The organism is Streptomyces sp. M2CJ-2 (assembly GCF_016757295.1).
In the GTDB taxonomy this organism is placed as follows: Bacteria; Actinomycetota; Actinomycetes; order Streptomycetales; family Streptomycetaceae; genus Streptomyces.
The window spans coordinates 55,290-170,632 of the sequence record NZ_JAESIF010000009.1 but is presented as its reverse complement, the minus strand read 5'-3'; the positions used below and the strand labels follow the sequence as shown (position 1 = coordinate 170,632).

The 115,343-nt window shown below is 72.0% G+C and carries 92 protein-coding genes, 4 tRNA genes and 3 pseudogenes (2 of these 99 cut by a window edge); 41 read left to right on the top strand and 58 right to left on the bottom strand.

The features are described 5' to 3' along the window. The coding region annotated (locus tag JL475_RS11025) for a CU044_5270 family protein (protein WP_202277352.1) crosses the window boundary (this coding region is incomplete at its 5' end): on the top strand, window positions 1-755 show 755 of its 1,038 nt. The annotated region extends 283 nt beyond the left edge of the window. Between the two features lie 337 nt (window positions 756-1,092). On the opposite strand, the gene JL475_RS11020 is transcribed toward JL475_RS11025, so the two are convergent. Beyond that, window positions 1,093-2,283 (bottom strand): GH25 family lysozyme, encoded by a 1,191-nt coding sequence (locus JL475_RS11020; protein WP_202277351.1) that lies wholly within the window; start codon window positions 2,281-2,283, stop codon window positions 1,093-1,095. A gap of 608 nt (window positions 2,284-2,891) precedes the next feature. On the opposite strand from JL475_RS11020, the pseudogene JL475_RS11015 reads away from it, so the two are divergent. Then, window positions 2,892-5,666, top strand: a pseudogene (locus JL475_RS11015) (nitrate- and nitrite sensing domain-containing protein); the annotation flags it as partial. A gap of 405 nt (window positions 5,667-6,071) precedes the next feature. Here the strand turns inward: JL475_RS11015 and JL475_RS11010 are convergent. Further along, entirely contained in the window at window positions 6,072-6,551 is a 480-nt protein-coding gene (locus JL475_RS11010; RefSeq protein WP_202277350.1) for a heme-degrading domain-containing protein, read from the bottom strand. A gap of 38 nt (window positions 6,552-6,589) precedes the next feature. Next, window positions 6,590-7,663, bottom strand: a complete 1,074-nt coding sequence (locus JL475_RS11005) for a Gfo/Idh/MocA family oxidoreductase (protein ID WP_202277349.1) — start codon at window positions 7,661-7,663, stop codon at window positions 6,590-6,592. 76 nt (window positions 7,664-7,739) lie between these two features. Here JL475_RS11005 and JL475_RS11000 point away from each other — a divergent pair, with 76 nt between their 5' ends. The 6 genes from JL475_RS11000 to JL475_RS10975 all read left to right on the top strand — a co-directional run bounded on the left by JL475_RS11000 (window position 7,740) and on the right by JL475_RS10975 (window position 13,247). Continuing rightward, window positions 7,740-8,921, top strand: coding sequence for an ROK family transcriptional regulator (locus tag JL475_RS11000; protein WP_237406821.1), 1,182 nt, complete (start codon window positions 7,740-7,742; stop codon window positions 8,919-8,921). A gap of 118 nt (window positions 8,922-9,039) precedes the next feature. Continuing rightward, a complete protein-coding gene (locus JL475_RS10995) occupies window positions 9,040-9,750 on the top strand; it encodes a hypothetical protein (RefSeq protein ID WP_202277347.1) in 711 nt (236 codons plus the stop codon). 105 nt (window positions 9,751-9,855) lie between these two features. Then, window positions 9,856-10,635, top strand: a complete 780-nt coding sequence (locus JL475_RS10990; protein ID WP_202277346.1) for an HAD-IIA family hydrolase — start codon at window positions 9,856-9,858, stop codon at window positions 10,633-10,635. Between the two features lie 128 nt (window positions 10,636-10,763). After that, on the top strand, window positions 10,764-11,312 hold the full coding sequence (locus JL475_RS10985) for a hypothetical protein (protein ID WP_202277345.1): 549 nt from the start codon (window positions 10,764-10,766) through the stop codon (window positions 11,310-11,312). A gap of 8 nt (window positions 11,313-11,320) precedes the next feature. Continuing rightward, entirely contained in the window at window positions 11,321-12,043 is a 723-nt protein-coding gene (locus JL475_RS10980) for a class F sortase (RefSeq protein WP_202277344.1), read from the top strand. 163 nt (window positions 12,044-12,206) lie between these two features. Next, window positions 12,207-13,247: a glycoside hydrolase family 6 protein gene (locus JL475_RS10975; protein ID WP_202277343.1), complete on the top strand. Its 1,041-nt coding sequence runs from the start codon at window positions 12,207-12,209 to the stop codon at window positions 13,245-13,247. Between the two features lie 102 nt (window positions 13,248-13,349). On the opposite strand, the gene JL475_RS10970 is transcribed toward JL475_RS10975, so the two are convergent. The 3 genes and pseudogenes from JL475_RS10970 to JL475_RS10960 all read right to left on the bottom strand — a co-directional run bounded on the left by JL475_RS10970 (window position 13,350) and on the right by JL475_RS10960 (window position 17,920). Further along, window positions 13,350-15,290 carry a kelch motif-containing protein gene (locus JL475_RS10970; RefSeq protein WP_202277342.1) on the bottom strand — a complete coding sequence of 647 codons (1,941 nt, stop codon included), beginning with the start codon at window positions 15,288-15,290 and terminating at the stop codon, window positions 13,350-13,352. After that, a pseudogene (locus JL475_RS10965) lies at window positions 15,287-17,349 on the bottom strand (glycosyltransferase family 2 protein). The gene JL475_RS10970 and the pseudogene JL475_RS10965 overlap by 4 nt, the downstream one beginning before the upstream one ends. A gap of 497 nt (window positions 17,350-17,846) precedes the next feature. Continuing rightward, window positions 17,847-17,920 (bottom strand) — tRNA-Lys (locus JL475_RS10960). A 264-nt stretch (window positions 17,921-18,184) separates the two neighbouring features. On the opposite strand from JL475_RS10960, the gene JL475_RS10955 reads away from it, so the two are divergent. The 3 genes from JL475_RS10955 (at window position 18,185) to JL475_RS10945 (ending at window position 21,578) form a co-directional block, all read left to right on the top strand. Continuing rightward, complete coding sequence (locus JL475_RS10955) at window positions 18,185-19,492, top strand: peptidoglycan-binding protein (RefSeq protein WP_202277341.1); 1,308 nt, start codon at window positions 18,185-18,187, stop codon at window positions 19,490-19,492. A 97-nt stretch (window positions 19,493-19,589) separates the two neighbouring features. Next, window positions 19,590-20,783: an SPFH domain-containing protein gene (locus tag JL475_RS10950; protein WP_202277340.1), complete on the top strand. Its 1,194-nt coding sequence runs from the start codon at window positions 19,590-19,592 to the stop codon at window positions 20,781-20,783. Between the two features lie 189 nt (window positions 20,784-20,972). Then, entirely contained in the window at window positions 20,973-21,578 is a 606-nt protein-coding gene (locus tag JL475_RS10945) for a lytic polysaccharide monooxygenase (RefSeq protein WP_202277339.1), read from the top strand. A gap of 93 nt (window positions 21,579-21,671) precedes the next feature. On the opposite strand, the gene JL475_RS10940 is transcribed toward JL475_RS10945, so the two are convergent. The 6 genes from JL475_RS10940 to ehuB all read right to left on the bottom strand — a co-directional run bounded on the left by JL475_RS10940 (window position 21,672) and on the right by ehuB (window position 25,931). Then, window positions 21,672-21,745: transfer RNA gene (locus tag JL475_RS10940), tRNA-Lys, on the bottom strand. Window positions 21,746-21,860: 115 nt separating this feature from the next. After that, window positions 21,861-22,625 carry an IclR family transcriptional regulator gene (locus JL475_RS10935; RefSeq protein WP_202277338.1) on the bottom strand — a complete coding sequence of 255 codons (765 nt, stop codon included), beginning with the start codon at window positions 22,623-22,625 and terminating at the stop codon, window positions 21,861-21,863. A gap of 205 nt (window positions 22,626-22,830) precedes the next feature. Next, entirely contained in the window at window positions 22,831-23,559 is a 729-nt protein-coding gene (gene ehuA / locus JL475_RS10930) for an ectoine/hydroxyectoine ABC transporter ATP-binding protein EhuA (RefSeq protein WP_202277366.1), read from the bottom strand. A gap of 76 nt (window positions 23,560-23,635) precedes the next feature. Continuing rightward, window positions 23,636-24,286 carry an ectoine/hydroxyectoine ABC transporter permease subunit EhuD gene (gene ehuD / locus JL475_RS10925; protein ID WP_202277337.1) on the bottom strand — a complete coding sequence of 217 codons (651 nt, stop codon included), beginning with the start codon at window positions 24,284-24,286 and terminating at the stop codon, window positions 23,636-23,638. Continuing rightward, window positions 24,286-24,999 carry an ectoine/hydroxyectoine ABC transporter permease subunit EhuC gene (ehuC, locus tag JL475_RS10920; RefSeq protein ID WP_202277336.1) on the bottom strand — a complete coding sequence of 238 codons (714 nt, stop codon included), beginning with the start codon at window positions 24,997-24,999 and terminating at the stop codon, window positions 24,286-24,288. The genes ehuD and ehuC overlap by 1 nt, the downstream gene beginning before the upstream one ends. After that, window positions 24,996-25,931 carry an ectoine/hydroxyectoine ABC transporter substrate-binding protein EhuB gene (gene ehuB / locus JL475_RS10915; protein WP_202277335.1) on the bottom strand — a complete coding sequence of 312 codons (936 nt, stop codon included), beginning with the start codon at window positions 25,929-25,931 and terminating at the stop codon, window positions 24,996-24,998. The genes ehuC and ehuB overlap by 4 nt, the downstream gene beginning before the upstream one ends. Window positions 25,932-26,028: 97 nt before the next feature. Between ehuB and JL475_RS10910 the strand changes: the two genes are divergently transcribed. Beyond that, the gene (locus tag JL475_RS10910) at window positions 26,029-26,523 is read left to right on the top strand and encodes a DUF3830 family protein (RefSeq protein ID WP_202277334.1); all 495 of its coding nucleotides are present in this window, start codon (window positions 26,029-26,031) and stop codon (window positions 26,521-26,523) included. Here the strand turns inward: JL475_RS10910 and JL475_RS10905 are convergent. Together JL475_RS10905 and JL475_RS10900 are read right to left on the bottom strand one after the other, a co-directional pair. Beyond that, window positions 26,504-27,967, bottom strand: coding sequence for an amidase (locus JL475_RS10905; protein WP_202277333.1), 1,464 nt, complete (start codon window positions 27,965-27,967; stop codon window positions 26,504-26,506). The two genes, JL475_RS10910 and JL475_RS10905, sit on opposite strands and share 20 nt — an antisense overlap. A gap of 16 nt (window positions 27,968-27,983) precedes the next feature. Then, on the bottom strand, window positions 27,984-28,991 hold the full coding sequence (locus JL475_RS10900) for a D-2-hydroxyacid dehydrogenase (RefSeq protein ID WP_202277332.1): 1,008 nt from the start codon (window positions 28,989-28,991) through the stop codon (window positions 27,984-27,986). 138 nt (window positions 28,992-29,129) lie between these two features. On the opposite strand from JL475_RS10900, the gene JL475_RS10895 reads away from it, so the two are divergent. The 3 genes from JL475_RS10895 (at window position 29,130) to JL475_RS10885 (ending at window position 32,027) form a co-directional block, all read left to right on the top strand. After that, window positions 29,130-30,089 (top strand): aspartate/glutamate racemase family protein, encoded by a 960-nt coding sequence (locus JL475_RS10895; protein ID WP_202277331.1) that lies wholly within the window; start codon window positions 29,130-29,132, stop codon window positions 30,087-30,089. After that, window positions 30,086-30,817, top strand: a complete 732-nt coding sequence (locus JL475_RS10890) for a decarboxylase (protein WP_202277330.1) — start codon at window positions 30,086-30,088, stop codon at window positions 30,815-30,817. The genes JL475_RS10895 and JL475_RS10890 overlap by 4 nt, the downstream gene beginning before the upstream one ends. Before the next feature lie 100 nt (window positions 30,818-30,917). After that, entirely contained in the window at window positions 30,918-32,027 is a 1,110-nt protein-coding gene (locus tag JL475_RS10885; protein WP_202277329.1) for an LLM class flavin-dependent oxidoreductase, read from the top strand. Here JL475_RS10885 and JL475_RS10880 read toward each other — a convergent pair. Next, the gene (locus tag JL475_RS10880; RefSeq protein ID WP_202277328.1) at window positions 32,000-33,904 is read right to left on the bottom strand and encodes a bifunctional diguanylate cyclase/phosphodiesterase; all 1,905 of its coding nucleotides are present in this window, start codon (window positions 33,902-33,904) and stop codon (window positions 32,000-32,002) included. The two genes, JL475_RS10885 and JL475_RS10880, sit on opposite strands and share 28 nt — an antisense overlap. Before the next feature lie 387 nt (window positions 33,905-34,291). Here JL475_RS10880 and JL475_RS10875 point away from each other — a divergent pair, with 387 nt between their 5' ends. Further along, window positions 34,292-35,587, top strand: coding sequence for a M6 family metalloprotease domain-containing protein (locus JL475_RS10875; RefSeq protein WP_237406790.1), 1,296 nt, complete (start codon window positions 34,292-34,294; stop codon window positions 35,585-35,587). 39 nt (window positions 35,588-35,626) lie between these two features. On the opposite strand, the gene JL475_RS10870 is transcribed toward JL475_RS10875, so the two are convergent. The 7 genes from JL475_RS10870 to JL475_RS10840 all read right to left on the bottom strand — a co-directional run bounded on the left by JL475_RS10870 (window position 35,627) and on the right by JL475_RS10840 (window position 42,328). Then, window positions 35,627-35,700, bottom strand: a tRNA-Lys gene (locus tag JL475_RS10870). Next, window positions 35,691-36,308 (bottom strand): bifunctional DNA primase/polymerase, encoded by a 618-nt coding sequence (locus JL475_RS10865; RefSeq protein ID WP_202277326.1) that lies wholly within the window; start codon window positions 36,306-36,308, stop codon window positions 35,691-35,693. Before JL475_RS10865 ends, JL475_RS10870 begins: the two co-directional genes overlap by 10 nt. Before the next feature lie 159 nt (window positions 36,309-36,467). Then, window positions 36,468-36,833: a hypothetical protein gene (locus JL475_RS10860; RefSeq protein WP_202277365.1), complete on the bottom strand. Its 366-nt coding sequence runs from the start codon at window positions 36,831-36,833 to the stop codon at window positions 36,468-36,470. Window positions 36,834-37,178: 345 nt separating this feature from the next. Further along, entirely contained in the window at window positions 37,179-38,522 is a 1,344-nt protein-coding gene (locus JL475_RS10855; protein WP_202277364.1) for an AAA domain-containing protein, read from the bottom strand. A gap of 41 nt (window positions 38,523-38,563) precedes the next feature. After that, window positions 38,564-40,198, bottom strand: a complete 1,635-nt coding sequence (locus JL475_RS10850; RefSeq protein ID WP_202277325.1) for a hypothetical protein — start codon at window positions 40,196-40,198, stop codon at window positions 38,564-38,566. After that, window positions 40,189-41,301, bottom strand: coding sequence for a hypothetical protein (locus JL475_RS10845; RefSeq protein WP_307825015.1), 1,113 nt, complete (start codon window positions 41,299-41,301; stop codon window positions 40,189-40,191). Before JL475_RS10845 ends, JL475_RS10850 begins: the two co-directional genes overlap by 10 nt. Window positions 41,302-41,317: 16 nt before the next feature. Next, complete coding sequence (locus JL475_RS10840) at window positions 41,318-42,328, bottom strand: phosphatase PAP2 family protein (RefSeq protein ID WP_202277324.1); 1,011 nt, start codon at window positions 42,326-42,328, stop codon at window positions 41,318-41,320. Window positions 42,329-42,519: 191 nt separating this feature from the next. On the opposite strand from JL475_RS10840, the gene JL475_RS10835 reads away from it, so the two are divergent. After that, window positions 42,520-43,116: a histidine phosphatase family protein gene (locus JL475_RS10835; protein WP_202277323.1), complete on the top strand. Its 597-nt coding sequence runs from the start codon at window positions 42,520-42,522 to the stop codon at window positions 43,114-43,116. A gap of 95 nt (window positions 43,117-43,211) precedes the next feature. Here the strand turns inward: JL475_RS10835 and JL475_RS10830 are convergent, their stop codons facing one another. Beyond that, entirely contained in the window at window positions 43,212-44,672 is a 1,461-nt protein-coding gene (locus JL475_RS10830) for a hypothetical protein (RefSeq protein WP_202277322.1), read from the bottom strand. 252 nt (window positions 44,673-44,924) lie between these two features. Between JL475_RS10830 and JL475_RS10825 the strand changes: the two genes are divergently transcribed. Together JL475_RS10825 and JL475_RS10820 are read left to right on the top strand one after the other, a co-directional pair. After that, window positions 44,925-45,347, top strand: a complete 423-nt coding sequence (locus tag JL475_RS10825; protein WP_202277321.1) for a hypothetical protein — start codon at window positions 44,925-44,927, stop codon at window positions 45,345-45,347. Window positions 45,348-45,421: 74 nt separating this feature from the next. Then, entirely contained in the window at window positions 45,422-46,291 is an 870-nt protein-coding gene (locus JL475_RS10820; protein ID WP_202277320.1) for a spermidine synthase, read from the top strand. 51 nt (window positions 46,292-46,342) lie between these two features. Here JL475_RS10820 and JL475_RS10815 read toward each other — a convergent pair whose 3' ends face one another. Then, window positions 46,343-46,999 (bottom strand): hypothetical protein, encoded by a 657-nt coding sequence (locus tag JL475_RS10815; protein ID WP_202277319.1) that lies wholly within the window; start codon window positions 46,997-46,999, stop codon window positions 46,343-46,345. Between the two features lie 109 nt (window positions 47,000-47,108). On the opposite strand from JL475_RS10815, the gene JL475_RS10810 reads away from it, so the two are divergent. Together JL475_RS10810 and JL475_RS10805 are read left to right on the top strand one after the other, a co-directional pair. Beyond that, a complete protein-coding gene (locus tag JL475_RS10810; RefSeq protein ID WP_202277318.1) occupies window positions 47,109-47,828 on the top strand; it encodes a response regulator transcription factor in 720 nt (239 codons plus the stop codon). Further along, window positions 47,825-49,234, top strand: coding sequence for a HAMP domain-containing sensor histidine kinase (locus tag JL475_RS10805; protein ID WP_202277317.1), 1,410 nt, complete (start codon window positions 47,825-47,827; stop codon window positions 49,232-49,234). The genes JL475_RS10810 and JL475_RS10805 overlap by 4 nt, the downstream gene beginning before the upstream one ends. 105 nt (window positions 49,235-49,339) lie before the next feature. Here JL475_RS10805 and JL475_RS10800 read toward each other — a convergent pair whose 3' ends face one another. The 4 genes from JL475_RS10800 to JL475_RS10785 form a co-directional block, all read right to left on the bottom strand. Beyond that, window positions 49,340-50,779 (bottom strand): GH1 family beta-glucosidase, encoded by a 1,440-nt coding sequence (locus JL475_RS10800; protein ID WP_202277316.1) that lies wholly within the window; start codon window positions 50,777-50,779, stop codon window positions 49,340-49,342. 211 nt (window positions 50,780-50,990) lie between these two features. Continuing rightward, a complete protein-coding gene (locus JL475_RS10795; protein WP_202277315.1) occupies window positions 50,991-51,902 on the bottom strand; it encodes a carbohydrate ABC transporter permease in 912 nt (303 codons plus the stop codon). 12 nt (window positions 51,903-51,914) lie between these two features. After that, a complete protein-coding gene (locus JL475_RS10790; RefSeq protein ID WP_202277362.1) occupies window positions 51,915-52,946 on the bottom strand; it encodes a carbohydrate ABC transporter permease in 1,032 nt (343 codons plus the stop codon). A 5-nt stretch (window positions 52,947-52,951) separates the two neighbouring features. Beyond that, window positions 52,952-54,310: an ABC transporter substrate-binding protein gene (locus JL475_RS10785; RefSeq protein WP_202277314.1), complete on the bottom strand. Its 1,359-nt coding sequence runs from the start codon at window positions 54,308-54,310 to the stop codon at window positions 52,952-52,954. 339 nt (window positions 54,311-54,649) lie between these two features. Between JL475_RS10785 and JL475_RS10780 the strand changes: the two genes are divergently transcribed. Next, entirely contained in the window at window positions 54,650-55,705 is a 1,056-nt protein-coding gene (locus tag JL475_RS10780) for a LacI family DNA-binding transcriptional regulator (RefSeq protein ID WP_109380835.1), read from the top strand. A gap of 121 nt (window positions 55,706-55,826) precedes the next feature. Here JL475_RS10780 and JL475_RS10775 read toward each other — a convergent pair. The 3 genes from JL475_RS10775 to JL475_RS10765 all read right to left on the bottom strand — a co-directional run bounded on the left by JL475_RS10775 (window position 55,827) and on the right by JL475_RS10765 (window position 58,108). Then, window positions 55,827-55,899, bottom strand: a tRNA-His gene (locus JL475_RS10775). A 120-nt stretch (window positions 55,900-56,019) separates the two neighbouring features. After that, window positions 56,020-56,622, bottom strand: a complete 603-nt coding sequence (gene orn, locus JL475_RS10770) for an oligoribonuclease (RefSeq protein ID WP_202277313.1) — start codon at window positions 56,620-56,622, stop codon at window positions 56,020-56,022. A gap of 199 nt (window positions 56,623-56,821) precedes the next feature. Next, window positions 56,822-58,108 carry a helix-turn-helix domain-containing protein gene (locus JL475_RS10765; protein ID WP_202277312.1) on the bottom strand — a complete coding sequence of 429 codons (1,287 nt, stop codon included), beginning with the start codon at window positions 58,106-58,108 and terminating at the stop codon, window positions 56,822-56,824. Between the two features lie 956 nt (window positions 58,109-59,064). Between JL475_RS10765 and JL475_RS10760 the strand changes: the two genes are divergently transcribed. Beyond that, the gene (locus tag JL475_RS10760; protein ID WP_202277311.1) at window positions 59,065-59,607 is read left to right on the top strand and encodes a universal stress protein; all 543 of its coding nucleotides are present in this window, start codon (window positions 59,065-59,067) and stop codon (window positions 59,605-59,607) included. A gap of 22 nt (window positions 59,608-59,629) precedes the next feature. Here the strand turns inward: JL475_RS10760 and glmS are convergent, their stop codons facing one another. The 12 genes and pseudogenes from glmS to JL475_RS10700 form a co-directional block, all read right to left on the bottom strand. Further along, complete coding sequence (gene glmS, locus JL475_RS10755) at window positions 59,630-61,447, bottom strand: glutamine--fructose-6-phosphate transaminase (isomerizing) (RefSeq protein WP_202277310.1); 1,818 nt, start codon at window positions 61,445-61,447, stop codon at window positions 59,630-59,632. Window positions 61,448-61,459: 12 nt separating this feature from the next. Beyond that, window positions 61,460-61,717 (bottom strand): hypothetical protein, encoded by a 258-nt coding sequence (locus tag JL475_RS10750; protein WP_030217181.1) that lies wholly within the window; start codon window positions 61,715-61,717, stop codon window positions 61,460-61,462. A gap of 123 nt (window positions 61,718-61,840) precedes the next feature. Continuing rightward, window positions 61,841-62,799 (bottom strand): annotated as a pseudogene (locus JL475_RS10745) (DUF4429 domain-containing protein). A gap of 110 nt (window positions 62,800-62,909) precedes the next feature. Then, on the bottom strand, window positions 62,910-64,682 hold the full coding sequence (locus tag JL475_RS10740) for an IucA/IucC family siderophore biosynthesis protein (RefSeq protein ID WP_202277309.1): 1,773 nt from the start codon (window positions 64,680-64,682) through the stop codon (window positions 62,910-62,912). Continuing rightward, window positions 64,679-65,245 carry a GNAT family N-acetyltransferase gene (locus tag JL475_RS10735; RefSeq protein ID WP_202277308.1) on the bottom strand — a complete coding sequence of 189 codons (567 nt, stop codon included), beginning with the start codon at window positions 65,243-65,245 and terminating at the stop codon, window positions 64,679-64,681. Before JL475_RS10735 ends, JL475_RS10740 begins: the two co-directional genes overlap by 4 nt. Next, on the bottom strand, window positions 65,242-66,534 hold the full coding sequence (locus tag JL475_RS10730) for a lysine N(6)-hydroxylase/L-ornithine N(5)-oxygenase family protein (RefSeq protein ID WP_202277307.1): 1,293 nt from the start codon (window positions 66,532-66,534) through the stop codon (window positions 65,242-65,244). Before JL475_RS10730 ends, JL475_RS10735 begins: the two co-directional genes overlap by 4 nt. Next, a complete protein-coding gene (desA, locus tag JL475_RS10725) occupies window positions 66,518-67,960 on the bottom strand; it encodes a lysine decarboxylase DesA (RefSeq protein WP_202277306.1) in 1,443 nt (480 codons plus the stop codon). The genes JL475_RS10730 and desA overlap by 17 nt, the downstream gene beginning before the upstream one ends. A 360-nt stretch (window positions 67,961-68,320) precedes the next feature. Continuing rightward, window positions 68,321-69,370, bottom strand: coding sequence for an ABC transporter substrate-binding protein (locus tag JL475_RS10720; RefSeq protein ID WP_202277305.1), 1,050 nt, complete (start codon window positions 69,368-69,370; stop codon window positions 68,321-68,323). 130 nt (window positions 69,371-69,500) lie between these two features. After that, window positions 69,501-70,664 (bottom strand): acyl-CoA dehydrogenase family protein, encoded by a 1,164-nt coding sequence (locus JL475_RS10715; RefSeq protein WP_202277304.1) that lies wholly within the window; start codon window positions 70,662-70,664, stop codon window positions 69,501-69,503. A 6-nt stretch (window positions 70,665-70,670) separates the two neighbouring features. Next, window positions 70,671-71,618 (bottom strand): hydroxymethylglutaryl-CoA lyase, encoded by a 948-nt coding sequence (locus JL475_RS10710; RefSeq protein ID WP_202277303.1) that lies wholly within the window; start codon window positions 71,616-71,618, stop codon window positions 70,671-70,673. Further along, window positions 71,615-73,708, bottom strand: a complete 2,094-nt coding sequence (locus JL475_RS10705; protein WP_202277361.1) for a biotin carboxylase N-terminal domain-containing protein — start codon at window positions 73,706-73,708, stop codon at window positions 71,615-71,617. Before JL475_RS10705 ends, JL475_RS10710 begins: the two co-directional genes overlap by 4 nt. A gap of 26 nt (window positions 73,709-73,734) precedes the next feature. After that, a complete protein-coding gene (locus JL475_RS10700; protein ID WP_202277302.1) occupies window positions 73,735-75,351 on the bottom strand; it encodes a carboxyl transferase domain-containing protein in 1,617 nt (538 codons plus the stop codon). Window positions 75,352-75,436: 85 nt separating this feature from the next. Between JL475_RS10700 and JL475_RS10695 the strand changes: the two genes are divergently transcribed. From JL475_RS10695 to tesB, 3 genes are all read left to right on the top strand, one after another. Then, the gene (locus tag JL475_RS10695; RefSeq protein WP_202277301.1) at window positions 75,437-76,060 is read left to right on the top strand and encodes a TetR/AcrR family transcriptional regulator; all 624 of its coding nucleotides are present in this window, start codon (window positions 75,437-75,439) and stop codon (window positions 76,058-76,060) included. A 186-nt stretch (window positions 76,061-76,246) separates the two neighbouring features. Then, window positions 76,247-77,404: an acyl-CoA dehydrogenase family protein gene (locus JL475_RS10690; protein WP_202277300.1), complete on the top strand. Its 1,158-nt coding sequence runs from the start codon at window positions 76,247-76,249 to the stop codon at window positions 77,402-77,404. A gap of 35 nt (window positions 77,405-77,439) precedes the next feature. Then, a complete protein-coding gene (gene tesB / locus JL475_RS10685) occupies window positions 77,440-78,306 on the top strand; it encodes an acyl-CoA thioesterase II (RefSeq protein WP_202277299.1) in 867 nt (288 codons plus the stop codon). On the opposite strand, the gene JL475_RS10680 is transcribed toward tesB, so the two are convergent. Continuing rightward, window positions 78,307-79,107: a phosphatase gene (locus JL475_RS10680; RefSeq protein ID WP_202277298.1), complete on the bottom strand. Its 801-nt coding sequence runs from the start codon at window positions 79,105-79,107 to the stop codon at window positions 78,307-78,309. Window positions 79,108-79,523: 416 nt separating this feature from the next. After that, window positions 79,524-81,026 carry a PucR family transcriptional regulator gene (locus tag JL475_RS10675; protein WP_202277297.1) on the bottom strand — a complete coding sequence of 501 codons (1,503 nt, stop codon included), beginning with the start codon at window positions 81,024-81,026 and terminating at the stop codon, window positions 79,524-79,526. Between the two features lie 244 nt (window positions 81,027-81,270). On the opposite strand from JL475_RS10675, the gene JL475_RS10670 reads away from it, so the two are divergent. Genes JL475_RS10670 through JL475_RS10660 form a run of 3 tightly spaced genes read left to right on the top strand, consistent with a single transcriptional unit; the run spans window position 81,271 to window position 85,451 of the window. Further along, the gene (locus tag JL475_RS10670) at window positions 81,271-82,731 is read left to right on the top strand and encodes a sodium:solute symporter (protein WP_202277296.1); all 1,461 of its coding nucleotides are present in this window, start codon (window positions 81,271-81,273) and stop codon (window positions 82,729-82,731) included. A gap of 57 nt (window positions 82,732-82,788) precedes the next feature. Beyond that, window positions 82,789-83,769: an agmatinase gene (gene speB / locus JL475_RS10665; RefSeq protein ID WP_202277295.1), complete on the top strand. Its 981-nt coding sequence runs from the start codon at window positions 82,789-82,791 to the stop codon at window positions 83,767-83,769. Beyond that, complete coding sequence (locus tag JL475_RS10660) at window positions 83,766-85,451, top strand: thiamine pyrophosphate-binding protein (RefSeq protein ID WP_202277294.1); 1,686 nt, start codon at window positions 83,766-83,768, stop codon at window positions 85,449-85,451. Before speB ends, JL475_RS10660 begins: the two co-directional genes overlap by 4 nt. 10 nt (window positions 85,452-85,461) lie before the next feature. Here the strand turns inward: JL475_RS10660 and JL475_RS10655 are convergent, their stop codons facing one another. Beyond that, the gene (locus tag JL475_RS10655; RefSeq protein ID WP_307825014.1) at window positions 85,462-85,818 is read right to left on the bottom strand and encodes a peptidase inhibitor family I36 protein; all 357 of its coding nucleotides are present in this window, start codon (window positions 85,816-85,818) and stop codon (window positions 85,462-85,464) included. Window positions 85,819-86,228: 410 nt separating this feature from the next. Here JL475_RS10655 and JL475_RS10650 point away from each other — a divergent pair, with 410 nt between their 5' ends. From JL475_RS10650 to JL475_RS10635, 4 genes are all read left to right on the top strand, one after another. Beyond that, window positions 86,229-86,960, top strand: a complete 732-nt coding sequence (locus JL475_RS10650) for an alpha/beta fold hydrolase (protein ID WP_202277293.1) — start codon at window positions 86,229-86,231, stop codon at window positions 86,958-86,960. A 168-nt stretch (window positions 86,961-87,128) separates the two neighbouring features. Continuing rightward, the gene (locus JL475_RS10645) at window positions 87,129-87,521 is read left to right on the top strand and encodes a helix-turn-helix domain-containing protein (RefSeq protein ID WP_202277292.1); all 393 of its coding nucleotides are present in this window, start codon (window positions 87,129-87,131) and stop codon (window positions 87,519-87,521) included. A gap of 81 nt (window positions 87,522-87,602) precedes the next feature. Continuing rightward, the gene (locus tag JL475_RS10640; RefSeq protein WP_202277291.1) at window positions 87,603-88,013 is read left to right on the top strand and encodes a VOC family protein; all 411 of its coding nucleotides are present in this window, start codon (window positions 87,603-87,605) and stop codon (window positions 88,011-88,013) included. Between the two features lie 242 nt (window positions 88,014-88,255). Next, window positions 88,256-88,828, top strand: coding sequence for an O-methyltransferase (locus JL475_RS10635; RefSeq protein ID WP_202277290.1), 573 nt, complete (start codon window positions 88,256-88,258; stop codon window positions 88,826-88,828). 15 nt (window positions 88,829-88,843) lie between these two features. Here the strand turns inward: JL475_RS10635 and JL475_RS10630 are convergent, their stop codons facing one another. Then, entirely contained in the window at window positions 88,844-89,449 is a 606-nt protein-coding gene (locus JL475_RS10630) for a hypothetical protein (protein ID WP_202277289.1), read from the bottom strand. Between the two features lie 293 nt (window positions 89,450-89,742). On the opposite strand from JL475_RS10630, the gene JL475_RS10625 reads away from it, so the two are divergent. Then, entirely contained in the window at window positions 89,743-90,015 is a 273-nt protein-coding gene (locus JL475_RS10625; RefSeq protein ID WP_202277288.1) for a hypothetical protein, read from the top strand. Window positions 90,016-90,093: 78 nt separating this feature from the next. Here JL475_RS10625 and JL475_RS10620 read toward each other — a convergent pair whose 3' ends face one another. Continuing rightward, window positions 90,094-90,918: an endonuclease I family protein gene (locus tag JL475_RS10620; RefSeq protein ID WP_202277287.1), complete on the bottom strand. Its 825-nt coding sequence runs from the start codon at window positions 90,916-90,918 to the stop codon at window positions 90,094-90,096. A gap of 237 nt (window positions 90,919-91,155) precedes the next feature. On the opposite strand from JL475_RS10620, the gene JL475_RS10615 reads away from it, so the two are divergent. The 3 genes from JL475_RS10615 to JL475_RS10605 all read left to right on the top strand — a co-directional run bounded on the left by JL475_RS10615 (window position 91,156) and on the right by JL475_RS10605 (window position 96,962). After that, window positions 91,156-94,887 (top strand): ABC transporter ATP-binding protein, encoded by a 3,732-nt coding sequence (locus JL475_RS10615; RefSeq protein ID WP_202277286.1) that lies wholly within the window; start codon window positions 91,156-91,158, stop codon window positions 94,885-94,887. Window positions 94,888-95,005: 118 nt separating this feature from the next. Continuing rightward, window positions 95,006-95,392 (top strand): hypothetical protein, encoded by a 387-nt coding sequence (locus tag JL475_RS10610; protein ID WP_202277285.1) that lies wholly within the window; start codon window positions 95,006-95,008, stop codon window positions 95,390-95,392. Window positions 95,393-95,528: 136 nt separating this feature from the next. Beyond that, a complete protein-coding gene (locus JL475_RS10605; RefSeq protein WP_202277284.1) occupies window positions 95,529-96,962 on the top strand; it encodes a S28 family serine protease in 1,434 nt (477 codons plus the stop codon). 50 nt (window positions 96,963-97,012) lie between these two features. Here JL475_RS10605 and JL475_RS10600 read toward each other — a convergent pair whose 3' ends face one another. The 3 genes from JL475_RS10600 to JL475_RS10590 form a co-directional block, all read right to left on the bottom strand. Then, a complete protein-coding gene (locus JL475_RS10600) occupies window positions 97,013-97,654 on the bottom strand; it encodes a hypothetical protein (RefSeq protein WP_202277283.1) in 642 nt (213 codons plus the stop codon). 198 nt (window positions 97,655-97,852) lie between these two features. Beyond that, window positions 97,853-99,661 (bottom strand): glycoside hydrolase family 3 protein, encoded by a 1,809-nt coding sequence (locus JL475_RS10595; RefSeq protein ID WP_307825013.1) that lies wholly within the window; start codon window positions 99,659-99,661, stop codon window positions 97,853-97,855. 433 nt (window positions 99,662-100,094) lie between these two features. Next, window positions 100,095-101,069, bottom strand: coding sequence for a LysR family transcriptional regulator (locus tag JL475_RS10590; protein ID WP_202277281.1), 975 nt, complete (start codon window positions 101,067-101,069; stop codon window positions 100,095-100,097). Window positions 101,070-101,206: 137 nt separating this feature from the next. On the opposite strand from JL475_RS10590, the gene JL475_RS10585 reads away from it, so the two are divergent. Continuing rightward, window positions 101,207-102,133: an EamA family transporter gene (locus JL475_RS10585; protein WP_202277280.1), complete on the top strand. Its 927-nt coding sequence runs from the start codon at window positions 101,207-101,209 to the stop codon at window positions 102,131-102,133. On the opposite strand, the gene JL475_RS10580 is transcribed toward JL475_RS10585, so the two are convergent. The 3 genes from JL475_RS10580 to JL475_RS10570 form a co-directional block, all read right to left on the bottom strand. After that, window positions 102,117-102,917: a sugar phosphate isomerase/epimerase gene (locus tag JL475_RS10580; protein ID WP_202277279.1), complete on the bottom strand. Its 801-nt coding sequence runs from the start codon at window positions 102,915-102,917 to the stop codon at window positions 102,117-102,119. The genes JL475_RS10585 and JL475_RS10580 overlap by 17 nt on opposite strands. A gap of 70 nt (window positions 102,918-102,987) precedes the next feature. Then, window positions 102,988-103,584, bottom strand: a complete 597-nt coding sequence (locus tag JL475_RS10575) for a dihydrofolate reductase family protein (RefSeq protein ID WP_202277278.1) — start codon at window positions 103,582-103,584, stop codon at window positions 102,988-102,990. Window positions 103,585-103,882: 298 nt separating this feature from the next. After that, a complete protein-coding gene (locus JL475_RS10570; protein WP_202277277.1) occupies window positions 103,883-104,929 on the bottom strand; it encodes a LacI family DNA-binding transcriptional regulator in 1,047 nt (348 codons plus the stop codon). A 312-nt stretch (window positions 104,930-105,241) separates the two neighbouring features. Between JL475_RS10570 and JL475_RS10565 the strand changes: the two genes are divergently transcribed. From JL475_RS10565 to JL475_RS10555, 3 genes are read left to right on the top strand one after another with little or no spacing between them, the layout of a single operon-like run. Beyond that, window positions 105,242-106,393, top strand: a complete 1,152-nt coding sequence (locus JL475_RS10565) for a Gfo/Idh/MocA family protein (RefSeq protein WP_202277276.1) — start codon at window positions 105,242-105,244, stop codon at window positions 106,391-106,393. Next, window positions 106,390-107,541 carry a dihydrodipicolinate synthase family protein gene (locus tag JL475_RS10560; RefSeq protein ID WP_202277275.1) on the top strand — a complete coding sequence of 384 codons (1,152 nt, stop codon included), beginning with the start codon at window positions 106,390-106,392 and terminating at the stop codon, window positions 107,539-107,541. Before JL475_RS10565 ends, JL475_RS10560 begins: the two co-directional genes overlap by 4 nt. 41 nt (window positions 107,542-107,582) lie before the next feature. Beyond that, entirely contained in the window at window positions 107,583-108,383 is an 801-nt protein-coding gene (locus JL475_RS10555) for a sugar phosphate isomerase/epimerase (RefSeq protein WP_202277359.1), read from the top strand. A 78-nt stretch (window positions 108,384-108,461) separates the two neighbouring features. Here the strand turns inward: JL475_RS10555 and JL475_RS10550 are convergent, their stop codons facing one another. The 4 genes from JL475_RS10550 to eccD all read right to left on the bottom strand — a co-directional run. After that, window positions 108,462-109,871, bottom strand: coding sequence for a DUF6177 family protein (locus JL475_RS10550; RefSeq protein WP_202277274.1), 1,410 nt, complete (start codon window positions 109,869-109,871; stop codon window positions 108,462-108,464). Continuing rightward, a complete protein-coding gene (gene eccCa, locus JL475_RS10545) occupies window positions 109,868-113,887 on the bottom strand; it encodes a type VII secretion protein EccCa (RefSeq protein WP_202277273.1) in 4,020 nt (1,339 codons plus the stop codon). Before eccCa ends, JL475_RS10550 begins: the two co-directional genes overlap by 4 nt. A 100-nt stretch (window positions 113,888-113,987) precedes the next feature. Continuing rightward, the gene (locus JL475_RS10540; RefSeq protein ID WP_202277272.1) at window positions 113,988-115,214 is read right to left on the bottom strand and encodes a hypothetical protein; all 1,227 of its coding nucleotides are present in this window, start codon (window positions 115,212-115,214) and stop codon (window positions 113,988-113,990) included. 21 nt (window positions 115,215-115,235) lie between these two features. Continuing rightward, window positions 115,236-115,343, bottom strand: the 3' end of a protein-coding gene (eccD, locus tag JL475_RS10535; protein WP_202277271.1) for a type VII secretion integral membrane protein EccD. It continues 1,278 nt past the right edge of the window; 108 of the gene's 1,386 nt are visible here — the last part of the coding sequence; its start codon lies off the right edge, out of view — the gene reads right to left on this strand; its stop codon occupies window positions 115,236-115,238.

Here is a 115,343-nt window from a genome sequence, read left to right as displayed (position 1 = left end):
AGCGCGACCGGCGGTGGTCGCTGCACATCGACGCCGGGGCCCGGCCCGCCACCCCGGCCGACGAGCAGGCCTGGCGCGCCGACGGCTCGCCGAAGCGGTGGGACATGACGGACTACAGCCCGGCCGCCCGACGCGCCCTCCAGCGCGAGTGGGAGAGGAACAGGCACGACGACGGCCCGCCCCCCGAGCTCCAGCCGGAGATCGTCACCTGGGACGGCAGGGGCGAGGTCGCGGGCGACGCCCCCGGGGGCATCAGCGACGGGGGCCCGGGCGGGGCGGAGATCGGCCTGGCGGAACTGGAGTCGCTGCCCACCGACCCGGAGCGGCTGCGCGAGCGGCTGGAGCAGATCGTCGAGGAGCAGTACAACGGGCCGCCGCACATCCAGCAGATGCTGCTCGGAATGACGGCCGAAAGCCTCGCCCTCGAGCTGCCGGTGTCCCCGCAGCTGCGGGCCGCGGCCTACCGGGTGCGTGCCTCGCTGCCGGGCGTGCGGGACGTCGGTGAGGTCACCGACCGGTCCGGGCGCCCGGGGTACGCCGTGGAGCTCAGGAACCCGCGGCCCGGAGGGGAGGGCAAGCGCCGCCTGATCTTCGACAGGGAGACCGGACTGCCGCTGTCGGGTGAGTCGTACGCGACCTCGGCCCGCGACGGCTACCGGCCGGGAGAGCTTGTCAGCTACACCACCTACACGGCGATGCGGTGGACCGACCAGGCCCCGCCGTTCGACAAGGACTTCATGGCCGACGAGCGGTAGCACCCGACCGTGGAGACCGACGCCAAGCCCGCCGACCAGCACTGACCGCACCCGGGCCCGCCACCCCCGTGCCCGCCCGCGCAGGCGGGCACGGGGTCGGCGGGCACAGTGTGTTCGCGGCCGTCGGACTCGGGGCGTACGGCGAATGTTCCGGCTGCGGAACCGTCTGTGCGTGGTCACCAGTACGACCTGGAGCGTGGTCGAACGGGCCGTCCTGTACCGGTGACCCACCACCACGGCGCAGCCGCCTGAAGGGAGGACGGCCCGCACCGGTGAGGGTGCGGGCCGTCGCGCCCGGCCGACGGGTGTGCGGGCCGTGGCCCTGTCCGTCGGGGGGTCAGCTGCCTATGAGGGTCTGCCAGGTGGCCGGGCCGACGCTTCCGTCGACGGCGAGGCCCTTGGAGGACTGGAACGACTTCACCGCGGAGAGGGTCGCCGGGCCGAAGCTGCCGTCGACGGTCAGCGAGTAGCCCTTGGAGTTCAGCTCCGTCTGGACGGCCTTGACCGCGCTGCCCGTGGCGCCGCTCTGCACGGTGACGATCAGCTTGGACCAGGTGGCCGGTCCGGTGATGCCGTCGGCGGCCAGCCCGTTGGCGCGCTGGAAGGCGGTGACCTGGCTCTGCGTGGCCGGACCGTAGCTGCCGTCCACGGTGGTGGCGTGGCCGCGGGCGTTGAGCAGGTACTGCAGTGCCCTGACGTCCACTCCGGTGGAGCCGTTCTTCAGGACCGGCCAGGACGGCAGCGGGGCGGGAGCGGGGGTGGTGCCGGTGCCGATGTTGGCCATGGCGCGCAGCTGGGTGAGCGTGCCGCGGTAGACGTTGAGGTCGACGTTGCCGCTGATGCCGGAGACCGAACCGGTCTCGCTGTGCTGCCAGAAGGACCAGGAGCGGTTCGCGCCGGGGAGGGCGGCCGGCTCGTTGGAACCGCTCTGGTAGCGCGGCTGCCACAGCGGGGTGGTGGAGAAGACGCTGCCGTTGCCCTTCAGGCAGTCGTCGACGAACCACTTGGAGGTGTAGACGATCGGGGCGACCCCGAAGGACGACTTGATCTTGTTGATGAAGGTGCTGACGTGCGTGGTGGTGGCGTAGGCCGGGCACGCGCCGTTGTGGTGCTCCAGGTCGATGACCGGGGGCAGTTGGCCGGCGGCCTTGCCGGTGTAGCCGGCGTTGCGCAGGGTCCTGATGAAGTGGTCGGCCTGGGCGCTGCCGGTGCCTTCCGCGTAGAAGTGGTAACCGGAGTTCATCAGCCCCGCGGCGGCGGAGGCCTTGAAGTCCTGGTTGAAGTAGGGGTCGACCCAGCCGGTGCTCTGGGACGCCTTGTGGAACACGAACTTCTGGCCCGAGGCGGCGACGCTGTTCCAGTTGATCGCCGAGCCGTGGTTCCAACGGCTGGTGTCGATGCCCTTGACGCTGTAGCTGCTCGGGTAGGCGGCCTGTGCCGGGGTGGCGCCGGTCAGACCGAGGGCGACGGCGGTCGCCGTGCCGACCACGGCGGTCCGTACGGAAACGCCCGCGAAAGTGGTGCGCATACCTTTTCTTCCTCCGATGACGCACGTCTTCTCGGACGGCCTTCTCGGGCCGCTCCGAGGAGGGGAGTTGACGTGGCGTGGGGTACCGGCGGGTCACTTTCGCCGCCGGATGCAGAGGCGATCATCGCGGAATCACAAGGCGGTCGGCAGTACCCTCGGTGAACTTTGCCCACGTGCATTGGGTCTTAAATCGCCGCGCACCGTGGCGAATCGCAGAGGGTACTGGGAAAACACCTAGGAAGGTGTTTTCAAGTCATCCATGAGGCGGGATGGCTGATAGACAACTTGACATCACCTTCTTTGCGCCCGGAACGAATCGGGCGTCAACGTCGGAGAAGCCGGTCAACGCCTTGTTCGAAAGGGTGCGGACCGGCGTACTGGAATGCGCTGAACTGCCCCGTTGTGCGGGCTTGGACGTGTCAGCGGCATACGTCAGGTGCCGCCGTCGAGAGGTTGTTGGTCGAGTGAGGCGAAACACGACGGGCCACGCATCACAGTCGGGGGGACGATCCACCCCTCCACCGCGGGCCGCGGAATCGCCCACGCAGGCCACCGGCGAGGACCCGCCCAAGGGCAGCGTGAACCGATTCACCCCCGGGAACTGGCGCATGCCCACCCGGCTCAACGCGATCCTGTTCCTGCCGGTGGTGGTCTGTCTGGTGATGGGGACGGTCCAGATCCAGGGATCGTTCCGCGACTGGCAGGCGGCGGTCTCCGCGGGGGAGACCGCCCGCTTGGTCCAGGCGGCTTTCGTCTACGGCCACCGCCTGCAGGAGGAGCGCGACGTGTCCGTCGAGCCCCTGCTGCGCACGGCCGAGGACGACCAGCGCGTCGTCGAAGCCCGTGTGGCCACCGACAAGGCGGCCGAGGACTTCCACGCCGTGGTGGAGGACACGCCGAAAACGGAAACCCTCGGCCGCCGCCTCGACGCCTTCCTCGAGCAGGAGTCGAAGCTCGATGACCTCCGCGCCGCCGCTTACACCGGAGCTCTCAAGGGCGTCGAGACCGAAGAGGGATACCTCGCCATTCAGCACCCCCTGCTGGAGCTCTCCAACGAACTCGGTCTGGGCACCACCGACGTCACCGGGTACGGCCGCACCCTCTACGCCCTCTCGATGTCCAAGAGCGCGGTCTCCCTTCAGCGCGCCATCGGTATGCACCTTCTGGTCGGAGGACCGGACGCCGCGGATGCCGCCGAGCAACGCGTGGCCCTGACCTCGTACGCCTATCTCGAGGGGATCGCCACCCACGAGTACCTCTCGGGCGGCAGCGAGGAGGACATCACCGCGCTGAAGGAGGCGCAGAGGCGGCTCGAGGCCGAGGCCGGGACCAGGGCGGAGGAGGCCGAGGCCGAAGCGAAGGCGAAAGGTGAGAAGTTCGTGGCCCCGCCGGCCCCCGACAAGGCCCTCGCGCTCATCGCCGCGCCGGACGCCACCAGGGCGACGCTGGCCGCGCAGGGTGTCACCCCCGAGTCGTGGTGGGCCACCACCACCGCCGAGTTCGAGGCTTACCGGACCATCGAGACGGAGCTCATCGACAATGCCGTGAAAAGGACCTCCGCCCTCGACGGCGAGGCGAATCGTGAGGCCATCGTCACGGCGACCGTCGTCCTGGTCGGTCTGCTCGTCACCTGCCTCCTCGCCGGACTCATGGCCCGGCAGATGAGCCGCTCCATGCTCCGGCTGCGGTCGGCCGCCTTCGACGTCGCGGAGCAGCGGCTGCCGATGCTCGTCGACCAGCTCTCCCGCACGGATCCGGGCCGGGTCGACACCCGGGTCGAGCCCATCCCGATCACGACGACCGACGAGATCGGCGAGGTCGCCCGCGCGTTCGACCAGGTCCACCGTGAGGCTGTACGGCTCGCCTCCGAGCAGGCCCTGCTGCGGAGCAACGTCAACGCGATCTTCACCAACCTGTCGCGCCGCAACCAGTCGCTGATCGAGGGGCAGTTGACCCTCATCACGGATCTGGAGAACAACGAGGCCGATCCGGACCAGCTGGAACAGCTCTTCAAGCTGGACCACCTCGCGACCCGTATGCGCCGCAACGGAGAGAACCTCCTCGTCCTCGCGGGCGAGGAGCCCGGCCGCCGCTGGGACCAGCCGGTCCCGCTGGTCGACGTCCTCCGCGCCGCCGCCTCCGAGGTGGAACAGTACGAGCGCGTCGAACTCGCGGGTGTGCCGGAGGCGGAGATCCACGGTCGCGCCGTGTCGGACCTCGTGCACCTGCTCGCCGAGCTGATGGAGAACGCCACCACGTTCTCCTCGCCCCAGAACAAGGTCCGCGTCGCCGCGACGCGCCTGCCCGACGGCCGGATCATGATCGAGATCCACGACAAGGGCATCGGCCTGACCCCCGAGGGCTTCGCGGACATCAACCACAAGCTGGCGAAACCGCCGACCGTGGACGCGGGGATCTCGCAGCACATGGGACTGTACGTCGTCGGCCGGCTCTCCGGCCGGCACGGCATCCGCGTCCAGCTGCGCCCCTCGGGCGAGCAGGCCGGCACGACGTCGCTGGTCATGCTGCCGGACGCGATCACTCATGGCGGCGGCGATCAGGTCATGGGGGGCGCGGAATTCACCGTCTCCTCCATCATCCCGGAACAGCAGGCCCACGAGGCTCCTCCCCTGCAGACGGCGGACGAACTCGGCTTCGACGACAGCCGCTACACCGCCGACGGGCCGCAGGACCTCCGGGAACTCGACCCGGTCGGGCGTTCGTTGCTGCGCGAGGAGCTGCGTGCGACTCTCGGGGCGACGCAGAACCAGAGGGGCGGAGGCCGTCCGGCGTTCCACGACGAGGCCGGGCAGCCCTCCGCGTACCAGGAGTCCGGTCCGTATCAGGACCGGCAGCCCGGCCACCCCGCCCCTGTGTTCGGCGCCCGGGCGGGTGCGTACGGCGATCAGTCCGCCCACGACGGTCGGTACGTCCCCGTACAGGACGGCCACCACGGCGACGGCTACCCGGCCGACGGCTACCAGGAACAGCAGCCTCCCGCACCGGACGCCTACGCGGGCCGGGGCAGACCGTCGCGTCGGGGCGAGTGGCAGGACCCGAGCGGCTACGGCGACGCGTACACGTACATGTCCGGCACGGAAGCGGCAACCGGTCCGGGAGGAGCCGGATCGGCCGCGGAACACGCGGGGTTCCCGCCTCCGGCTGTCCCGAGCACCGTCCACGAGGTGACCGACGTCGGTCTTCCTCGCCGGAACAGCGCGGCAGGGCCCGACGATGCCACCCGTCGAGGGGGCCGGTAGGAGCCGCCGCAGCCGGCGCGCGCAGACCACGGCCCCCTCGGTGGGGAAGGGAGCGGCCCGCGCTCGGCCAACGACGAGCGCCAGGAGCGGGCGGAGCGGCTCAAGCGGCCGAAGGCCGGCGGGGCACGGTCCGCCGACTCCGTCGGCGGACCGTCATGCGAGATCGAGGCCGGACTTCCTCGAATGTGTTCTGGCCGGAGACAGTCCTGGCATCGGGCGTGTACACACGAAGCGGTTCCGCTTCGGAGAAAAGAAAGGGGATGAAGCCATGACTCCCGTGTATGTGCTCTTCGTCGTCATGTTGTTCGCGGGATTCCTCATTGTGTGGATGATGGGGAGGTCCGGTAAGAAATAAGTGCTTTCCCGCCTCGTGCTGACGCGTGGTGAAGAACGAGAACGGTCTTCACGACGTCGGTGCCGCGGTCGGTGCCGCAGCGGATTTTCCGCAGCGGGCGGACTCCTCGAAATCCATGAGCCGTCCCCTTTCTCCACCTGGCCTGTTCGCGCGAAGGCCGAAGAGGACAGGCATCAGTCGGCCAGGAATTGCTCCAGTGCTTCCACCACGAGCTGGTGGTCCTGGAGTTGGGGGAGGCCCGAGACGGTCACCGCGCCGATCACACCGACGCCCTCGACGGTGATCGGGAACGAACCGCCGTGGGCCGCGTAGGTGTCGGGGTCCAGGCGCGAGGACTCCTCGAACGTCGTACCCTTGGCCCGGTGTCGGGCGCCCACCAGGTACGACGCGGAACCGTACCGCTCGACGACCCGGCGCTTGCGGACGATCCAGGCGTCGTTGTCGGGGCTGGAGCCGGGGAGGGCGGCGTGGAAGAGCTGCTGGCCCGCGCGGTGGATGTCGATGGCGACGGGGGCGTCGCGCACCCGGGCCAGGTCGACGAGGAACGAGCCCAGCTCCCAGGCGTCCTCGTGGCTGAACCGCCGGAAGACCAGGCGGCGTTCCTGCGCCTCCAGTTCTTCCAGGCTCGGCTCGTGCGTACTCGGTGCTCCCACAGTCGGCTCCTTCTTGCCGGGGGCGGGTTCGGACCGGGTCACAGCGTCACCGTCACTTTCTCGTCGGCCGAGCGCCGGGCCGCCTCCAGGACGTCCAGGGCGGCGGCGGCCTCGCGCGCGGTCACCGGGTTGGGGCCGCCCTCCCGGAGGGCCTTCGCCACGGCCGTGTAGTAGGCGGGGTAGTCGCCGGGGAGGGTCGGCTCGGGGCGCCCGCCGCCGGTCACCGGGGACTCCCCGGAACCGACGCGACCCCACAGCTCCTCCGGCTCGGTGCCCCAGCCGGCACCGGCGTCGGGACGCAGGCCGTCGCGCAGGGCGGCCTCCTGGGGGTCGAGGCCGTGCTTGACGTAGCCCGCCTTCGAGCCCAGGACGCGGAAGCGCGGGCCGAGCTGGGCCGTGGTCGCGGAGACGTAGAGGTGGGAGCGGACGCCGTTCGCGTGGGTGAGGGCGATGAAGGTGTCGTCGTCGGTGCGCGCGCCCTCGCGGCGGACGTCCACCTCGGCGTACACGGAGGTCACCGGGCCGAAGAGGACCAGGGCCTGGTCGACGACATGGCTGCCGAGGTCGTAGAGCAGACCGCCGATCTCCGCGGGGTCGCCGGACTCGCGCCAGCCGCCCTTGAGCTGCGGCCGCCAGCGCTCGAAGCGGGACTCGAACCGGTACACATCGCCGAGTGTGCCCTCGGACACCAGTGTGCGCAGGGTGAGGAAGTCGTTGTCCCAGCGGCGGTTCTGGAAGACGGACAGGAGCAGGCCGCTCTCCTCGGCGAGCGCCGCCAGCTCGCGGGCCTCGGCGGCCGTGCCGGCGACGGGCTTGTCGACGACGACCGGCAGACCGGCCTTCAGGGCGGTGGTGGCGAGCGGGACGTGCGTCCTGTTCGGCGACGCGACGACGATCAGGTCCAGCTCGGCGGCGCGCTCGAACAGCTCGTCCGGCGTCGCCGCGAGGCGGACGTCCGGGAACTCGGCGCGGGCCTGCTGCTGCCGCTCGGGGTTCGAGGTGACCACCGTGTCGAGCGCGAGGCCCTCGGTCGCGGCGATCAGCGGGGCGTGGAACACGGAGCCCGCGAGGCCGTAGCCGACGAGGCCGACGCGGAGGGGAGTGCCAGTCATGGTCCTACTTTCGCAACGCTGTTGCCAAAGTGCAAGCACGGGGGAGAATGAGCGGGTGAACAGGACGTACGGCGGTATGCGGGGCGGGACGGGTGCGACCGGCACGGCGGGCGGGACGGGCGTGACCGGCGTGTCCGGTGGGGTCAATCTGCTCGCCCTGCGCAGCCACAACACCGCGCTCGTGCTCGACCTGCTGCGGGCCGCCGGGGCGGAGGGCATCAGCCGGCTGGAACTCGCCGAGCGGACCGGTCTCACCCCGCAGGCGGTCAGCAAGATCACCGCCCGGCTGCGGGCGGAGGGGCTCGCGGCGGACGCGGGGCGCCGGGCGTCCACCGGGGGCAAGCCCCGGACGGTGCTGCGGCTGGTGCCGGAGGCAGGGCACGCGGTGGGCGCGCACCTGGACCGGGACGAACTGCGGGCCGTCCTGGTCGACCTCGACGGGACGGTCGTGGGGGAGCGGAGTGCCCCCCTGGACCTGGGCGCGGGGGCGGAGGCGGTACTGGCCGGGGTGGCCGGAGTCGTCGAAGGGCTGTGGCCCGCCGGGACCGCCGAGGAGGGGGCCGCCGGGGACGGGACCGACGTACGCGTGCCGCCCCGGCCCGCCCTGCTGGGCGTCGGAGTCGCCCTGCCGGGGCCGCTCGACCACGCCCGGGGCGTGCTGCACCGGGTGACCGGGTTCCCCGAGTGGGACGGGTACCCCCTGCGGGACGCGCTGTCGGAACGGCTCGGTGTGCCGGTCGTCGTCGACAAGGACACCAACGCGGCGGCGCTGGGCCTGGCCGTCGACGGCGAGGGCGGCTGCTTCGCCTATCTGCACCTCGGCACGGGGCTCGGGGCGGGGCTGGTGATCGGTGGCAGCGTGCACCGGGGGCCGCGGACCGGGGCGGGGGAGTTCGGACACCAGGTCGTCCAGTTGGACGGGCCGCGCTGCGGCTGCGGCGACCGCGGCTGCGTCGAGGCGCTGTGCCTGGCCGCCGTGGCGCGGGGCGACACGGACGAGGCGGCGCGGGTGCTGGGCGTCGGCGCGGCGAACCTGGTGGGCCTGCTCGACATCGACCGCGTCCTGCTCGGCGGCCGCACGATCGAGGCCGCCCCGGAGGCGTTCGCGCGGGGCGTCCGCGCGGTGCTGGACACGCGGGCCCGGCGCACGGGGGACACGGCCGTGCCGGTACGGGTCGCCTCCGGCGGCGGGGGCGGGGTCGCCGAGGGGGCGGCCCAGTCGGTACTGGCGCCGCTGTTCGGGCGGGGGGACGGCTGACCGGAAAGCGGTGGGCGGGGCGGTGCGCTGCTCCGGGTGGGGGGAATCGTGGGGCCGTGCGGGGGTGTTCGGGGGTGTCGCCGTGGTGCCCGCCCGCCGACCGGCAAGGTCATACGGCATGCGACTCCGCACGCCCGCGTCCCTCTTCCTGGCGGTGCTGGCCGCCGTTCTTCCCACCGAGGCCCAGGCCCGGACGGAAGCACCGCCGCCCGCCTGCGCCACCGAGGGCGACATCGACTTCCCCCTCACCGCCCGCATCCACGGCGGCCCGGACACCTATGCGGCCGGCGGCGGTCACGGCACCTGGTACCTCCAGCTGACCAACACCACCGACCGTTCCTGCGGCGGCATCCACCCGGTCGTCGTACTCGTCGACGACAAGCGGGAGTTGCGGGCCTCGCAGCCGGTGCTGGAGTTCTACGCGCCGGACCGGGAACAGCCGCACCCCGTCCGCTTCGAGACCACCGACGAGGACGAACTCGTCGGCGCCTTCGTCGACGAGCACGCGGGCTTCGAGGGGTTCACCGTCGAGCCCGGCCGGCCCCTCACCGTGAAGGTACGGCTCGCGTTCACGTCCGACGCCGTGGCGGGCGAGGTCGTCGCCCAGGCCGCCGTCGTCCAGCGGCGCGAGGACGACGGCGACTGGGTCGGGCAGTCGGACGACTACCGGTTCCGGATCGAGCCGGCGCCCGGCAAGAAAGCCGGTGCCACCGGCCCGGACGAGCTCGCCCCTACCGGTGTCGGCACCGCCGGGAAGCTCCTGACCGTCGCCGCGGTGGCACTGCTCACCGGGGGACTGGCGGGCACCCCGGCCCGTCGTCGCCGTTGAGTTCGGTCCGCCGGGAGCGGCGGAGCGCCCCGGGCATTCCCCCAAGATCCGGGCATGTCTAGGCTGGGGCGCAGGAAGGACCGCGTACGGCAGGAGAGCTCGCACATGGCAGACCGCAAGCCGATCGAATCGTGGCTCACCGACATGGACGGGGTGCTCATCCACGAGGGTGTGCCGATCCCGGGGGCCGACGCCTTCATCAAGAAGCTGCGTGAGTCCGGAAAACCCTTCCTGGTGCTCACCAACAACTCGATCTACACCCCGCGCGACCTGCACGCCCGGCTCCGCCGCATGGGCCTGGACGTTCCGATCGAGAACATCTGGACCTCGGCGCTCGCCACCGCCCAGTTCCTGGACGACCAGCGTCCGAACGGCTCGGCGTACGTCCTCGGCGAGGCCGGTCTGACCACCGCGCTGCACGACATCGGCTACATCCTCACCGACCACGAACCGGACTACGTCGTCCTCGGGGAGACCCGCACCTACTCCTTCGAGGCCATGACGAAGGCGGTACGGCTGATCAACGACGGCGCCCGTTTCATCTGCACGAACCCCGACGAGACCGGTCCCTCCGCCGAGGGCCCGCTCCCGGCGACCGGCGCGGTGGCGGCGCTGATCACCAAGGCGACGGGCCGGCAGCCGTACTTCGCGGGCAAGCCGAACCCGCTGATGATGCGCACCGGACTGAACACTCTCGGCGCCCACTCCGAGAGCAGCGCGATGATCGGCGACCGTATGGACACCGACGTACTGGCGGGCATGGAGGCCGGGATGAGGACGTTCCTGGTGCTCACCGGCCTGACCCGGCCCGAGCAGGTCGAGAACTTCCCGTACCGGCCGTTCAAGGTCCTGGACTCCATCGCGGACCTCGTCGACCTCGTCTGACCTGCGTACTCGTCCGGCCCAGATGAAACCCCGCGTGCCCCGATGTCACCCGTACGGCGCAGCGCCGCACCCCTACGGATGCGGTGCCCTGCCCGGCGGGGCACGCTCCCGGTGTCTGGAGGTGCACGATGGGTCCTGTGCGACGCGCTCTCTGTACCGGCGTCCTGGCGGCCACCGCGCTCACCCCGGCGGCGTACGCCGCGGACGGCGCGGGTGGGGTGTCGGTGGCACCGGCGGCCCCTGCTCCCGGCACCGACGTCACCCTCGAGGTGGCCGAGTGCGCCGAGCGGACCGCGGTCGCGGTGTCCTCGGCGTTCGTCTCCGAGGTCCGGCTCACCCTCGCCGACGGTGTACTCGCCGGCGAGAGCCGGGTCCGCTCCACGCTCACCGCGGGGACGTACCCCGTACGGGTCGACTGCGGTGAGAGCGCCCGCACGGGCACGATCACCGTCGCCCCCGCCCGCAAGCAGCCCGGCGGTACGGCCGAATCGCCTGCCGCCTCGCCCGTCGCCCCCGTGGACGCGGGTGGCGGGGGAGCCGCCCGGACCGTCGCCGCCGCCGACGAGTCCGAGGAGGGGCCGGGTGCGGCGCAGACGGTGACCGGACTGTTCCTCGCCGCCGCCGCGACGGCGGCCGTCGTACGCAGCCGCGTCCGGCGGGACCGCGGAACGCACTGAGGCCGACGATGTCCGATCACCATCAGGATCAGAACGAGAACCAGGACCAGAACCGGAACGAGAACCACCGCCAGAACCAGAGCCCGTCCGGTGCCGGGCGGCTGCCCACCGGGGTGGCCTGGGTGGTCCTGCTGCTCGGGCTCTGGCTGTGGGGCCGTGGGGCGACCGACCTGCGCCCCGGCGTGTCCGAACACGCCACGGGTGACATGGCGGCGGCCGGCCGCCCGCCCCGGGTGGAGCTTCCGCCCGCCCACCGGCCGCTGGACGAGGCACCGCCGCAGCGCCTGGACATACCAGGTCTGGACGTCCGGGCGCCGGTGGTGGCCCGTGGCCTGGACGAGCGGGGCGCGCTCGACCCGCCGCCGTTCGACCGGCCGGGCACGGTCGGCTGGTACGCGGACGGGGTGACGCCCGGGGCGTCCGGCACCGCGCTGGTGGTGGGGCATGTCGACACCGAGACCCGGCCCGCCGTGTTCTACGAGGTCAGTACGCTGCGGCCCGGCCAGAAGATCCGGGTGGTCCGCGCGGACGCCGAGGTCGCCGAGTTCACCGTCGAGGACGTCCAGGTCCTCCCCCGGGACGGCTTCGACGCCCAGCAGGCCTACGGGCCCCGCCGCTCCGGCCGTGCCGAACTGCGTCTCGTCACCTGCGGCGGCGCCTACGACGAGGCACGCCACCGCTACACGGCCAACGTGATCGTCTCGGCCTACCTGACGGACATCACCACCTGACACCACCACCACCTGACACCGGCTCCCCGCCCGTCCACCCGGCCGTACTGCAGCGGCTGTAACAGGTCGCGGACAAGAGAGGCTCGGCCTCATGGGCGAGGCGGGGCGTATGTCAGGATTGGGGCCCGGAAGGCTTGGAACAAGTGCACCCAAGGGGGGTTGGATGTACGGCAGCAGGGGGGTCGGGGCGTTCGCCGGGAGGCGGGCGTCGGCAGCGGTACTGGGGGCGGTGCTGCTGATCACGGGCTGTTCCTCCGGTGATGACGAGGGGGGCGACTCCGGCAAGGGGGCCGACGCGGCGATCACGCAGCAGCCGAAGGGCGCCACCCCCTTCTGGGTCAACCCGGAGGGCAACGCCGCACAGCGGATGGCCGGCCTGGAACAGGACGGCAAGAAGGCGGAGGCCGAGCAGATCCGCAAGATCGCGGAGCAGCCCACCGCCGAATGGATCAGCCCGGAGAACCCGCAGGAGCAGACCCGCGGCTTCACCGAGGCCGCCGACAAGGCGGGCCGTACCGCGCTGCTCGTCCTCTACAACATCCCGCACCGGGACTGCGGCCAGTACTCGCAGGGCGGCGCCGCCGACGGCAACGCCTACCGTTCCTTCATCGACGGTGTGGCCAAGGGCATCGGGGACCGCGCGGCGACCGTGATCCTGGAGCCCGACGCGGTGCTCCACCTGGTGGACGGCTGCACGCCGGAGCAGTACCACGAGGAGCGCTACGACCTCCTCAGCGGCGCCGTCGACAAGCTCGCGGGCCTGAAGAACACCACGGTCTACCTGGACGCGGGCAACGCCGGCTGGGGCAGCCCCGACCAGATCCACGAGCCGCTGAAGCGGGCGGGCCTCGACAAGGCCGACGGCTTCTCGGTGAACGTCTCCAACTTCTACTCCACCGGGGACTCCATCGCCTACGGCAAGAAGCTCTCCGCCAAGGTCGGCGACAAGCCCTTCGTGATCGACACCAGCCGCAACGGCAACGGCCCCTACACGCAGGGCGACGCGGACGAGCGCTGGTGCAACCCGCCCGGCCGCGCCCTCGGCGAGACCCCGACGACCGATACCGCGGACCCGCTGGTGGACGCGTACCTGTGGGTGAAGCGGCCCGGCGAGTCGGACGGCGAGTGCAAGGGCGGCCCGAAAGCCGGCGAGTGGTGGGAGGACTACGCGGTGAAACTCGCCGAGGCCGGCGACGGCGACTGACCACGCCGCGGCGTACCCAGGAGCACACAGCGCACGGCACACAGGAGAAGGGGGCGTCCTCCACCGTGGAGGACGCCCCCTTCTCCTCTCGTCTGCCCGGTGTCAGGGCACCTGTACCCACTGCGCCTTGCTGGGCGTGCCGTCCGCGTCGGTGGCGAACAGCATGTACCAGCCCGCCTGGACCAGGTTCCGGCTCTCGGGGACCGTCACCTTCAGCTTGTCGCCGTCGGCCTCGAAGTCCAGGGCGATGGAGCGCTGGTCGATGTCGGTGACGTGGGTCGAGGCGCTCGGCCGGATCAGCCGGACGTTCTTGATCGACCCGGCGTCCTTCGAGGTGAACGTGGCGGAGCCGCCGCGTTCGACGGTCTTCGGACCGCCCGTCAGCTCGGGCTGCCCGGTCTCGCCGTACAGGTACGGCGGTGTGTAGATCTCGATGCGCTGTTCGAACTTGCCGGGCTTGGTGTTGGCCTTGTCGCCGTAGAGCGAGTCCGAGCCGAAGAACATCACGCGGCCGTCGGGCAGCAGGATCGAGCCGGCGTGGTAGTTGCGGCCCACCAGCGGATCGGCGACGCGCTTGAACTCGTTCTCGGCCGTGTCGTAGATCCGCGCCTCGAGGATGTTGGAGTCGCTGCGGCCCCGGTAGTCCTCCGAGCCGCCCGAGACCAGGATGTTGTCGTCGGGCAGGATCGAGTACTGCGGGTAGCGGGTTCCCTTGTCCAGCGAGGGTCCGTCCACGAAGCGCGGTTCGTCGGCCTTGAGGTCGACGATCCGGGTCTTCTCGCTGGCCTTCCTGGACTCGCCGACGCCGCCGCCGCCGATCACCATGTACTTCTCGTCCTGCGCCGGCGGCAGCAGCACCGTGCCGGACGTCTCCATCATGTCGGGGTCGCTCAGCCCGGGTATCTTGTCGAACTTGTTGGTCTCCACGTCCCAGACGCCCGGCTCACGGCCCTCGTCGGCCGGTCCGTACCCCGCGTTCGAACCCGAGTAGAAGACCTTGCCGTTCTGCATCAGGAACAGCGCCGGGTAGGTCGGGAACTGACGGACCTTGTCCGTGTAGGTCCACTTCTTGGTCTCGGGGTCGTAGATCTCGTTCTTGCCCGGGACCAGCTGGCCGATGTCGTCGAGGCCGGAGACGCTGAGGATCTTGCCGTCGCTCAGGGTGGTGAGCGTCGGGTACCAGCGGGCCTCCCTCATCGGGTCGACCTTGATGTACTTCTCCGCCACCGGGTCGAACTCGAAGGCGTCGTCGATGCCCTGGAAGTCCTTCTTGTCCAGGGCGAGCTTCTCGGCGATGCCGTACGTGTTCCGCGCGTCCTCGCCGGTCAGGCCCTGCACGGTGTAGTTGTCCTGGGTGCCGGTCTCGTACTTGGCACCTTCCTTCTGCGCCTCGACGTAGGTGCGGCCGTAACCCGGGGTGTTGCCCAGGAACTCGCCGGTCTCCTTGTCGAAGTTCTTCTCGGCGCGCGGGACGAGCACCGGGTCCTTCGAGACGAAGGTCTTGCCGTTCCCCTTGCCGACGAACCTGGTGCCCGCCGGCAGGGTGATCGGCTTGTCCGGGTTCTCGTTGTGGACGACCATCAGGCCGCCCGCCTTCGTCACGTCACCCTTGAGCTTCTCGTACCGCTTGGTGCCGCCGGCGATCAGCAGGTTGCCGTTGGCGAGCTGGGTGTGGCCGGTGCAGAACAGGTCGCTCGGCGTCGGCACCTTCTTGATGGTCTTCTTGACCGGGTCCCAGATCCGCGTGTCGTACTTCTTGGCGTCGAAGTTGTCCTTGTTGTTGCCGGAACCCGCGACGAGCAGCACCTTGCCGGTGTGCAGCAGCGCCGCGTGGATGGTGTTCTGGCGGTACTCCTCCGGGAACTCGACGACCTCCCAGCGGCCGTTCTCCGCCTTGTACTCCGGCTTGTTGATCTTGTACTGGTGGTATTTCTCGGTCCCGAAGCGGTACAGCCACGGCCCGTTCATCCCGGCCAGCGCGAGTACCACCGCCGTGCCTATCGCGATCCGACGGGCGCGACGGCGGCCTGCACGGTCGTTCATTCCTTACGTCCCCCAAGTCCACCAAGGGCGATCTGCATCGTCTGGTCGTCACCGGGGTGATGCCCCCCGGTACCTCCTGGCCCGGCCGGTCCCCCTGGCCCTCCCGGCCCTCCCGGTCCGCCGTGGGCGCCGGCCCAGCTGGGCCGGCCCTGCGGGGCATGGGGCGCGTGGTGTCCGTGGTGCTGCTGCGGCATCTGCGGCAGTTGCTGCGTCCGGGGCTCCGGTGCGGAGTACTGTGCCTGGCCCGCGGCGTGCGCGCCGGGCTTCTTCCTGTCCTGGCGCATGCCGTGGCGCCAGGCGAACATGGGTGCGGCCGTGATGAGCAGGGCGAACGTCGCCCAGATGATCATGGCCGGGTGCGAGTGTCCGTAGACGAATCCGGCGGCGATGGAGCCACCGAAGATCAGGATGAAGTACCAGTGATACCGGAAGGTTCCGAACCAGGTGTCCGGGCTGGCCGAGTCGCCCTTCGGGGTGACCACGAACTTGCTCTTCTTGCGCAGCACGGAGTCGATCAGCGCCTTCGCGTAGAGCGGCGCCGACAGCGCGGACATCACCATGCCGGCCACACCGCCGGAGCCCTCGGGCTCGTGCGGGGAGACGTTGTGGCGGCGGTTCCAGATGTAGAGGCCGATCTGCAGCGCGGAGGCGTTGCCGTAGAGCATCAGCCAGACCGCGGGGTCGATGTTCACACCCGAGGCGCCCAGGCCCAGGAACAGCGCACAGCTCAGCGCCGCCAGGATCCAGTTCAGGGCCGACATCGGGTAGAAGATGATCACATGGTGTAGTTGAAGAGCTTGCTCGGCGGCAGCGAGTACCAGCCCTTCCAGTACTGCTTGAGGATCGTCTCGTACGTCCCTCGCGACCAGCGCATCTGCTGGGTGAAGAAGTCCGTCCAGGCGTTGGGGCCCTCGCCGACCGCGAGCACGTCCGGGGTGTAGACCGAGCGCCACTTCCTCCCCGTCGCCGGGTTCTTGGCGCGGTGCATCTCGAAGCCGGTCGCCATGTCCTCGGTGATCGAGTCGTACAGACCGCCGATCTGCTTGAGCGCCTTGATGCGTACGGCGTTCGAGGTGCCCACGAACATCGGTGAGCCGTAGCGGTTGCCGGCCCGCTGGATCAGCGCGTGGAAGAGGAACTGCTGCGACTCGGCGGCCTTGGTGACGAAGTTGTCGTAGTTGCCGTAGACCTGCGGGCCGATGACGAAGCCGACGTCCGGGTCGCGGAAGAAGCCGAGCATCCGCTCCAGGTAGTTCGGCAGCGGTACGTGGTCGGTGTCCACCGAGGCGAAGAAGTCGTAGTCGTCGCCGTGCGCGTCCAGCCAGGCGTTGTAGTTGCCGTGCTTGGTCCTGGCGCGGTGCGGGCCCTTCTTCTGGTTCCACTTCGCGACGCCTTTGCGGGAGAAGTGATGCACGCCCAGACGCGCGCACACCTCTTTCACCTCGGGGTCGTCGCCCTCGTCGAGCAGCCAGACGTGCATGGTGCCCCGGTGGCGGATCTTCACCGCCGCCTCCAGGGTCTTCGTCACCATCTCCAGCGGCTCCTTGCCGGGCACGAAGGAGGTGAGGAAGGCGACCCGGGTGCCGGTCTCGGGCACCACGGGGATCGGGTCGCGGGCGACCAGCGTGGCGTGCGCGTTGGACAGCACGTTCATGCAGCGGAAGAACTCGATCAGCCCGATCGAGACGAGCATCACCATGTCGAGGGCGGGCAGCCAGTCGAACGCCGGGTAGTCGCGCTCCGTCCAGTGCGCGGGCTGCAGCAGCCACACCAGCAGCACCACCGACAGCAGCGGGGCCGCGGCCAGCATCAGCGCGATGCGGATGCGGTGCGGCTCCTGCGAGATCAGCGAGCGGTACTGCACTTTGTAGGGTCTGCCCGGATCGGGCTGGGTGAGGGGACCCGAGAGCCGGCTGTAATGCTCGTAGTCGTATCTCGGCAGCGTCTTCTTGATCCGCCGGAACGCCCCCGTGTTTCCGGTCCGATGCGCAGGCACCCTGAGCTGGGTGGTCCGGGACGGGTCGTTGTCCCCTTGGGCGCCTGTCGGCGTCGACGTCATGAATCATCCCCCCACACACGGCTCTGCCGTGTGTTTCGTCGCTTGCTGCCACCCGTGTCCGGTCCCCCTAGACCGTCCCGGATGTGTCGGTGGTGTCCCGCTGTCACCACGCCATCCACACCATATAGACACAGCGTGGTGTTTTTTCGGTTGCATGATGCTCCAGCCGGCGGTGCTCCGCGAAACGGAACCCCTCACCCCGTACCGTCCGCAACCGGTCTCCCGCCCCCAACAGCCGCGAATGCGCGGCATGATGAAGAACCCAGGTTGTACCGTGTTCATCATGATCGCAAGGTGTGAAACCAGGTGCACACCGGTCATACGCGCCCATTGTGACCTCTGAGGAGGTCCGACGGGGAGCCTGTTCCCCACGTGGTTCCAGTGGTTCCGTACGTGTGGTGGGAGCGTTCCGTTCAGGACATGCCCCTCGGCGGGCGCGAGAGGGTATCCGGCCAAAAGCAACGGGCCCCTCGATCACGAGGAGCCCGTTCTGTCGGTGCGCCGCCAGGGACTCGAACCCCGGACCCGCTGATTAAGAGTCAGCTGCTCTAACCAACTGAGCTAGCGGCGCTCACTGACGCGACAACTCTACCGGACCGGACGGGGTGCTCCCGACCTCCGCCTCCGCCCCGGCGTGGCTGGTGCGGTCCTGCGAGGCCTCGGCCCCGGGCCCGTGTCCGGCGGGATCCGCCACCTGGGCCATGGCGCGTACATCCTTCGGGCCGTCAGAATGCGCGTCCCGGGCACAGTTGAGAAGCTGACCCTCGTGCACAGACGTGAGGTATTTCACCGGACGTGTGGCCGGATGTGTGACGGGACGTGTGAGAGGAATCGCATGGAACCCCCGGTGTTCGAGGAGTTCGAGCCCGCGGGCGACTGCGACTGCCCCGGTTGTGCGCACCGGCGGCGCGTCCTCGCGTATGCGCCGGCCGGCGGCGCGGTCGCCCACCCGGCGGCGTTCCGCCCCCTCGTGGTGGCCGCCGCGGCCTCGGCGGTGGTCGCCGCGCAGGCCGCCCCCGCCCTGGCCGCACCCCGCACCGTCGAGCGGCCCGGAGCCCCGGGTGTCCCCGCCGACGACGAGCCCGCCACCCCGCAGGGACCGAGGGCTCCGCTGTACGGACCCGTCGGCCGGCCCGCCGATCCCGTGGACCCCTCGATCCCGGCGACCACGCGCGCGATCACCCGCGCGGACATCATCGAACGGGCCAGGAGATGGGTCGACCAGAAAGTCCCGTACAGCGTGACCGCGTTCTGGTCCGACGGATACCGGCAGGACTGTTCGGGCTATGTCTCGATGGCCTGGAACCTGCCCGGGAACGAATGGACCGGCAGCCTCGGGCAGTACGCGGAGAGGATCGGCAAGGGCGAACTCCAGCCGGGGGACGTGCTGCTCTTCCACAACGCGTCCGATCCCTACGGCGGCTCCCACGTCGTCCTCTTCGGCGGCTGGGCGGACGACGCGCGCACCACGTACGTGGCCTACGAGCAGACCCGCCCGAACACCCTCCAGCGGACCACCCCGTACGCCTACTGGAGCAACTCCGCGGGCTACGTCCCGTACCGGTACAAGGGCGTGACCGGCGGTACGGCGGGGGCCGAGGGCGTGGGCGCGGCCACGCAGGCCCGGGCGCCGTTTCCCGGAGTGGACCGTTTCGGCCCCGGCGCGAACAATCCGCACGTCACCGAGCTCGGCCGCCTGCTCGTCGAGCGCGGTGGCGCCCGTTTCTACGCCACCGGCCCCGGACCGCGCTGGACGGACGCGGACCGCGCGGCGCTCCGGGCGTTCCAGCAGGCCCAGGGCTGGCAGGGGGACGCGGCGGACGGTCTTCCGGGGCTGCTGACCTGGGAACTGCTGCTGACCGGCGGGGGCAGGGACATCCCGGCCGCCGAGGACGCGCACGGGGTGCCGGGCTACCCGGGCCGGGCGGCGTTCCGGACGGACGCGGTCAACGACCACGTCACCCGGCTGGGGCAGCAGCTGGTGCGGAAGGGGTTCGGCCGCCACTACGCCACGGGGCCGGGCCCGCGCTGGAGCGAGGCGGACCGGCGCAACGTCGAGGAGTTCCAGCGCGCCCAGGGCTGGCGCGGCGGCGCCGCGGACGGCCTGCCGGGGCCGGAGACCTGGCGGCGGCTCTTCTCTTAGCCCGAGGGTCGCTCGCCGCGACCCACCCCTGCGGGCTCCGTCACGGTCCGGAGGGTTCTTCGATGTGACGCATCTGGCGCGGAGGCTGGAGGCACGCATGACCACGATCACTCCCGACACCCCTGAATCACCCGTCCCCGAATCGCCCACCTGCGAACTGCCCGTCGTCGAACCGCCCGTCCCCAGATCACCGGTTTCCGAAGCCGGGGGTCCGGCACCGGGTCGGCCCGGCCGGGTCATCCGCAACGAGGCCACCACCGAGATCCCCGTCCATCTGCTCTTCCGCGACGGGCCCGACCCGGTGCCGATGCGGCTGCGTCCCGTGGTGGTGGGACGCCGGCAGGGGCCGGGGGAGCAGCCGCGGCTCGGCCGTCCGGTCGCCGAACGACCCCTGCCCCTGCCGCCGGTCGACCCCGAGCTGGTGGAGCGGCCGGCCCGGGTAATGCCCGGCGGTGCGGGGGTGTTCGCCGGGATGTGCGGGGCGGCCGGGTGCGTGGCCACGTCCTGGTGGGCGGGCGTACTGCCGCCCCTGGTGGCCGGTGCCCTCGGGCTCCCGGAGTACCCGGGAGCCGCAGGGCTCGGGCCCGCCCAGTGGGCGGGGTACGCGACCGCCGGGGCCCTCGGCCTGTTCGGGTTCGGCGGGCTGGCGCGCGGCCGGACCGGGCGGGCCTGGGTGCTCGGTCTGTTCGGCCGCTACCGGGGGAGCGTCCGGCGGACCGGTCTGCTGTGGGTGAACCCGCTGCTGCTGCGCCGCCGGGTCGACGTGCGGCTGCGGCACTGGCGCAGCGAGCCGATGCAGGCGGCCGACCACAGCGGGGTGGCGCTGCGGGTGGTGGTCCTGGTGGTCTGGCGGGTGCGGGACACCGCGCGGGCGACGCTGGGCGTCGAGGGCCACGAGACGTATGTACGCGAGTGCGTCGAGGCGGCGCTGCTCCGGGTGCCGATGGAGGCGCCGGGCGCGGTGCGGGGCTCGCCGGACATGGTGCAGGACGCGCTGACCCGGCTGGTGGCGGCGGACGCCGCGCCCGTCGGGATCGAGGTCTTCTCGGTGCGGCCGGTCCGGGTGGAGTACGCCCCCGAGGTGGCCGCCGTCATGAACCGGCGCCGGATCGCCACGCTGGACGCCCAGCACCGGGCGAGCGTGCTCACCTCGGTCGTGGACTCGGTGGAGGACACGGTGACCCGGCTGACCACGCGGGGACTGGTGGAGCTGGACGACTACGAACGCAAGATGCTGGTGAAGGACCTGACGGTGGCGTTCTGCGCGGGGCGGGGGGAGACGGGGCCGTAGGCCGGCGGACGGGTCGGTGGTCGGGACGGTGATCGGGCCGGCCGTGGTCGGCGGGTCCGGGTGCCGGGAAACGGAACCGGTTCGGCTATTGGTATGGACATGTTCAATCCGCGGTCATAATCTGAGACTTGGTCTAGACCTACCTGCACGGCTCAGTGAAACTCCCCCACGTTCTCCAGGAGCGGCAGCATGCGCACACGGACCAAGCTGTACGCAGCCGCGGTGGGACTGGCCACGACCGGAGCGCTCGTGCTCTCCTCCGGCGGTGCCAGCGGCCACGGCTACACCGATCTGCCCATCAGCAGGCAGAAGCTCTGCCAGAACGGCAGTGTGACCAACTGCGGCGACATCCAGTGGGAGCCGCAGAGCGTCGAGGGCCCCAAGGGCTTCCCCGCCTCCGGCGCCGCCGACGGCCGGCTCTGTTCGGCCAACAACACGCGGTTCGCCCAGCTCGACAGCCCGAAGACGCCCTCGGGCGGCGCCTGGCCGACGACCAGGGTGACGGGCGGCCAGAACTACACCTTCCGGTGGCAGTTCACGGCCATGCACGCCACCAGCGACTTCTCGTACTACATCACCAAGCCGGGCTGGAACCAGAACCACAACCTGGCCCGGTCCGACCTCAACCTCACCCCGTTCCTGAAGGTGCCCTACAACGGGCAGCGCCCGCCGCAGACCCTCTCCCACAGCGGCACCCTGCCGTCCGGGCTGAGCGGGCGCCACGTCATCCTCGCGGTGTGGTCGGTCGCCGACACGGGCAACGCGTTCTACGCCTGCTCGGACGTCACCTTCTGAGGTCGCCTTCCGGGCTTCCGGTTTGCCGGGCTTCCGGGGTCAGGCGCCGGACACGTCGAAGGGCCTCCCGCTTCCACGGGAGGCCCTTCACCGTGCGCCGCCAGGGACTCGAACCCCGGACCCGCTGATTAAGAGTCAGCTGCTCTAACCAACTGAGCTAGCGGCGCATGACTCCCGCCGTCCGCTTCCCGCGGCCGGCGACTCGAAAATAGTACCCGGTCCCGGGGAGTGCTCCGACCGCGGCGGCGCCCGCCGCGGTCGGAGCACTCCGGACGAGAGGCCTCAGATCGCCAGCGACAGCAGCACCGGCGCCGCGTTGCGGTTGAGGGTGTCGGCGGCGTGGCGCAGGCGGTGGGCGTGTTCGACGGGCAGGGACAGGGCCAGGCAGCCCACCGAGGAACCGGCGGTGATCGGGACGGCCGCGCAGACCGTGCCGATCGCGTACTCCTGGAGGTCCAGGACCGGCACCGTGGGCGGATGCGCCGCCAGCTGGGAGAGCAGCACCCTGTCGCTGGTGACGGTGCGCGAGGTGAGCCGGACCGTCCGGTGCCGGGCGAGGTGCTCGCGCCGGCCGTTGTGGTCGAGCTGGGACAGCAGGCTCTTGCCGAGCGCGGTGGCGTGCGCCGCGTCACGGAAGTCGACCCACTCGTTGACCTTCGGGGTGGCCGGCCCGTCGGCGTACTGGGTGACCTCGACCTCGCCGTCCACGTACCGGCTCATGTAGACGGCGGCGCCGACGGAGTCGCGGAGCCGGTCCAGGGTGCGCTGGAGTTTGTCGCGCAGGGCCTCCTCGTGTTCCTGTTCCCGGGCCGAGCCGAGGCGGGCGAACGCCTCACCGGCGACGTACGCGCCGTCGGCGCCCTGTTCGACGTAGGCCTCGCGGCACAGCATCGGCAGGAGCGTGGTCAGCCGCTCCCGGCCCAGGCCGCTCTCGCGGGCGATTTCGGTGTCGGTGATCCCGGCGGTGTGCCGCGACACCGTGTCCAGGACGCGCAGCGCGTCCTGGACCGAGTGGTACGGAGCGGTCGGCATGTGCTTCAGCGCCACGGTGTTTCCCCCTGCGCTCGCTTGTGGGGCCGCAATCCGGTCAGCGAATCCTCTCCACGATAGCCGTCAAGCGGCTTTCCCGAAGCGGGTGTTGACGAGATCGCGGCCTTCCCAACTGCGGCGTCGGTCCTCGGGCATATGCCGGAGGAATGCCCCGGTGGGTCCACCTCGGACGCTCGGGACGTCCCCCGGACACGCCCCGTCATCACAGGACCGCGCTGAGGAACTCCCGGGTGCGGTCGTGCTCCGGCTCGCTGAAGATCTTCTCCGGGGCGCCGGCCTCGATGATCCGGCCCGAGTCGAACATCAGGACGCGGTCGGAGATGTCCCGGGCGAAGTTCATCTCGTGGGTGACGCAGAGCATGGTGATGTCGGTGGAGCGGGCGATGTCCCGCAGCACGTCCAGGACGCCCGCGACCAGCTCCGGGTCCAGCGCCGAGGTCACCTCGTCCAGCAGCAGCACCTGCGGCCGCATGGCCAGCGCCCGCGCGATCGCCACCCGCTGCTGCTGACCGCCGGACAGCTGCGCGGGGTGCTTGTCCACGTGCTCGGTCAGCCCGACCATCTCCAGCAGTTCCCGTGCCCGCTCCTCGGCCGCGTCCTTCGACATGCCGAGCACGGTGACCGGGGCCTCGGTGATGTTCCGCAGCACCGTCATGTTCGGGAACAGGTTGAACTGCTGGAACACCATCCCGATCTTCTTGCGGACCTCGCGGACCTGCTTCTCCGGCGCGGGGTACAGCTGGTCCCCGTCGACGGTGACCGTGCCCTCGTCGGGCTTCAGCAGGGTCATCAGCAGGCGCAGGATCGTGGTCTTGCCCGATCCGGACGGCCCGATCAGGGTGACGTGCTTGCCGGCGTCCACGGAGAAGTCCAGGTTGTCGAGGACCGTGTGGTCCCCGAACCGCTTGGTGACCCTCTCCAGCCGGATCAGCTCGCCGCCGCCGGACCGGCTGCCGCCCGCAGGGGTCTTCTCGGCATCGGCACCGGTGTCGGACGTGGGGGTGTATTCAGTGGACAAGGCGTCGCTCCAGGGCTCGCAGGGCAAGGGAGGCCAGGTAGGAGATGACGATGAAGGCGATGCCGATCACCGTCAGGGGCTCGGTGAACTGGAAGTGCTGCTGGGCGAAGAGGCGCGCCTCACCGAGCATCTCCAGCACGGTGATCGCCATCAGCAGGGGCGTGTCCTTCAGCATCGAGATGACGTAGTTGCCGAGCGCGGGCACGACCCTGCGCACGGCCTGCGGCAGGATCACCGCGGTCCACGTCCGGCGCAGCGGCAGGTTCAGTGCCGTCGCCGCCTCCCACTGGCCCACCGGCACGGCCTCGATGCCCGCGCGGTAGACCTGCATCGTGTACGTCGAGTAGTGCAGACCGATGGCGAAGACACCCGTGGTCAGCGCCGAGAAGGTCAGTCCCCACTCGGGCAGCACGTAGAACAGGAAGAACAGCTGCACCAGCAGCGGGGTGTTGCGGACGAACTCCGTCACCGCGCCGACCGGCCAGGTCACCCAGCGGCTCGGCACCCGCATCAGCAGGGCCCACACCAGGCCGAGGACGAACGAGATCAGTGAGCCGAACACCAGGATCTGCAGGGTGACCAGCAGACCGTCCCAGAAGTACGGCATGAACTCGGAGACCGCGCTCCAGTCCCACTTCATCAGACCGCACCTCCCACGTTGGTGGCCTCGGCCCGCTTCAGCTCCACGTCCGGGTCGTGCTTCGGCGTCTTGCCGACCCCGGCCTTAAGCTTCTTCTCCAGACCGCGCATGACCCGGGTGAGCAGGAAGGCGATCACGAAGTAGATCACCAGGATGTACGTGTAGATCTCAGCGCTCTCCTGCAGCGCGAGGCGCACCAGGTTGCCGCTGAACGCCAGGTCGCCCATCCCCATGATCGACACCAGGGCGGTGCCCTTGAGCAGCTCGATCAGCAGGTTGGAGAACGGCGGGATCATCTCCGGCACCGCCTGCGGCAGCAGGATCAGCCGCAGCCGCTGGGCGGGCGTGAAGCTGAGCGCGATGCCGCCCTCGCGCTGGGCGGGATCGACGGCGGCCAGCGCACCGCGCACGATCTCCGAACCGTAGGCGCCGTAGGTCAGGCCCAGTGCCAGCGTGCCCGCCCACAGCGGCACCAGCTGCCAGCCGAAGGCCGGGGGCAGCACGAAGAACACCCAGAAGATCATCACCAGTGCCGAGGTGCCGCGGAACACCTCGGTGTAGAAGCCCGCGAGGAAGCGGACGAACTTCAGCCGGTGGGTGCGCGCGACGCCCACCGTGAAGGAGACCGCCGTCGCCAGCAGCGCGCTGAGGACCAGCAGCTGGATCGTGACCCAGACGCCCTTGAGCACGAGTTCCCAGAGTCCTGAGGTCATCCGCCGCACAGCTCCTTCGCGGTCAGATCCGTCATCTCGTCCTCGGTGAAACCGAACGGCTTGAGGATGCGCAGCAGCTCGCCGCTCTCCTTCAGCTTGCCCAGCTCGACGTTGAACGCGTCCCGCAGATTCGTCTCGGTCGGCCGGAAGGCGAACGCGCCGCCGTCGACGTGCGGCTTGCCGCCGACGATCGGCTTGAAGGGCTCCGTGACCTCCGCCTTGGCCGACTTCTTCACCACCTCGCGGGTGGTGAGCGCCGTACCGGCGAAGACGTCGACCCGCCCGGCCTCCACCGCGTTCAGCCCGGCGACCTGGTCGGGGACGATCAGGATGTCGCTCTCCGGATACCCGGCCTCGACCGCGTACGCGATCTCCGCGTACCCGGTGCCGGTGGCGAACTTCGCCTTCTTCTCGACGACGTCCCGGTAACTGGTCAACCCCTTCGGGTTGCCCTTGCGCACGATGAACGAATCGAGCATCTGGTAATCGGGGTCGGAGAATATGACCTGCTCGCAGCGATCGGGGTTGACGTACATCCCGGCGGCCACGACGTCGAACTGCTGCGAGTTCAACCCCGGGATCAGCGAGCCGAACTCGGTGGGCACGGGCTGGACCCGGTCCACCCCGAGCCGTTTGAAGATGACCTTGGCCAGTTCCGGCGCCTCGCCGGTCAGCTTGCCGTTCCTGTCGATGTAACCGAAGGGGATCTCGCCGGCGATGCCCAGGCGGACCACGCCCGCCGCCTTCAGCCGGGACAGCAGGTCACCGCCGTTCGTGCTCGCCTCGGTGGGCACGCGCGAGCAGCCCGCCGCGCCGAGCACGCCGAGCGCCGCGACCCCCGCGAGCAGCGACCGGCGTGAGGGCCCCGCAGGGCCGGGGGTGTTTCCGTGCCGTCCCGGTCGTCTCAGTGGTTTTGCCAGTGGTGGAGCCATGGCGGCGCGGCTACCCGAGAACATGCCGAGTATTCCCGCCAGTTTCGGCCCCGTTCGGCGGTCGGGCGGTCTTGACCGGTGCGGGACGATGGGTCTCATGATGGACCGATATGTCGAGGTCTCGCTGGTCAAACGCGGAATCACCTGTACGGCCCGGTTGCTCGACGACCGTGCGCCGATCACCTGCGCGGCCGTCTGGAACGCCCTGCCCCTGTCCGGCGACGTCTACCACGCCAAATACGCGCGCAACGAGATCTACGCCCTGTTCCCGCCCTTCGCGGAAGCGGAGCCGCCGCTGGAGAACCCGACCGTCACACCCGTCCCGGGAGACCTCTGCTACTTCTCCTTCGCGGGCGCGGAGCTGGGCACCAGGGCCTACGGCTACGACCGCGAGGTCGGTCCGGGCACCACGGTCGTCGACCTGGCCCTGTTCTACGAGCGGAACAACCTGCTCCTGAACGGCGACGTGGGCTGGGTGCCCGGCATCGTCTGGGGCCAGGTCGTGGAGGGCTTGGCGGAGATGGCCGACGGGTGCAACGACCTGTGGCGCGGCGGCGCGGAGGGGGAGACGCTCAGCTTCCGGCGGGCGTGAGCCCGGGCGCCCCGGCTGCCCCGGCCGCCCCGGTTTCGAAGAGCGCGTGGGCCGCCCGCAGCACCAGCGTGTCGGCGTGGCGGGCGCCCACGAGCTGGACCCCGATCGGCAGACCGGCCGCGTCGGTGCCCACGGGGACGCTCGCCGCGGGCTGCTGGGTCAGGTTGAACGGATAGGTGAACGGGGTCCAGCCCGTCCAGCGCCGGTGGCCGGAACCCTTCGGCACCTCCACGCCCGCCTCGAACGCCGTCCGCGGCACGGACGGGGTGACGAGGAGGTCGTACCTGTCGTGGAAGAGGCCCATGCGCCGGCCCAGGTCCATCCGGACGTCCACCGCCGCCAGGTAGTCCAGCGCCGAACGGCGGGTCCCTTCGCCGCAGATCTCCCGCAGTCCGGGGTCCAGCAGTTCCCGCCGCTCCCGCGTGAGGTGCTGCACCACCCGGGCGGCCCCGGCGAACCACAGGGTGTGGAAGGCGTCCACCGGGTCGGTGAAGTCCGGGTCGGTCTCCTCCACGTACGCGCCGAGCGCGGCCAGCCGCTCCACCGTCCGCCGCACCGCCGCCGCCACCTCGGGCTCCACCGCCACCTGGCCGCCCAGCGACGGCGAGTACGCCACCCGCAGCCCCCGCACCCCGCCGTCCAGCCCCTCCCGGAAGGAGCCGGGGGCCGGCGCGAGCGCCGACCAGTCGCGGGAGTCCGGCCCGCTGATCACGTCCATCAGCAGCGCCGCGTCCGCGGCGTCCCGCGTCATCGGGCCGACGTGCGCCAGCGTGCCGTACGCGCTCGCCGGATACAGCGGCACCCTCCCGTACGTCGGCTTCAGCGCGAAGATCCCGCAGAACGACGCCGGGATGCGGACACTGCCGCCGCCGTCCGTCCCCAGGGCCAGCGGTCCCGCGCCCAGCGCCACCGCCGCCGCCGCGCCCCCGCTGGAACCGCCCGCGGTCCGCGAGGGGTCGTGCGGGTTGCGGGTGACACCGCTGAGCGGAGAGTCCGTCACCCCCTTCCAGCCGAACTCGGGGGTCGTCGTCTTGCCGAGGAAGACGGCGCCGTGCTCCCGCAGCCGCGCCACCGACGGCGCGTCCTCGTCCCAGCGGCCCGCCGGGTCGACGGCGCGCGAGCCGCGCAGGGTCGGGGCGCCGCGCAGCAGCAGGATGTCCTTCACCGTGACCGGCACCCCGTCCAGCAGCCCGCGCGGCTCGCCGCGCCGCCACCGCTCCTCGGAGGCGGCGGCCCGCTCCAGCGCCTCCTCGGCGAACAGCCGGACGAACGCGTTCACCGCCGGCCGGCTCGCCTCGGCCCGCTCCAGCGCCGCGCGGGTCACCGCCACGGGGCCGAACTCGCCCCGGCGGTAGCCGTCGAGGAGCCGCACGGCGGTCAGTTCGGTGAGCCCGGTGGACCCGGTGGGTCCGGTGGACCCGGTGAAGCCGGTGAATTCGGACATCCACTCTCCCGCCACATCAGTGCCCGGGTACGTACCCGCGCTGCTTGTCGACCACGTTCACCAGCGGCTTGCCCGCTTCCCACAGCTCGTACAACTCCACGAACTGGGCGGCGAGTTCGTCTCGCCAGCCGATGGTGTCCCCGCTCATGTGCGGCGACACGATCAGTCCGGGGGCCCGCCACAGCGGGCTGTCGGGGGCGAGCGGCTCGGCCTCGAAGACGTCCAGGGCGGCGCCCGCGATCCGGCGCTGCCCGAGCGCCTCGGCGAGCGCGTCCTCGACGACCAGCGGCCCGCGTCCGACGTTGACGAAATGGGCGGACGGCTGCATCACCCCGAAGCGGCGGGCGTCGAACATGCCCCGGGTCTGCTCGGTCAGCGGCGCGGCGGCGATCACCCAGTCCGCGCGGGCGATCAGCCGGTCCAGGTCCTCGGGGCCGTGCACCCCCGCGCGCGGGGTGCGGCCGACCAGTGCGGTGGTGACGCCGAGCGCCTCGAGCGTGCCGGCGACGGCCCGGCCGATCGGCCCCGACCCGACGACGCAGGCGCGGGTCCCGGCGACCTTGCGCGACTCGCGGTGGAACCAGGTCCGTTCCCGCTGGAACTCCAGCGTCCGCGGCAGATCCTTGGCCAACGCCAGCACGAGAGCGGCGACGTACTCGGCGATCGGCCGGTCGAAGACGCCCCGCGCGTTGGTGACCACCGTGTCGGAGGCGGCGAGTTCCGGACAGAGAAGGTGATCCACTCCGGCACTCGCGGTGTGCACCCAGCGCGGCCGCGGCCCCCCGCCCGGCCAGGCGGAACGCACCGCGTGCGAGGTGAAGTCCCAGACCAGCAGCACGTCGGCGTGCGGGAGTCGCTCGGCGAGCGTCGAGGCGTCCGCGTGCTCGATCCGGACCCTGCCGGTCAGCCCGCCCAGCCGGGGCGGCGGGTCGGCGTCCAGGACGAGCAGCGTGGGGAGGGCCCCCGGCGTGGGCGAAGAGGCGGTCGAGGCGGTGACGGCGGGGGTGGGCGAGGGGGTGGACATGGGCCGCCGTTTCCCCGGATGACCGGAAGTCTGAGATGTACGGATTGACCACGCTGGCACCCCGAACCTACCGTCGTCAACACGGGCGTTTCGGCGAACCGTTGCGTGCTCGTCTCTCACCGTGAGGCCGGTGCTGACATGGATGTCTCCCTCATCGGCGGACCCGGCCCGCAGCGCGGCGTCGGCGTGGTCGCCCCCTTCGACTTCGCGCTGGACCGCGAACTCTGGCGCTGGACGCCGGACGACGTGTCCCTGCATCTCACCCGAACGCCGTACGTGCCGGTCGAGGTCGGCCTGGACCTCGCCCGGCTGATCAGTGAACACGAGACCCTCGGCAACGCGGTGAGCGCGCTCACCGCGGTCGGTCCCGAGGTCGTGGCCTACGCCTGCACGTCCGGCAGCTTCGTCGGCGGAATCCTGGGGGAGCGCGCCATGTGCGAGGCGATGAGCAGGACCGGCGCGGTCCCGGCGATCACCACCTCCGGCGCGCTGCTGGAGGCACTGGTGGAACTGGACGTACGGCGGGTGGCGCTGGTGACGCCGTACACCGTGTCGGTGACCCGGTCGCTGGAGCAGTACGTGGCGCAGGCCGGGGTCACGGTCACCGGCTGCGCGTACATGGGCCTGACCCGGCAGATCTGGCGGGTCTCCTACCGCGAGGTGGTGGACATGGCCCGGCGGGCCACGGCGCGCGGCCGGCTCGGCGCGGCGGACGCGCTGTTCCTCTCCTGCACCAACCTGCCGACGTACGACGTGATCCCGCAGCTGGAGGCGGAGCTGCGCATACCGGTCATCTCGGCCAACCAGGTGACCATGTGGGCGGCGTTGCGCCGATTGGGTACCCGGGCGGTGGGACCGTATCAGGCGCTGATCGACACGTCGGCGCGTGTCACGGCCGGGCCCGGGAACGAGACCGGGGCCGGCGCCGAGGCCGTACTGCCGGACCGGACGTCCGGCGCGGTGCTGCCGCGGAGTCCGGTGCCCCCGCCCGCCTCGGTACTGCCGGACGGACCGGAGGCGTCGGGCGTGCAGGGTGCCCAGGGCGTTCCGGGCGTGCCGGGAGCGCCGGACGAGAAGCAGCAGGAAGGCTGGACATGACCGCACTGGGATTCCTCTATCCGGGACACTCCGCCGAGGACGACTATCCGCGCGCCGAGCAGCTGCTGGGCAGTGACATCCGGGTGGACCTGGTGCACACCGACATCGGTGAGGACGCGCACCGGGTCGACGCGCTGCTCGAGATGGGCGACGCCGACCGGCTCGCGGCCGGCGTCGGGGAGCTGCGGCGCGCGGGCGTCGACGCGGTGGTGTGGGCCTGCACCAGCGGCAGCTTCGTACGCGGCTGGGAGGGCGCGCAGGAGCAGGTGCGTGCCCTCGCCCGGACGGCGGGCACGCCGGCCTCCTCCACCTCGTTCGCCTTCGTGCACGCGGCACGGGAGATCGGGGCGCGGCGGGTCGCCGTCGGCGCGACCTACCCGGACGACGTGGCCGCGCTCTTCGCCGAGTTCCTGGGCACCGGCTCGGTGTCGGTGACCGGGGTGACCAGCTCCGGGATCATCACGGCGGCGGAGGTCGGCACCTGGGGCGAGGCCGAGGTGTTCGCCCTGGCCCGCGCGGCCGACCACCCGGACGCCCAGGCCGTCCTCCTGCCCGACACGGCGCTGCACACGGTCGCCCACCTCGCGGCCCTGGAGAAGGAACTCGGCAAACCGGTCCTCACCGCCAACCAGGTCACCGTCTGGGAGGCCCTGCGCCTGGCCGACCGCAGGGTGAACGCCCCGTCCCTGGGCGCCCTGTTCACCAGGGAGCCGATCGTGCAGGTGTGAGAGGCCGGGCGAGCGTGCGCGGCGAGGCGGGGGAACAAACGGGGCCCCCTTCCTGTTGGTGGACCGGTGAGACGTCACCCGAAACAGGAGGCACCCCGCCGTGGCCGCAGACGACACCGCAGCCGACGAGATCCGAGGCACGGCACAGGGCACCGCCCCCGTCCCCCTGTCCGTCCTCGACCTGGTCACCGTGGGCGCCGGCCACACCGCCACCGAGGCGCTGCGCACCGGTGTCGACCTCGCCCGGCTCGCCGAGGCGCGCGGCTTCCACCGGTTCTGGGTCGCCGAGCACCACTCCATGCCGGGTGTGGCGTCCTCGTCCCCGGCGGTGATCCTGGCCCACCTCGCCGCGCACACCGAACGCATCCGGCTCGGCTCGGGCGGGGTCATGCTGCCCAACCACGCCCCGCTCGTCATCGCCGAGCAGTTCGGCACGCTGGAGGCCATGGCCCCCGGCCGGATCGACCTCGGCCTCGGCCGCGCCCCCGGCACCGACGGCGCCACCGCCGCCGCCCTGCGCCGCACGGAACGGCTGAACGAGGGCGCCGACGACTTCCCCCAGCAGCTCGCCGAGCTGACCCGCTTCCTGGACGACGACTTCCCCGACGGCCACCGCTACCGCCGCATCCACGCCGTCCCCGGCCCGGTCCAGGCGACCTCGCCCGGCGGGGTGCAGTCGACGCACCGGCCGCCGGTCTGGCTGCTCGGCTCCTCCGGCTTCAGCGCCCGGCTGGCCGGTCTGCTCGGCCTGCCGTTCGCCTTCGCCCACCACTTCTCCGCGCAGAACACCGTCCCCGCGCTGGACCTCTACCGCGAGTCGTTCACCCCGAGCGACGTCCTCGACGAGCCCTACGCCCTGATCGGGGTCTCCGCGCTCGCGACCGACGACGAGAAGGAGGCCCGGCGCCAGGTCCTGGCCGCCGCGCTCAACATGGTCCGGCTGCGCACCGGCCGCCCCGGCCTGGTGCCCACCCCCGAGGAGGCGGAGGCGTACCCGTTCTCGCCGATGGAGCAGGACTTCGTCGAGTCCTGGAACGCCAACGTCGTGCACGGCACCCCGGACGAGGTCCGGGCCGGCCTGGACGAGCTGCACAAGCGCACCGGCGCCGACGAGCTGATGATCACGGCCAACGCGCACAGCGGTGACATACGCCTGCGTTCCTACGAACTCATCGCCGACGCCTACGGGTTGCCCACGACGTCCGCCTGAACCCCGGGCGTGCCCAGCAGTTCGGAGATGCGGTCCGGCGGCACCGGACGGGAGTACAGCCAGCCCTGGCCGGTGTCGCACCCGATCCGGCGCAGCCGGGTGGCCTGCGCCGTGGTCTCCACGCACTCCGCGGTGACCGTCAGCCCCAGCCGGTGGGCGAGCTGCACCATCGCCTCGACGATGGCCTCGTCCGCCGGGCTGGGCGTCTCGTCCCGGTCCTCGTAGGGGAAGCCCCGGACGAAGGCGCCGTCCAGTTTCAGCACCGACACCGGCAGCCGGCTGAGGTAGGCCAGGTTCGAGTAGCCGGTGCCGAAGTCGTCGATGGCGATGCGCACGCCCATGTCGCTGAGCGCCTTCAGTGCCTGGAGGGGCCGGCCCGAGGAGCCCATCACCGCCGACTCGGTCAGCTCCAGCTGGAGCAGATGCGGGGCGAGGCCCGTCTCCGTCAGGGTCTCGGCGACGTCCGCGACCAGGTCGGAGTCCCAGACCTGCCGGACCGCCACGTTGACGCTGACGAAGATCGGCGGCTCGGTGGGGTGCTCGACCTGCCAGCGGCGGGCCTGCCGGCAGGCGGTGCGCAGCACCCAGCGCCCGAGCTGGACGATCGAGCCGTCCTCCTCGGCGATGGAGATGAACCGATTCGGTGTCAGGGTGCCGAACTGCGGGTGGTTCCAGCGGACCAGGGCCTCCACCCCGTGCACCCGGTCGTCCTCCATGCCGACCAGCGGCTGGTACTCCAGCGTGAACTCGCCCCGGTCGACGGCGGGACGCAGCGTGGAGGCGAGGGCCTGGCGGGTCATGCGGTGCGCGTTGCGTTCCGGGTCGAACAGCGTCCAGCGGGACTTGCCGTCGGCCTTCGCCCAGTAGAGCGTCGTGTCGGCGGCCTGCATCAGCGCGGTGGGCGTGGTCCCGGCCGCGTGCCGTTCGACCACCCCGATGGACGCCGAGACCGACAGCCGCCGGCCGTCCACGTCGAAGGGGTCCTGGATCGCCCCGAGCACCGACTCGGCGAGGTCGGCGAGCTGTTCGGTGCCCGTGGAGTCCTCGACCAGCAGCGCGAACTCGTCCCCGCCGAGCCGGGCCACCAGCGGGGTGCCGGTCCTGGACCGGCCCGCCTCCTCGGCGCAGAGCGTCAGCCGTTCGGCGACGGCGGCCAGCAGCCGGTCGCCGACGCGGTGGCCCAGGGCGTCGTTGATGGCCTTGAACCCGTCGAGGTCCAGGGAGCAGAGCCCGATCCGGCCGGTGCCGCTCTGCTCGTAGGACTCGGCTTCCAGGGCGGCCGTCAGCCGTTCGAAGAACAGGGTGCGGTTGGGCAGCCGGGTCACCGGGTCGTGCATCTGCAAGTAGTGGAGCCGGGTCTGGAGTTCGCGGCGGGCACTGACGTCGGCGACGGACAGCAGGACGCCGGGCCCCTCGTGCGCGTCCCCCGCGTCCGCCGCCTCAGGGGGGAGCGGCGCGACCGACACCTGCACCCACAGCGAGTGCCCCTCGGGGTGCTTGAGCCGGCGGGTGCAGCGCAGCTTCGCCTGCCGGCCGCACAGCACCTCGCGGTAGGAGTGCCAGGCGCGCGCGTCGGAGGAGAGGTCCACCAGGTCGGCGGCGACGGCCCCGACCAGGGTGTCCGGTGCGCGGCCCAGCAGGGTGGCGAGGGTGCTGTTGGCGCTGACCACCCTGCCCTCGCGGTCGACCACCGCCATGGCGAGCGGAGCGGCCGTGAAGACGGAGCGGTACGACGGAGGGGGTGCCTGGGACGAAGCCGCCGGGGGTGCAGTCGGCTCTTCACGCTCGGCACGGGGTGGGGCAGGGGCGTCGCTCTCCGTGACGATCGGCTGGTTGAGGTCTGCTGTGGGCGTCGGCCCCTCGGACGTTCCGCTCACCGCTCGCTCCCGCCGTGCACTCGATCGCTGTCCGTGCCGGAAAGCCTCAGGAATGTCTCAGGAAAGTGTGCCGATCATAGAGGCCGACCCGGAGCCCTTCCAGTCACTGTCCAGTGTCCAGCACGGTCCCGCATCTCTGCCAGATCGTTTCCGCTCGGAGGTGGACGGCTTCTTCAGGCCTGAGACCGGTTGTGACGTTCCGTAAGTGGTTCGAGGTGTCGAACGTGAACGGAATCCTCGGCCCCTCACCCGTCCGGTGCAGATAAACAGGGCGTAGTATGACAATCCACCACATTCTGGGTGCGGTGTCCTGCGAACCGTCTCCCGGAGGTCTCTGTGCCGCGCCAGCTCCCCCTGAGGCGACTCGGTCATGAGGCTCTCAGGGGATTGGGCCGACAGGGTGGTGAGTGCGGCCGCCCCTGGCTGCGCAGCGCGGCGGCCGTGCTCACCACCCTGTCGGCGCTCGCGGCCACGTCCCTGGTGACAGGCCCCACCGAGACCAGGCCCTTCTCCGCGGACCCCTGCGCCCTGACCCGCACCGACACGCACCACTCGGAGGGCCTGGACACCTGGAACGCCGCCTACCCCCGGCCGACCGGCCGGCTGGACGCCGTCATGGTGTTCCTGTCCTTCCCGGACTCGCACCCCCTGACCACCCCCGACGACATCGCAGCCGACCACTTCCCCGCCACCGGCGACTTCTTCCACCGGGCCTCCTACGGCAGATTCACCCTGCGCCCACACGTCCTGCGTGGCTGGATCCCGATGCCGCGCCCGTCCACCGCGTACGCCATACGGCGTGACTGGACCCTGCGGGACCGGTCCGCCTACCTGCGCGACGCGCTCGCCGCCGTCGACCCGAAGGTCGACTTCTCGCGCTACGACGTCGTGTACTTCGTCGCCGACCCGGACGCGCCCGGGGTGGACTCCGACGCCACGAAGGTCGTCAACCTGGAGACCCCGCTGCGGGCGGACGGCACCGACATCCGCCGGGTCGTCACCGTGTTCGAGGACCATCCCCCGGACCGGCTGGTCCTCGCCCACGAGACCGGCCATGTCTTCGACCTCCCCGACCTCTACAACCGGCCCGTGGACGGCAAGGGCGACTGGGACACCCATGTCGGCGACTGGGACCTGATGGGCAGCCAGTTCGCCCTCGCCCCCGACCTGTTCGGCTGGCACAAGTGGAAGCTGGGCTGGCTGGCGCCCCGGCAGGTGCGGTGCGTGCAGGACGCGGGACCCGTGCGGCTGACGCTGGAACCGCTCGGGTCGGTACCCGGCGTGCCGGTGACCGGCGCCGCCGGGGCGCCGTCCTTCGGGCTGGGCCGGGGCGTCAAGCTCGTCGTGGTGCGCACCGGCCCGGACAGTGTGCTCGCCTTCGAGGCGCGCGGTCCCGTCGGCGACGACGCGGGCGTCTGCCGGTCGGGGGTGCTGGTCTACAAGGTGCGCGGCACCACCCGGTCCGGTGAGGGGCCGATCGAGGTGGTCGACGCCCACCCGCACACGGAGGCCTGCCGGGGGGAGTCGGTCTACCCGCCGCTCGCGGACGCCCCGGTCGCCCTCGGTGAGAGCTTCACGGTGCCGGGGGAGGACGTGCGGGTGGAGGTGCTGGGGCGTACGGATGCGGGGGCGTGGACGGTGCAGATCAGCATCGGGGCCGGAGAGGGGACGGAAGACGCGTAAAAGGCCCCTTGCTTTCGCAAGGAGCCTTCCACGTGTCGGTGCGCCGCCAGGGACTCGAACCCCGGACCCGCTGATTAAGAGTCAGCTGCTCTAACCAACTGAGCTAGCGGCGCCTGCTGACGTTGTAGACATTAGCACCCTGGTCGGCAGGAGGAAAAATCGATATCCGCACGGCCGCGCGCGCCGCCCGTACGGCCGCCCAGAGCAGCACCTCCGGGCCCGGTAACCAGGGGTGACGCGTGTCCGGGGCGACCAGCCAGCGCGAGCCGGAACGGTCCGCCCGGTCACCGGGATCCGGGGCCGGAACGGTCACCGCGTCGCCGGTGCCGTGGCACAGCAGGGGCGGAACGGCGCCCGTACGGCCCGCCTCCCCGGCCCTCCTGCCACGGGCGTCCCACTCCTCCCACTCCAGCAGCGCCGGCAGCCGCTGGGCGGTGCCGGGCGTGGCGAACAGCAGCATCCGGCCGCGGAACTCGGCCACCGGACCGGAGCCCGGCCCCTCGTCCCACATCCGGTCCAGCATCCGGCGCCCGAAGGTCGAGGGGGCGCTCAGCACGTCGAAGGCGGAGCCGCAGGGCAGCACGACGGGCGCGTGCGGCTGCTCCTCCCAGAGCGAGAGGGTGCTGCGCGGATACGTTCCTGCGGAGGCCAGCCAGGCGGCGCCGTCCGGGGTGACCCCGCTGACGTCGGATGCCTTGCGTGCACTGTGTGCGCTGCTCATGGAGCCTGTCTACCCGCGGTGAGGGAACGGTTTCCCAGGGTTGCGGGAATCGAGGACACCGGGGCGGGGAGGCGGTATCTTGCCCACCCGGCATATGCCATGCCTGTTCCAGGGGGGGGGCGGCCGGTCGCGCGGGGCGCGCGACCGTGCGTCCGCCGATCACACCGGGTCGGCGTGCCCCCGGCCCTCGCTCCCGTGCAGCAGGTCCCGACCGAACTCGATCATCTTCTTCGCGTAGTCCTCGGTCCACTCGGCCCGCTCGGCGATGGCGGCCGGCGTCAGCCGGTCGAAGCGCCGCGGGTCGGCCAGCTGCGCCGCCGCCACCGCCTGGAACTCCATCGCCCGGTCCGTCGCCGCGCGGAACGCGAGCGTCAGCTCCGTCGCCCGGTCCAGCAGCGCGCGCGGATCGTCGATCGACTCCAGGGCGAAGAAGTGCTCCGGATCGGCGGCCGCCTCCGCGGGCTCGAACAGCAGGGACGCGGGGCGTAGCCGCGGTCGGTCCCGGTGCGGCGTGGGCTCCGCCATGTCGTCTCCCTCTTGCTCGTCCTTCTCGTCGTACACGTCGTACACGTCGGGCACGTCGTGCTCGTCATGCCGGTCGTACGCGTACGTCACGTCGGCCCGCCGGTGAGTGGGCCACCGTCCATTGTCCCGCGCCCTGGCAAGAGGGCCTCGGGCCAGGCGCGACCGGGCCCGCGACGGTCAGGGTCGCCACTCGACGCGGTGTTCCGCGAGGTGGGCCAGGACCGAGTGGTTCGCCTCCCGGCCGTCCGGGCTGTGACCGTCGGCCGCCTCCGGCGGCGTGCCGGACTCCGTCCGGCGAATGGGGCGGCGCGCCGGTCGCCTGCCGGGCAGCCACCGGAGCGGTGGTCAGGGTCGCCATTCGACCCGGTGTTCCGCGAGGTGGGCCAGGACCGAGTGGTTGGCCTCCCAGCCGTCCGGGAACTTCACGAGGGTGCCCAGCTGGACCGGTTCCGTCGACGGGTAGGCGTCCAGCAGCTCGCCCACGCCCGCCCGGCACACCACGATGCAGGCGTGCCGGTGCCGGGAGGCCAGCACGCACAGCCTGCCGGTCTCCAGGTGGAAGGCGGTGGCGTCGGGGCGGCCGGACAGCGGATGCAGCACCACCGTGACGTCGAACTCCCGACCCTGGAGCCGGTTCGCCGTGTCGACGGTGACGTCCGCCGCGCCCAGCTCGGCCAGCGCCGCCCGGACCGCCGCCGCCTGGTCGCGGTGGGCGGTGCCGACGGCGATCCGGTCGGCGGTGAGCGGAACGGGGCCGGGGGCGGGGCGCTCGGAGGTCGTGGCGCCCTCCCGGTCCAGCAGCCGGCGGACGACCAGGGCCACCGCCCGGACCGCCTCCGGGTCGGTGCGCGGGGTGTGCCGGGCGGGCAGCTCCAGCAGGCCCCAGCCGGACTCGGCGGCCTCGTCGATCACCCGGTCCGGACCCGAGCCGTCCGACGGGACGCCGAGGGTGAGCCGCCGGTCGCCGGGGCCGGTGCCGCTGCGGAACGGCGTGTACGGGTAGAACGCGTCCGACACCAGGGGCGCCGCCGAGGCGGGCAGCCGCCACGACACCGGCAGACGGTGCTGCGGCAGCTCGGGATTGTGGGCGAGCAGGGTCGTCACCGCGGACGCGGACGGGTCGTAGGAAAGGCCCGCCCACTGCTCGCCGCCCACGATCGAGAACGGGTCCAACTGCCCCGGATCGCCCACGAACAGCGCCCGCTCGAACAGCCCCGCCACGGCGAGCAGCGCGTCCGAGCGCATCTGGTACGCCTCGTCGACGATCGCGTGCGCCCACGGTTCGACGCCCTTGACGTGCGCCCACTTGGCGGCCGTGGAGATGACCACGTCGAGCCCGGCGAGATCGGCAGCCTTCGCCGACTTGCGGACGTTCTCCAGCTCGTCCAGCGCCTTGTCGTACGGGTCGGTGTCGCTGCTGTGCAGCCGGCCGACCGGCAGGTCCGGGTTCTTCTCGGCGAGCCGCAGGACCAGGTCGTCGACCTGCGCGTTGGTCTGCGCCACCACCATCAACGGGCGCCCCGCCTCGGCCAGTTCCAGCGCCGCGCGGACCACCAGCGTGGACTTTCCGGCACCGGGCGGGGAGTCGACGACCACACCGCGCGCGGTGCCGTGCAGCGTGTCGCGCAGGATCGCGTCGGTGGCACGGGCGGCCGCCGCGCCGGGGGCGAAGCCCGCCTCGGGGGGCACGGCCGCAGTGGTCGCGGCTTCGGGGGTCACGGCCTCGGTGGTCACAGGACGTCCTCCTCGGTCACCGGGTCGGCGGCCTCCGGTGCGGCGGTCGCGGCGCCGGGCGGGCCGCCGTGGGTCCACGGGGTCTCCTCCGGATCGGGGAGCTTCGCCCCGCCGCGCGGTTCGTGCTCGAACAGCGTGAAGCAGAGCCGGTCGCCCTTCTCCGGCACCGAACCCGCCTCGGGCTCCTTGCCGCGGCCCATCTTGTCCAGGATCCGCAGGACGAGCAGGGACCCGCCCGCTTCCCCGGTCGCTGTGGCCTCTACAGCCTCTACAGTCTCCACGGCGACGAACTCGGCCGTCTGCGGCTTCCCGCCCAGCGAGCGGTACACCCTGGCCCGCTCACCCAGGTACGGGCGGTCGTCCGTCCGGACGGTGACCAGCGGGCGGGGGCTCGGCCGCTTGCTCTCGCTGTACGCCATGACCACATCGACGACCTCGCCCGCGAACGCCTCCCCGGACAGCCGTCGGCCCGCCATCACCAACGGGTCGTCCAGGGCCTCCTGGGCCTCCAGCCGGGCCTGCTCCCGCTCGCGCGTGGCGAGCTTGTTGGCCGCCGTCACCGCGTCGTCGCGGCGCGGCTGCGGCGGCTCACCGGCCAGCACCCGGTCCCGGTGACCGGTGAACGACCAGCGGTCACGCGTCCACCGCTCCTCGACGCGCGCACCCTCCGGCAGCGCGCGCAGCAGGTCCAGGCCCCGCCACACCGCGTCCCAGGTGGGTCGCGTACGGCTTTCCACCAGCGCGCGGATCTCCCGCTCGGCGGCGGCCAGCGCGCCGAGCCGGTCGTCGGCCTGCAGACCGTCCTCCGCGGCGGCGAGCGCGCTGCGGGCGCGGTCGTACCGCTCGACGGCCGGGGCGAGCAGCTTGTTGTCGAACGCGGGGTCGGTCGCCGGGCCCGCGGGCGGACACAGCAACTGTCCGCCGGCGTCCCGCGCCAGCTCCGCCTCCTGCGCCGCCTCGGCCCCGGAGCGTCCCTCGGGCGGGTCGATCCAGGCGAGCAGCGCCCCCAGGTGCTGGTCCTCCAACGTGGACTGGCCGGTCGCCCAGTGCCGGCCCAGCAGATCCGTCATGGCGGTCAGGAGCGACGAGCCGGGCACCCGGGCCCGCTCCCCGAAGTGGGTCAGCCACCGCCCCAGCAACGGCACCCGGGGCGGCGCCGGGAAGGGCGCTTCCGGATCCTGCTCCGCCGTGCGCCGGAACCGCGTGGAACGGCCGAGGAGCCGTACGAGGTCGACGCCGGCCCGGCTCGGCACGATCAGCTGCGGCGCGTCCGCGCACAGCTCGACCTCGACCTTGACCCGCTTTCCGGTCTCCGGGTCGGTCTCGCCGCGTTCCGCGGTCTCCACCGCCTCGGCGCAGCCGTCCACGTACGGCAGGACCACGTCGGCCAGTTCGGCCAGGAACGCGAATCTGAGGTCCCGGTCGCGCGGCTGCGGCACGGCCAGCAGCCGCGGTGCGTCCCGGTCGGTGCCCACCAGCGCGCCGAGCGGGGCGCCCGCCTCACCGGCGGTGATCAGCGGCACGAACACCAGCGGCCGCTCGGACAGGTGCCGGTGCCGGACGGTGGCGGCGGGCTGGGCGCGGCCGGTGCTGACGGCCTCGAGGCGGGCCAGGGTGGCGATCAGCGACAAGGGGCCACCTCCGGGCGGCCGGTGAGGGACTGCGCGTCGGCGGGGACCCGTGCGTCGGTGAGGGCCTCCGCCCGCAGCGCCGCCGCCCTGCGCAGGGCGGCCACCGTCGGATCGTCGGGATCTCCGGCCTCGCCGCGGGCCGCCGCCAGCACGTCCTCGACCGTCGTCAGACCGCCCAGTTCGGCGCGCACCGGGCGGCCCAGGGAGGTCACCGCGCCCTGCGCGCGGGAACGGTCCCGGCAGTGGAAGGCCAGCTCGCACGCGGACAGGCACTCCGGCGCGTAGCTCGCCGGGACCGACTCCACGGCCGCCGTGAGCCGCTCGCGGGGCAGCTCGGGTGCGAAACAGGTGCCCTCGGGGAGCGCGCCGGCGATGTCCTCGATCCGGGTGAGCCGGGCCAACTGGCGGGCGGTCACCGCGCGCTGCTTGCGCACGTCCACGGCGGACGCGGTCGGCAGGTTGGAGAAGTCCTTCGGGCACACCAGCAGGATCCTGTGCCGCACGCGGGGGGCCGGGACGGCGGTGAGGCGGGCGGCGACCTCCTCCAGGGCCAGCACGTACACCGCCGCCTGCCGGGCCGCCGCGCCGACCTTCGCCGGGTCCGCCGCCCCATCCAGCATGGGGAAGGACTTGATCTCCACGACCGTCCAGCTGCCGTCCGGGTGCACCACCACCGCGTCCGGTTCCAGGAAGGCGGGCGAGCCCGCGACGTCCAGCGCGAGCAGGGGATGGTCGAGCAGTGTCCACCCGTCCCGCGCCCGTGCGGCCTCGTCCAGCGCCAACTCCGTGCGCGCGGCGCGCCCCCGGGGGCCGGACGCGGTCAGGTCCGGCACCCGCGCGCCGGCGGGCGGTTCCGCGGAGCGGTCCAGCTTCTCGTGGACGAGCCGCAGCAGTTCCGTACCGCCGTCCGCCTTGACCCGGGCCTCGAACGCGTTGCCCCGGACGAACGCGAACTGGGACTGGCCGAAGACCGAGGGCGAGCCCAGCGCGCCCGCCAGTCTCGCCTTGTCCACGCCCGCGCCGTCGAGGATCGCGCGGCGCGCGCAGCCCGGGTTGGCGGCCAGGGCGGCCAGGGCGCGTGCGTCCAGCGCCTTCGCCGACACGTCCGGACCGCGCAGCTCAGCGAGCCGGTGCCGGAGCGGCCTGGGCTCCTTCCCCCCGGTCGGAGGGGGGAGCGCCGCCCGGCTCGGTTTCCGGGGCGGACCGTGGCTCGAACTGCCGCTGCCGTGGCCGCTGTCGTGGGAATTGCTCACCCGCGGAAGTCTGGCATCCGGCACTGACAATCGGGGAACCCGGGACGGAAGAGGCCCCCGGGACCGGCGCCGGGCGCGGCAGCAGACGGGCCCTCACCCGGTCCGTGCACCGCGTCACGAAGGGGGCGAGCAGCAGCCCGGCGCCCATCACGACGGCACCCGCGACCGCGTCCAGGAAGTAGTGGTTGGCGGTGCCCATCACCACGACGACCGTCACCAGCGGATAGACGACGGCGGCCGTCCTCGCGGCCTTTGCGGCTTTCGCCGACCTCGCCGTCTGCGGTCCGCCGATCCGCCACAGAACCACACCGCACCACAGGGCCCAGCCCACATGCAGGCTCGGCATCGCCGCGTACTGGTTGGTCAGCCCGCCCAGGCCCCGCGGGGCGCTGGCCTCACCGGCCCACCAGCCGTAGGAGCTGTACTGGGCCATGGTGTCGACGAAGCCGTGGCTCGCGTCGAGCAGTCTGGGCGGGCAGGTGGGCAGCAGGGTGAAGCCGATCAGCCCGATGAAGGTGGACGTCATCAGCCAGGTGCGGGCGGCGCGGTAGCGCACCGCGTGGGAGCGGAACAGCCAGACCAGGAGCGCGGGCGTCACCAGGTAGTGCAGCGACGCGTACCAGAAGTCGGCCGGTATGCCCAGCCACGGCTCGCGTGTGAACAGCCGGTTGAGCGGGTGCTCGGCGTTGAGGTGAAGCGCCTGCTCGATGCGGAGTATCGCCAGTCCGTGGTCCACGGCGTCGGCGACGTCGCCCCGGACGACCAGGCGCCCCGCCGAGTAGCAGGCGTACACGAGGAGGATCAGCGGCAGCTCGGTCCACCAGCGCAGCCGGATCGCCGGGGCCCCTTCGGTACCCGGTGTCTCGGTGTGCGGCATCCGATCGCCCTCCCCCTTCACGCTCACTCCCGCCCCCACGGCGATCCGATCAGCCACTCTAGGCGTACTCGCGCCCCTCATGAGGTGCCTTCGGCCCTGATAGACGCTGAGATCGCCCGCCGGGTTGCCCCACCCCGGGGTGCGCGATGATGGAGGGGTTCCGCCCCCCGATTTCTCCCGGAAGGTCTCTCATGGCACCGCGCATCCTGCTGGCCCGGCACGGACAGACCGCATGGTCGTTGTCCGGCAAGCACACCGGCAGGACCGACGTGCCGCTCCTGGACGAGGGGCGGCAGGGCGCCAAGCTGCTCGGTGAGCGCCTGCACCGGCCGCCGTACGACGGGCTGCCGGGCGTCGAGGTGCGCACCAGTCCGCTGGTACGCGCGCGGGAGACCTGTGAACTCGCCGGGTTCGGCGAGCGCGCGCAGACCTGGGACGCCCTCATGGAGTGGCACTACGGGGCGTACGAGGGCATGACCCCCGACGAGATACGGGCGGACCGCCCCGACTGGCTGATCTGGCGCCACGGCGTGCCCGAGGGGGAGACCCTCGCCGAGGTGACGGCCCGCGCGGACGAGGTGGTCGCCTGGGCGCGCTCCGCCGACCGGGACGTGCTGGTCTTCGCCCACGGGCACATCCTGCGCTCGATCGGCGCCCGCTGGCTGGGGCTGCCGCTCGACTTCGCGGCCCGCATCCGCCTCAACCCGACGTCACTGTCGGTCCTGGGCTGGGCGTACGGGGAGCCGGCCGTCGAGAGCTGGAACGACCTGGGTCACCTGGCGGGGTGAGTCGGCCCGGTGCCGGCCCGGGCCTGACGCCGACCCGGGCCTGACGCCGACCCGGGCCTGACGCCGACCCGGACCTGACGCCGGCCCGGGGGCGGTCACGTCATGCGGGGGAGGGAGTCGTGGCGGTCCAGGAAGGCCGACACGTCCGAGGTGCGGCGGTGCGGGAGGAGTACGCGGGCCGTGCCCGCCAGTATCGTGCGGACCCGGGACGACTGGACCTCGGACAGCAGGTCCAGCACCCGCATCCCCGCGGCCGCCGCCTCGTCCGGGTGCCCGCCGCGGGCCAGGTCGTCCGCCAGTTCCGCCGTGTACAGCGCGATGTTGCGGGTGAAGTGCGGGTTCTGGAGTTCGGCGGCCCGCCGCGCGTGCCGGGCCGCCCGCGGCCAGTCGCCCAGGGTCGACCAGCACTGGGCCTCCAGGCCCTCCAGTTCGGCCTCCCCGTAGAAGGTCATCCACTCGGGGTCGGCCGGTGCGGGGCCGCGGTCGAAGTAGGCCTGCGCACGGGCCAGTGCCTGTTCGCAGCCGGACCGGTCGGCGAGCCCGGCCCAGCCGCCCGCCTCGCGCAGCGCCAGCAGGGACATCAGCCGGGCGGAGCCGAGCGGGCGGGCGGCCCGCTGCGCGGCCTGCGCCGCCCGCACCGCCTCCCGGGGGCGGCCCGAGTCCCGGGCGAGGAACGCCGTGTTGCAGAAGGCGTGCGCCTCCAGCCCCGGGTCCCCGGTCACCCGCGCGGTCGCCAGTGCCTCCGCGTAGTGCGAGCGGGCGTCGTCGAACCGGCCGGAGTCGTGCGCCAGCCAGCCCACCGAGATGGCCAGTTCACCGGCGCCGGCGTACAGCCGGTCCGCCGTCCGCTGCCGGGTCGCCCCGGCGTCGAGCAGGGCGTAGGCGGCGCGCAGCGGTGCCGCCGCCCGCCGGTAGAGGCCGTCGGCGCCGTGCCGGTCGTCGAGCAGCCTGATCCGGCGGACGGCGTCTTCCAGGGCACCCGCGTCGCTCGCCCCGGGGCGGCGCACGGCGCGCTGTGCCGCCGAGGCGTCCGGGGCCAGGGCGAGTGGGCCCAGTGAGGCGGCGGCCACCGTGGCGCCCCCGCCGGTCATGAATGCGCGACGCAGCACGTCGCTCTCCTCGTAGTTGTGGTGCGTGTGGTACGGGTGGTGCGAGTCGTACGGGTTCTGTGTGTCATACGGCTCAGGGGCCCCGCCGGTCTCACTGGTGACGAGTGCCGGGGCCGCGCCGGGCGCCGGGGGAGTGTCCCCGTCGTCCCGCGCCCGGCGCCCGCGGACCGACGCGCGGGGCGCGAAGCCCAGGTCGGTCAGCGTGCGGCCGGGGAACATGTGCAGGAACACCCGTTCATAGGCGTAGTTGGGGCAGCGGATCTCGCCTGCCTCCACCCGATGCACGTACCGCGCGTCACAGCTGACCCGCTCGCCTATCTCGCGAGCGGCCTTGCGGACCGACGCGGCGAACTCGGCCGGCGAGCGCGTTCCGCGCAGTTGCCGGAAGACGAGGTTCGGCCGCAGTGGCCGGTCGGGCTGGGACGAGGGCACCGTTGACGACGCCATGGCCGGGTCCTCTCTGCGAACCGTCGAACCATGCCGGAAGCAGAGCGGTCCATCCGTCGAGCCGCTCTGTTGCCGGCGGGCAAGAACGTACCTGCTGTGACGGAGTCGCCACGCAAAGTTTGGCCACAAACCGGATATCTCGTCCGCGATCCGCCATGAACTGCCATTCTGTGCTATTGGGTTTCGCCGTAGCCCGGAACGGTCCGCCGCGTTGAACCCCGTGTGTGGTGGAGGCGGAACGTGGAGGCCGGGATGGTGACCAGCCGGAGCAGTGAACCCCGAACGCCGTCGGGCGGACTGCCGGGCGGGCTGCCGGGCTGTTGCGACGTGGTGACGGTTCCGGCCCGGCAGGGTCTGGAGGCGGTGGACATCCTCCGGCGTGGCGCGGCCGGGGCGGGGGACGCGGTGGGGCCCGTACTGCACGGCGACGGCGGGAGCACCCTCGGGTTCCTGGTGCCGCCGGGGACGGCCGCGGCGTGGGACGTGCCGGGCAGCACCTGTACGGAGACCGACGGCCGAGGACTGGGCCTGGCGCCCGAGGGGCCGCCGGTGGAGGGCTCGGACTGGCTGCTGCCGCCCGAGGACGACGCCGGCCTCGCCACCGATCCCGCGGTCCTGCGGGAGGCGCTGGGCGAGGCACGACGCCTGCTCGAGGTGGCGGACGGCTGCCGCTGAGCCCGCCGGGCCGGGATGCGCGCGGTGCTCGGGGTGACCGGGTCCGGTGCGGGGCGGGTTGAGACAATGCCTCCATGGGAAGGTCCAGGAACTCCGGACGCGGGCGGGCCGCCGTCGAAGCCGTCGTCGAGAGCGTCGACGGAGGGCTCGCCCGGCTCGTCCCCGACCGGGAACGGCCGAGGGCCTGGACGCTGCTGATCGACGACGCCCCGCAGTCGCACGTCGACCTGGACGATCCGGCGTACCTCTCCTTCGAGTACCAGCGGCGGATTGGACACGTCATCGACACCGCCGGGCCGGCCGGCCGGCCCGTGCAGGCGGTGCATCTCGGCGGCGGCGCGTTCACCCTCGCCCGGTACGTCGCCGCCACCCGGCCCCGTTCCACCCAGCAGGTCGTCGAACGGGACGCGCAACTGGTGCAACTGGTCCGCCGGGAACTGCCCCTGGACCCCGGGGCGCGGATCAGGGTGCGCTCGGTGGACGCCCGGGAAGGGCTCGCGAAGGTGCGGGACGGATGGGCCGACCTCGTCGTCGCCGACGTGTTCAGCGGGGCCCGCACCCCCGCCCACCTGACCTCGACCGAGTTCCTGGACGACGTCCGCAGGGCCCTCGCCCCCGGCGGGGTCTACGTCGCCAACCTCGCCGACGGGCCGCCGCTGGCCCATCTGCGCGGCCAGATCGCCACCGCCGCCGCCCGGTTCACCGAACTCGCGCTGATCGCCGACCCGGCGGTGCTGCGCGGCAGACGCTTCGGCAACTCCGTGCTGGTCGCCTCCGACGTGCCCCTGCCGATCGCCGAGCTGACCCGCCGCGCCGCCTCCGACCCGCACCCCGGGAGAGTCCAACACGGGCGGGAGCTCAGGGACTTCACCGGCGGGGCCGCCCCGGTCGGCGACCTGGCGGCGGTCGACTCCCCGGCGCCGCCACCGTCGGTGTTCCGGTGACGCCGGTGTTCCGGTGAGGGGTGAGGGGCGCGAGGGGGCCGGGCCGCCCGGTCAGTAGTCGTTGATCTCCACGCGCGGCGGGCCGTCGTGCCAGGTGCAGAAGACCGACACCCGGTCCGCGTCCGCCGCGAACTCCACCCGGATCCACGACTCCGTCTTCCACACCTGCATCGACCAGCCCGCCCCGGGCGTCGCCGACACCAGTGAGGCGGAGCTCTCACCGAGGTCGAAGACCGCCCGGCCGCCCCCGGTGTCGTACGCCTTGACCTCGCCGGAGGTGGCCGGAGCGGGGTCGGCCGGCGCGGGGGCGGCCCCGCCCGGAGCGGGGTCGGGGGAGACCCCGTCGGGTCCGCCCACCGACTCCCGCTGCTGCGCGTCCTGCGCACCGCCCGCGTCCGCGGCTGTGTCCTCGGAGTTCTCGGAGCCTTTGGAGTTCTCGGAGCCCTTCGGGGCCTGCGCGTCCTTCGAGTCCCCGGCGTCCGCCGCGTCATCGGCGGCTTCCGGTGCTTCCGCGTCGGTCGGGCGCCGGGTCGAGGACGACACCGGCCTCGACTCCTGCGCCGTGGCGTCGGCCGCCGTGACGGGCAGCGCGCGGGGCGGGTCGTAGGCCGTGCCCGCCATCACCGTGTCCACACCCCACCACGACAGCGTGACCGCCGCGCCCGTGGCGAGCAGCCAGGCCAGTACGTGTACGAGTCCTCTGCGCATCGTCGGCCCATACTGCCCCACCCGCCCCGCACGTGTCGCGCCCGCGGCGGTGTCCGGAGTTGTCCACAGGCCCGCACCGAGCCGCCCGGCATGGCGTACGGTGCCGCCCATGGCACGTGTTCTCGTAGTCGAGGACGACCCCTTCGTACGCTCGGCGCTCATCCGGCAACTGACCGATGCCGCACACCTGGTGCGCAGCGTCGGGACGGCGCTGGAGGCGCTGCGCGAGGTCGCCCACTTCCGTTTCGACGTCGTCGTCCTGGACCTCGGACTGCCCGATCTCGACGGCTCCGAGGCGCTGAAGATGCTGCGCGGCATCACGGACGTGCCGGTGATCATCGCCACCGCGCGGGACGACGAGGCGGAGATCGTACGGCTGTTGAACGCCGGCGCGGACGACTACCTGACCAAGCCCTTCTCGGTGGAGCACCTGTCGGCCCGGATGGCGGCCGTACTGCGCCGGGCCCGTTCCCGCGCGGGGGAGGAGGCGCCGTCCCCGGTGCTCCGGGTCGGCGGGCTGACCGTCGACCCGCTGCGCCGCCAAGCCGAACTGGACGGCGCCCGACTGGACCTCACCCGGCGGGAGTTCGACCTGCTCGCCTTCCTGGCAGGGCGGCCCGGAGTCGTCGTCCCCCGCAGGGAACTCCTCGCCGAGGTGTGGCAGCAGTCCTACGGCGACGACCAGACCATAGACGTCCATCTTTCCTGGCTGCGGCGGAAGTTGGGCGAGACCGCCGCCCGGCCGCGCTATCTGCACACCCTGCGGGGCGTCGGCGTGAAACTGGAACCCCCGGCCGCGGGACTGCCCGCGGCGGAGTCACCGCGATGAGATGGGCCCTGGTGAAGGTGTCGGTGGCGGTGACCGCGATGGTCGTGATCGCCTTCGCGGTCCCGCTCGGCCTCGTCATCCGCGAGATGGCCCGCGACCGCGCCTTCTCCAACGCCGAACGGGAAGCCGCGGCGGTCGCTCCCGCGCTGTCCATCACCACCGACCGCGACCAGCTCGAACGCGTCGTCGCCTCCGCCGGGTCCGACGCGGCGATGGCCGTGCACATACCCGTCGGCGCCGATGCCGAGCCCCTCGACATCGGGCGCCGCCGCGCCACCGCCGAGGACATCGAGGCGGTACGGAAACTGGGGCGGGCCTCCACCTCCAAGGTGTCCGGCGGCTCGACGCTGCTCCAGCCGGTCGCGCTCAGCACCGGTGAGATCGCCGTGGTCGAGGTGTTCGTCCCCGAGTCCGAGGTCACCAACGGGGTGGGCACGGCTTGGGCGGTGCTCGCGGCGGTCGGCGTCGCCCTCGTCCTCGGCTCGGTCGCGGTCGCCGACCGGCTGGGCGTGCGGATGGTGCGGCCCGCGCAGCGGCTGGTCGAGGGGGCGCACGAACTGGGGGAGGGCAAGCTGGGCGCACGGGTGCCCGAGAAGGGGCCGACCGAACTGCGGCTGGCGGCCGTGGCGTTCAACTCCATGGCCGACCAGGTCGTCCAACTCCTCGCCAACGAAAGGGAACTGGCCGCCGACCTGTCCCACCGGCTGCGCACCCCGCTGACCGTGCTGCGGCTGAACGCCGCCTCCCTCGGCGACGGACCGGCCGCCGAGCAGACCCGTGCGGCGGTCGAGCAGCTGGAGCGCGAGGTCGACACCATCATCCGCACCGCGCGGGAGGCCAAACCGCAGACGGCCGCGGCCGGCCCCGGCGCAGGCTGCGACGCGGCCGAAGTGGTCCGGGAACGGATGGCGTTCTGGTCGGCGCTCGCCGAGGACGAGGGCCGCAAGTGGCGGGTGGCCGGAGCGGACGGCCCGGTCCGCATCCCCGTGGCCCGCGCCGATCTGGCCGCCGCCCTCGACGCCCTGCTCGGCAACGTGTTCCGGCACACCGCCGAGGGCACCGCCTTCGCCGTCGACCTGCACAACGGCGAGGACGCGGTGATCGTGCTCGTCTCCGACGCGGGCCCCGGCATACCCGACCCGGAGGCGGCGATGGCCCGCGGCCGGGGCTCCGGCAGCGACGGCTCCACCGGCCTCGGCCTGGACATCGTGCGCCGGCTCGCGGAGGCCACCGGCGGGGACGTACGGATCGGCTCGTCGGTGCTCGGCGGGACCGAGGTGCGCGTCTGGATCCAGCTCGACGGCCGGGAGGGGACTCCCCGGAGACCGTACGGGCGGGGACGAGGCCACCGGGGGGCCGTGCGCCGCCGCCGTCCCGGCCGGCTGACACCGACCTTCAGGTCCTGATCCGCTCCTGATCCACGGGACGGACCGGCCGACGGGGCGCGGCCCTCCCCCAGAGCACCGTGCCCCGCTCCCCCGGCTCCCCCCGTTCCCCCGTTTCCGGGAAGGTCAGACGGCCTCCGGCCCCGGCAGGGCGCCCGACTTGGCCGCCCGGCTGTACCAGAGGGCGCTGGCCTTCGGGGTCCGCTCCTGGGACGCGTAGTCGACGTGGACCGCGCCGAAGCGCTTCTCGTAGCCGTACGCCCACTCGAAGTTGTCCAGCAGGGACCACAGGTAGTAGCCGCGCACGTCCGCGCCGTCGGTGATGGCCCGGCGGACCGCGGCGAGATGGCCGTGCAGGTAGGCGATCCGCTCCGGGTCGTGCACCGTGCCGTCGGCGCCGGGCTTGTCGTCGTAGGCGGCGCCGTTCTCGGTGACGTAGAGCGGCAGGCCGGGAGCATCCCGGGTGTACCGCATGATCAGCTCGTGCAGCCCGCTCGGGTCGACGGACCAGCCCATCTCGGTGCGCTCCCCGGGCGCCTGGTGGAAGGCCACGTCGTCCGCGGCCGGCCACGGCGAGTGCTCGCTCGCCCCGTGACCGTCGGCCCGCGATCCCTCCGCGTCCGGGTCCGCCGCCGACACCAGGGTGGGCGTGTAGTAGTTGAGGCCCAGTGCGTCCAGCGGCTGGTGGATCAGGTCCAGGTCGCCGTCCTGGACGCACGACCAGTCCGTCAGCGACGAGGTCGCCGTCAGCAGCGATTCGGGGTAGGCGCCCTTCAGGATCGGACCGTGGAAGATGCCGTTGGCCAGGTCGTCGATCTTGCGCGCCGCCGCCAGGTCCGCCGGGTCGCCGGGGGAGAGGGGCCGGACCACCGCGGAGTTGAGGCTGATCGCGATCGAGTTGCGGGCCGGCATCACGGACCGCAGCGCCTTGGCGCCCAGTCCGTGGGCCAGGTTCAGGTGGTGGGCGGCCCTCAGCGAGGCCGCCGGATCGGTACGGCCCGGCGCGTGCACGCCGGAGGCGTAGCCCAGGAACGCGCTGCACCACGGCTCGTTGAGCGTGATCCACTGCTCCACCCGGTCGCCGAGCGCCTCACCGACGATCTGCGCGTACTCGGCGAAGCGGTACGCGGTGTCACGCTCCGGCCAGCCGCCCGCGTCCTCCAGCTCCTGCGGCAGGTCCCAGTGGTAGAGGGTGACGGCCGGCTTGATGCCGTGGGCCAGCAGCTCGTCGACCAGCCGGCGGTAGAAGTCCAGGCCGCGCTGGACGGCCGGGCCGCGGCCGGTCGGCTGCACCCGGGGCCAGGCGACGGAGAAGCGGTAGGCGCCCAGGCCCAGTTCCGCCATCAACGCCACGTCGTCGCGGTAGCGGTGGTAGTGGTCGACAGCGATGTCACCGGTGTCGCCGCCGGCGGTCTTGCCCGGAGTGTGGCTGAAGGTGTCCCAGATGGACGGCGTACGACCGTCCTCCCGCACCGCGCCCTCGATCTGGTAGGCGGAGGTCGCGGCGCCCCAGAGGAAGGCGGGGGGGAAGGCCGCCGGGGTCACCGGCGTGGTGGAGTCAGACATGGAAGCGCTCCCATAGGCGGTCGTGGAGGGACCTGCGAGTCAGGACCAGAGGTGAGATGGGGAAAAGGGCGAGAAGGGCGAGAAAGGCGAGAAGGGGGAAGAGGGGACAGCGAGGGGCGGCACGGGGACGAGCAGGGGACGAGCAGGGGACGAGCAGGGGCCGAGGCGTCGGTGACCCGGCCCCCTGGTGGGAGACATCGGCAGACGGGGGTCAGCCCTTGACCGCGCCCTGCATGATGCCGCCCACGATCTGCTTGCCGAAGACCGCGAAGACCAGCAGCAGCGGCAGCGTGCCCAGCAGGGCACCCGCCATGATCAGGGACTGGTCCGGGGTGAATCCGCGGCCGAGGCCCGCGACCGCGACCTGCACGGTCGGGTTGCCGGACTGGGTCAGGACGAGGAACGGCCACAGGAAGTCGTTCCAGGTCTGCACGAACATCAGCATGCCGAGCACGGCCATCGCCGGCCGCGCGGCCGGGAACACCACGTGCCACACCACGCGCCAACTGCTCGCGCCGTCGACCCGTGCGGCCTCGATGATCTCGTCCGGCAGCGCCTGGAGCAGGTACTGCCGCATGAAGAACACGCCGAACGCGCTCACCAGCGACGGGAAGATCACGGCCTGCAGCTGGTCGGTCCAGTCCAGCTTGGCGACCATCATGTACAGCGGGATGATGCTCAGTTGCGGCGGGACCATCATGGTGCCGATCACGAGCAGCATCAGCGCGCCCCGGCCCCGGAAGCGCAGCTTGGCGAAGGCGAATCCGGCGATCGTCGACAGGATGACGACGGTCACCGCCGAAATGCCCGCCACGATCGTGGTGTTGAGGAACGCCTCACCGAGGTTGGCTTCGGTCCAGGCGATCTCCAGGTTCTTGAACAGGTTCGAGCCGAACCAGAACGGCGGCGGGGTCTGCGCCAGGCGCTGGGTGTCCCGGGAGGCGGCGATCGCGGTCCACACCAGCGGGAACAACGAGACGATCGTGAACACGATCAGGATCGCGTACGCGATCGGGCCGCCGTGCAGGGTGCCGCCGGCCCGCGCGGACTTCGGCAGACGGGAGCGCCGCTGCTCCTTGGCGGACGTGGTCTCGGGGGGTGGGGGCGTCACAGTCGTCGTCACGGCCACAACTCCTTAACTGCTGGCGCGCAGCCGGCGCGAGATGACGTAGTTGATGATGCCGATGACGATCAGGATCAGGAACATCATCCAGGCGATCGCCGAGGCACGGCCCAGGTGCTGGTTGATCCAGCCCTGTTCGTACAGGTACAGGCCGAGCGTCTGGAACTGGTGCTCCGCACCGCCGGACGCGCCCTTGTTGGGGTCGAACAGCAGCGGCTCGCCGAAGACCTGGCTGGCGCCGATCGTGGAGACGACCACCGTGAACAGGATCGTCGGGCGCAGCGACGGCAGCGTCACGTGCAGGAACTGCTGCCAGCGGCTGGCGCCGTCCAGCGCCGCCGACTCGTACAGGTCCTGCGGGATCGCCTGCATCGCGGCCAGGTAGATCAGCGCGTTGTAACCGGTCCAGCGCCAGATGATGATCGTCGAGACGGCGAACTGCCCGGGCCACTTGTCGTCCTGCCAGGCGACCGGGTCGATCCCGACGAGGTCCAGCGCCCAGTTGACCATCCCGTAGTCACGCCCGAAGAGCAGCACGAACACCAGGGAGGCGGCGGCGATCGAGGTGGCGTACGGGGCGAGCATCGCGACCCGGTAGAAGGTCGAGGCGCGCAGCTTGTAGTTGAGGATGTGGGCGATGCCCATCGCCATCAGCAACTGCGGGACGGTCGAGATGATGCCGATGGTCAGGGTGTTCCGCGCCGCGTTCCAGAAGAAGTCGTCGTCGAAGATCCGGGTGTAGTTCTTCAGCCCGACCCAGTTCATGTCGGTCGGGGCGGTCAGCTCCACCTGGTGCAGCGAGGCCCAGCCGGTGTAGACCAGCGGGAACAGGCCGAAGGCGAGGAACAGCAGGAAGAACGGCGCGACGAAGGCGTACGGGCTCCAGCGCATGTCGCGCTGCCAGCGGCGGGACAGCTTCCGCCGGCGCCGCTCCTCCTTGTCCTCGGAGCTCTCGGAGCTCTTGGACGCGGTGCCCCCGGGCGGGCGGCCCGGGGCCGCGCCCCCCTTGACGGGGGACGCGGCGGTGTCGTGGCGGGTGGACATCCGGGTCACTTGTCCAGGTTGTTGTCGATGGTCTTGACGGCCGTCTCCCAGGCTTCCTTCGGCGACTTGCCCTTGGTCACCAGAATGACGCCGTTGTCGGCCAGGCCCTGCGAGATGATCTGGTCCTTCGGGCCGATGACCTGGACCGGGATCTGCTTGGCGGCCTCGGCGAAGATCTCACCGATCGGGGCGTCACCGGTCATGTCGTTCACCGCGTCGGTCACTTCGGGGCTGTCGAAGATGCTCTGGGCGCTCGGGAAGCTGCCCTGCACCTTGAACAGCTTCGCCTGCTGTTCGGGCGCGGTCAGCCAGGCGACGAGCTTCTTGGCCTCCTCGACGTTCTTGGCGCTCTTGGGCACGGTCAGGAAGGAGCCGCCCCAGTTGCCGGCCTTGGGGGGCAGGGCCACGTCCCACTTGCCCGCGGCGTCCGGCTGGGACTTGCCCTTGATGTAGCCGAGCATCCAGGGCGGGCAGGACATCGCGGCGAACTTGTTGTTGGCGATCGTCTGGTCCCACGAGGGCTGGAACTGCGTCTGGCCGCCGACCAGTCCGTCCTCGGCGGCCTTCGCGGTCATGTCGAAGGCCTTCTTGACGGCGGGGTTGGTCTTGTAGACGACCTCGCCGGAGGAGTCGTAGAACCGCTTCTCCTCACTGCTGAGGACGGCGCTCATCAGACCGCCGGGGGAGTCGAAGAAGGTGGTGCCCTTGGGCGCCTTCTTCTGGTAGTCCTCACCCACATCGATCAGCTTGGCCCAGTCGCCGGCCCACAGCTTGCCGAGCTCCTCGCGGTCGGTCGGCAGGCCCGCCTTCTCGAACAGGTCCTTGCGGTAGCAGATCGCCATCGGGCCGATGTCGGTGCCCAGGCCGACGGTCTGGCCGTCCTTGGTGGTGGCCTGCTCCCACTTCCACTCGAGCCAGTCGCCCTTGTTCACGCCCTCGGCCTTGGAGAGGTCCTCGAGCTTGCCGGCCTGGGTCTCCACGATCTCGGCGATGTTGCCGACTTCGACGGCCTGGACGTCCTGCAGACCGCTGTTGGTGGTGAGGTGGTTGAGCAGCGCCGGGTAGTAGTTCTCGTTGCGCTCGACGACGTTCTCGGCGATCTTGATGTCCGGGTTCAGCTTCTCGTACTCGGCGTAGAGACCGGCCTCCTTGAAGCCGAAGGTGCCGAACAGGCCCAGCGTGATCGTGGTCTTGCCCTTGCCGTCCGACGAGGAATCGGAGTCACCGTCTCCACCGTCGTCGGCACAGCCGGCCAGCAGCCCCGTGCCCAGCGACACCACGGCCGCGACGGCCAGTGCCTTGCGGGTGAAGGGCTTCCCCCCGCCCGTGCGCTGCCGAGAGAGGGGGAGGGTACGTGCTCGCATTGCGTCCTCCTGTTGCCCTGACGTACCGACCCCCCGGCCGACGGCTTTGTCGGGCCCGTCTGTTGCGTGCTGCGGCTCGGGCGGGGAACGTGCGGGTTGTGTATGTGTCAGGTACCGTGGGAGCGCTCCCACAAGTGATGTGTTGAAGAGTCGCGGGTCCGGGCGGGGGTGTCAAGGGACCGAACGCGGAGAACTGCCTTCAGTTATCGGCCCGTTAGCCGGCCGCCCGGTCCTCGCCGGGAGTGTCCCGAGGTCCGGACGGCGGTCGCCGCCGCCGGTGGGGCTGTTAGATTCCAGGCCAGCAGGCCGGCGTGACACGGGACGGAAGGCGGGGCGCAGATGGCAAGCCACGGAGCGCGGGGCCGCAGCGGCGGCCGGCCCACCCTCGAAGAGGTGGCGGCGCGCGCCGGTGTCGGCCGGGGCACGGTCTCCCGGGTGATCAACGGGTCACCCCGGGTGAGTGACGCCACCCGGGCCGCCGTGGAGGCCGCCGTCGCCGAGCTCGGTTACGTCCCGAACACGGCCGCCCGCGCGCTGGCCGCCAACCGCACCGACGCGATCGCGCTGGTCGTGCCCGAACCGGAGACCCGGTTCTTCGCCGAACCGTACTTCTCGGACATGCTGCGCGGGGTGGGGGCGGCGCTCTCCGACACCGAGATGCAGCTGCTGCTGATCTTCGCGGGCAGCGACCGGGAGCGGCAGCGGCTCGCCGACTATCTGGCCGCGCATCGCGTGGACGGTGTGCTGCTGGTCTCCGTGCACGCCGACGACCCGCTGCCCGACATGCTCGCCCGGCTGGAGATCCCGGCCGTGATCAGCGGCCCCCGGTCGGCCGCGGAGACCCTGACCTCGGTCGACTCGGACAACTACGACGGCGCCCGGCAGGCCGTCGAGCACCTCGTCGGCCGGGGCCGGCGCCGTATCGCCCACATCACCGGCCGCCTCGACGTGTACGGCGCCCAGCGGCGCGTCGACGGCTACCGTGACGCCCTGCGGGACGCGGGCCACGAGGTGGACGACCTGCTGATCGAGGCGGGCGACTTCTCCGAGGAGGGCGGCCGGCACGCGATGGCGGCCCTGCTGGAGCGCCGTCCCGACCTGGACGCGGTCTTCGCCGCCTCCGACGTGACCGCCGCCGGCGCCCGGCACGCGCTGCGCGAGGCGGGCCGCCGCATCCCCGACGACGTGGCCCTGGTCGGCTACGACGACTCCGCCATCGCCCGCCACATGGACCCGCCGCTGACCAGCGTGCGCCAGCCCATAGAGGAGATGGGCCACCGGATGATCGATCTCCTCCTCGCCGAGATCGCCGACCGCCGTCCGCCCGCCTCGCGCGGGCTGGAACGACGTCAGGTGGTCCTGGCCACGGAACTGGTGGAGCGCGCCTCGTCCTGAGGCGGGCCGCGGGGCCCGGGGCAGGTGGGCCCCGGGCCCCGGGGGAGGCCACCTGCCCCCAAGGCCTGTGAAACAGATCAAGGGCCGGCCCGTTCTCACGGGCCGGCCCTTGATCTTTCAGGGTGAGTGACGGGACTTGAACCCGCGACATCCTGGACCACAACCAGGTGCTCTACCAGCTGAGCTACACCCACCACGGCTGGTACCGGTGAAGATCAGTGTCTTCCCCGACCAGCCGAGAAAAAGTGTACCTGGTCCGAAGGGGTGCTCGCGCCAGGGTTTCGCTGCGCCCTTCGGACGACCGCCTCACACCCCTACTGAGCAGGCAGGACGTGCTTGGCGGCGATCTTCTTCGCGGTGTCGGAGTCGGGGCCGGGCTGCGGTACGAAGACGGCCTCGCGGTAGTAGCGCAGCTCCGCGATGGACTCGCGGATGTCGGCCAGCGCGCGGTGGTTGCCGTTCTTCTCGGGGCTGTTGAAGTACGCCCTCGGGTACCAGCGGCGCGCCAGCTCCTTGACGCTCGACACGTCCACGATGCGGTAGTGCAGGTAGTCCTCCAGCATCGGCATGTCCCGCAGCAGGAATCCGCGGTCCGTGCCGACGGAGTTGCCGCACAGGGGCGCCTTGCCGGGCTCCTTGACGTGTTCCTTCACATAGGCGAGGACGCGCTGCTCGGCGTCCTCGAGCGTCGTGCCGTCCGCCAGCTCGGCGAGCAGCCCGGACGCGGTGTGCATCTCACGCACCACCTCCGGCATCGTCTCCAGGGCCCCTTCCGGCGGGCGGATGACGATGTCCACACCGTCGCCGAGCACGTTCAGCTCGGAGTCGGTGACGAGGGCGGCCACCTCGATGAGCGCGTCGTCGGACAGCGAGAGGCCGGTCATCTCGCAGTCGATCCACACCATGCGATCGTTCATATGTCTCACCTTACGGCGCGCGGGAGCGTAGGTGACCCGTCGGGGACCGGGTGAGTGATGCGGGCGGAAACCGGGCGGAGGGCGGGGAAAAACGGGCGGAGGGCGGGCAGAGAGACGGGCCGGGCCGGAGACTGGAGTCTCCGGCCCGGCCCGTCGGACGATTCCCGTGGCGGCCCCGTCTCAGGCGTTCAGGTCCGCCTCACGGCACGCTGCGCTGCCCCGGCAGGCTCGCCCGCGTGGGGACGTACGCCTCACGGCCCGGGTCCGCCGAGGCCGTCAGGGAGGACGGCCCGCCCAGGGTGCTCGCGGCCGCCGCACGCCGGGACTGGTGCGGGACGGGGTTGTCCGGGTGCGGTGCGGTGGACGCCGGGCCGGCCTGTCCCGGGTGCCCGTGCTGGTGCGCCGGGCCGGACGGGACGGCTCCCGGGGTGTTGGGGAAGCCGTCGGCGCCCTGGTTCCGCTCGGCCTGGGGGCGTCGCGCGCGGTACGCGGCCCGGTAGGCGGCCGGGGACGAACCCAGCTGGCGCCGGAAGTGGCCCCGCAGCGCGACCGGTGAGCGGAACCCGCAGCGGCCCGCGACCTCGTCCACCGAGTAGTCCGACGTCTCCAGCAGGCGCTGGGCCTGCAGCACCCGCTGGGTGATCAGCCACTGCAGCGGCGCACTGCCGGTCAGCGAGCGGAAGCGGCGGTCGAACGTACGACGGCTCATGTACGCGCGTGCCGCCAGCGTCTCCACGTCGAACTGTTCGTGGAGGTGCTCCAGCGCCCAGGCGACGACCTCGGCGAGCGGGTCGGCGCCGATCTCCTCGGGTAAAGACCTGTCGAGATAGCGCTCCTGACCGCCCGTCCGGCGCGGTGGGACGACGAGGCGCCGGGCGAGCGCCCCCGCCGCCTCGTTGCCGTGATCCGTGCGCACGATGTGCAGGCACAGGTCGATTCCGGCCGCCGTACCCGCCGACGTCAGCACGTCGCCGTCGTCCACGAAGAGTTCGCGCGGATCGACGTGCACCGACGGATAGCGTTTCGCCAGCGTCGGCGCGTACATCCAGTGGGTGGTCGCCGGACGGCCGTCCAGCAGGCCGGCCGCCGCGAGCACGAAGGCGCCGGTGCACAGCCCGACGATGCGGGCGCCCTCCTCGTGGGCGCGGCGCAGCGCTTCGAGCGCGTCGTCCGGTGGCGGCGAGGTGATCGAACGCCAGGCGGGCACGACGACGGTGCCCGCGCGGGCGATCGCCTCCAGGCCGTGCGGCGCGGTGAGTTCGAGGCCCCCTGTGGTCCGCAGCGGGCCTCCCTCACCGGCGCTCACCAGCAGTCGGTAGCGCGGTACGCCGGCGTCCTGGCGGTCAATCCCGAACACCGACAGCGGTATGGAACTCTCGAAGATGGGGCCGCCGCTGAACAGCAGCACGGCGACGATCTCCTTGCGGCGTCGCCCGGTGAGTTTCCGGGCCGCGCTCTCCGGCGCGGCAGTGGAGTCGTGGCTCATACTGCTAAGCCCCCCTCGGTGGTCGCGGCGCCCTGATCCTTTCGGGTCTGTCGCTCCAACACGTTTCCCCTCGGTCCTGCACGAGTCCCCCGCCGTAAGACAGTCAAGATCGAATCTACTGTGTCCCGTCGTGCCCGGGTGGCCAGTTCAGTCCCGGCGCATTGTCGACTTGGCAACTTGGCGTGAAGCATTCGATCACGAAGGGTCGCACTCGTGGGCCGTGCAGGGAAGTGCGCCTTGTCGTGGTGGCCAATCCCCATAGGGTGCGCAGGGGGCGCCGACCCCTTTTTATGCAGGTCGAACGAGGGTTGGGGGGTGGCCACGGCAGGGGATGCACAGGGTGCGGAAGTTGGCTGAAAAGATACGCCCGCAGGTGCGGAAACCGGTCACGTGACCGGTGTATCCCCGCCGTCCCGCGCCGCCCGCTCGGAATCGCACCGGAACCGCACCGGAACGGGGCGACCGGCGCCGGCGGAGAGCCGAACGCCGTCGGGCGGACCACGTCGGTGATCGGGCCCGGGAGGGCTCCCGGTGGGAAGGCTTCCCGGGAGTCCGGTGCGCGGTCCGCCTCGGCGGCGGGTCGGGGCCCGGACCTGATGCGCTCCCTGTGGCGCGGCTCACGGGGGTCGACGCGCGGGAGGGGTGCCGGTCACTGCGGTTCCGGGAGGAAACCCCGGGTCCCGGGGTCCCGGGTCCCCGGAACCAAGGCGCCCGGTGGCACTCCCGCGGCTCGGTCCACCCCGTGCAAACCGCCTGTACGGCGCAGCGACCATTGCGTGACGGGCGCCCCCTCGGGCATGCTCCGGAAAACCCGTCGGCCAGCTCGGGCGGGAGTCTGGGCTGAGGACGCGTACCGCCGTACCCTTGGGGGTATGGGGTTGGGAAGATGATTCCCGGACACAGCTCCGACGCACCCTGTCGTCACCCGTCACAAGGATCACAACGCCGAGACAGCCATGGCCGGTCACGAATTCTTCGAACCCGCGGATCGTAAGCGACCCCTCGCCGACCCCACGGCGGCCGAGCCGCTCGGGGCCGATCCTCTGGGCGCGGAAAAGTCGCGCCATCCGTGCGATCCCGCGTTCCGGCACGGTGTGGTCGTCGGCTTCGACGGCTCCACCTCCAGCGAGCGGGCCCTCGCCTACGCGATCGGCATGGCCCGGCGCTTCGGCTCCGCGCTGATCATCGTCCATGTCGCCAACCGGCTGCCGACCACGGTGTGGGCGGGCTGCGAGCCGCCGGTCTTCGTCGACGTCCCGGACCACCGCACCGAGGTCCTCGGCCTCGAGCTGGCCTGCGCGGACCACCTCACCGAGGTGCCCTGGATCCTGGTCGAGCGTGGCGGCGACATCTGCCACGAACTCGAGGAGGTCGGCCGGGAGTACGAGGCCGACGCGATCGTCGTCGGCTCCACCCACGGCCTGGTGGGCCGGATCTTCGGCTCCGTCGCCGGCCGGCTCGCCAAGCGGGCCCAGCGCCCCGTGGTGGTCATCCCCTGAGGCGCCGGCCCGCCGGGCGGACCTACTCGACCGTGACCGACTTGGCGAGGTTCCGCGGCTTGTCGATGTCCCGGCCCAGGGCCAACGCCGTGTGGTAGGCGAGGAGTTGCAGCGGGATGCCCATGAGGATGGGGTCCAGTTCGTTCTCGTTCTTCGGCACGACGACGGTGTGGTCGGCCTTCTCCTGCTCCCGGTGGGCGACGGCCATGATCGGGCCGCTGCGGGCCTTGATCTCCTCCAGGGCCGCGCGGTTCTTCTCCAGCAGGTCGTCGTCGGGGACGATCGCCACCGTGGGCAGCGCGGGCTCGATCAGGGCCAGCGGGCCGTGCTTGAGCTCGGACGCCGGGTAGGCCTCCGCGTGGATGTAGGAGACCTCCTTGAGCTTCAGGGACGCCTCACGGGCCACCGGGTAGCCCCGGACCCGGCCGATGAAGAGCATCGAACGGGCCTCCGCGTACTGCAGGGCCAGCTTCCTGATCTCCTCCTCCTGCTCCAGGATCTCGGTGATCTGCCCCGGCAGCCTGCGCAGCCCCTCGATGATCCGCTTGCCGTCGCTCACGGACAGGTCGCGGGTGCGGCCCAGGTGCAGGGCGAGGAGGGCGAAGGCGACCGTGGTGTTGGTGAAGCACTTCGTGGACACCACGCAGACCTCGGGGCCGGCGTGCACGTACATGCCGCCGTCCGCCTCCCGGGCGATCGCGGAACCGACGACGTTCACCACGCCCAGCACCCGCGCGCCCTTGCGCTTCAGCTCCTGCACCGCCGCCAGCACGTCGTACGTCTCACCGGACTGGGACACCGCGACGTACAACGCGTCGGGGTCGACGACCGCGTTGCGGTAGCGGAACTCGGAGGCCGGCTCGGCGTCGGCCGGGATGCGGGCCAGCTCCTCGATCATCTGGGCCCCGATCAGCCCCGCGTGGTACGAGGTGCCGCAGCCGAGGATCTTCACCCGGCGGATCCGGCGCGCCTCACGGGCGTCCAGGTTCAGGCCGCCCAGGCGCACCGTGGAGAAACGGTCGTCGATCCGGCCCCGCAGCACCCGGTCCACGGCCTCGGCCTGCTCGTGGATCTCCTTGTGCATGTAGGTGTCGTGGCCGCCCATGTCGTACGAGGCGGCCTCCCACTCCACGGTGGTCGGCTCGGCCGTCGTACGGGTGCCCTCGGTGGTGTAGGTGCGGAAGTCGTCGGCCTTGAGGGTGGCCATCTCGCCGTCGTCGAGGGTGACGATCTGCCGGGTGTGGGTGACCAGGGCGGCTATGTCCGAGGCGACGAACATCTCCTTCTCGCCGATGCCGAGCACGACGGGCGAACCGTTGCGGGCCACCACGATGCGGTCCGGGAAGTCGGCGTGCAGCACGGCGATGCCGTAGGTGCCCTCGATGACCCGCACCGTCTCGCGGACCTTGTCCTCCAGCTTCTCGGCCTGCGAGCGGGCGATCAGGTGGGTGAGGACCTCGGTGTCCGTCTCCGAGAGGAACTCGACGCCGTCCGCCTCCAGCTTGCGGCGCAGGTCGGCGGCGTTGTCGATGATGCCGTTGTGGACGACGGCGACCCGGCCCTCGGCGTCCAGGTGCGGGTGGGCGTTCACGTCGGACGGGGCGCCGTGGGTGGCCCAGCGGGTGTGGGCGATGCCCGTGGTGCCCTTGAAACGGGCCGGGACCTTCGCCTCCAGCTCGCGCACCCGGCCCTTGGCCTTGACCGTCCTCAGTCCGGCGGCCTTCGGCGACGTGATGGCGATGCCCGCCGAGTCGTACCCCCGGTACTCCAGGCGCTGCAGGCCTTCGAGCAGCAGAGGGGCGACGTCACGCCTGCCGATGTATCCGACGATTCCGCACATATGGGTGTGTTCCTAGCCGTAGACGATGCGCCGCAGCTGCCGGAGCGAGAGCTCCGGCGGGGCCACCGCGCGATATCTGAGATCCGCCTCGATCCGTTCGAAGATCGTCGCGTTCACCAGGCCCTGGGCCTGGAGCTCGCGGTGACGGCGACGGACGTACTCCTCGGTCGTCTCGTCGAAGTAGGCGAGCACGTCCTGGACCACGCGCAGCGCCTCGCCCCGGCTGAGGGGCGTGGACCGCGTCAGATGATCGACCAGTTCGTCGTGCACCCGACGATCCTGAGGTAACGGGGAGGCTCGCGCAAGAATCCTGCCCGATTTCGGGCAGGAAAGCGTACGGAGTGTCGACGGACGGGACGGTTGCCGTGGGCGGTGGCTGCGGGCAGGGGGCGTTCACATGCGCTTGAGGACCGCCTGTTTGGCCAGGGTGAACTCCTCGTCCGTCAGTACGCCGGAGCGGTGAAGTTCGCCGAGCTCGCGCAGCCGGCGCAGCAGCGCGTCGTGCTCGTCCTCGGAGGCGGCGGCGGAGGTGCCGGGGGCGGCCTCCGGTTCTGCCGGGCGTTCGTGCCCGGCACGGCCTTGGGCGGTGTCGGGCACGAGGGCGGGCGTGGAGTCCCTGGCGGCCGGGTGGGGCAGGCGGGCCTGGACGGCGGCGGCGACGAGCGCCATCAGGGGGTCCTTCTTGAAGCCCCACAGTTTTACCGCGTTGGGGTCGTACTTGGCCGGGGCCTTGGTGGGCGCGTGGCGCACGACGAAACGGAGGTGGCCGTTCTCCAGTCCGGTCGCCGGCACCCACTCCACGGCGGCTATGTCGGTCAGCGCCAGGGTGCGGGTGCCGACGGCGGACTTGGCGTCCTCCGTCTTCCAGTTCCACTCCAGGCGGATCCGCTCCCCGTCGAAGCTCACCGAGCCGTCCCCGGCGGAGGCGGACAGCGGTACGGACGGGCCGGGCAGCAGGTACTCCGGGACCGGGTCGGAGGGCACCTGGTCCAGCAGCAGGGCGTTGCGGACCTCGTCGGTGAAGTACTCGGCGACGCCGTACCGGTCGGACTCCACGACCAGCTGGTACGGGTCGTGCGAGTCGGTGAGCCGGCCGCCGGACGCCTGCAGCTGGGGGTCCCCCCACGCCGTTCAGGCAGTGGGGGAGGGTCGGCGCCCTCGCGCAGTCGCAGCCTGAGCCGCCCCGCCTTTCTGCCCTGCTCGAACGAGATCCCCGCCAGCGCGCCGAGCGGGACCAGCAGTTCGCCCAGCGTCCGGCGGAGCAGCCCGACGTTCTTGTCCCGTCCGGGAGTCAGCCGCAGGGTGGTCCCGTCGAAGGCCCAGGTTCCGTCCTTCTGGATGATTTCCGCCATGGGAGGGATTGTTTCACCGGATCGGGGGAGAGCTGTCTGCGCCAACCGGGTTGCCTGCCGACGCCCATGGCGGCCGGGGCCGCCCCTCAGGGCGGCCCCGGCCGGGCGGGTCAGAGCCCCGCGAGGGGGTTCTTCAGGGTGCCGACCAGCTGGAGCGCGCCGGACGGGTCCGCGAGGTCGACCATCTGCCGGTTGTCGCGCAGCTGGAGCCGGTTGAGGCAGGACAGCGCGAACTCGGGGGCGAACATGTCGTACCGGGCGAACTTGTCGGCGAGTTCGGGCACCGACGCCTGGTACTCGCGGGTGATCTCCGCGACCGTCCGCCAGAAGTCGTCCTCGGTCAGGAGGCCCGCGGAGGCGAGGTCGGAGGCGAGGAAGCGGAAGAAGCAGTCGAAGACGTCCGTGAAGACCGACAGCAGCTTCTGGTCCTCCGGCACCTCCACGCGGATGCGGGAGACCTCCGGCGGCAGCACCGCGTCCGGGTCCAGCACCGCGATCTCCTCGGCGATGTCCTTGTAGACCGCGCGCCGCACCACCCCGTCCTCCAGCACCAGGACCACGTTCTCGCCGTGCGGCATGAACACCAGGTCGTAGGCGTAGAAACTGTGCAGCAGCGGGGTGTAGTAGGCGCGCAGATAGTGCCGCAGCCACTCGGCGGGGGCGAGCCGGGACCGTTCGATCAGCGCGCCCGCGAAGGACGTCCCCTCGTGGTCCGCATGGAGCAGGGAGGCCATGGTGGCGAGGGACTCGCCGCCTCGCAGCGAGGGCACCGGGCTCTCCCGCCACAGCGCGGCCAGCATCTTGCGGTACGGCGAGTGGCGGTCGGTGGCCTGCTCGTACTCCAGGTGCCGGTAGCCGACCGCCGCCCGCTCCCGGATGATCGTCAGCCCCGTCGAGCGCAGTACCGGGTCGTTCTCGATCAGCCGCGCCAGCCAGTCGTTGATCGCCGGGGTGGCCTCCATGTAGGCGGCCGAAAGACCGCGCATGAAGCCCATGTTGAGGACGGACAGGGCCGTCTTCACATAGTGCTTCTCGGGGTTCGACCGGTTGAAGAAGGTCCGGACGGACTGCTGGGCCAGGTACTCGTCGTCGCCCTCGCCGAGGCACACCAGGTGGCGGCGGGCGACCTCGGCGGCGAAGGTGACGGTGAGCTTGTTCCACCACTGCCAGGGGTGGACGGGGATGAGGAGGTAGTCGGCCGGGTCGAGGCCCTGGCCGGTGAGCGTCCGGTGGAAGCGCTCGACGGTGCCCTCGCCCAGCTCCTGCCGCAGGAACGACTCGTACTCGATGCCGACGCCGGCCGTGAACGCCGCCCGCGAGCGGTGCGCCGCCAGCCACACCAGCCGGACCGGGTTCGCCGTCTCCGGCGCGTAGGCGCGGTACTCCCGGATGCCGAAGCCGAGCCGCCCGTTGTTGGCGACGAAGCAGGGGTGGCCCTCGGTCATGCCGGTCTCTATGGCCTGGAAGCCGGCGCCGGCCAGCTCGGCCGAGGTGACCGGCGGCTTGGAGAGCTTGTAGCAGGTGCCGGAGAGGGTGGAGGAGATCTCCTCCAGGTACACCGGCAGGACCTCGTCGCTCAGCCCGAGCGACTTGTGCAACTCGATGAAGAAGTCCAGTGCGGCGAGGGGGAGTTCGGACCCGTCGCGGTTCCGGCTGATGGAGTCGGCGGCCACCTGCCAGTGGTCCAGGGCGCGGCGGACGGCGGTGAAGCGGTACTCGGTCAGGCCGTCGTCGCTGCGTACGACGTAGCCGCCCCCGTCCGTCTCCTCGGGGTGGATCAGCCGCTCGTGCGCGAACTCGGCGAGCGCCTTGCGGATCAGCAGGCGGTTGGCCGTCTCCCAGCGTTCGGGGGTGAGGTGGTCCACGGCGTCGGCGGCGCTCATATGCCCACCCCCGTGGCCGCGGCGAACTGTTCGCGGGTGCAGAAGCTCAGCAATGCCCTCTTCTCCGGCTTGTCGATCTCGCGTACGGGGACGAAGCCCACGGCCTCGTTCAGGGCGTGCACCGCCTTGTTGGACACGTCCGGTTCGACGACGACGCGCCGGAGGGCCGGGTCCCGGAAGAGGTGCGCCAGCACGGCGGTGATGACGGACCGGGTGAAACCGTGCACCGGGGTGTCGGTGGGCGCGACCAGGAAGTGCATGCCGACGTCCCCGGGCTCCGGCTCGTACAGGCCGGCCAGCTCGCGGTGGGCGGGGTCGTACGACTCCATCAGGAAGGCGGGCCGGCCCTCGTGCAGCCCCAGGTGGGCGTGGTGGTGCTCGTCGGCCGCGATCCTCATGTACTCGCGCTCGACGTCCTGGAGCTCGGCGTCCTGCATCATCCAGAACGCGGCCTTGGGGTGGGTGACCCAGGAGTGCAGCAGTTCGGCGTCCCGGAGCGGGTCGAGCGGGCGGACGGTGAAGGTGCCGAGTGCGCACCGGTAGCCGCTGTCGGTGATGCTCATACGGCGAACTCCTGGAAGGCGATGGACTTCTCCACGGGGTAGTACTCGGAGCCGAGCAGTTCGCGGATGATGCAGCTGTTGCGGTACGGGCCCATGCCCAGGTCGGGGCTGGTGACGCTGTGTGTGTGGACGCCTGCGTTCTGCAGGAACACGCCCCGGCCGGTCACGTCGACGGCGTAGTTGCGGGCCACGTCGAACCGGCCGTGGCCGTCGAAGCGGAGCCGGTCGCGGACGGGGTCGAGGAAGGCCGGCGGTTCGTAGTGGTAGCCGGTGGCCAGCACCAGGCCCTCGGTGCGCAGCTCGAAGTCCTTGCCCTGCTCGTCCTGGTGGAAGCCGAGCGCGTACCCGCCGTTCTCGTGACGGGCGCTGACGAGCGAGGAGTTGGTGAGCAGCCGGGTGGGGACCGCGCGGTCGCCGCTCTCGATGTTCTTCTGGTACAGCAGGTCGAAGATGGCGTCGACGAGGTCGGAGTTGATGCCCTTGAACAGGCCCTTCTGCTGCTTCTCCAGCCGGTAGCGGGTCTCCTCGGGCAGCGCGCGGAAGTAGTCGATGTAGTCGGGGGAGGTCATCTCCAGGGTCAGCTTGGTGTACTCCAGCGGGAAGAACCGCGGGGAGCGGGTGACCCAGTTGAGCGAGTAGCCGTGGACGTCGATCTCGGACAGCAGCTCGTAGTAGATCTCGGCGGCGCTCTGCCCGCTGCCGACGACCGTGATCGACTCCTTCCGCCGCAGCTCCGCCTTGCGGTGCATGTACTCGGCGGTGTGCAGCAGGTCGCCGTCCAGGCCGCGGCACGGCTCGGGCACGAACGGCACGGTGCCGGTGCCGAGCACCAGCCGCCGGGCGCGGTAGGTGTCACCGGTCCCGGTCCGTACGGCGTACAGCTCGGTGCTCTCGTCGTACGTCACCTCGGTGACGGTCGTGCCGAAGCGGATGCCGCTCAGCCGGCCGGCGGCCCAGCGGCAGTAGTCGTCGTACTCGACGCGCAGCGGGTAGAAGTTCTCCCGGATGTAGAACGAGTACAGACGGCCCTTCTCCTTCAGGTAGTTGAGGAAGGAGAAGGGGGAGGTCGGGTCGGCGAGCGTGACCAGGTCCGACATGAACGGCGTCTGGAGGTGGGCGCCGTCGAGGAACATCCCGGCGTGCCACTCGAAGTCCGGCTTGGACTCCAGGAAGACGCCGTTCAGGTCGCCGATGGGCTCGGTGAGGCAGGCGAGGCCGAGGTTGAAGGGGCCGAGCCCGATCCCCACGAAGTCGTAGGCGGTGTCAGGGGCTTCAGGAAGCGCGGTCAAGGGACTCTCCCAGGTACTGCTCGGCGTGGCCGGCGATCAGATCGAGGACGGCGGTGATGTCGGCGGTCGTGGTCTCGGGGTTCAGCAGGGTGAACTTCAGGTGGTGGCGTCCCGCCACCTTGGTGCCCGCGACGACCGCGTCACCGGAGGCGAACAGGGCTTTGCGGGCGTGGAGGTTGGCCCGGTCGATCTCGGCGGGGTCGGTGGCGGCGGCCGGGACGTAGCGGAAGACGAGCGTGGACAACGACGGTTCGACGACCACGTCGAAGCGCGGGTCGGCGGTGAGCAGCTTCCAGCCCTCGTGGGCCAGGTCGCAGACCTCGTCGAAGAGCCCGCCGATGCCGTCGGCGCCCATCACGCGCAGCGTCATCCACAGTTTCAGCGCGTCGAAGCGGCGGGTGGTCTGCAGGGACTTGTCGACCTGGTTGGGGATGCGCTCGGTCACCATGCGGCGCGGGTTGAGGTACTCCGCGTGGTAGGTGGCGTGCCGCAGCGTGGCCGCGTCGCGGACCAGCACGGCCGACGAACTCACGGGCTGGAAGAAGGACTTGTGGTAGTCGACGGTGACCGAGTCGGCGCGTTCGATGCCGTCGATCCGGTCCCGGTGCTTCAGCGAGGCGAGCAGTCCGCAGCCGTAGGCGGCGTCCACGTGCATCCAGACGCCGTACTGGGCGCACAGTTCGGCGATCTCGGGCAGCGGGTCGATGGAGCCGAAGTCGGTGCTTCCGGCGGTGGCGACGACGGCCATGGGGACGAGGCCGTCCTCGGTGCAGCGCGCCAGCTCGCGGGCGAGGGCGACGGTCTGCAGCCGCTTGTCGTGGTCGACGGGGACCGGCACCACCGCGTCCGGGCCGAGGCCGAGCAGTTTCGCGGACTTCTGCACGCTGAAGTGGCTGACCTCGGAGGCGAGGACGCGCAGCTTCGCGAGGTCGCCGGTCTTGGCCTCCTCACGGGCCAGCAGCAGCGCCTGGAGGTTGGACTGGGTGCCGCCGGAGGTGAACACCCCGTCGGCGGACGGCCCGAGGCCGATGCGGGCGGCCGTCCAGTCGATCAGTTTCCGCTCGATGAGGGTGCCGCCGACCGACTGGTCCCAGGTGTCCAGGGAGGAGTTGACGGCACAGAGCACCGCCTCGCCGAGCACGGCCGGGATGACGACCGGGCAGTTGAGGTGGGCGAGGTAGCGGGGGTGGTGGAAGTAGACCGCGTCCCGGAGGTAGACGTCCTCCAGTTCGTCCAGTGCCGCGGTGGTGTCGTGCAGCGGCCGGTCGAGGTCGATCCGCTCGACGGCGGGGGCGAGGGCGTCGACCGTGACGCCGGTGAACGGGCGTTCGGTGGTGGCGAGTTTGGCTGCCACCCGCTCGACTCCTTCGGTCACGGAGCGGCGGTAGTGCTCCGCGGTGGTGTCGTTGAGCAGGTGCGAGCGCATGGGGGGGGCCTCCGGTGGGGATGGTCCGGTGCGGGGAGGGAGCGGGGCGCGCGCCGCGGTGCGGCCCATTTTTACTTAGGTGAGCCTAGCCTAAGTTGGTCGACTCTGTTCCTGCTCCGGCCGTGACCGTGATCACGCCGCCACGAGGTGTAGGGGGCGCTCAACCGGTGCTGTGGCCAACGCTGTTCGCGCAGTTGTTCCGTTGTCGGGCTTCGGTGCCCCCGGCCCCGTCCGGGCCCGATCGGCGTCGGAAACGGACCGAGCCGCCTCGTTCCGTCGACCTGGAGGGAGGGGAGACGGAACGGGGCGGCTACGGCGGTGGCCATGTGCGGCTCCCGGGGGAGATTCCGGCAGGGGCGGTCAGCTGACCTTCTTCGCCTTCTCGATGGCCTCGGCGAGGTTGTCGAGCAGCGGGGCGCACTTGTCGTAGGACAGGATCGGCTCGGCGGAACGCGCGATGACCTGACCGGCCTTGACCGCGGGGAGCTTCTTCCAGGTCGCCTCGGTGATGTCGGCGGGCTGGATGGCCGAGCTGCGGTCGTCCATGATGATGACGTCGGCCTGGTGCTTGTCGACGTTCTCCCAGCTGAGGCTCTCGAACCAGCCGCCGGTCGGCTTCTTGGCCTCCTCGGTCGGCTCGACGAAGTTCACGCCGAGCGCCTTGAAGTACTCCAGGTCGGCGGAGAGGTCGGTGCCGGAGACGTAGAACAGCTCCGGGCTCGCCGAGCCGGCCATCACCTTGATGTCGGGGTGGGCCTTGGCGGCCTTGCGCAGCCGCTCGGACGCCGCCTCGAAGCGCTTCTTCGCGTCGACGACCGCGGCGGCCTTCATGTCGCCGCCCAGCGACTCGGCCAGCTCCCACATGCGCTCGAGCGGCGCGGTCAACTGGCGGTCGTAGACGGAGACGGCGACGCTCGGCGCGAGCTTGGCGATCTTTTCCTTGGAGGCCTCGGGGACGTACCAGAGGGTGCCCGCGTCGTCGAAGGTGGTGGAGACGAGGAGCTCGGGGGCGAGGGTCGCGTACTTCTCGACGTTGAACTGGTCCCAGACGTTGCCGAGGACGGTCACCTTGCTGACGTCCATGTCGCCGGCCTGGACGTCGGCCTTGCCGTCCTTGGTCTTCGTCGGGCCGAAGACGCCCTTGACCTGGACGCCGTAGTCGTACAGGGCCGCGGCGACACCGGTGAACGCGACGATGTTCGCGGGGACCTTGTCCAGCTTCACGGTGGTGCCGCGGTCGTCCTCGAAGGACCAGGGGCCGGACTTGGGCTCGGCGGCCCCCGGCGCGTCCGAGCCGCCGCTTTTCGCGTCCCCGTCGCCGCAGGCCGCGAGCGCGGCACCGAGTCCGAGAGCGCCACCGGCGGCGAGGAGGCCGCGACGGGAGAAACGGGCGGTTCTGGCGTTCGACATGACGGGGTCTGCTTTCGTGCGTGCGGAGCAGGTGGATGCGGGCGGGCCCGCGGGCCCCTGGCTGGAGCCAGGCTTAGGTTAGCCTAACCTCACGGTTTGTCCAGGGGTGCGGGCCGCCCGCTCCGCGCCGTCAGCCCGCCGCCAGCCCCAACTCCCGGGCGATCAGCATGCGCTGGACCTCGCTCGTGCCCTCGCCGATCTCCAGGATCTTGGAGTCGCGCCACATGCGGGCCACCGGGTACTCGTTCATGAAGCCGTAGCCGCCGTGGATCTGGGTGGCGTCGCGGGCGTTGTCCACGGCGACCGTGGAGGAGTACAGCTTGGCCACCGCCGCCTCCTTCTTGAAGGGCTCACCGGCCACCAGACGGCTCGCCGCGTCCCGCCACGCCAGGCGGGCCGTGTGCGCCTTCATCTCCATGTCGGCGATCTTGAACTGAATGGCCTGGTTGGCGCCGATCGGACGGCCGAACGCGTGCCGCTCCCCGGCGTACTTCACCGACTCGTCCACACAGCCCTGCGCGAGACCCGTGCCCAGCGCCGCGATGGCGATCCGGCCCTCGTCGAGGATGCGCAGGAACTGGGCGTAGCCCCGGCCCTCTTCGCCCAGCAGGTTCGCCGCCGGGACGCGGACGTCCTGGAACGACAGCTCCCGCGTGTCCGACGCGTTCCAGCCCACCTTCGAGTACGGGGCCGCCACCGTGAAGCCCGGAGTGCCCGACGGGACGATGATCGCCGAGATCAACGGCCCGCCGTCCGGCTTGCGCCCGGTGACCGCCGTGACCGTGACCAGGCCCGTGATGTCCGTGCCCGAGTTGGTGATGAAGCACTTGGTGCCGTTGATCACCCACTCGTCCGTCGACTCGTCCAGGCGGGCCGTCGTGCGGGTCGCGCCCGCGTCACTGCCGCCGTCCGGCTCCGTCAGCCCGAACGCGCCCAGGATCTCGCCCGAGCACAGCCGGGGCAGCCACTCCCGCTTCTGCTCCTCGGTGCCGAAGAGGTGGATCGGCATCGCGCCCAGCGAGACACCGGCCTCGAGCGTGATCGCCACCGACGAGTCCACCCGGGCCAGTTCCTCCAGGGCCAGGCCCAGCGCCAGGTAGTCGCCGCCCATCCCGCCGTACTCCTCCGGGAAGGGCAGGCCGAACAGGCCCATGCGGCCCATCTCCCGGACGATCTCGTACGGGAACTCGTGCCGCTCGTAGAAGTCGCCGATCTTCGGTGCGACGACATCGTGCGCGAACTCCTCCACCGTGCGGCGGAGTTCTTCCAGTTCGGGGGAGAGCTTGTGGTCCATGGTCGTTCACGACTCCTGGTGGGAGAGGGCTCGGACGGTGCGGGACGGGCTCTGTCGGCCCAGGTGGGCGGCCATCCAGACGCTTGTGGCGACCAGACGGCCGAGATCGACCCCGGTCTCGATGCCGAGACCCCGCAGCATCCATACGAGGTCTTCGGTGGCGAGGTTGCCGGTGGCGGACTTCGCGTACGGGCAGCCGCCCAGCCCGCCGGCGGAGGCGTCGACCGTGGTGACGCCCTGCTGGAGCGCGGCCAGCGTGTTGGACAGGGCCTGGCCGTAGGTGTCGTGGAAGTGGACGCCCAGGGCGGACACGGGGACGGCCGCTTCGGCGAGCGCGGTGAGCAGGGCCGTCACATGCCCCGGGGTGGCCACCCCGATGGTGTCGCCCAGGCTCAGTTCGTCGCAGCCCATGTCGAGCAGGGCCCGGCAGACCCGCACCACCTGCGGGACCGGGACCGCGCCCTCCCAGGGGTCGCCGAAGCACATCGACAGATAACCGCGGACGTGGACGCCCTCGGCCTTAGCCCGGCTCACCACCGGTTCGAACATCGCCAGCGCCTCGTCCACCGTGCGGTTGAGGTTGGCCCGGGCGAAGGACTCCGTGGCACTGGCGAACACCGCCACCCGGCGGGCGCCCAGCGCCAGCGCGCGGTCCAGACCCCGCTCGTTCGGCACCAGGACCGGCAGCGACACCGGCAGATCTGCGACCGCCGGGAACAGCTCCTCGGCGTCCGCCAGCTGGGGCACCCACTCGGGGTGGACGAAGCTCGTCGCCTCGATGGTGGTCAGGCCCGTGCCGGCCAGGCGGTGGATGAACTCCGCCTTCACCACCGCCGGGACGGTCGCCTTCTCGTTCTGCAGTCCGTCGCGCGCGCCGACCTCGTGGATCCGCACGCGGGCGGGCAGCCCCTCGGCCGGTACGGCCATGGGCAGACCCAGTTCCGGGGCGTTCATGCCGTCTCCTTCTCTGCGGACGGCTCCACGGGTGCCTCCACGGATGGCTCCACGGGCGTCTCCGCAGGTGTCTCCGCGGGCGCGATGACCGCCAGCACCTGGTCCATCGCGACCGTCGTACCCGGGGCCACGTCCAGCTCGGTCACCGTCCCTGCGTGCGGGGCGGAGACGACGTGCTCCATCTTCATCGCCTCCACCACCAGCAGGCTCTGGCCCGCGCTCACCTCGTCGCCGACGGCGACCTTCACCACTGTCACCGTGCCGGGCATCGGCGCGGTCAGCGAGTCGGCGCCGGAACGCGCCGCGCGGTTCAGGGACGCGGCCACCGGGTCGTGGTCGTGCACGTGCCAGGCGTCGCCGTCCCGGCCGAGCCAGGTGCCGTCCGGCAGGGCGGCGAAGGTGTGGGCGACGCCGTCGAGCAGGAACGTGAACCGGTGCTCGTCCCCCGGTCGCGGGGGCACGCCCCCGGACCCCCGCAGAGGCGTGTCCGCCCCCGGCAGCAGCAGTTCCGTGCCTCCGCCCGGGGTGCTGCGCACGCGCACGGTCACCGGCTCGTGGCCCGGCACACGCAGGTGATGCGCCGTCCACGCCCGCTCACCGCCCATGCGCCAGCCGTCGGCGGCGGCGAACGGATCGGTCCAGCCGGAGCCGTCGGCGGGCGCGAGGGAGGCCTGGCGCAGCAGTGCCGCCGCCGCGTACGTCTCCGCGGGCACCTCGTCCGGTACGAGACCGTCCACCTCACGCTCGACCAGTCCCGTGTCCAACTCGCCCGAGACCACCGCCGGGTGCGCGAGCAGCCGCCGCAGGAACCCGGCGTTGGTCTGCACGCCCAGCGTCACCGTCTCCGCCAGTGCCGCCCGGAGCCTGCGCAGCGCGGTCGCGCGGTCGGGGCCGTACGCGATCACCTTGGACAGCATCGGGTCGTAGAGGCTGCCGACCTCCGTGCCCTCGCTGAGGCCGGAGTCCGTGCGGACTCCCCCGCCCTGCGGTTCGCGCAGTCTCAGCACCGTGCCTCCGGAGGGCAGGAAGCCCCGCGCCCCCTCTCTTATGGACACGGTCTCGGCGCAGATGCGGGCCTCCACCGCGTGCCCGGTGAGCCGGACGTCGTCCTGCCCGAAGCCGAGCCGCTCGCCCGCCGCCACCCGCAGCTGCCACTCCACCAGGTCCAGGCCCGTGACCAGCTCGGTGACCGGGTGCTCCACCTGGAGGCGGGTGTTCATCTCCATGAAGTAGTACGAGGCCGGGTCGTTGCCCGGCACGATGAACTCCACCGTGCCCGCACCCCGGTAGCCGCAGGAGCGGGCCGCCTGCACGGCCGCCTCGCCCATCGCGGCCCGGGTCTTCTCGTCGAGGAGCACACTGGGCGCCTCCTCGATGATCTTCTGGTGCCGGCGCTGGAGGGAGCACTCGCGCTCGCCGAGGTGGACGACGCCCCCGTGGCCGTCGGCCAGCACCTGGATCTCGATGTGCCGGGGGCGGTCGATCCACCGTTCGACCAGCAGCGTGTCGTCACCGAAGGAGGCGCGGGCCTCGCGCCGCGCGGCGGCGATCTCGTCGGCCAGCGTCGAAGCGTCCCGCACCAGCCGCATGCCCTTGCCGCCACCGCCCGCCGACGGCTTCAGCAGCACCGGCATGCCGATCCCGCGGGCCGCGTCGGCGAGCTGCTCGTCGGTCAGACCGCTCCCGCTGGAACCGGGCACGACCGGGACCCCGGCCGCCTTCACCGTCTCCTTCGCGCGGATCTTGTCGCCCATCAGGGCGATCGCGTCGGCGCCCGGCCCGATGAAGACCAGCCCCGCCTCGGCGCACGCCCGCGCGAAACCGGCGTTCTCGGCGAGGAACCCGTACCCGGGGTGGACGGCCTGGGCGCCGGTGCGGGCGGCGGCGGCCAGCAGCCGCTCCACCGACAGATAGCTCTCCGCAGCCGGCGCCGGGCCGATCCGTACCGCCGTGTCGGCCTCCCGGACGTGCCGGGCGTCGGCGTCCGCGTCGGAGTACACGGCCACCGAGCGCACGCCCATCGACCGCAGGGTGCGGATGACCCGGACGGCGATCTCGCCCCGGTTGGCCACCAGTACCGTCTCGAACATCTGATCGGTCATCGTCAGGGGTCCCCTCACATCCGGAAGACGCCGAACTGGGGGTCACCCAGGGGCGCGTTGGCGCACGCGGTCAGAGCCAGGCCCAGGACCTGCCGGGTGTCCATCGGGTCGATCACGCCGTCGTCCCAGAGGCGGGCCGTCGCGTAGTAGGCGTTCCCCTGGTGCTCGTACTGCGCGCGGATCGGGGCCTTGAAGGCGTCCTCGTCCTCGGCCGGCCAGCTCTCCCCGCGCGCCTCCAGCTGGTCCCGCTTGACGGTCGCGAGGACGGAGGCGGCCTGCTCGCCGCCCATGACCGAGATCTTGGCGCCCGGCCACATCCACAGGAAGCGGGGGGAGTACGCCCGCCCGCACATCGAGTAGTTGCCCGCGCCGTACGACCCGCCGACCACCACCGTGAGCTTCGGCACGCGGGTGCACGCCACCGCCGTGACCATCTTGGCGCCGTGCTTGGCGATGCCGCCCGCCTCGTAGTCCTTGCCGACCATGAAGCCGGAGATGTTCTGCAGGAAGACCAGCGGGATGCCGCGCTGGTCGCACAGTTCGATGAAGTGGGCGCCCTTCTGGGCGGACTCGGAGAACAGGATGCCGTTGTTGGCGACGATCCCCACCGGGTGGCCGTGGATCCGGGCGAAGCCGGTGACCAGGGTCTGCCCGAACTCCGACTTGAACTCGGCGAACCGGGAGCCGTCCACGACCCGCGCGATGATCTCGCGCACGTCGTAGGGCGTGCGGGGGTCCACCGGCACCGCGCCGTACAGCCCGGCGGGGTCCACCTTGGGCTCGACGGCCTGCTCCACCTGCCAGGGGAGTCCGCCCCGAGCGGGGAGCGTGGAGACGATGGTGCGGACGATCCTGAGCGCGTGCGCGTCGTCCTCGGCGAGGTGGTCGGTGACGCCCGACACCCGCGAGTGGACCTCGCCGCCGCCCAGCTCCTCCGCCGTGACCACCTCGCCGGTGGCCGCCTTCACCAGGGGCGGACCGCCGAGGAAGATCGTGCCCTGGCCCCGGACGATCACCGCCTCGTCGCTCATCGCCGGGACGTACGCCCCGCCCGCCGTGCAGGAACCGAGCACGGCCGCGATCTGCGGGATGCCGGCGCCGGACATCCGGGCCTGGTTGTAGAAGATCCGCCCGAAGTGCTCCCGGTCCGGGAACACCTCGTCCTGCATCGGCAGGAACGCCCCGCCGGAGTCCACCAGGTAGACACAGGGCAGGCGGTTGTCCAGGGCCACCTCCTGCGCGCGCAGGTGCTTCTTCACCGTCATCGGGTAGTACGTACCGCCCTTGACGGTCGCGTCGTTGGCGACGACCACGCACTCGCGCCCGCCGACCCGCCCGATGCCGGCGATCACACCGGCCGCCGGGGCCTGCCCCTCGTACATCCCGTCGGCCGCCAGCGGGGCCAGCTCCAGGAAGGGTGAACCGGGGTCGAGGAGCGTGTCCACGCGCTCGCGCGGGAGCAGCTTCCCGCGCGCCGTGTGCCTGGCCCGCGCCCGCTCGCCGCCGCCGAGCGCGGCCGCGGCCAGCTTGGCGCGCAGCTCCTCGACGAGGGCGCGGTGCGCCTCCTCGTTGGCCCGAAAGGACTCCGACGCGGGATCGGCCGCGCTGTGAAGCTCCGGTGCCTCGTACATCCTGCGGTCCCCTCACTGGTTAATGAGCGTTAACGCGTTCCCCTCAGGTTAACGAGCGCTAACCCCGCTGTCTAGAATCGTCTCCATGGCCACCAGAACCGACGCCCCGACCCGCCGCGAGCAGATCCTCAAGGAGGCTGCGCGGCTCTTCGCCGAGCGCGGGTTCCACGGCGTCGGGGTCGACGAGATAGGTGCCGCGGTCGGCATCAGCGGACCCGGCCTGTACCGGCACTTCCCGGGCAAGGACGCGATGCTCGCGGAACTGCTGGTGGGGATCAGCGGCCAGCTGCTGACCGGTGCGAAACAGCGACTCCGGGAAGTCGGCGAGGCCGGCGGGGGCAGCGGGGTCGGCGGGGTGGCTCCCGAGGCGGTCCTGGACTCGCTGATCGAGGGCCACATCGACTTCGCGCTCGACGACCGCCCCCTCATCACCCTGCACGACCGCGAGCTGGACCGCCTGCGGGACGCCGACCGCAAACTGGTGCGGCAGCTGCAGCGGCAGTACGTCGAGCTGTGGGTCGGGGTGGTGCGCGAGCTCTACCCGGACCTGGCCGAACCGGCCGCCCGCTCGGCCGTGCACTCGGTGTTCGGCCTGCTCAACTCCACCCCGCACCTCGGCCGCCCCGGCGCCCTGCCCGGCCGCGCCACGACGGCCGTCCTGCTGCACCGGATGGCGCGCGGCGCCTTCGCGGCGGCGGGCACCCCCTGACTCCGGCCGAGTGACGAGCGTTACGGGGCTCCCGCTCTGGACGGCTGTGGCTACTCGCCGGTATCTTCACTGTCTGAGCAAGCGCTTAGCCACGTGGGACCGCAACCATCCATTGAGGAACCCCCACGGCGAGCAACCACATACGCGAGAGCGGCGCCGGTTTAGGCGCAAAGAAGGGTGGCGGCGGTGCGCCGTACGGTGTTCAACGAGGACCACGAGGCTTTCCGGGAGACCATCCGCGACTTCATCGAGGCCGAGGTCGTCCCGGTCTACGACGAGTGGTTCGCGGCGGGCCAGGCGCCCCGCGACTTCTACTACAAGCTCGGTGAGCTGGGCATCTTCGGCATCAACGTGCCCGAGGAGTTCGGCGGCGCGGGCATGGAGAGCTACAAGTTCGAGGCCGTCCTCTACGAGGAGACCGCTCGCGCGGGCGTCCAGTTCGGCGGCTCCGGCGTGCACGTGCTGCTCGCCCTGCCCTACATCAAGATGCTCGCCACCGACGAGCAGAAGAAGCGTTTCCTGCCGAAGTTCGTCACCGGCGAGGAGATGTGGGCCATCGCGATGACCGAGCCCGGCACCGGCTCCGACCTCGCGGGCATGAAGACCACCGCCAAGCTGAGCGAGGACGGCACCCACTACGTCCTCAACGGCGCCAAGACCTTCATCACCGGCGGAGTCCACGCCGACAAGGTCATCGTCTGCGCCCGGACCGCCGCCCCGACCGCCGAGGACCGCCGCTTCGGCATCTCCCTCTTCGTCGTCGACACCAAGTCCGAGGGCTACTCCGTCGGCCGCAAGCTGGACAAGCTCGGCCTGAGGACCTCCGACACCGCCGAGCTGGCGTTCGTCGACGTCAAGGTCCCCGCCGAGGACCTGCTCGGCGAGGAGAACAAGGGCTTCTCCTACCTCGGCCACAACCTGGCCTCCGAGCGCTGGGGCATCGCCTTCGGCGCCTACGCGCAGGCCAAGGCGGCCGTCCGGTTCGCCAAGCAGTACGTGCAGGAGCGCACCGTCTTCGGCAAGCCGGTCGCCCACTTCCAGAACACCAAGTTCGAACTGGCCGCCTGCCAGGCCGAGGTGGACGCCGCCGAGGCGGTCGCCGACCGCGCCACGGAGGCCCTGGACGCCGGCGAGCTGACCCCCGCCGAGGCCGCCTCCGCCAAGCTGTTCTGCACCGAGGTCGCGCACCGCGTCATCGACCGCTGCCTCCAGCTGCACGGCGGCTACGGCTACATGAACGAGTACCCGATAGCCCGCCTGTACGCGGACAACCGCGTCAACCGCATCTACGGCGGCACCAGCGAGATCATGAAGACGATCATCGCCAAGGACATGGGCCTGTAAGACGCGCGAAATCCCCGACGTACACAACTGACCCCATGAGTCAGGCACTACAGGAACTCCTCGATCTGCTCGACCTCGAGCAGATCGAGGAGAACATCTTCCGCGGCCGGTCCCGCTCCGTCGTCGTCCCCCGCGTCTTCGGCGGGCAGGTCGCCGCGCAGGCCGTGGTCGCCGCCGGGCGGACCGTCCCCGCGGACCGGCCCGCGCACTCCCTGCACGCGTACTTCCTGCGCCCCGGCGACCCGGGCGCGCCCATCGTCTACACCGTCGACCGGATCCGCGACGGCCGCTCCTTCACCACCCGCCGGGTCGTCGCGGTCCAGCACGGCAAGCCGATCTTCCACCTCTCCGCGTCCTTCCAGACGTACGAGGAGGGCCTGGACCACCAGGAGCCGATGCCGTCCGCGCCGGACCCTGCCACGCTGCCCACCTCCGAGGAACGGCTCCGCGAGTACGGCCACCTCGACCCCCACGTCGTCGAGAGCTTCCTGGAGGCCCGCGCCGCGGTCGACCTGCGCTACGTCGACGAGCCGCCCTACGGCCGCTTCGGCGAGCCCCGCGAACCCCACTCCCAGGTGTGGTTCCGCACCAACGGCAAACTGACCGACGACCCCCTGCTGCACGTCGTCCTCGCCACGTACGTCTCCGACATGACGCTCCTGGACTCGGTGCTGCTCGCCCACGGCCGGGGCGGCTGGGCGGTGGGCGACGTGGTCGGGGCCTCCCTGGACCACGCCATGTGGTTCCACCGCCCGTTCCGCGCCGACGAGTGGCTGCTGTACGACCAGCACTCCCCGTCGGCGCACGGCGGCCGGGGCCTCGGCCAGGCCCGCATGTACACCCGGGACGGCCGCCTCGCGGTCTCGGTCATCCAGGAGGGCGTGGTCCGCGTTCCCCGGTGATCAGCGGGCGTTCTGGTCCAGCCCCGCCTCCGCCAGCAGGTACGCCGTCATCGGGTCGTAGTGGCGGGGGCTGACCACGTGGTCGTCGAGGGGCACCGTCACCTGGACGGTCCCCTCCGCCTCCGCGAGGAACAGCGCCGGGTCGTTGCAGTCGGCGTAGCCGACGGAGTCGACGCCGTGCTGTCCCGCGTACCCCGCCCAGCCGTGGTCGGCGACGACCAGGTCGGGCAGCGGGCGGCCCTCCCGCTCCAGGGCGGTGAGGATGGCCTTCATCGGCTCACCGGAGTGGGTGTGCCACAGCGTGGCACCGTGCTCCAGCACCGCCACGTCCGCGAACTGCATCACGTACCCCTCCTCCGTGACCAGCCCGTCCGGGATCACCACGATCTCGCAGCCGGCGGCCCGCAGCGCGGCGGCCGTGGCGCGGTGCACGTCGAGCAGGCCGCCGGGGTGGCCGGTGGCGAACAGCACCCGCTGCCGGCCGTCCGCCGCCTTGCGCAGCCGCCCCGCCATCCGCTCCAGGGCGGCCACGGTCAGCTCCGGGTCGATGGTGTCCTGGCCGTACCGGTGTTCGGCGTCGTCGCTGACCCCGACCCGTTCCGCCATCACCGCGAGCACGTCCTGCTCGTCGCTCCAGCGGTCGCCGAGCTCCAGGCCGAGCCAGAAGTGGCGGTCGCCGTTCGCCAGCTTGCGGTAGTGGGAGAGGTTGTTCTCACGCGGTGTGGCGACCTCGCCCGCGATGCGCGTGGCGGTGAGGTGGAGGAGGAGTTCGGCACGGCTGGGTGTCCCGGATATCGGCATGCCTCCCATTGTGGAGCAGCCTCCCACGGGCGTCCCCGGCGTATCGCCCCCTGGGACGTGCGTCACTGGAAACCTCCGAGGACGCTTCTGGCTTCAGCCGGGGGATGAATCGGAATCCTGCGGAGCAGGACAGGGAACGGGGTTTAGCCCAAAAGGTGAAAGACCGCCCAGAAGGTCGGGTAGGCTGAGCGCCGTGCGTTGCGAGAGCCAAGCACGCACAACTCCTTTGTCTTGAATGGGTAACCGGGCAGGTTCCGTCCCGGCTGGTGCTGAGAGCGTCAGACTCGTTCGCTCGCTGAGCGAATGAGCTGCTTGAGCCAGGAATCCCCCTGCTTCAGCTGGGGGAGGGTTCAAGTACTCGGACGACTGCGTACGGACACTCAGAGCGCCCGGCTCGAAGCGGTGGTGCCGGGTACTCAGGTGCGGCGCAGGGCGAACCACAGCTCCATCCGTACGTCCGGGTCGTCCAGATCCGTCTCCAGCAGGGCCGCGCACCGTGCGATCCGCTGCCGCACGGTGTTGCGGTGCACGGACAGGGCCACCGCGGTGCGGTCCCAACTGCCGTGCAGGGACAGCCAGGTGCGCAGGGTGTCCACGAGGGCGGGCGTGCCTTCGACGGGGGCGAGCAGCAGGCGGGCGTGGGCGTCCGCGTCCGCCGGGGCGACCAGGTCGTCCAGCGCGGGGCGGACGCCGTGCACCACGAGCGGCGCCCGGGTGGCGCGGGCCCGGGCCAGGGCGCGGGCCGCCTGGGTGTCGGCCGCGGGCCAGTCCAGCGGGCCGACGGCGGCGCTGACCCCCAGGGTCCAGCCCGGCTGCGCCCGAGGCTCCCGTCCGGCGGGGACGAGCACCCGCACGGCCCCGCCCGCCGGATCCACCAGTGCCGACCCGAGCGCGGCACCGAGCGCGGAGGCCGCCAGGGCGTCCGGGGCCTGCGCGTCGGGCCGTGCGTGCACGACCCGCCACCGCTCCCCGCCGAGCAGCGGCGCCACGTCCTCCGGCCCGCCTCCCAGCAGCAGCCGTACGAGCGCGGCGGAGCGGGCCGCGCCGGTACCGCTCTGCTGCTCACCGGTCAGCAGGGCGAGCAGCACCGCGGCCACGGACGCGATGGTGTGGTCCCCGGAGTCCGGCCGTCCGGCCGCGACGCCGAGCACGAACCCGTGACCGGCGCCGAGCGCGTAGGCGGTCAGCCGGACCCCGGCGAGCGTGTCGGTGGCGGAGGCGGGACCGGGGCGGCCGGGATCGCCGCCGGGCGCCGGGGCGGGCCGGTGGTCCGTACCCGTCGGCCGCACCACCCGGGCCAGCCGCGCCAGAGCCGCCCCGGTCTCCGCGCCCTGGTCACGGCCCGCCGCGGCGAGTTCCGTGCCCTCCGGGCCGAACAGCACGGCCCGGCCGCCCAGCCGGCGGGAGAGCTGGTGCAGCACGGCCGGTACCGGGTTCGGGCGGGCGGCGGCGGACGCGAGGCTCTGATGGGCCTCCGTCACCCGGCGCAGCTCCGCCAGCCGGGCCTGCGCCATCAGCTGCCACACCGCGCGGGCCACCCCGGAGAACGTGGTCCGCGGCGGCACCTCCAGCAGCGGCAGCCCGTGGAGCTCGCAGGCGGCGGCCAGCGCCTCCGGCACCGTGTCGTGCACCGGCGCCAGCCCGAAGCCCAGGGCCGCCCCGCCCGCCGCCACGATCCGGGAGACGTACGCGTCGAAGTACCCCGGGCCCGCCCCGTCCGGGATGTGCACGCCCGCCGACAGCAGCAGCTCCCCGCCCAGCAGATACGGGTACGGGTCCGCCATCTCCGAGGTGTGCACCCAGTGCACGACGACGCCCGGGCCCGACGGTCCGGCGACCCGGCGCAGGCCCAGATCCTCCCGTGCCAGGAGCGCGTCCAGGGGCACCGGGGGCGTGGGCGGAACCGTGGGGTCCGGCATGGTGGATGTTTCCTCCAGCCCGTTCGTTCGGAATGGATGAAACGTACACTTCGCAGTCGCTTTCCGGCCACCTAGTGTCGGGTCCGACCGGCAGCCCTCGGGTACGGACGGACCTTCTCGCGACGCATCACGCATCACGCAGAACCCCGCCTCATCCCGTCGCATCCCGCGACGAGCCACCGGACACCACAGGACAACTTTCAGCTGCACGGCACCCCGACGACAGTGCGCGAAGGAGGCCCACATGGCCGTCGACTACCTGGTCATCGTCTTCTACATGGCCGCCATGCTGGCCATGGGCTGGTGGGGCATGCGTCGTGCCAAGTCCAAGAGCGAGTTCCTGGTGGCGGGCCGCCGCCTGGGCCCCACCATGTACTCGGGCACCATGGCCGCCATCGTCCTCGGCGGCGCCTCCACCATCGGCGGTGTGGGCCTCGGCTACCAGTACGGCCTCTCCGGCGCCTGGATGGTCTTCACCATCGGCCTCGGCCTGCTGGCCCTGAGCATCTTCTTCTCCGCCCGCATCGCCCGTCTGAAGGTCTACACCGTCTCCGAGATGCTCGACCTGCGCTACGGCGGCCGGGCCGGCGTCATCTCCGGTGTCGTCATGTGGGCGTACACCCTGATGCTCGCGGTCACCTCGACCATCGCCTACGCCACGATCTTCGACGTCCTGTTCGACATGAACCGCACCCTCGCGATCATCCTCGGCGGTTCCGTCGTGGTCGCCTACTCGACGCTCGGCGGCATGTGGTCGATCACCCTGACCGACATGGTGCAGTTCGTCGTCAAGACGATCGGTGTGCTGCTCCTGCTGCTGCCGATCGCGGTGGTCAAGGCGGGCGGCTTCAGCGAGATGAAGGCGCAACTGCCCACCGAGTACTTCGACCCGCTGGGCATCGGCGGCGAGACCATCTTCACCTACGTGCTGATCTACACGTTCGGCATGCTGATCGGCCAGGACATCTGGCAGCGCGTGTTCACCGCCCGCGGCGACCGCACCGCCAAGTGGGGCGGCACCGTCGCCGGCACCTACTGCCTCGCCTACGCCCTCGCCGGCGCCGTCATCGGCACCGCGGCCAAGGTGCTCTACCCCGACCTCGGCAGCGCCGACGACGCCTTCGCCACCATCGTCAAGGACGAACTGCCCATGGGGGTGCGCGGACTGGTGCTGGCCGCCGCGCTCGCCGCCGTGATGTCGACCTCCTCCGGCGCGCTGATCGCCTGCGCCACCGTCGCCAACAACGACATCTGGTCGCGGCTGCGCGGGCTCACCACGGCCCCGGGGACCGACCGCGACGAGGTCAAGGGCAACCGTGCCTTCATCCTCCTCATGGGCCTCGCCGTGATCGGCACGGCGATCGCGCTGAACAACGTCGTCGAGGCGCTCACCGTGGCGTACAACCTGCTCGTCGGCGGGCTCCTGGTGCCCATCCTCGGCGGACTGCTGTGGAAGCGCGGCACCGCGCAGGGCGCCCTCGCCGCCGTCACCGTCGGCGGTCTCGCGGTCGTCGGCCTGATGGCGACCTACGGCATCCTGGCCAACGAGCCCATCCTCTACGGCCTGTTGTCCTCCCTCGCGGTCTACGTCGTCGTCTCCCTGGCGACCAGGCCCACCGACGAGGCCGTACTCGCCGCCTGGCGGGAACGCCTGGCCGGCCGCACCCCCGAACCCGTGTCCGAAGAGGTCCCCGTCGCCCAGTAGAGTCACAGGGCAGGCAGGTACATACGCGACGAAACGTAGGAAAGAAGGCAGTCCTCCATGAGCAGCAACGAGACGCCCCGCGGGCCCGTCGACTCCTCCCGCGTCCCCCGGTACGCGGGCCCCGCGACCTTCGCCCGGCTGCCCCGCCTGGACGAGGTCGGCCGCACCGACGTCGCCGTGGTGGGCGTGCCGTTCGACTCGGGCGTCTCCTACCGGCCGGGCGCCCGCTTCGGCGGCAACGCCATACGCGAGGCGTCCCGGCTGCTGCGCCCCTACAACCCCGCGCAGGACGCCTCGCCCTTCGCCCTCGCCCAGGTCGCGGACGGCGGCGACATCGCCGTGAACCCGTTCAACATCAACGAGGCCGTGGAGACCGTCGAGGCCGCCGCCGACGACCTCCTCGGCACCGGCGCCCGCCTGATGACCCTGGGCGGCGACCACACCATCGCGCTGCCGCTGCTCCGCTCGGTCGCCAAGAAGCACGGCCCGGTCGCCCTGCTCCACTTCGACGCCCACCTGGACACCTGGGACACCTACTTCGGCGCCGAGTACACGCACGGCACCCCGTTCCGCCGGGCCGTGGAGGAAGGCGTCCTCGACACCTCCGCCCTCTCCCACGTCGGCATCCGCGGCCCGCTCTACAGCAAGCAGGACCTCACCGACGACGAGAAGATGGGCTTCGGCATCGTCACCTCCGCGGACGTCTACCGCCGGGGCGCCGACGAGGTCGCCGACCAGCTGCGCCAGCGCATCGGCGACCGCCCGCTGTACATCTCCATCGACATCGACTGCCTGGACCCGGCCCACGCCCCCGGCACCGGCACCCCCGAAGCCGGCGGCATGACCTCCCGCGAACTGCTCGAGATCCTGCGCGGTCTGGCGTCCTGCCACCTCGTCTCGGCGGACATCGTCGAGGTGGCCCCCGCGTACGACCACGCGGAGATCACCTCGGTGGCGGCTTCCCACACCGCGTACGAACTGACCACGATCATGTCCCGCCAGATCGCCGCGGCACGCGAGGAGGACACGGCCAAGTGACCCACGACCACGACCTGGTGCTGCGCCCGACGCCGGCCCAGACGGAGGCCGCGCTCAACCCTCCCCCCGGCCGCAACGGCGGCGACCTGGTCGTGGAGACCCTGGCCGGGCTCGGAGCGACGACCGTCTTCGGCCTGCCCGGCCAGCACGCCCTCGGCATGTTCGACGCCCTGCGCCGCTCCGACCTCAGGTACGTCGGCCTGCGGGTGGAGAACAACGCCGGGTTCGCGGCGGACGCGTACGGCCGGATCACCGGCGAGGCGGCGCCCCTGCTGCTCTCGACCGGGCCGGGTGCGCTGACCTCGCTGCCCGCGCTCCAGGAGGCGGCCGCCGCCTCCGCCCCCGTCCTGGCGATCAGCAGCCAGATCCCGACGGCCGGGCTCGGCGGCGGACGCCACGGCTACCTGCACGAACTGCCCGACCAGTCGGCCTCGTTCCGGGGCGTGGTCAAGTCCGTCCACACGGTGCGTACGGCGTCCCAGATCCCGTCGGCGATCACGGAGGCCTGGAAGTCGGCCCTGACGGTGCCGCACGGCCCGGTGTGGGTGGAGATCCCGCAGGACGTCCTGCTCGCGGAGACGACCCTGCCGGTCGTGACGGCCATGGACGCCACCCCCGACGAACTGCCCCCGCGCCCCGAACTGACGGCGGTGGCCGCCCACTTGCTGTCCACCGCCACCCGCCCGGCGATCATCGCGGGCGGGGGAGTGGTCCGCGCGGACGCCTCCGGCAAGCTGCGCCGGCTAGCCGAGCTGATCCAGGCACCGGTGGTCACCACCCCCGGCGGCAAGGGAGCCTTCCCCTGGACCCATCCGCTCTCGCTCCAGTCCTGGCTGGAGGACCGCCACACGACGGACTTCCTGGAGGACGCCGACGTCCTCCTGGTCGTGGGCTCCGGACTGGGCGAACTCTCCTCCAACTACCACACGTTCACGCCGCGCGGCCGGATCGTCCAGATCGAGGCCGACCTCGGCAAGCTGGAGTCCAACCACCCGGCGCTCGGCATCCACGCGGACGCCCGCCTCGCCCTCCAGGCCCTGCTGGAGACGGCGGAGCCACGCGAGGACCCCACGGCACCGGAACGCGTCCGCACCCTGCTGTCGAAGGTCACCGAACGCATCGCGTCCCAGCAACTGACCCTGGAGCAGCAGGTGCTGACGTCGGTCCGCCGAGCCCTGCCCGCCACCTCGCCCTCCTTCTGGGACATGACGATCCTGGCCTACTGGGCCTGGTCCGCCTTCGACGCCAAGGGCCCCAACCACCTGCACTCCGCCCAGGGCGCCGGCGGCCTCGGCTACGGCTTCCCGGCCGCCCTCGGCGCCGCGGTCGCCGATCCCACCCGGCCGGTCCTGGCGGTCTCCGGGGACGGCGGCGCCCTGTACTCCATCGCCGAACTGGCCACGGCCCGCCAGTACGACCTCGACGTCACCTGGCTGATCGTCGACGACGGCGGCTACGGCATCCTCCGCGAGTACATGACCGACACCTTCGGCGAGCCCACGGCCACGGAACTGACCCGCCCGGACTACGTCGCTCTCGCCGAGTCCTTCGGCGTCCCGGCCGTACGCACCACCCCCGAGACCCTGGAGCACGACCTGACCCGGGCCCTGTCGACCCCGGGCCCGTCCGTGGTCGTGCTCCCGGCCGTCCTGCGGATGTTCGCGCCGACGCACCTGGGCTGAGTCCGGCGGGTCAGCAGCCGCCCGGGCCCACCCCGTCGATCCGCCCGCCGAAGTCGCCGAGGTAGCGCGAGCGCCAGTCGCCGTTGAAGACGTCCCGCTTCTCGACCGGCTGCCAGTTCACGAAGCAGGCCCGGGTGCCGGCCACGACCGAGCCGACGTGGTCGTGCAGGCGCGGCGGCATGTCGCGGTAGCCGCTGCGCGCGGTCCACTCCCAGTAGTCGCCGCCGAAGCCCTCCTTGCTCCAGAAGCACACCGACCCGTCGGGGCAGGACGGGGGCGCGGCCGGCGCGGCGGACGCCGCGTGGGCCGGCAACAGGACCGCGGTCAGGGCGAGGACGGCGGCGAGGGACCAGGAACGAGTCTTCACGGCACTCTCCATCAAGGCGTCGTGGAACCGGATCGCCCCGGCGGACATGCCGGGGCGATCCCATGCTCCTGGCGGGACGGGGCCGACCGGCCCGGGACGCCGCCCACACCACCGGATGTGGTGAACCGGAGGCCCGGCGGCGTGCTCCCCGCCGAGCGGCGGACCTGCACGCGCGGGGCGCGCGAGCCCGGGGCGCCGGCACCCGGCGTCACCAGATCGACTCGACCCGAACCCCTGTGCGCGTGGACTGAGCGGTCGCACAGCCGGAACTCCGTGCGGAGGCCTCGTCGCAGCGCCGCTCGACTGCATGAGCGTCCCGGTGGGCCGCTTGAGTACCTTCCCTCATCTTCCTCGATCGCGGGGAGACCGCTCCGGTAGGGTCGGCTGGGCGGTACCACCTCGGGGGATCGATGACGGCAGCAGACGCAGTGCCCATGGTCTTCGTTCACGGGACGCGCTTCAGCGCGGGACAGTGGAGCGTGCAGATTGCCGCACTCCGGGACGAATTCCCGGTGGTCGCCGTCGACCTGCCCGGCCACGGGAAACGCTCGGCTCAACCCTGGAGCCTGAGCAGTGCGACCGAGATCATCGCTTCCGCGGTCGACTCGCTCGGCCGCGGGCCGGCTCTGGTCGTGGGGCACTCGCTCGGCGGATACGCCGCGCTGGAGTTCGCGCGGTGTCGTCCGGAACGACTGCGCGGGCTGGTCCTCGCGGGAGCCAGCGCCTCCACTCGCGGCCTCGGAGCGGTGCCGTACCGGTGGGTCGCCGGACTGGTCCCCCGTATACCGGTGGATCGGCTGGCCCGGTGGAACGACCGGTTGCTGCGGCGGCTCTATCCGCCGGAGGTGGTGGAGGCGACCATCCGGTCCGGTTACGCCTTCCATGCCCTGCCGGCAGCCTGGGGCGAGGTGCTCGGGCGCTTCGACGCGGGTGCGATGCGTCATGTGAAGGCTCCGGTCCTCATCCTGAACGGCGAGAAGGACGCCGTCTTCCGGTCCGGTGAGGCGGACTTCGCCCGCGCGCATCCCCACGCGCGCGTCGAGTTGATCCCGCGGGCGAGGCATCTCGCGAACTTCGACGATCCGGACGCCTTCACCGATGCCGTCCGCCGCTTCGCTCGGCAGCTCCCTGCCGCCGGCTGATCATGACATCACCAGGTCCACCCGGCGTCCCTGAACACCCACCGGCCGATCGCGGTGCCCAGCCACAGCTCACTGGGTGCATCACGAAACCGCACTGGAGCACCGGCAGCGGCCTGGAGACCAGTGCGCGATCGTCCCGGGTGCGGTGGGCCGTGATGGGATGGCGGCGTGAGCCGTGCCACCGAAGACACCAACCGCCGCATGCTCCGGGCGCGGGACGCGATGGACCGCGACTACGCGCAGCCGATGGACGTCCCTGCCCTGGCGCGCATCGCGCATGTGTCACCGGCGCACTTCACGCGGACCTTCCGGGCCACGTTCGGTGAGACACCGCACCGCTACCTCCAGCGCCGCCGGGTGGAACGGGCGATGTTCCTGCTGCGGGAGACCGACCGCAGCGTGACGGCCGTCGGCTTCGAGGTCGGCTTCAACAGCCCGGGTACCTTCAGCCGCACGTTCCGCGACATCGTCGGCCGGTCACCGCGCGCGTACCGCAAGGAGGCGACGGCCGTGAGCGTGCCGACGTGCTTCACGATGGCGTGGACCCGGCCGAGTGCCTGACCTTCCGCCCGGCGCCCGGCGCCCGGGAACCGAGCAGTTTCGGATAAGTTTTCGTCCCGTCGACTGGATAGCGTGAGCGTCATGTTCAACGCCATCACGCACTCACAGATGTACGTCCTCGACCAGGACGAGGCCCTCGACTTCTACGTCGGCAAGCTCGGTCTGGAGGTCACCGCGGACGTCGACATGGGCTTCATGCGCTGGCTGACCGTCGGCGTCCCCGGCCACCCCGAGCGGCAGATCCTGCTGGAGAAGCCGGGCGCTCCGGCGATGTCGGAGGAGACGGCGGAGCAGGTGCGCGAGCTGGTGACCAAGGGGGCCATGGGCGGCTGGTTCATCCTCACCACCGACGACTGCCGCAAGACCTACGAAAGGCTGCTGGAGAAGGGCGTGGAGTTCACCGAGGAACCCACCGAGCGCCCGTACGGAATCGACTGCGGTCTGCGCGACCCCTTCGGCAACCGCATCCGCTTCACCCAGCCGAAGGCCTGAGACGTTCCGAACGGATGCCGGGCGGTCCGGGACCGGCTCGTACGCTCCGCGGCGCACCTGCGCGGAGCCGGACGACCGGTGCCCGTCGCCGCCCACATCAGCGGTCCGTCCGCTACCGGATCGCCTCGTACTGAGCCGGTACGGCTCATGCGCGTGGACTGAGCGGTCGGACAGCCGGAACTCCGTACGGAGACTTCTGCCGGTGGACAGCGTGACGTTCACCGTGAAGGGGGGATGGTCACATGGCCGAACGTGCGACTCCGCCTCGCGTGGCGGCCGCAGAGCGGATCGCCTCCGAGGCGGGATTCAAGAAGAGCGGCATCCCTGAAGTGGGCAGGTTGCTCAGGCTGGCCGCTGCCGCGAAGCCCCACGGGGTCATTGCCGAGAGCGGTACCGGCTCGGGAGTGGGCACCGCATGGCTGCACGACGGCCTGGGTTCCGGGGCACGTCTGGTCACCGTGGAGCGTGATGAGGAACTGGCCCGTCGAGCGGCCGGTGTCTTCGCGGACGACCGGCGCGTCAGTGTTCTCACCGGGGACTGGCGGCTGCTCGAGCAGCATGCCTCCTTCGACGTCTTCTTCTGCGACGGCGGGGGCAAGCGTGACGATCCCCAGGGAGTCGTCGAGTTGCTTGCTCCCGGTGGCCTGCTCATCCTGGACGACTTCACCCCCTCGCCCCATTGGCCGCCTCGTTTCGGCGGTGAGGTGGATGAGCTCCGCCTGTTCTACCTCACGCATCCAGCCCTGGACGCCACTGAAGTACTCACCACACCAGCCAGTTCGGTAGTTGTCGCGGCACGTCGTCTCCAGCCATGAGGGCCTGCAGGGTTCCTACGCGGAGGCCCAGGGGGCCAGCAGGTCACTGAGCAGGTCGGTGAAAGCGTTGTCCAGGGTGTTCTCGCGGAGTCGGTCGCCGGCGGCTTCGGGGCAGAGGGCGGCGGGGCGGGCGATCCAGAGGATCTTCCAGGGTCTGGAGGCCAGCGCGCGGTCTCCCCAGATTCCGCCGTGCGGGCAGAGGGGGTGGAGCAGATCGCTGATGCGGTCCGTCGCGATCCCCACCAGCGGGCCGTCGAGCGCCGTGTGCGCCGCCGCGAACTCCTTGGGGGAGGAGCGGGCGACGGCAGCCGTGGTCGGGTGACGGCGGATGGTGCGGACCACCTCCGTCAGGTGCTTGGTGATGCCCGGGACGGTGCCGTCGCTCGGGCAGGCGCGGTCCGCCGTGACGAAGGCGTCCGCAAGCTCGGCCCGCAGTGCGTGCAGATGCAGCGCGGTGACGGTTTTCCAGTTCTGGTAGAGGAAGTTGCGGGTCGTGCCACAGTTCCGGGCGATGGCGGACAGCGGCACGTTCAGGCCTTCGGCGCGAAGGAGAGTGCGTACGGTACTGATCACCTGCCCCGTGCCGTGGAGGTCGGGGTCGTGCCTGAAGGGTGGGCCCATGGCCGCTACCTTGCCGAAAACCGTGAGCAGTTGGCGGGGAAGTGTCTCTTAGGCGCTCAAATGAGTGACATCTGGACAGTGGGGGCGGATGTGCTCACGGTTTTCGCGAGGGTAGGTCACTGCTGGAGGGTGGCGATGAACGACTTCCACCCCACCACGGAGAAGACCACCGCCGGCCGGGGGCGGCACCGGCGGATCGCCTGCCCGGTCGTCCGGGAGACGCCCGCTGCCGTCGCCGCATCGCCGGCCGTGGGTACGCCGACTCCTGCGCCCTCCGGGGTGAGGACGGCGACATGCGCCTGCTGCCCTGGGCGGGGGCGGAGGGCAAGCCCTGCTGTCTCGTCACCGACGGGGCCGGTCCGCCGTCCCGCGTGGCCGATGGCATCGAGCGCGTGCAGCTCGAGATGGCCGGTGACCTCCTGGAGCACGCCGCCGACCTGCCGGCCGACCGGCGTGCGACCGCCGACCAGCTCCGGTACCTGCTCGGGTGCGTGCACGAGGCGCTGACGGACGTCCGTCGGATCGCCGAGAGCCGGGGCACCCGCGGTGGCACGGCCGAACGGTGAGGACGACCGGGTCGACGGGGACGGCGCGCGCCCGTGGTGCCCGGGGCGGTGTCGCCGGGCACCACGGGGAACGGGGGTCTACCAGATCGACTCGACCCACTCCGGGTGGTCGATGAACGGGTTGCGGTTGTGCTGGTAGGAGGTGTAGATGACGTCGTTGCGGCGCTGCTCGGAGGCGCTCGGCGGGTCCTGCTCGTGCCACTGCTTCAGGACCGAGAGGCGGCCGTGGTACGGGGCGCTGCCGTTGGTGACCGCGTCGTTGGGCTCCAGGTCGGGCCAGCCGTCGGTGCCCTCGTAGCGGACGGCCATGTAGAGGATCATGCGCGCCACGTCGCCCTTGACGGCGTCGCGGGGCTCGAAGGAGTTGGAGTCGGTCAGGCTGCCGCCGCTGTTGGTGAACGAGCTGCCGCCGTTGTCGAAGTCCTTGTTGCCGCGGATGGAGTTGACCTGGACGTCCTCCGGGCGCAGGTGGTGGATGTCGGTGCCGGGGCCCGTGGAGGTGCCGAAGTCGCCGTGGGACTTGGCCCACACGTGCTCGCGGTTCCAGTTGCCCACGTTCCCGCCGTTGAGGGACTTGCTGCGGGAGATGCCCGAGTACAGCAGGATCACGTTGTTGCTGTTGTTCGGGTCCTGGTCGGTGGCCTTCAGGGCTTCCCAGACCGCCGAGTAGGACAACTTCGTCTGGTTCCTGATGATCGTGTGCAGGGAGCTCTTCAGGGCCGTGCCGGACTTGCCCATCGCGCCCGCGTAGTACGTGTCGTCGTACGCGGTGGTCGTAGTGGCCGCGGTGGTCGCGGCGCCGGCGGTGGGCGCGGTCAGCGCGGGGACGGTGAGGCCGACCAGGACGGCCGAGGTGGCCAGGGCGAGCGTCTTCCAACGGCGGCGTACGGGGGTCACGGGCATGGGGGTGTCCGATCTACGCGGGTTGATGAGGGTCTCCGCATCGTGACATGGACATGAGATCACGGGAATGTACATGACGTGTCGATTGCGTGACGTCCTTCGGGAGGAACGCCCCCGTCCGGCACCGGCCACTCCGCCCCGAATGTTGCGGAGGGATGAAATCCGGCTCTGTGGGCGTTGGAGCCTTGCGGAAGATCAGGACGATCGGATCGTAGGACCGGACCGGAGGGCACCCGCGTGACACCGCAACAGGGATGGGCACGGCGACTGACCGGATACGCCTGGCGCTATCCCAAGGACGTCGTCCTGGCTCTGGGGGCCTCCCTCGGCGGCATGGCCGTGATGGCGCTGGTCCCGCTGATCACCAAGGTGATCATCGACGACGTGATCGGCGACCACAGCCGCGCCATGGCCCCCTGGGCGGGCGCCCTGATCGGCGCCGCGCTCCTCGTCTACGTCCTCACCTACATCCGCCGCTACTACGGCGGCCGGCTCGCCCTCGACGTGCAGCACGACCTGCGCACCGAGATGTACCGGTCGATCACCCGGCTCGACGGCCGCCGCCAGGACGAGCTGTCCACCGGGCAGGTCGTCGGGCGGGCGACCAGCGACCTCCAGCTGATCCAGGGCCTGCTCTTCATGCTGCCGATGACCATCGGCAACATCCTGCTGTTCCTGATCTCCCTCGGGATCATGGCGGCGCTGTCGCTGCCGCTCACGGCCGTCGCCCTCGCCGTCGCGCCCGCCCTGTGGTGGATCGCCAAACGCAGCCGCACCCGGCTGCACCCCTCCACCTGGTACGCCCAGGCCCAGGCCGCGGCCGTCGCCGGCGTGGTCGACGGCGCCGTCGGCGGCGTCCGCGTGGTGAAGGGCTTCGGGCAGGAGGAGCAGGAGACGGAGAAGCTGCGCGAGGTCGGCCGGCGGCTGTTCGCCGGGCGGCTGCGCACCATCCGCCTGAACTCCCGATACACCCCGGCCCTCCAGGCCGTCCCCGCCCTCGGCCAGGTGGCGATGCTCGCGCTCGGCGGCTGGCTGGCCGTGCGCGGCAGCATCACCCTGGGCACGTTCGTCGCGTTCTCCACCTACCTCGCCCAGCTCGTCGGCCCGGTCAGGATGCTCGCCGTGGTCCTCACCGTCGGCCAGCAGGCCCGCGCCGGCACCGAGCGCGTCCTGGAGCTGATCGACACCGAGCCGTCCCTGACGGACGGCACCAAGGAGCTGCCCGCCGACGCCCCCGCGACCGTCGAGTTCGACGACGTCTCCTTCGGCTACGAGCCCGGGCACCCCGTCCTCAGCGGTCTCTCCTTCGAGATCCGCCCCGGCGAGACCCTCGCCGTCGTCGGCGCCTCCGGCTCCGGCAAGTCCACCGTCTCCCTGCTCCTGCCGCGGTTCTACGACGTCACCGGCGGCGCCGTGCTCGTCGGCGGGCACGACGTGCGGGAGCTGACCACCGAGTCGCTGCGGGCCGCCATCGGACTGGTCCCGGAGGACTCCTTCCTCTTCTCCGACACCGTCCGCGCCAACATCGCCTACGGCCGCCCGGACGCGACCGAGGAGCAGATCGTGACCGCCGCCCGCGCGGCCCAGGCCGACCGGTTCATCACGGAACTGCCCGACGGCTACGACACCACGGTCGGCGAGCACGGCCTGACCCTCTCCGGCGGCCAGCGCCAGCGCGTCGCGCTCGCCCGCGCGATCCTCGCCGACCCGCGCCTGCTGGTCCTCGACGACGCCACCTCCGCCGTGGACGCCCGCGTCGAGCACGAGATCCACGAGGCGCTGGCACAGGTCATGCGCGGCCGCACCACCCTGCTGATCGCCCACCGCCGCTCCACCCTCAACCTCGCCGACCGCATCGCCGTCCTCGAGGGCGGCCGGCTCGCCGACATCGGCACCCACGACGAGCTCCAGCGGCGCTCCGCCCGCTACCGCCGGCTGCTCACCGACCCCGACGAGCTGGGCGGCGTCTCCCCGGGCCACACCCCACCCGCCGCGTCCCGGGAGGCCCATCCGGAGGACAGCTCGGTCCGCGCGGAGCTGGACGCCGAGTTCGACGCCGAACGCGGGGTCACCCCCCACCTGTGGACCGGCGACCGCGAGCCCAAGGACACCGCCCTGGCCGACAGCCCGGCCACCCCCGAACTGCTCGCCCAGGTCGCGGCCCTGCCCCCGGCCGACGACGTCCCCGACGTCGACGAGAGCCGGGCCGTCCAGCCGGAGGAGTCCTACGGCCTGCGCCGCCTGCTGCGCGGCTTCGGCCTGCCCCTGCTGATCAGCCTCGCGCTGGTCGCCGTGGACGCGGGCATGGGCCTGCTGCTGCCGGTGCTGATCCGGCACGGCATCGACGACGGCGTCACCCAGGCCGCCCTCGGCGCGGTCTGGGCGGCCGCCCTGCTCGGCCTGCTCGCCGTGGTCGCCCAGTGGGCCGCGCAGATCGGCGAGATCCGGATGACCGGACGCACCGGCGAACGCGTGCTGTACTCACTGCGGCTGAAGATCTTCGCCCAGCTCCAGCGGCTCGGCCTCGACTACTACGAGCGCGAGCTGACCGGCCGGATCATGACCCGGATGACCACCGACATCGACGCCCTGTCGACGTTCCTGCAGACGGGTCTGGTCACCGCGTTCGTCTCGGTGGTCACCTTCTTCGGCATCATGGGCGTCCTGCTGGTGATCGACGTCCAGCTCGCCCTGGTCGTCTTCGTCACCCTGCCCCCGCTGATCGTCGCCACGTTCTACTTCCGCCGGGCCAGCGTGAAGGCGTACGAACTGGCCCGGGAGCGGGTGTCGACGGTCAACGCCGACCTCCAGGAGTCGGTGTCCGGGCTGCGGATCGTGCAGGCCTTCGGGCGCGAGCGGCACGGCAACCGGCGGTTCGCCGAGCGCAGCGCCGACTACCGCGCCGCCCGGGTCCGGGGCCAGTGGCTGATCTCGGTGTACTTCCCGTTCGTGCAGTTCCTGGCGTCGTCGGCCGCGGCGGCGGTGCTGATCGTGGGTGGGGCCAGGGTCGACGACGGGACGCTGGCGATCGGCACGCTGGTGGCGTACCTGCTCTACATCGACCTGTTCTTCGCCCCGGTGCAGCAGCTCTCCCAGGTCTTCGACGGCTACCAGCAGGCGACCGTCTCCCTGGGCCGCATCCAGGAACTGCTCCGGGAGCCGACGTCCACCGAGGACGCCGAGAAACCCCTCGACGTGCCCTCCCTGCGCGGGCAGATCGCCTTCGAGGACGTGCGCTTCGCCTACGGGGACGAGGAGGAGGCGCTCAGCGGCATCGACCTGCGCATCCCCGCCGGGCAGACCGTCGCGTTCGTCGGCGAGACCGGCGCCGGGAAGTCCACCCTGGTCAAGCTGGTGGCCCGGTTCTACGACCCCACCGGGGGCAGGGTCACCGTCGACGGCACCGACCTCAGGGACCTCGACCTCACCGCGTACCGGCACCGGCTCGGCGTGGTCCCGCAGGAGGCCTACCTCTTCCCGGGCACCGTCCGCGACGCCATCGCCTACGGCCGCCCGGACGCCACCGACGCCGAGGTGGAGGCGGCGGCCCGCGCGGTCGGGGCGCACGAGATGATCGCCACCCTGGAGGGCGGCTATCTGCACGAGGTCGCCGAACGCGGCCGGAACCTCTCCGCCGGACAGCGCCAGCTGATCGCCCTGGCCCGCGCCGAACTGGTCGACCCGGACGTCCTGCTGCTCGACGAGGCCACCGCCGCGCTCGACCTGGCCACCGAGGCGCAGGTCAACCAGGCGACGGACCGGCTGGCGGGGCGGCGTACCACGTTGGTCGTCGCGCACCGGCTGACCACCGCCGCCCGCGCCGACCGGGTCGTCGTCATGGACCACGGCCGGATCGCGGAGGACGGCACCCACGAGGAGCTGCTGGCCCGCGACGGGCGGTACGCCGAGCTGTGGCGGACCTTCATCGGGCAGGCCGAACCGGAGGAGCCGGTCGGCGCCGGACGCTGACCACGCAACCATCCGCCGTACGCCAGGCGTCCGTATCCGCATACGCCGTTGTGCGCGGCGGATACGGCGGGTGCGGTGAGGCGCCTTTGGCACGGCGCGGTTCGGGGGAGGAACGGCAGTGGGCAGTGGAGCGATACGGCGGTGGCTCGCACTGGGTCTGGCGGTGCTGACCGCGTCGGGGCTGCTCGTCGTCGCCGCACCGGGCGACGCGCAGGCCGCGGGGCACTGCGCGGGGCGCAAGGTGCGCACCCTGCCGTTCTCCACCGGCACCGTGGTCGTCCACAAGCGCGGCGGCTACCTCTGCGCCGTCACCCTCGCCGAGAAGCCCGGCACCCGGCGGACGATGTCGGTCAGCATCCGGGCGCGCGGCGGCCGGCCGGTCGTCGACGAGGGCCGCTACACGCGCTACGCCGGCCCGGTCACCGTGCACGCCGGCCGCCGCTGCGTCTGGGTGAAGGGACGGGTGGGCGGCGACTCGGTCAGCTCCGGCTGGATCCTGTGCTGAGCCGGGGACACACCTGACCCGGGGACACACCTGACCCAGGGACACGCCTGACCGAGGGATATCCCCATGTCCCCTGTCGCTGGGGGGAGTTGGTCCGATAGCTTCCGGCGCACATCTGTCTCACAGGGGAGTGCGCATGCGCAAGGCGCTCAGATGGCTGCTGGCGCTCACGGTGCTCATAGGCACACTGAGTACGGCCGGGGCGGCCACCGCCGCCGAGCCGGAGGCCACCGGCACCACTGACATCAAGGAGAGACTGCTCTCCGTACCGGGCATGAGCCTGGTCGAGGAGAAGCCGTACACCGGGTACCGCTTCTTCGTCCTCACCTACACCCAGCCGGTCGACCACCGCAGGCCCGCCAAGGGCACGTTCCAGCAGCGGATCACCGTGCTGCACAAGGACGTCGCACGGCCGACCGTCTTCTTCACCGGCGGCTACAACGTCTCGACGACGCCCCGCCGCAGCGAGCCCACCCAGATCGTGGACGGCAACCAGGTCTCCCTGGAGTACCGCTTCTTCACCCCGTCCCGTCCCGAGCCGGCCGACTGGTCCAAGCTGGACATCTGGCAGGCCGCCAGTGACCAGCACCGCGTCTTCACGGCGCTGAAGGGGATCTACTCCAAGAAGTGGATCTCCACCGGCGGTTCCAAGGGCGGCATGACCGCCACCTACTACGAGCGTTTCCACCCGCGCGACATGGACGGTGTCGTCGCCTACGTCGCCCCCAACGACGTGGTGAACAGGGAGGATTCCGCCTACGACCGCTTCTTCGCGAAGGTCGGCACCAAGGAGTGCCGCGACCGGCTGAACGCGGTGCAGCGCGAGGCGCTGGTGCGCCGGGCGCCGCTGGTGAAGAAGTACGCGGCCCTCGCCGCCGAGAACGGCTACACCTTCGACACCGTCGGCAGCCTGGACCGCGCCTACGAGGCGGTCGTCCTCGACTACGTCTGGGGCTTCTGGCAGTACGGCACGGTGGCGGACTGCGAGCAGATCCCGGCGGACGCGAAGAACGCCACCGACGACGAGATCTGGACCTCGATCGACACGATCTCCGGCTTCTCGTTCTACACCGACCAGGGCCTCAGCCCGTACACGCCGTACTACTACCAGGCCGGTACGCAGCTCGGCGCGCCGACCATCCGCTTCCCGCACATCGAGAAGAAGTACGTCCGTCACGGCTACCAGCCGCCCCGCAATTTCGTCCCCCGCTCGATCCCGATGAAGTTCGAGCCCCGGGCCATGCGGGACATCGACACCTGGGTGCGGCACAACGCCCGGCACATGCTGTTCGTCTACGGCGAGAACGACCCGTGGGGCGCCGAGCCGTTCCGGCTCGGGCACGGCGCGCGCGACTCCTACGTGCTGACCGCCCCCGGCATGAACCACGGCGCCAACGTGGCCGGTCTGGCCGGCGAGGACAAGGCGCTGGCGACGGCCCGCATCCTCGACTGGGCGGGCGTCGCGCCGGCCGCGGTCCGCGAGAACCCGGCCGAGGCGAAGCCGCTGGCGGCGTTCGACGCCAAGCTGGACCGGCGGGACATCGAGCGGGAGCCGGCCCTGCGCCCGTAGGGACCCCCTAAGGGCTCCGTAAGGGCCCCGTAGGGACGCGCCCGTGCGGCTCACACCGGGCGGGCGCAGCCCACCGGTGTGGCGCCGCCGAGCCGGACGAAGAGGGCCGTGGACGCCGGGCACCGTGACTTGGCGTCCACGGCCTCGGTCACCTTGTACTCCGGCTCGTGCTTCCCCTCGCCGTCGCAGGCCGTCTCGCGGACCTTTCCGTCGGGCAGGCCGTAGACGCAGTCGCCGACGATGGTGCGCGGGCCGCCCCCGCCGCCGGGATCGCCCGGGTGCGGCGGCTGGAGGTTGCGCATGCAGGCGTAGCCGCGCGGCACCGCCCCGTCACCGTCCTCGTCGAAGGAGGGGTGCTGCTCGCTGATGTGCAGCACGAAGTCCGTGGTGGCCGGGCAGCGCGGCCCGTCGCGCACGGTCCCGTCGTGGCGGGCGACGACCCGGGCCGCCGCCCGTTCACCGTCGCAGGACACCTCGGTGAAACTGGTCCGGCCGAACGAACTGCACTCGTCGACGTCGAGGAACACCGCCCCGTACCCGGAGGTCCGGGTCGGCGCGGGCGATTCCGCCGCCGTCCGCCGCTCGCCCGGGCGGCCGTCCTGCCCGGTGCCGCCGAGCGCGCTCTGACATCCGGTCGACAGCGCCGTGACAAGGGCGGCGAGCACGCACACCGCTCCCAGGGAACTCCTCATGCGCGTCACCATCCCCCGAAAAACCCCGTCCAGCGTGACCCGCCGGGGCGGGTCACGCCAGACATACGGGATAGTTTGCGCATGTCGGTGACGGTGTGTCGGGTGTGTGGCGTACGGGTGCTACGTCCATGCGCCCGTCCGCGTCCGTACGGGGCGGCCGGGCCCGTACCGGTCAGCCGCTCCGTACGGGCCGGCCGGTCAGTACGTCAGCCCGTGCCCGACGGGGTACAGCACCGTCGCCGGGTCGTCCGCGCGCTGCACCGGCACCGGCAGCTTCCCGCGCGGCTCCACCTTGCCCGCGATCACCCGGGCCGCCGCCCGCAGTTCGACGTCGGTCCAGGAGTACGTCGCCAAAAACGCCGGCACGGCGGGCAGGTGGGCCACGTCGTACGGGTTGCGGATCGCCACCGCGACCACCGGCCGGCCGGTCGCCAGGAGCTGCTCGACCAGGGTCCGCTGGCTGCTGGTCGCCGAGACGTTGTACGTCCCGACCACCACGGCGTCCGCGTCCCGCGCGGCGGCCACGGCCTTGGCGATCGTCGCCGCGGACGGTGCCGTCCCGGTGGACAGGGCGGTGGCCGTGAAGCCCAGCTCGGTCAGCGCCTGGGCGAGCACCCCGGTCGGCGGTCCCGTCGTACCGGACGGGGAGGCCGGGTCGGCGCCGACCACCAGCAGCTTGGGCCGGCTGCGCCGGGACAGCGGCAGCAGGCGCCCCTCGTTGACCAGCAGGGTGGTGGTCCGTTCGGCGATCCGGTCGGCCGCGGCCAGGTGCGCCCGGGTGCCGACGGTGCGGTCGACGCCGCCCAGCGACACGTACGGGTCCTTGAACAGGCCCAGCTTCGCCTTCAGCCGCAGCACCCGCAGGATCGATTCGTCGAGCCGCTCCTCGGTGAGCTCGCCGTTCTGGACGGCCTTCAGGACGGCGTTCCACGCCACGTCCAGGGACGGCGGGTTGAGCAGCTGGTCCACGCCCGCCTTCAGCGCCAGCACCGGCACCCGGTCGTCGCCGTACTTGGTCCGTACGCCCTCCATGCCGAGGGAGTCGGTGACCACGACCCCGTCGTAGCCCAGTTCCTCACGCAGGATGCCGGTGAGGATCGGGTGGGAGAGGGTGGCCGGGTCCTCGGAGCCGTCGAGCGCCGGGACCATCAGATGGGCCGTCATGATCGAGTCGATGCCCGCGGCGATCGCCGCCCGGAACGGCGGCGCGTCCAACCGCTCCCACTGCTCACGGCTGTGGGTGATCACCGGGAAGCCGGTGTGGCTGTCGACGGCGGTGTCGCCGTGCCCGGGGAAGTGCTTGGCGGTCGCCGCGACCCCCGACCGCTGGAACCCGGAGACCTCGGCCGCGACCATCGCCGCCACCGCGTCCGGCTCGGAGCCGAAGGACCGTACGCCGATGACCGGGTTGGCCGGATTGACGTTCACGTCGGCCACCGGGGCGTAGTCCTGACGGATGCCCAGGGCGCGCAGTTCCCGCCCGGCGATCCGGCCCAGGGTGCGAGCGTCGGAGCGGGAACCGCCCGCGCCGATCGCCATCGCCCCGGGGAACAGGGTCGCCGGCTCGCCGACGCGGGCGACGATGCCGTGTTCCTGGTCGGTGGAGATGAGCACCGGCAGCCCGCGCGGCAGGCCGAGGGAGGCCTTCTGGATGCCGTTGGAGAGTCCGGCGATCTGGTGCGGATCGCGGGTGTTGTGCGCCCAGGCGAAGTAGATGATGCCGCCGACCCGGTACTTCTCGAGCAGTTCGGCGGCCGTGCGCACGCCGATCTCCTTGAGGTTGGCGTCGATGTCCGCCTGGTCGGGGTCGGTGGCGGAGTGGCCGTAGACGCGCATCACGAACAGCTGGCCGACCTTCTCCTCCAGGGTCATCCGGGAGATGAGGGCGCGGAGCTTTCTGTCGTCGGGGGAGGCGGGGGATCCAGGAGAGGCTGCGGACGCGCCGGCCGCGTGCGCGGTGCCACCGGCCGCGAGGGCGGTGGTGACGCCCGCGGTCGCGGCGAGCACCGTACGTCTGGACGGACGTGCGGTGCCTGCCGTGCTTCCCGTGCTTCCCGTGCCTGCCGTGCTTGCAGTGCTTCCCGTGTTTCCCGTGTTTCCCGTGCTGCTGTCGGGCACGTGCGCTCCTTTGGGAGGTGGTACGCGGCGGAATCCGCTGAAGGAAACTTCCAGGACGCCACCAATATCCGGGAAGTTTCTGCCAGTCAAGGGAGTGCGCGGCACGGGTGAGCGGACGATGCGCGGGAGGGGCCGCCACCGGCGCGCCGGGAGGGGGTGCGCGCCGATGGCGGCGGTGCTGCCGGCCACGGCGCGGCGGAGAGGGTAGGTCAGCGATCGCAGCCAGCAGCGAGGGCCGACACCGCACCACGGAGACTCGTCCGGCAGTCCGAGCATTGGACGGGGCGGAGCGGGCGGGGGTTCCGGGGTGCGGGCGGGAATCTCAGATCGGGGAGGACGGTGTGCGAGCGGCCGCCGGGGACGGAGGGGACGGAGGGGGTGCGGGGGGCCGGTGGGCCGCGGCGCCGGGCCAGTGGGCGCGCAGGGCGCGGACGGTCTCCGCGATCGCCGGGCGGCGGGCCGCGCCGGTGCGCCACAGCGCGTACACGTGCCGTACCGGCATCGGGTCGAGCGGCACCTCCACCACCCCGTCGGGCAGCGGACCGCGCCCGAGCCGGGGGATCAGCGCGATCCCGAGCCCGGCCGCGACCAGGGCGACCAGGGTCGGGTTCTCGTCCGCCCGGTGCACGATCTCCGGCTCGTGCCCGGCGGCCCGGAGGGTGCGCACCAGCCACTCGTGGCAGACCCGCCCCGGCGGCTGGCAGATCCACCGCTCGCCGCCCAGCTCCTCCCGCCGTACCGCGCCGCGCCCCGCGAACGGGTGCCCGCTCGGCACCAGCAGGTCGCACAGGTCGTCCCCGACGACCGCCTGCTCCACGCCCGCCGGGGCGGGCAGCGGCGCGATGTCCCAGTCGTGCGCGACGACGAGATCGACCGCCCCCTTGGCCACCAGGTCCACGGACAGGTGCGGGTCGACCTCGGTCAGCCGGGCGTCGAGCGCGGGATGACGCACGGCCAGATCGGCCAGCACGGACGGCATCAGTCCGCGCGCAGCCGATGGGAAGGCCGCGACGGTCAGCCGCCCGGACGGCACCCCGCGCCGTTCCTCCAGCTCGGTCTCCGCCCGCTCCACGATCGCCAGCAACTCCTGTGCGGTGGCGACGAGCTGATGGGCCGCGTCGGTCAGCCGCACGCCCCGGCCCTCCCGCTCCAGCAGCACCGTCCTGGTCTCCCGCTCCAGCTTGGCGATCTGCTGGGAGACGGCCGAGGAGGTGTACCCGAGCGCCACGGCGGCGGCTCCGACGGTGCCGTGGACGGAGACGGCGTGCAGGGCGCGCAGGCGCTGGAGGTCGAGCATGACGGCTCCCTGTTCGGTGAGCGATGCGATCGGTGGGCGGTGCGATCGGTGGGCGGTGCGATCGGTAAGCGGTGCTTCATCCCACCATGCAGGAATCGTCGCTGGTGCTGAAGGGTTCCGGCGGTGATCCTCGGCGTATGCGACCTTCCCACGTCCTGCTCGCCGTTCTCGTCACCGCCGTCTGGGGCGTGAACTTCGTCGTCATCGAGATCGGCCTCGACCACTTCCCGCCGCTGCTGTTCTCCGCCCTGCGCTTCCTCGCGGCGGCACTGCCGGCCGTGTTCTTCGTCGGGCGCCCCCAGGTGGCGTGGAAGTGGATCGTGGGGGTGGGGCTCGCCCTCGGGGTGGCCAAGTTCGGACTGCTGTTCGTCGGCATGGACGCGGGCATGCCGGCCGGGCTGTCCTCCCTGGTCCTGCAGATCCAGGCGGTGTTCACCGCCGTCATCGCCTTCCTGGTCCTCGGCGAACGGCCCGCGGGTGTCCGGCTCGTGGGCATGGCGGTGGCACTGGCCGGGATCGGCGTCGCCGCCGTCGACGAGGGCGCCTCGGGACCCCTGGGCGCGTTCGCCCTGGTCGTCGCGGCGGCCGCCTGCTGGGGCGTCTCGAACGTGCTGACCCGCAGGGCCGCGCCCGACGACGCCCTGAACTTCATGGTCTGGGTGAGCACGGTGCCGGTGCTGCCGCTGCTGGCGTTGTCGCTGCTCCTGGAGGGTCCCTCGCGGGACCTGGCGGCGCTGGGCTCACTGGACTGGCGGGGGGCGGGCGCGCTGCTGTTCGTGGCCTGGGTCGCCACCGTGTTCGGCTTCGGGGCCTGGGGGTGGCTGCTGCGCCGTCACCCCGCGTCGACGGTGGCGCCGTTCTCCCTGCTGGTGCCGGTCTTCGGGATGTCGTCGGCGGCCCTGTTCCTCGGCGAGCCGGTGACACCGCTGCGGTGGTGCGCGGCGGCGCTGCTGGTGGGGGGCGTGGCGCTCGCGTCGGTCACATGGCCGGAGCGGGGCGCGGGGGCGCCGGACGGCCGGCGGGAGGACCCCGCCGGCCGGGAGTCGGTCACGCCGATTCGTTGAGGAGGCGGGAGAGGTGGGCGTGGCCGGGGCCGAGCAGGCCGGGGAGGTCGGCGGCCTCCTCGTACCAGCGCTTCTCGTACTCCCAGCAGAGCCAGCCGTCCCAGCCGTGGCGGGAGAGGACCTCCACGCAGTCGGCCAGCGGCAGGATGCCCTCGCCGAGGGGGAGCGGCGTCGTGTCGTCGGCGGAGGCGATGTCCTTGACCTGGACGTAGCCGAGGTGGGGGGAGAGGGCCGCGAAGCTCTCCACGGGCTGTTCGCCGCCCAGCCAGGTGTGCATCACGTCCCAGAGGGCGCCCACCTGACGGTGGCCCACGAGGCCGAGGATCCTTATCGCGTCGGCGCCGGTGCGGTGGGAGTCGTGGGTCTCCAGCAGGATGCGGACGCCGACGTCACCGGCGTACCGGGCGGCCGTGCCCAGGCGCCGGGCGGCCGTCGCGTCGGCCTCCTCGGGGGTCTGCTCGGGGGCGCCGCCGGGGAAGACCCGGATGTAGGGGGCGCCGAGGTCGCGGGCGAGGTCGAGGAGGGCGCGGATCTCGTCGACGACGGGGCCGTCCTCGCCCGGCGCGGCGACTCCGGCGTATCCCGCGACGCTCAGGACCTCGACACCGGCCGCCTTGAACCGGGCGGCGACCTCGACCCGTTCGTCGGGGGTGAGGTCCGGGTTGACCGGTTCCTCGGGGTGTGCGCGCAGTTCGACGCCGTGGTAGCCGTGCGTGGTCGCGAGGCGGAGCACGTCGGTCACGGGCAGGCCGGGGACACCGAGGGTGGAGAACGCCAGCTTCATGTCCACGGACCTACCCGCGACACCCGCCGGCGACTCCCCCTCGTCTCCCCGATCCCCGCGCGGGCCCGTGTCAGGCCCCGTCGGCCCTGCGGTAGACGCACACCTGGGCGCCCGATTTCGCGGTGGTCGCCCGGACCAGCTCGAACGGGCGCTGCACGCCGTCGACGGGGAAGATCGACTTGCCGCCGCCCAGGATCACCGGCATGACGACGAGCTGCAGCTCGTCCACCAGGTCCTCACCCAGCAGGGTGCGGACGAGAGTGGGGCTGCCCATCATCGCGAGGTCGCCGCCCTCGGTGGCGCGCAGCTCCCGGATGCGGGCGACGGCCTCCCCGCCGGGGACGAGCCGGCTGTTGTTCCAGGTCAGGTCGGACTCGGTCAGGGTGTCGGAGACGACGTACTTCGGCAGGCTGTTGATCCGGTCGGCGAAGGGGTCCCCGGCCTGCTGGGGCCACGCCGCGGCCATCGTCTGCCAGGTGCGGCGCCCGTACAGCAGCGCGTCGGCCTTCTCCAGCGAGGCGTCGAAGGCGCCGCCGAGGACTTCCGGGTCGAAGTACGCGTGCGACCATCCGCCGTGCCGGAAGCCGCCGTCGGTGTCCTCCTCGGGGCCGCCGGGGGCCTGCACGACACCGTCGAGGCTGATGAACTCGGTGATCACGATACGCATGGCTGCCGCCACTCCTTCTGCGCGTCCTGCGCGCTTCGCTCGCTCGGGCGATGACGGAAGTGCAGACCGACACCACCGGTGGAACTCATCGCTCCCACCGGATTTTCCGCCACCTCGCCACCTCGCCCGGCACGGCACGCACGGCCGACGCGCCCCGATGCGGCCGACGTGGCCCGTGTGGTGGGCGTCCCGCGCCCCACGTGTCTCGCACACACGACGGGCCCCGCGCGGCCCGCACCCCCGGCGCCGCGGTGACCGGTCTCTTGTGCCGAGCGGGCCGGGTGGCCCTGCGCCCCGCTCACCCCCTGGGCGTCCCGGAGGACCCCCGTACCATCAGCTCGCCCCGGATGGAGGCGATGTCCCCGGGCGGCGGTTCCTCGCGGCCCATCGCGATCCGGCCGGCCCGTGCCCCCGCCTCGGCGAGCGGCAGCCGTACCGTCGTCAGGGCCGGTACCGCGTCGATGCTGAACGGCAGGTCGTCGAAACCGGCGACCGAGACGTCGTCGGGGATCTTCCGGCCGGAGTCCCGCAGCGCCGCGCACGCGCCCAGCGCGACGGAGTCGTTCGCGGCGACCACGGCGGTCAACCCGGGGTCCCTGCGCAGGAGTTCGAGGGCGGCCTCGTAGCCGGACCGGCGGTCGTAGCGGCCGTGGACGGTCCAGCGGGGGTCCTCCTCGATGCCGTGCGCGGCGAGCGCGGCCCGGTGTCCCTCGAGACGGTGGCGCGTGGTGGTGCGCTCCCGCGGGCCGGCGATGTAGCCGAGACGGCGGTGGCCGAGCCCGATCAGGTGCTCGGTGAGCTCCCGGCCGCCGCCGCGGTTGTCGAAGGTCAGCGCGATCGCCCCGGTGTCCGGCGCCGGCGGCCGGCCGCACAGCACCACCCGGGTCCCGGCGTCCGCCAGCTTGCGCAGCTTTGCGTCCATGGCCGCCCGGTGCGGGGCGTCCTCGCTGGCGCCGCCGGTCAGCACCACCGCCGCGGCCCGCTGCCGCTGCAGCAGCGTCAGGTACGTCAGCTCGCGCTCCGGGGTGCCGCCCGTGTTGCACACGACCGCGAGTCTCTCCCCGCCCGCACGCCCGCCCGGACCCCCGATCTCGGACTGGATCGCGCTCGCCATGATCCCGAAGAACGGGTCGGCGATGTCGTTCACCAGGATGCCCACCAGGTCGGAGGTGGCGGCGGCCAGGGAGCTCGCGGGGCCGTTGAGCACGTAGTCCAGGTCGTCCACGGCCCTCAGCACCCGCTCGCGGGTGGAGGCGGCGACGGGATAGTTCCCGTTCAGCACGCGCGACACCGTCGCGGGGGAGACCTGCGCGCGGGCCGCCACGTCCGCCAGGGTCACCGTCATGTCTCGTCCTCCGGTCGCGCAGGTCGTCTCGTCGTCGTCCACGCCGGGCCCCCTCGCCGTGGTTCCCGGGGCGCCCGTCGAGCAGACCCTATGGCCCCACGCTCCGTTGTTCGCCCCCTCGAACAAGTCGGATTCGCCGTGCTCTTGTCCGGACCGCCGTTCAGAGGCTAGCTTCTAGCTGGATAGAAAGCGCTTGCTGTGGCGTTCACCAGTCACCGGTCACCCACCGCCGGCCCCTGCCGGCCGGCGGCGGCCGGCACGCGACGGGTGGGGTGTGCGCGGCGCGCGGGGACCGCGTACGAAGGGAACGACGTGACACGCAAGACGGTGTGTATCGCCATGAACGGTGTGACGGGGCGGATGGGCTACCGGCAGCACCTCGTCCGCTCCATCCTGGCCCTGCGCGAGCAGGGCGGCCTCGACCTCGGTGACGGCACCGTGCTGTGGCCGGAGCCGATCCTGGTCGGCCGCCGCGAGCACGCGCTGAAGGCGCTGGCCGAGCGGCACGGCCTGGAGCACGTCTCCACCGACCTGGACGCCGTGCTCGCCGACGAGAGCGTCGACGTCTACTTCGACGCCCAGGTCACCTCCGCCCGCGAGGAGGCCCTCAGGAAGGCGATCGCGGCCGGCAAGCACCTCTACACCGAGAAGCCGACCGCCACCGGCCTCGACGGCGCCCTGGAGCTGGCCCGGCTGGCGAACGCGGCCGGCGTCAAGCACGGCGTCGTCCAGGACAAGCTCTTCCTCCCCGGCCTGCTCAAGCTGAAGCGCCTCATCGACGGCGGCTTCTTCGGCCGCATCCTGTCCGTGCGCGGCGAGTTCGGCTACTGGGTCTTCGAGGGTGACTGGCAGGACGCGCAGCGCCCCTCCTGGAACTACCGCGCCGAGGACGGCGGCGGCATCGTCGTCGACATGTTCCCGCACTGGGAGTACGTCCTGCACGAGCTGTTCGGCCGGGTGAAGTCCGTCCAGGCCCTCACCGCCACCCACGTCCCGCAGCGCTGGGACGAGAACGGCAAGCCCTACGACGCCACCGCCGACGACGCCGCCTACGGCGTCTTCGAGCTCGACGGCGGCGTGATCGCCCAGATCAACTCCTCCTGGGCGGTCCGTGTCCACCGCGACGAACTCGTCGAGTTCCAGGTCGACGGCACCGAGGGCTCCGCGGTGGCCGGGCTGCGGGGCTGCCGCGTCCAGCACCGCTCCGCCACCCCGAAGCCCGTGTGGAACCCGGACGTCCCCGCCACCGAGACCTTCCGCGACCAGTGGCAGGAGGTCCCGGACAACGGCGAGTTCGACAACGGCTTCAAGGCCCAGTGGGAGCTGTTCCTCAAGCACGTCTACGCCGACGCCCCCTACCACTGGGACCTGCTGGCCGGCGCCCGCGGCGTCCAGCTCGCCGAACTGGGCCTGAAGTCCTCGGCCGAGGGCCGCCGCCTCGACGTACCGGAGATCTCGCTGTGAGCATCCGACTCCCCGCGCCGGACGGGTCGTTGCGGACGTACGAACCCCGCACCGAGCCGCTCGCCCTCACCCCCGGAGCACCCTTCACCTCCCGCGGGGTCTTCTCCGCGGCGCACGTCGTAGCCGACCCGTACGCCGACACCACCCCCGACTCGCCCGTCGCCGTCGACTGGGACGCCACCCTCGCCTTCCGCCGCCACCTGTGGTCGCACGGGCTCGGCGTCGCCGAGGCGATGGACACCGCCCAGCGCGGCATGGGCCTGGACTGGGCGGGCGCGGCCGAACTGATCCGCCGCTCCGCCGCCGAGGCGAAGGCCGTCGGCGGCCGGATCGCCTGCGGCGTCGGCACCGACCAGATCACCTCCGGCACGCTCGCCGAGGTGCGGGCGGCCTACGAGGAACAGCTCGCGCTCGTCGAGGAGTCCGGGGCGCAGGCCATCCTGATGGCGTCCCGCGCGCTGGCCGCCGCCGCCCGCGGCCCCGAGGACTACCTGGAGGTGTACGGCCACCTGCTGCGCCAGGCCACCGAACCGGTGATCCTGCACTGGCTCGGCCCCATGTTCGACCCGGCGCTGGAGGGCTACTGGGGCTCGTCCGACCTTGACGCGGCCACCGACACCTTCCTGGAGGTCATCGCCGCGCACCCCGACAAGGTCGACGGCATCAAGGTCTCGCTGCTGGACGCCCGGCGCGAGGTCGCCCTGCGCCGCCGCCTGCCGCAGGGGGTGCGCTGCTACACCGGCGACGACTTCCACTACCCCGAGCTGATCGCCGGTGACGACCAGGGCTTCAGCCACGCCCTGCTCGGCATCTTCGACCCGCTGGGCCCGCTGGCGGCCCAGGCCGTGCGCGTCCTGGACACCGGGGACACGGCGGGCTTCCGCGCCCTGCTCGACCCGACGGTGGAGCTGAGTCGGCACCTCTTCCAGTCACCCACCCGCTTCTACAAGACGGGTGTGGTCTTCCTGGCCTGGCTGGCCGGTCACCAGAGCCACTTCACCATGGTCGGCGGCCTGCAGTCGGCCCGCTCCCTGCCGCACTTCGCCCGTGCCTACGAACTCGCCGACGGCCTCGGCCTGTTCCCCGACCCCAAGCTCGCCGAGGACCGCATGAGGACCCTGCTGCACCTGTACGGAGTGACGCCGTGACCGAGTCCGTCAACGATCTCGCGCGCTTCAGCATCAACCAGATGACGGTCAAGCAGCTGCCCCTGCCGGAACTCGTCGACGCCTGCCGTGACCTGGGCGTGCCGGGCGTGGGCCTGTGGCGCGAGCCGGTCCAGGCGTACGGGCTCGACGCGGCGGCGAAACTGGTCCGGGACGCGGTCCTGACGGTGACGACCCTGTGCCGGGGCGGCTTCCTCACCGCCCTCGACCCCGCCGAGCGGGCCGCCGCCCTCGCCGACAACCGCCGAGCCGTGGACGAGGCGGCCGCCCTCGGCACCGACACCCTGGTCCTGGTCTCCGGCGGACTCCCGGCCGGTTCCAAGGATCTGCGCGCCGCCCGCGAACGCATCGCGGACGCCCTCGCCGAACTCGGCCCCTACGCCGAGGAACACGGGGTGAGACTGGCCATCGAGCCCCTCCACCCCATGTACGCCTCCGACCGCTGCGTGGTCTCCACCCTCGCCCAGGCCCTCGACCTCGCCGAACGGTTCCCGGCCCGGCAGGTCGGCGTCACCGTCGACACGTATCACGTCTGGTGGGACGACACGGCGCCCGCGCAGATCGCCCGGGCCGGCGCCCAGGACCGCATCCACACCTTCCAGCTCGCCGACTGGACCACCCCGCTGCCCGAGGGCGTCCTCAACGGCCGCGGCCAGATCGGCGACGGAAGCATCGACATGCGCGAGTGGCAGGGGTACGTGGAGGCGGCCGGTTACACCGGGCCCATCGAGGTCGAGCTGTTCAACGAGGCGCTGTGGGCCCGCGACGGCCGCGAGGTCCTGGCGGAGACGGCCCGGAGGTTCACGGAGCACGTCGAGCCGTGAGCCGTGAGCGGCGACCCGGGTCCCGTGTGCTCCGTGACCCGGGTCCCGCCCGCGGTGTCCCGTGCACGAAGCACGCCGTCAGGCGTCCATCCCCGCCCCCGGCACACCGGCCCGCAGATGTGCCGCCAGGCGGTGCAGCTCGACGAGGGCGCCGGCGTCCGACCCGTCCCCCAGCGGGTAGTGCAGGGCCGGCTCGGAGGCGGGCCCCAGGACGACGGGCCGTACCGCGACGGGCGGGCGACGGGCATGGGTGAGTCCGATGCCCCGCACGTCGCGCGCCCCCAGGGTGAAGGCGACCGGGACGGACGGCGCCTGGAGCACGGGCGCCGTCGTGAGGTCGCGGGGGGCCCGCCGCACCGAGGTCAGCATCGTCGTCAGCCCGTGTTCCGCGACGAGGGTCTCGGCGAGGGGTCCGATCGCCTCCAGGGGCGGTTCCTCGCCCTCCCCGTACCCGAGGGTGAGCGTCACGTCCTGCTCGACCCCGGCGGTCGTCCGCGTCACCCGGATCCACGCCAGCGCGGGCCGGTCGGGGTGCCCCGTCACGAGCAGATGGGTGGGCTCGGGGGCCCGGTCACGGGCCAGATCGGTCAGCCGGCGCGGCGACCAGGGCAGGTTGACGGGTTCCGCGGTGCCCCAGCCTGCCGGGGCCGAGCCGGTGAGCGCGCGCCAGGCCGTCTCGAGCGCTGCGCCCAGAACGGCGTCCTGGTGCGCGGGGAGCGTCGTACGGAACGCCACGACGAGCTGCCGTTCGCTCGACGGGGACGTCCGGCCGAACGCCTCGGCGACCGAGGCCGTGCCGTCCGACCTGAGTGCGGGCGCGAACGTGCCCTCCTGCCAGCGCAGCACCGCCCCGGACAGCCCGTCGTAGTAGCCCTGTGCCGGGTCCTGGATGACCCAGCGGTTGGGCACCTGGAGGAGGGTGGCGCGGGCCGGGGCGCTGAGCCGGACGTGCGGCGGGGTGACGATCTGCAGGGCCCGGCCCGACTCGGAGGTGCCGCGCAGCACCTCGGAGAGCCAGGTGGTCAGGGCCAGGACGGGCCGGTCGGCCAGGACGACGGACGTGCTGTCGGTGAGCACGTCCACGACCGGCTGTCCGTCGTCCGGCGCGACGGCCGCCCCGACGTCCACGACCTCGGTGCCCGCCGCCGGCTCGGGCCAGGTGCTGCCGCCCAGCAGCAGGGCGAGCCGCCCGCACACGGACCCCGCCAGCCGCTCGGCCTCGGGCACGGCGCCGGAGGCCCGGGCCTCGGTCCACCAGAACGGCACGGGCACGTCCTGCCCGAGCAGCCGTTCGGCCTCCCCGGGGACCTGGACCAGCAGCGGGGCCTCCACCGAGACGAGGGTCCTGCCGTCCGGGGCGCACAGACGCAGCACGGCGCCCCCGGACCCGGTGGTGACGCCCGCCTCGGGTCCGCCCGCGTACAGGCCGGCCAGCAGGGCCCAGGTGTCCGGCATCTTCGGGGTGAGGGCGATGACGTCCTTGGTCACGACTGCTCCTCTTCGGCTTCTTCGGCTCCGGCCAGCGCGGTCTGGACGAGCTGGTGGCGCCGGCCGCGGCGGACCAGGGTGCCGCGGCCGGGTGGTTGCGGGGAGGCGTACAGGCCGGGGAAGAGCTGCCCCTCGGTGCGGTCGCCGGTCATCACCAGGGCGGTGGTGCCCGTCTCGCGCAGGGTGGTCAGCAGCGGCTCGTACAGCGCGCGGGAGGCTCCCGCGACGCGGCGCGCCAGGACGAAGTGCAGGCCGATGTCCTGCGCGGAGGAGACGTACGGCAGGAAGGGCGCGAGGGGCTGCTGTCCGGCGGTGGTGAGGATGTCGTAGTCGTCGACGAGGATGACGATCCGCGGGCCCCGGAAGGCGGGTTCGCCGGTCTCGGGTGCGTCCGGGTCGGCGGTCTCCGGCAGCCGCTTCTGCAGTTCGGCGGCGATGCCCGTGGAGAGGGCGGCGGCGAGCGTGGCGTTGTGGGCGTAGCCGCCCCGGTACGGTTCCGGGACGACGCCGCGCAGGCCGCGGCGGGGGTCGAAGACGCCGAAGACCAGCTCGTCGTCGGAGTACCGCTCGACGAGCCCGGCGACGACCAGCTTCAGCAGGTTCGTCTTGCCGCACTCGTTGTCGCCGAGGACCAGCAGGTGCTGGTCGCCGCCGAAGAGGTCGAGCAGCACGGGGGCGAGGGCGTCCTGGTCGAGGCCGAAGGGTATCCGCCGCGGCTCGGCGGCCGGTGAGGGCAGCCGGTTCACCGGCAGCCGGGCCGGCAGCACCCGCACCGGGGCGGCGGGCTTGCCGTGCCAGGTGGCGCGGACGGTCCGGGCCGCCTCGTCCAGGGCCGGGCCCAGGTCGCCGGTCGTGGGCGAGCCGTCGATGCGGGGCAGGGCGGCCTGCGCGAACAGCTTGCCGTCGGTGAGCACCCGGCCGGGCACGTCCGGCGAGAGGGTCTCGGAGAGCTTGCGGTCGACGGAGGAGTCGGCGGGGTCGTTCAGGCGCAGTTCGACGCGGGTGCCGAAGAGCGACTGGGTGGCGATGCGGACGTCGTTCCAGCGCAGCATGCCCGCCACCACGTGGATGCCGTAGCCGCCGCCCCGCTTCAGCAGGTCGGCGACCGGCTCGTCGAGGTCGGCGAAGTCGTCGCGCAGCGCGCCGAAACCGTCGACCACGAGGACGACGTCGGTGGAGCCGAGCTGCGGCAGCCGGCCCTGGGCGCGGAGCCGGCGGAGCTGGTCGACGGAGTCGATGCCGTGCTCGCGGAAGACCGTCTCGCGCTCGTCGAGCATGGCGCGCACCTCGGCCACCGTACGGGCCGCGCGCTCACGGTCGGCCCGTCCGGCGACCCCGCCGACGTGCGGCAGGGCGGCCAGCGCCGAGAGGCCGCCGCCGACCAGGTCCAGTCCGTACACGGCGACGTCGCGGGGTGTGTGGGTGACCGCCAGGGACAGCACGAGGGTCCGCAGGAGCGTGGTCTTGCCGGACTGGGGGCCGCCGATCACGGCCACGTGACCGCCGGCCGTGGTCAGGTCCAGCTCCCACCGGCCCTGCCACTGCCGGGCCGGGTCGTCGAGCACACCGAGCGGCACCCGCATCCCGCCCGTGGCGCGCGCCAGGTGCAGCCCGTGCTCGGAGACCCGGACCGGTCCTGCGGCCGCGTCCAGGGTGACGGCGTCCGGCAGCGGGGGCAGCCAGATGCGGCGCACGGCGGGCGCGGCGCCGGCGAGCCCGCCGACCATGAGGGACAGGACGGTCGGGCCGGTCTCGCGGCGGGTGGCGGAGGGTTCCTCCTCCGGCTCCTCGGCCCGGCCCGCGGTGTTGTACGCCGGGTAGGGCAGGGCGAGCGGCTCCTCGTCCCGCCGCTCGCGCGCCGCCGGACCGCGGTGGGCGCCGGAGACGTACCCGGCCTTGAACCGTTCGTAGGTGGAGGTGTCGACCTTCAGGTAGCCGAAGCCGGGCAGGGGCGGCAGGTGGAAGGCGTCGGTGGTGTCGAGGACCGTGCGGGACTCGTCGGCGGAGAAGGTGCGCAGGCCCAGCCGGTACGACAGGTAGGTGTCCAGGCCCTTGAGCTTACCGCCCTCGATGCGCTGGCTGGACAGCAGCAGGTGGACGCCGATGGAGCGGCCGATGCGTCCGATGGACAGGAACAGGTCGATGAAGTCCGGCTTCGCCGTCAGGAGTTCGCCGAACTCGTCGATGACGACGAACAGGTGCGGGAGCGGTTCGAGGTCCGGCCGCTCCGTGGCGCGCAGCACGGCGTAGTGCCCGATGTCGGCGACGTTGCCGGCGTCCTTCAGGACTTGCTGACGGCGCTTGACCTCACCGGCGAGGCTGGTGTGGACGCGTTCGACGAGCCCTGCCTGATTCTCCAGGTTGGTGATCATCCCGGCGGTGTGCGGGAGTTCGGCGAAGGGGGCGAAGGTGGCGCCGCCCTTGTAGTCGACCAGGACGAGCGCCAGGTCCTCCGGGGAGTGGGTGGCGGCCAGGGCGAGGACGAGGGTGCGCAGGAGCTCGCTCTTGCCGGAGCCGGTGGCTCCCACGCACAGTCCGTGCGGGCCCATGCCGAGCTGGGAGGACTCCTTCAGGTCCAGCAGAACCGGCTCATGACGGTCCGTGAGGCCGATGGGCACGCGAAGGAAGTCGCGTTCGCCGCGGGGCTGCCACAGAGTGGGCAGATCGAGGTCGGCGGGATCGGCGATGCCGAGGAGAGCGGGGAAGTCGACCGGTCCGGTGACGGGGCTTCCCTCGGCGACGGACTCCGGCGACAGCCGCAGCGGGGCCAGCAGCCGGGCGACGCCCTCCGCCCCGGCCGCGGTGACCGGGTCGACGGTGCCCTCGGCGACGGAGGAACCGCGCAGGTCCTCCGCGGCGGAGGAACCACGCACGTCCTCGACGACCACCCGCTCGCCCCGGACGGTGAGGCGCACGCTCACCTCGTCCGGCTCGTGCACCTGTTCCTGGAGGAGGTGCACCACGGTGACCCCCATGTCCGCCAGCCCGACCGCCGCGTCCGGGCGGGGGAGCTCGGCGGCCGGCTCGCCGTGGGCGTCGACGACCACCAGCAGGCGGCCCGCCAGCCGCAGCGCGGTCCGGTCGGCCAGACCGCGCCGCACCTCCGCCGCGTACGCGGACCGTCGGCCCAGCTCGTGCCGGAGCCCTTCGGTGAGCTGCCGGACATCGGGCGCGATGCGGCGGGCGGCCACCGGACCGTCGTGCGCCTGCGGATCCAGCACGTGCGGCAGCCACTTCGCCCACTCCCACTCGGCGAGCCGCTCGCCGGGCACGGCCAGGGCGAGCGCGACATCGTCGGGGGCGTGCGTCACCGCCGTCTGTACCAGCAGGGCCCGGGCGACCCGCAGGACGTCCTCCCGGTCGCCGACGACGCTGACGTTTCCCGCCCGGTCCAACGGCACCGTCAAGGGCACGTCGGCGGCCGTCGCGAACCGGCGCTGCAGGGCGCGCGCCTCGTTGAGCATGAACGGATCCGGCGGCGTCAGCACCCCGCCGGTGCCGCTCTGCTGGATCACCGGCTCCTGGGCCGGTACGTCACCGAGACCGACCCGTACCCGCAGGAAGTCGGAGTCCCGGCGGCGCCGCTCCCACAGCCGGGCGGGGTCCCGCACCAGGTCGTACAGCGCGTCCGGCGGCGGGTTCAGCTCCCGCTCCGCATCCCGCAGCCGGCGCTCCGCGACGCCGAGTTCCTCCCGCAGTTCCTCCAGGTACTCCAGGTAGCGCTCACGCTGCGTGCGCCGGGTGCGCTGCGCCTTGCCCCGCTGCGACAGGAACAGCGCCACCGCGCCCAGCAGCGCGAAGACCAGCACGACCGCGCCCACCACCGCGAACCGGCTGTTGCGGATCACGGTCATCATGATCACGGAGCCCATGACGCCGGCCATCGGCAGCAGCGCGGTGGCCGCGTTGCCGATCTTCCCTTCGGGAAGGTTCGGCGGGGGTTCGATCGTGCGGGGCCGGGCGGGTTCCGGGGGGCGGATGCTGCGGGCGGGCCGATGGACGATCTGCAGGGTCACGGGCGGACTTCTCCGGAGCGGGTCGTGACGGAAGGCGGGCAGGAAGGGGCGCGGGAAGGCAGGCAGGACGGGCACGGACCGGGGCGCACCGGCCGGACGCTCATCGCACCCTCACCGCGCGACCCATCACCTCGGCGGCCAGCCGCAGCACGGCCTGCTGCGTGGCGTGCGCCAGGAGGTCGGTGCGGATGGGACCCCCACCGGCCAGATGCCGGTCGTACGGCACGGAGACGACGGTGACCCCGGCCTCCTTGAGGTGCCCCGCGGCCGTCTTGTCGTCGAGGAGCATGTCGGGGGTGCCCGACACCAGCGCCACGACCGTCGTGGCCAGGGCGGAGTGCGGCAACCGGGCCAGCCAGTCCAGCACCTGACGGGTGGCGTTCACCCCCTCCGCGGTGGCCGGCGCCACCACCACCCGGGCGTGCGCGGTGTCCATGGCGGTGCGGGCCACCTCGCCGGGGAGCGTCTCGCAGTCGACCACGGTCACGGCGAAGTAGCGGCGCAGCGCCAGCGTCACCTTGCGGTACGACGTCATGTCGAGCGGCGGACCGACCTGGCCCCGGCTCGCGGGCAGCAGCCAGCCGCCGTCCGGCACCGGCACCAAGTAGCCGGTCACGTCCGTCAGTCGCATGGACGGGTGGAGGATCGACGCGAGATCGGCGCACGTCCAGCGCACCGCCTCCGCACCCATGCGCACCGGCAGGGTGCCCAGCGCGGCATCCGCCTCCAGCGTCAGCACCGGGTCGTGCCGGTAGTGGTTGAGGGTGCGCCCGAGCAACGCCGAGACGGTGGACTTGCCGACACCGCCGCGGATGGAGGTGACGGCCACCACCCGGCCCGTGGTGACGGGCTGCTGCAACTCCCGGGCGATCCGCGTCTGTTCGGCGACGTCCTGGGCCACGGACGAGGTGAGCTTGCGCAGCGCCCTCCCCGTGCGCCGGGTCACGGAGTCGCCGTGCAGGGGGCGCCCCAGGGCGAGGAGGAGACGGGGGTCGAGGGTGGGGGAGGACTCGGGGGCGGGGGCAGCCGGGAGGTGGGGGGCACGGGTGAGGACGGGGGCGGCGGGCGCCGCGGACCGCTCCGGGACCGGCTCGCCGGCGGCCCGGTCGGCCGGTACGGGGGAGGGGGACACCGGACCGTCCGGAGCGCCGGGCGCGTCACCTTCCGTGCCCGCCCCCGCTTCCGCACCGGTGTGCGTCCCCGCATCCGAGGGGCTGCTTCCCCCGCCGCCCAACTCCCGCAGCACGTCCCGCTGCCAGTCACCGCCACCGCCATCGCCGCCGCCGTGCGCCGACGGCTGCTCCCGCCCCTGCTCCCCGCTCGTCATGCCACCGCGCCCCTCAAGCCCTCAAGCGAAGGTGTCGAGCAGTCGCCCGTACACACCGAACACGCCGACGAGCAGCGGGAGCAGCGCGATGACCCCCACCGACTCGAGCAGGTCACCGGCCCGCCGCAG

Bases quoted from the DNA above. Each gene is read 5' to 3' on its own strand.
- JL475_RS10740 (WP_202277309.1), bottom strand. From the start codon at position 64,682: ATGAGCGCCGCCGACGCCGTGGACCACCTCACCCCCGAACGCTGGGAG.
- JL475_RS10905 (WP_202277333.1), bottom strand. From the start codon at position 27,967: ATGTCCGAATTCACCGGCTTCACCGGGTCCACCGGACCCACCGGGTCC.
- JL475_RS10890 (WP_202277330.1), top strand. From the start codon at position 30,086: ATGACCGCACTGGGATTCCTCTATCCGGGACACTCCGCCGAGGACGAC.
- JL475_RS10970 (WP_202277342.1), bottom strand. From the start codon at position 15,290: ATGAACGACCGTGCAGGCCGCCGTCGCGCCCGTCGGATCGCGATAGGC.
- JL475_RS10715 (WP_202277304.1), bottom strand. From the start codon at position 70,664: ATGGACCACAAGCTCTCCCCCGAACTGGAAGAACTCCGCCGCACGGTG.
- JL475_RS10630 (WP_202277289.1), bottom strand. From the start codon at position 89,449: ATGGGCCCACCCTTCAGGCACGACCCCGACCTCCACGGCACGGGGCAG.
- JL475_RS10710 (WP_202277303.1), bottom strand. From the start codon at position 71,618: ATGAACGCCCCGGAACTGGGTCTGCCCATGGCCGTACCGGCCGAGGGG.
- JL475_RS10620 (WP_202277287.1), bottom strand. From the start codon at position 90,918: ATGCCCGTGACCCCCGTACGCCGCCGTTGGAAGACGCTCGCCCTGGCC.
- JL475_RS10705 (WP_202277361.1), bottom strand. From the start codon at position 73,708: ATGTTCGAGACGGTACTGGTGGCCAACCGGGGCGAGATCGCCGTCCGG.
- JL475_RS10590 (WP_202277281.1), bottom strand. From the start codon at position 101,069: ATGCTCGACCTCCAGCGCCTGCGCGCCCTGCACGCCGTCTCCGTCCAC.
- JL475_RS10790 (WP_202277362.1), bottom strand. From the start codon at position 52,946: ATGTCCACCCGCCACGACACCGCCGCGTCCCCCGTCAAGGGGGGCGCG.
- JL475_RS10570 (WP_202277277.1), bottom strand. From the start codon at position 104,929: ATGACGGTGACCCTGGCGGACGTGGCGGCCCGCGCGCAGGTCTCCCCC.
- JL475_RS10680 (WP_202277298.1), bottom strand. From the start codon at position 79,107: ATGCCGATATCCGGGACACCCAGCCGTGCCGAACTCCTCCTCCACCTC.
- JL475_RS10995 (WP_202277347.1), top strand. From the start codon at position 9,040: ATGCGACTCCGCACGCCCGCGTCCCTCTTCCTGGCGGTGCTGGCCGCC.
- JL475_RS10825 (WP_202277321.1), top strand. From the start codon at position 44,925: ATGGTGACCAGCCGGAGCAGTGAACCCCGAACGCCGTCGGGCGGACTG.
- JL475_RS10700 (WP_202277302.1), bottom strand. From the start codon at position 75,351: ATGTACGAGGCACCGGAGCTTCACAGCGCGGCCGATCCCGCGTCGGAG.
- JL475_RS10900 (WP_202277332.1), bottom strand. From the start codon at position 28,991: ATGTCCACCCCCTCGCCCACCCCCGCCGTCACCGCCTCGACCGCCTCT.
- JL475_RS10835 (WP_202277323.1), top strand. From the start codon at position 42,520: ATGGCACCGCGCATCCTGCTGGCCCGGCACGGACAGACCGCATGGTCG.
- JL475_RS10675 (WP_202277297.1), bottom strand. From the start codon at position 81,026: ATGCCGGACCCCACGGTTCCGCCCACGCCCCCGGTGCCCCTGGACGCG.
- JL475_RS10580 (WP_202277279.1), bottom strand. From the start codon at position 102,917: ATGAAGCTGGCGTTCTCCACCCTCGGTGTCCCCGGCCTGCCCGTGACC.
- ehuD (WP_202277337.1), bottom strand. From the start codon at position 24,286: ATGAAGTGGGACTGGAGCGCGGTCTCCGAGTTCATGCCGTACTTCTGG.
- JL475_RS10670 (WP_202277296.1), top strand. From the start codon at position 81,271: ATGGCCGTCGACTACCTGGTCATCGTCTTCTACATGGCCGCCATGCTG.
- JL475_RS10985 (WP_202277345.1), top strand. From the start codon at position 10,764: ATGGGTCCTGTGCGACGCGCTCTCTGTACCGGCGTCCTGGCGGCCACC.
- JL475_RS10805 (WP_202277317.1), top strand. From the start codon at position 47,825: ATGAGATGGGCCCTGGTGAAGGTGTCGGTGGCGGTGACCGCGATGGTC.
- orn (WP_202277313.1), bottom strand. From the start codon at position 56,622: ATGAACGATCGCATGGTGTGGATCGACTGCGAGATGACCGGCCTCTCG.
- JL475_RS11020 (WP_202277351.1), bottom strand. From the start codon at position 2,283: ATGCGCACCACTTTCGCGGGCGTTTCCGTACGGACCGCCGTGGTCGGC.
- JL475_RS10625 (WP_202277288.1), top strand. From the start codon at position 89,743: ATGCGCCTGCTGCCCTGGGCGGGGGCGGAGGGCAAGCCCTGCTGTCTC.
- JL475_RS10785 (WP_202277314.1), bottom strand. From the start codon at position 54,310: ATGCGAGCACGTACCCTCCCCCTCTCTCGGCAGCGCACGGGCGGGGGG.
- JL475_RS10760 (WP_202277311.1), top strand. From the start codon at position 59,065: ATGGCCGGTCACGAATTCTTCGAACCCGCGGATCGTAAGCGACCCCTC.
- JL475_RS10980 (WP_202277344.1), top strand. From the start codon at position 11,321: ATGTCCGATCACCATCAGGATCAGAACGAGAACCAGGACCAGAACCGG.
- JL475_RS10635 (WP_202277290.1), top strand. From the start codon at position 88,256: ATGGCCGAACGTGCGACTCCGCCTCGCGTGGCGGCCGCAGAGCGGATC.
- JL475_RS10945 (WP_202277339.1), top strand. From the start codon at position 20,973: ATGCGCACACGGACCAAGCTGTACGCAGCCGCGGTGGGACTGGCCACG.
- JL475_RS10955 (WP_202277341.1), top strand. From the start codon at position 18,185: ATGGAACCCCCGGTGTTCGAGGAGTTCGAGCCCGCGGGCGACTGCGAC.
- JL475_RS10640 (WP_202277291.1), top strand. From the start codon at position 87,603: ATGTTCAACGCCATCACGCACTCACAGATGTACGTCCTCGACCAGGAC.
- JL475_RS10840 (WP_202277324.1), bottom strand. From the start codon at position 42,328: ATGCCGCACACCGAGACACCGGGTACCGAAGGGGCCCCGGCGATCCGG.
- ehuC (WP_202277336.1), bottom strand. From the start codon at position 24,999: ATGACCTCAGGACTCTGGGAACTCGTGCTCAAGGGCGTCTGGGTCACG.
- glmS (WP_202277310.1), bottom strand. From the start codon at position 61,447: ATGTGCGGAATCGTCGGATACATCGGCAGGCGTGACGTCGCCCCTCTG.
- JL475_RS10735 (WP_202277308.1), bottom strand. From the start codon at position 65,245: ATGAGCATCACCGACAGCGGCTACCGGTGCGCACTCGGCACCTTCACC.
- JL475_RS10810 (WP_202277318.1), top strand. From the start codon at position 47,109: ATGGCACGTGTTCTCGTAGTCGAGGACGACCCCTTCGTACGCTCGGCG.
- JL475_RS10830 (WP_202277322.1), bottom strand. From the start codon at position 44,672: ATGGCGTCGTCAACGGTGCCCTCGTCCCAGCCCGACCGGCCACTGCGG.
- ehuB (WP_202277335.1), bottom strand. From the start codon at position 25,931: ATGGCTCCACCACTGGCAAAACCACTGAGACGACCGGGACGGCACGGA.
- JL475_RS10860 (WP_202277365.1), bottom strand. From the start codon at position 36,833: ATGGCGGAGCCCACGCCGCACCGGGACCGACCGCGGCTACGCCCCGCG.
- JL475_RS10605 (WP_202277284.1), top strand. From the start codon at position 95,529: ATGCGCAAGGCGCTCAGATGGCTGCTGGCGCTCACGGTGCTCATAGGC.
- JL475_RS10555 (WP_202277359.1), top strand. From the start codon at position 107,583: ATGACGGTCAAGCAGCTGCCCCTGCCGGAACTCGTCGACGCCTGCCGT.
- JL475_RS10650 (WP_202277293.1), top strand. From the start codon at position 86,229: ATGACGGCAGCAGACGCAGTGCCCATGGTCTTCGTTCACGGGACGCGC.
- JL475_RS10990 (WP_202277346.1), top strand. From the start codon at position 9,856: ATGGCAGACCGCAAGCCGATCGAATCGTGGCTCACCGACATGGACGGG.
- JL475_RS10540 (WP_202277272.1), bottom strand. From the start codon at position 115,214: ATGACGAGCGGGGAGCAGGGGCGGGAGCAGCCGTCGGCGCACGGCGGC.
- JL475_RS10975 (WP_202277343.1), top strand. From the start codon at position 12,207: ATGTACGGCAGCAGGGGGGTCGGGGCGTTCGCCGGGAGGCGGGCGTCG.
- desA (WP_202277306.1), bottom strand. From the start codon at position 67,960: ATGCGCTCGCACCTGCTCAACGACACCACCGCGGAGCACTACCGCCGC.
- JL475_RS10815 (WP_202277319.1), bottom strand. From the start codon at position 46,999: ATGCGCAGAGGACTCGTACACGTACTGGCCTGGCTGCTCGCCACGGGC.
- JL475_RS10865 (WP_202277326.1), bottom strand. From the start codon at position 36,308: ATGAGCAGCGCACACAGTGCACGCAAGGCATCCGACGTCAGCGGGGTC.
- JL475_RS10780 (WP_109380835.1), top strand. From the start codon at position 54,650: ATGGCAAGCCACGGAGCGCGGGGCCGCAGCGGCGGCCGGCCCACCCTC.
- JL475_RS10585 (WP_202277280.1), top strand. From the start codon at position 101,207: ATGCGACCTTCCCACGTCCTGCTCGCCGTTCTCGTCACCGCCGTCTGG.
- JL475_RS10910 (WP_202277334.1), top strand. From the start codon at position 26,029: ATGATGGACCGATATGTCGAGGTCTCGCTGGTCAAACGCGGAATCACC.
- JL475_RS11005 (WP_202277349.1), bottom strand. From the start codon at position 7,663: ATGACTGGCACTCCCCTCCGCGTCGGCCTCGTCGGCTACGGCCTCGCG.
- JL475_RS10950 (WP_202277340.1), top strand. From the start codon at position 19,590: ATGACCACGATCACTCCCGACACCCCTGAATCACCCGTCCCCGAATCG.
- JL475_RS10820 (WP_202277320.1), top strand. From the start codon at position 45,422: ATGGGAAGGTCCAGGAACTCCGGACGCGGGCGGGCCGCCGTCGAAGCC.
- speB (WP_202277295.1), top strand. From the start codon at position 82,789: ATGAGCAGCAACGAGACGCCCCGCGGGCCCGTCGACTCCTCCCGCGTC.
- JL475_RS10720 (WP_202277305.1), bottom strand. From the start codon at position 69,370: ATGTCGAACGCCAGAACCGCCCGTTTCTCCCGTCGCGGCCTCCTCGCC.
- JL475_RS11000 (WP_237406821.1), top strand. From the start codon at position 7,740: ATGCGGGGCGGGACGGGTGCGACCGGCACGGCGGGCGGGACGGGCGTG.
- JL475_RS10600 (WP_202277283.1), bottom strand. From the start codon at position 97,654: ATGAGGAGTTCCCTGGGAGCGGTGTGCGTGCTCGCCGCCCTTGTCACG.
- JL475_RS10895 (WP_202277331.1), top strand. From the start codon at position 29,130: ATGGATGTCTCCCTCATCGGCGGACCCGGCCCGCAGCGCGGCGTCGGC.
- JL475_RS10695 (WP_202277301.1), top strand. From the start codon at position 75,437: ATGGCCACCAGAACCGACGCCCCGACCCGCCGCGAGCAGATCCTCAAG.
- JL475_RS10800 (WP_202277316.1), bottom strand. From the start codon at position 50,779: ATGTCTGACTCCACCACGCCGGTGACCCCGGCGGCCTTCCCCCCCGCC.
- JL475_RS10575 (WP_202277278.1), bottom strand. From the start codon at position 103,584: ATGCGTATCGTGATCACCGAGTTCATCAGCCTCGACGGTGTCGTGCAG.
- tesB (WP_202277299.1), top strand. From the start codon at position 77,440: ATGAGTCAGGCACTACAGGAACTCCTCGATCTGCTCGACCTCGAGCAG.
- JL475_RS10765 (WP_202277312.1), bottom strand. From the start codon at position 58,108: ATGAGCCACGACTCCACTGCCGCGCCGGAGAGCGCGGCCCGGAAACTC.